Origin of the sequence: Pseudoalteromonas thalassia (genome assembly GCF_049257215.1) — a bacterium.
GTDB lineage: Bacteria > Pseudomonadota > Gammaproteobacteria > Enterobacterales > Alteromonadaceae > Pseudoalteromonas > Pseudoalteromonas lipolytica_C.
This window is the reverse complement of the sequence record NZ_JBMMUE010000005.1, coordinates 1-115,343: the sequence shown is the minus strand read 5'-3', so window position 1 is coordinate 115,343 and position 115,343 is coordinate 1. Positions and strand designations below refer to the sequence as shown.

General features: G+C 40.5%; 89 protein-coding genes and 28 tRNA genes (1 of these 117 running past the window's edge). 66 read left to right on the top strand and 51 right to left on the bottom strand.

Features of this window, described 5'->3' with window-relative positions; all coding sequences use genetic code 11:
- The 4 genes from zwf to AAEU31_RS08275 form a co-directional block, all read left to right on the top strand.
- A protein-coding gene (gene zwf / locus AAEU31_RS08290; protein ID WP_421966958.1) for a glucose-6-phosphate dehydrogenase crosses the window boundary here: on the top strand, positions 1-1,296 show its 3' portion. The gene continues 177 nt to the left of window position 1, outside the view; only the last 1,296 of its 1,473 coding nucleotides appear in the window; its start codon lies off the left edge, out of view; the stop codon is at positions 1,294-1,296.
- A gap of 5 nt (positions 1,297-1,301) precedes the next feature.
- The gene (gene pgl / locus AAEU31_RS08285; RefSeq protein ID WP_135925482.1) at positions 1,302-2,012 is read left to right on the top strand and encodes a 6-phosphogluconolactonase; all 711 of its coding nucleotides are present in this window, start codon (positions 1,302-1,304) and stop codon (positions 2,010-2,012) included.
- 708 nt (positions 2,013-2,720) lie between these two features.
- A complete protein-coding gene (locus AAEU31_RS08280) occupies positions 2,721-5,261 on the top strand; it encodes a TonB-dependent receptor (protein WP_206769186.1) in 2,541 nt (846 codons plus the stop codon).
- A gap of 239 nt (positions 5,262-5,500) precedes the next feature.
- A complete protein-coding gene (locus AAEU31_RS08275; RefSeq protein ID WP_421966957.1) occupies positions 5,501-7,012 on the top strand; it encodes a tryptophan halogenase family protein in 1,512 nt (503 codons plus the stop codon).
- Positions 7,013-7,050: 38 nt separating this feature from the next.
- Here AAEU31_RS08275 and AAEU31_RS08270 read toward each other — a convergent pair whose 3' ends face one another.
- Positions 7,051-7,761 carry a DUF6445 family protein gene (locus AAEU31_RS08270; protein ID WP_295512472.1) on the bottom strand — a complete coding sequence of 237 codons (711 nt, stop codon included), beginning with the start codon at positions 7,759-7,761 and terminating at the stop codon, positions 7,051-7,053.
- Between the two features lie 243 nt (positions 7,762-8,004).
- Between AAEU31_RS08270 and AAEU31_RS08265 the strand changes: the two genes are divergently transcribed.
- The gene (locus AAEU31_RS08265; protein WP_135925472.1) at positions 8,005-8,709 is read left to right on the top strand and encodes a SapC family protein; all 705 of its coding nucleotides are present in this window, start codon (positions 8,005-8,007) and stop codon (positions 8,707-8,709) included.
- A gap of 125 nt (positions 8,710-8,834) precedes the next feature.
- Positions 8,835-9,869 carry an isoaspartyl peptidase/L-asparaginase family protein gene (locus tag AAEU31_RS08260; RefSeq protein WP_421966956.1) on the top strand — a complete coding sequence of 345 codons (1,035 nt, stop codon included), beginning with the start codon at positions 8,835-8,837 and terminating at the stop codon, positions 9,867-9,869.
- A 56-nt stretch (positions 9,870-9,925) separates the two neighbouring features.
- On the opposite strand, the gene queF is transcribed toward AAEU31_RS08260, so the two are convergent.
- A complete protein-coding gene (gene queF / locus AAEU31_RS08255) occupies positions 9,926-10,771 on the bottom strand; it encodes an NADPH-dependent 7-cyano-7-deazaguanine reductase QueF (protein WP_138556854.1) in 846 nt (281 codons plus the stop codon).
- A 59-nt stretch (positions 10,772-10,830) separates the two neighbouring features.
- On the opposite strand from queF, the gene syd reads away from it, so the two are divergent.
- Positions 10,831-11,370 (top strand): SecY-interacting protein, encoded by a 540-nt coding sequence (syd, locus tag AAEU31_RS08250; RefSeq protein WP_421966955.1) that lies wholly within the window; start codon positions 10,831-10,833, stop codon positions 11,368-11,370.
- Positions 11,371-11,431: 61 nt separating this feature from the next.
- Here syd and AAEU31_RS08245 read toward each other — a convergent pair whose 3' ends face one another.
- From AAEU31_RS08245 to AAEU31_RS08235, 3 genes are all read right to left on the bottom strand, one after another.
- On the bottom strand, positions 11,432-12,205 hold the full coding sequence (locus AAEU31_RS08245; protein ID WP_135925464.1) for a Zn-ribbon-containing protein: 774 nt from the start codon (positions 12,203-12,205) through the stop codon (positions 11,432-11,434).
- Positions 12,205-12,471, bottom strand: a complete 267-nt coding sequence (locus AAEU31_RS08240; RefSeq protein ID WP_054553723.1) for a hypothetical protein — start codon at positions 12,469-12,471, stop codon at positions 12,205-12,207. The genes AAEU31_RS08245 and AAEU31_RS08240 overlap by 1 nt, the downstream gene beginning before the upstream one ends.
- A gap of 201 nt (positions 12,472-12,672) precedes the next feature.
- The gene (locus AAEU31_RS08235) at positions 12,673-12,903 is read right to left on the bottom strand and encodes a DUF2789 domain-containing protein (RefSeq protein ID WP_135925461.1); all 231 of its coding nucleotides are present in this window, start codon (positions 12,901-12,903) and stop codon (positions 12,673-12,675) included.
- A gap of 147 nt (positions 12,904-13,050) precedes the next feature.
- On the opposite strand from AAEU31_RS08235, the gene AAEU31_RS08230 reads away from it, so the two are divergent.
- Complete coding sequence (locus tag AAEU31_RS08230) at positions 13,051-13,698, top strand: GNAT family N-acetyltransferase (protein ID WP_421966954.1); 648 nt, start codon at positions 13,051-13,053, stop codon at positions 13,696-13,698.
- A gap of 681 nt (positions 13,699-14,379) precedes the next feature.
- On the opposite strand, the gene AAEU31_RS08225 is transcribed toward AAEU31_RS08230, so the two are convergent.
- Together AAEU31_RS08225 and AAEU31_RS08220 are read right to left on the bottom strand one after the other, a co-directional pair.
- Positions 14,380-14,679 carry a DUF3301 domain-containing protein gene (locus AAEU31_RS08225; RefSeq protein WP_063706982.1) on the bottom strand — a complete coding sequence of 100 codons (300 nt, stop codon included), beginning with the start codon at positions 14,677-14,679 and terminating at the stop codon, positions 14,380-14,382.
- Positions 14,680-15,708, bottom strand: coding sequence for a DUF3549 family protein (locus AAEU31_RS08220; RefSeq protein ID WP_421966953.1), 1,029 nt, complete (start codon positions 15,706-15,708; stop codon positions 14,680-14,682).
- Positions 15,709-15,834: 126 nt separating this feature from the next.
- On the opposite strand from AAEU31_RS08220, the gene AAEU31_RS08215 reads away from it, so the two are divergent.
- From AAEU31_RS08215 to msrB, 11 genes are all read left to right on the top strand, one after another.
- Positions 15,835-16,149 carry a YqcC family protein gene (locus AAEU31_RS08215; protein WP_421966952.1) on the top strand — a complete coding sequence of 105 codons (315 nt, stop codon included), beginning with the start codon at positions 15,835-15,837 and terminating at the stop codon, positions 16,147-16,149.
- Position 16,150: 1 nt separating this feature from the next.
- Positions 16,151-16,924, top strand: a complete 774-nt coding sequence (gene truC / locus AAEU31_RS08210) for a tRNA pseudouridine(65) synthase TruC (RefSeq protein ID WP_421966951.1) — start codon at positions 16,151-16,153, stop codon at positions 16,922-16,924.
- On the top strand, positions 16,911-17,357 hold the full coding sequence (locus AAEU31_RS08205) for a flavodoxin (RefSeq protein ID WP_130051870.1): 447 nt from the start codon (positions 16,911-16,913) through the stop codon (positions 17,355-17,357). The genes truC and AAEU31_RS08205 overlap by 14 nt, the downstream gene beginning before the upstream one ends.
- A gap of 117 nt (positions 17,358-17,474) precedes the next feature.
- A complete protein-coding gene (locus tag AAEU31_RS08200) occupies positions 17,475-18,206 on the top strand; it encodes an RNA methyltransferase (protein ID WP_194442717.1) in 732 nt (243 codons plus the stop codon).
- Positions 18,207-18,266: 60 nt separating this feature from the next.
- A complete protein-coding gene (locus tag AAEU31_RS08195) occupies positions 18,267-21,665 on the top strand; it encodes a chromosome segregation SMC family protein (RefSeq protein WP_421966950.1) in 3,399 nt (1,132 codons plus the stop codon).
- Between the two features lie 36 nt (positions 21,666-21,701).
- Positions 21,702-22,427 carry a cell division protein ZipA gene (gene zipA / locus AAEU31_RS08190; RefSeq protein WP_135925435.1) on the top strand — a complete coding sequence of 242 codons (726 nt, stop codon included), beginning with the start codon at positions 21,702-21,704 and terminating at the stop codon, positions 22,425-22,427.
- An 82-nt stretch (positions 22,428-22,509) separates the two neighbouring features.
- On the top strand, positions 22,510-24,531 hold the full coding sequence (gene ligA / locus AAEU31_RS08185; protein ID WP_421966949.1) for an NAD-dependent DNA ligase LigA: 2,022 nt from the start codon (positions 22,510-22,512) through the stop codon (positions 24,529-24,531).
- The gene (locus AAEU31_RS08180; RefSeq protein ID WP_138557824.1) at positions 24,524-24,868 is read left to right on the top strand and encodes a DUF3392 family protein; all 345 of its coding nucleotides are present in this window, start codon (positions 24,524-24,526) and stop codon (positions 24,866-24,868) included. The genes ligA and AAEU31_RS08180 overlap by 8 nt, the downstream gene beginning before the upstream one ends.
- Positions 24,865-25,353, top strand: coding sequence for a DUF2919 domain-containing protein (locus AAEU31_RS08175; protein ID WP_421966948.1), 489 nt, complete (start codon positions 24,865-24,867; stop codon positions 25,351-25,353). The genes AAEU31_RS08180 and AAEU31_RS08175 overlap by 4 nt, the downstream gene beginning before the upstream one ends.
- A gap of 9 nt (positions 25,354-25,362) precedes the next feature.
- On the top strand, positions 25,363-25,815 hold the full coding sequence (locus tag AAEU31_RS08170) for a hypothetical protein (protein ID WP_421966947.1): 453 nt from the start codon (positions 25,363-25,365) through the stop codon (positions 25,813-25,815).
- 68 nt (positions 25,816-25,883) lie between these two features.
- Positions 25,884-26,327 (top strand): peptide-methionine (R)-S-oxide reductase MsrB, encoded by a 444-nt coding sequence (msrB, locus tag AAEU31_RS08165; protein ID WP_138557822.1) that lies wholly within the window; start codon positions 25,884-25,886, stop codon positions 26,325-26,327.
- Here the strand turns inward: msrB and AAEU31_RS08160 are convergent.
- The 11 genes from AAEU31_RS08160 to AAEU31_RS08110 all read right to left on the bottom strand — a co-directional run bounded on the left by AAEU31_RS08160 (position 26,324) and on the right by AAEU31_RS08110 (position 32,816).
- Positions 26,324-28,273: an ATP-binding protein gene (locus AAEU31_RS08160; protein ID WP_135925422.1), complete on the bottom strand. Its 1,950-nt coding sequence runs from the start codon at positions 28,271-28,273 to the stop codon at positions 26,324-26,326. The genes msrB and AAEU31_RS08160 overlap by 4 nt on opposite strands.
- A 2-nt stretch (positions 28,274-28,275) precedes the next feature.
- Positions 28,276-29,646: an extracellular solute-binding protein gene (locus AAEU31_RS08155; RefSeq protein WP_135925420.1), complete on the bottom strand. Its 1,371-nt coding sequence runs from the start codon at positions 29,644-29,646 to the stop codon at positions 28,276-28,278.
- Between the two features lie 7 nt (positions 29,647-29,653).
- Entirely contained in the window at positions 29,654-31,288 is a 1,635-nt protein-coding gene (locus AAEU31_RS08150) for a response regulator (RefSeq protein ID WP_421966946.1), read from the bottom strand.
- 442 nt (positions 31,289-31,730) lie between these two features.
- A tRNA-Val gene (locus AAEU31_RS08145) sits at positions 31,731-31,806 on the bottom strand.
- 222 nt (positions 31,807-32,028) lie between these two features.
- Positions 32,029-32,104 (bottom strand) — tRNA-Val (locus tag AAEU31_RS08140).
- Between the two features lie 23 nt (positions 32,105-32,127).
- Positions 32,128-32,203: transfer RNA gene (locus tag AAEU31_RS08135), tRNA-Val, on the bottom strand.
- Positions 32,204-32,253: 50 nt separating this feature from the next.
- Positions 32,254-32,329, bottom strand: a tRNA-Val gene (locus AAEU31_RS08130).
- Positions 32,330-32,372: 43 nt separating this feature from the next.
- Positions 32,373-32,448: transfer RNA gene (locus AAEU31_RS08125), tRNA-Val, on the bottom strand.
- A 36-nt stretch (positions 32,449-32,484) separates the two neighbouring features.
- Positions 32,485-32,560 (bottom strand) — tRNA-Val (locus tag AAEU31_RS08120).
- A 67-nt stretch (positions 32,561-32,627) separates the two neighbouring features.
- A tRNA-Val gene (locus tag AAEU31_RS08115) sits at positions 32,628-32,703 on the bottom strand.
- 37 nt (positions 32,704-32,740) lie between these two features.
- Positions 32,741-32,816 (bottom strand) — tRNA-Val (locus AAEU31_RS08110).
- 655 nt (positions 32,817-33,471) lie between these two features.
- On the opposite strand from AAEU31_RS08110, the gene AAEU31_RS08105 reads away from it, so the two are divergent.
- The 10 genes from AAEU31_RS08105 (at position 33,472) to AAEU31_RS08060 (ending at position 38,250) form a co-directional block, all read left to right on the top strand.
- Positions 33,472-33,547 (top strand) — tRNA-Ala (locus tag AAEU31_RS08105).
- Positions 33,548-33,586: 39 nt separating this feature from the next.
- Positions 33,587-33,662, top strand: a tRNA-Glu gene (locus tag AAEU31_RS08100).
- A gap of 127 nt (positions 33,663-33,789) precedes the next feature.
- Positions 33,790-33,865: transfer RNA gene (locus AAEU31_RS08095), tRNA-Glu, on the top strand.
- A 78-nt stretch (positions 33,866-33,943) separates the two neighbouring features.
- A tRNA-Glu gene (locus AAEU31_RS08090) sits at positions 33,944-34,019 on the top strand.
- 78 nt (positions 34,020-34,097) lie between these two features.
- Positions 34,098-34,173: transfer RNA gene (locus AAEU31_RS08085), tRNA-Glu, on the top strand.
- 258 nt (positions 34,174-34,431) lie between these two features.
- A tRNA-Glu gene (locus AAEU31_RS08080) sits at positions 34,432-34,507 on the top strand.
- A gap of 311 nt (positions 34,508-34,818) precedes the next feature.
- The gene (locus AAEU31_RS08075; RefSeq protein WP_421966945.1) at positions 34,819-35,766 is read left to right on the top strand and encodes an HlyD family secretion protein; all 948 of its coding nucleotides are present in this window, start codon (positions 34,819-34,821) and stop codon (positions 35,764-35,766) included.
- Positions 35,763-36,689, top strand: a complete 927-nt coding sequence (locus AAEU31_RS08070) for an ABC transporter ATP-binding protein (protein ID WP_135925412.1) — start codon at positions 35,763-35,765, stop codon at positions 36,687-36,689. The genes AAEU31_RS08075 and AAEU31_RS08070 overlap by 4 nt, the downstream gene beginning before the upstream one ends.
- 2 nt (positions 36,690-36,691) lie before the next feature.
- The gene (locus tag AAEU31_RS08065) at positions 36,692-37,840 is read left to right on the top strand and encodes an ABC transporter permease (RefSeq protein WP_421967028.1); all 1,149 of its coding nucleotides are present in this window, start codon (positions 36,692-36,694) and stop codon (positions 37,838-37,840) included.
- Between the two features lie 221 nt (positions 37,841-38,061).
- Positions 38,062-38,250 carry a response regulator gene (locus AAEU31_RS08060; protein ID WP_421966944.1) on the top strand — a complete coding sequence of 63 codons (189 nt, stop codon included), beginning with the start codon at positions 38,062-38,064 and terminating at the stop codon, positions 38,248-38,250.
- Positions 38,251-38,264: 14 nt separating this feature from the next.
- Here the strand turns inward: AAEU31_RS08060 and gloA are convergent, their stop codons facing one another.
- Both gloA and AAEU31_RS08050 read right to left on the bottom strand, forming a co-directional pair.
- Positions 38,265-38,663 carry a lactoylglutathione lyase gene (gene gloA / locus AAEU31_RS08055; protein ID WP_054553771.1) on the bottom strand — a complete coding sequence of 133 codons (399 nt, stop codon included), beginning with the start codon at positions 38,661-38,663 and terminating at the stop codon, positions 38,265-38,267.
- 226 nt (positions 38,664-38,889) lie between these two features.
- Complete coding sequence (locus AAEU31_RS08050; protein ID WP_421966943.1) at positions 38,890-40,797, bottom strand: aminotransferase class V-fold PLP-dependent enzyme; 1,908 nt, start codon at positions 40,795-40,797, stop codon at positions 38,890-38,892.
- A gap of 248 nt (positions 40,798-41,045) precedes the next feature.
- Here AAEU31_RS08050 and AAEU31_RS08045 point away from each other — a divergent pair, with 248 nt between their 5' ends.
- A complete protein-coding gene (locus tag AAEU31_RS08045; protein ID WP_421966942.1) occupies positions 41,046-42,584 on the top strand; it encodes a S10 family peptidase in 1,539 nt (512 codons plus the stop codon).
- Positions 42,585-42,704: 120 nt separating this feature from the next.
- Here the strand turns inward: AAEU31_RS08045 and nth are convergent, their stop codons facing one another.
- The 12 genes from nth to AAEU31_RS07985 form a co-directional block, all read right to left on the bottom strand.
- A complete protein-coding gene (gene nth, locus AAEU31_RS08040; RefSeq protein WP_054553695.1) occupies positions 42,705-43,337 on the bottom strand; it encodes an endonuclease III in 633 nt (210 codons plus the stop codon).
- Positions 43,338-43,375: 38 nt separating this feature from the next.
- Positions 43,376-44,074 carry an electron transport complex subunit E gene (locus AAEU31_RS08035; protein ID WP_105175132.1) on the bottom strand — a complete coding sequence of 233 codons (699 nt, stop codon included), beginning with the start codon at positions 44,072-44,074 and terminating at the stop codon, positions 43,376-43,378.
- Positions 44,074-44,709, bottom strand: coding sequence for an electron transport complex subunit RsxG (gene rsxG, locus AAEU31_RS08030; RefSeq protein ID WP_421966941.1), 636 nt, complete (start codon positions 44,707-44,709; stop codon positions 44,074-44,076). Before rsxG ends, AAEU31_RS08035 begins: the two co-directional genes overlap by 1 nt.
- Complete coding sequence (gene rsxD / locus AAEU31_RS08025) at positions 44,709-45,764, bottom strand: electron transport complex subunit RsxD (protein WP_421966940.1); 1,056 nt, start codon at positions 45,762-45,764, stop codon at positions 44,709-44,711. The genes rsxG and rsxD overlap by 1 nt, the downstream gene beginning before the upstream one ends.
- On the bottom strand, positions 45,761-48,181 hold the full coding sequence (rsxC, locus tag AAEU31_RS08020; RefSeq protein ID WP_421966939.1) for an electron transport complex subunit RsxC: 2,421 nt from the start codon (positions 48,179-48,181) through the stop codon (positions 45,761-45,763). Before rsxC ends, rsxD begins: the two co-directional genes overlap by 4 nt.
- 8 nt (positions 48,182-48,189) lie before the next feature.
- Positions 48,190-48,744 carry an electron transport complex subunit RsxB gene (gene rsxB / locus AAEU31_RS08015; RefSeq protein WP_054563643.1) on the bottom strand — a complete coding sequence of 185 codons (555 nt, stop codon included), beginning with the start codon at positions 48,742-48,744 and terminating at the stop codon, positions 48,190-48,192.
- Position 48,745: 1 nt separating this feature from the next.
- The gene (gene rsxA / locus AAEU31_RS08010; protein ID WP_135925394.1) at positions 48,746-49,327 is read right to left on the bottom strand and encodes an electron transport complex subunit RsxA; all 582 of its coding nucleotides are present in this window, start codon (positions 49,325-49,327) and stop codon (positions 48,746-48,748) included.
- A gap of 177 nt (positions 49,328-49,504) precedes the next feature.
- Positions 49,505-51,448 carry an EAL domain-containing protein gene (locus AAEU31_RS08005; protein WP_421966938.1) on the bottom strand — a complete coding sequence of 648 codons (1,944 nt, stop codon included), beginning with the start codon at positions 51,446-51,448 and terminating at the stop codon, positions 49,505-49,507.
- Positions 51,449-51,631: 183 nt separating this feature from the next.
- Positions 51,632-51,708, bottom strand: a tRNA-Asn gene (locus tag AAEU31_RS08000).
- 29 nt (positions 51,709-51,737) lie between these two features.
- Positions 51,738-51,814, bottom strand: a tRNA-Asn gene (locus AAEU31_RS07995).
- 19 nt (positions 51,815-51,833) lie between these two features.
- Positions 51,834-51,910: transfer RNA gene (locus AAEU31_RS07990), tRNA-Asn, on the bottom strand.
- 21 nt (positions 51,911-51,931) lie between these two features.
- Positions 51,932-52,008: transfer RNA gene (locus tag AAEU31_RS07985), tRNA-Asn, on the bottom strand.
- 1,066 nt (positions 52,009-53,074) lie between these two features.
- Here AAEU31_RS07985 and AAEU31_RS07980 point away from each other — a divergent pair.
- The 4 genes from AAEU31_RS07980 to AAEU31_RS07965 are packed head-to-tail and all read left to right on the top strand — an operon-like array spanning position 53,075 to position 58,036.
- Positions 53,075-54,454 (top strand): MATE family efflux transporter, encoded by a 1,380-nt coding sequence (locus AAEU31_RS07980; protein WP_138558020.1) that lies wholly within the window; start codon positions 53,075-53,077, stop codon positions 54,452-54,454.
- Entirely contained in the window at positions 54,451-56,445 is a 1,995-nt protein-coding gene (gene uvrB, locus AAEU31_RS07975; protein WP_421966937.1) for an excinuclease ABC subunit UvrB, read from the top strand. The genes AAEU31_RS07980 and uvrB overlap by 4 nt, the downstream gene beginning before the upstream one ends.
- Before the next feature lie 5 nt (positions 56,446-56,450).
- On the top strand, positions 56,451-57,380 hold the full coding sequence (locus AAEU31_RS07970) for a class I SAM-dependent methyltransferase (RefSeq protein WP_421967027.1): 930 nt from the start codon (positions 56,451-56,453) through the stop codon (positions 57,378-57,380).
- Positions 57,380-58,036 carry a tRNA (adenine(22)-N(1))-methyltransferase gene (locus AAEU31_RS07965; protein WP_421966936.1) on the top strand — a complete coding sequence of 219 codons (657 nt, stop codon included), beginning with the start codon at positions 57,380-57,382 and terminating at the stop codon, positions 58,034-58,036. Before AAEU31_RS07970 ends, AAEU31_RS07965 begins: the two co-directional genes overlap by 1 nt.
- 15 nt (positions 58,037-58,051) lie before the next feature.
- On the opposite strand, the gene AAEU31_RS07960 is transcribed toward AAEU31_RS07965, so the two are convergent.
- The 8 genes from AAEU31_RS07960 to dinG all read right to left on the bottom strand — a co-directional run bounded on the left by AAEU31_RS07960 (position 58,052) and on the right by dinG (position 64,148).
- Positions 58,052-58,294, bottom strand: coding sequence for a hypothetical protein (locus tag AAEU31_RS07960; protein WP_054563649.1), 243 nt, complete (start codon positions 58,292-58,294; stop codon positions 58,052-58,054).
- A gap of 69 nt (positions 58,295-58,363) precedes the next feature.
- Positions 58,364-59,251, bottom strand: a complete 888-nt coding sequence (locus AAEU31_RS07955; RefSeq protein ID WP_062567016.1) for a DMT family transporter — start codon at positions 59,249-59,251, stop codon at positions 58,364-58,366.
- A 72-nt stretch (positions 59,252-59,323) separates the two neighbouring features.
- Entirely contained in the window at positions 59,324-59,482 is a 159-nt protein-coding gene (locus tag AAEU31_RS07950) for a DUF2496 domain-containing protein (protein ID WP_135925381.1), read from the bottom strand.
- A complete protein-coding gene (locus tag AAEU31_RS07945) occupies positions 59,472-59,750 on the bottom strand; it encodes a late competence development ComFB family protein (RefSeq protein ID WP_135925378.1) in 279 nt (92 codons plus the stop codon). The genes AAEU31_RS07950 and AAEU31_RS07945 overlap by 11 nt, the downstream gene beginning before the upstream one ends.
- A gap of 47 nt (positions 59,751-59,797) precedes the next feature.
- Entirely contained in the window at positions 59,798-60,691 is an 894-nt protein-coding gene (locus AAEU31_RS07940; protein ID WP_421967026.1) for a histone deacetylase family protein, read from the bottom strand.
- Positions 60,688-61,296, bottom strand: a complete 609-nt coding sequence (locus AAEU31_RS07935; RefSeq protein WP_135925374.1) for a primosomal replication protein — start codon at positions 61,294-61,296, stop codon at positions 60,688-60,690. Before AAEU31_RS07935 ends, AAEU31_RS07940 begins: the two co-directional genes overlap by 4 nt.
- Positions 61,297-62,073 carry a TSUP family transporter gene (locus AAEU31_RS07930; protein WP_135925372.1) on the bottom strand — a complete coding sequence of 259 codons (777 nt, stop codon included), beginning with the start codon at positions 62,071-62,073 and terminating at the stop codon, positions 61,297-61,299.
- On the bottom strand, positions 62,073-64,148 hold the full coding sequence (dinG, locus tag AAEU31_RS07925) for an ATP-dependent DNA helicase DinG (RefSeq protein WP_421966935.1): 2,076 nt from the start codon (positions 64,146-64,148) through the stop codon (positions 62,073-62,075). The genes AAEU31_RS07930 and dinG overlap by 1 nt, the downstream gene beginning before the upstream one ends.
- 150 nt (positions 64,149-64,298) lie before the next feature.
- On the opposite strand from dinG, the gene AAEU31_RS07920 reads away from it, so the two are divergent.
- The 7 genes from AAEU31_RS07920 (at position 64,299) to radD (ending at position 80,354) form a co-directional block, all read left to right on the top strand.
- Positions 64,299-66,647, top strand: coding sequence for a DNA polymerase II (locus tag AAEU31_RS07920; protein WP_421966934.1), 2,349 nt, complete (start codon positions 64,299-64,301; stop codon positions 66,645-66,647).
- 245 nt (positions 66,648-66,892) lie between these two features.
- A complete protein-coding gene (locus tag AAEU31_RS07915; protein WP_421966933.1) occupies positions 66,893-69,514 on the top strand; it encodes a TonB-dependent receptor domain-containing protein in 2,622 nt (873 codons plus the stop codon).
- Positions 69,515-69,572: 58 nt separating this feature from the next.
- Complete coding sequence (locus tag AAEU31_RS07910; protein ID WP_421966932.1) at positions 69,573-70,454, top strand: class I SAM-dependent methyltransferase; 882 nt, start codon at positions 69,573-69,575, stop codon at positions 70,452-70,454.
- 400 nt (positions 70,455-70,854) lie between these two features.
- Positions 70,855-73,497, top strand: coding sequence for a TonB-dependent receptor domain-containing protein (locus tag AAEU31_RS07905; protein WP_421966931.1), 2,643 nt, complete (start codon positions 70,855-70,857; stop codon positions 73,495-73,497).
- Positions 73,498-73,925: 428 nt separating this feature from the next.
- Positions 73,926-78,122: an ATP-binding protein gene (locus AAEU31_RS07900; RefSeq protein WP_421966930.1), complete on the top strand. Its 4,197-nt coding sequence runs from the start codon at positions 73,926-73,928 to the stop codon at positions 78,120-78,122.
- Positions 78,123-78,235: 113 nt separating this feature from the next.
- Positions 78,236-78,541 carry an H-NS histone family protein gene (locus tag AAEU31_RS07895; protein ID WP_135925343.1) on the top strand — a complete coding sequence of 102 codons (306 nt, stop codon included), beginning with the start codon at positions 78,236-78,238 and terminating at the stop codon, positions 78,539-78,541.
- A gap of 67 nt (positions 78,542-78,608) precedes the next feature.
- Positions 78,609-80,354: a DNA repair helicase RadD gene (gene radD, locus AAEU31_RS07890; RefSeq protein ID WP_421966929.1), complete on the top strand. Its 1,746-nt coding sequence runs from the start codon at positions 78,609-78,611 to the stop codon at positions 80,352-80,354.
- 26 nt (positions 80,355-80,380) lie between these two features.
- On the opposite strand, the gene AAEU31_RS07885 is transcribed toward radD, so the two are convergent.
- Complete coding sequence (locus AAEU31_RS07885) at positions 80,381-80,713, bottom strand: ribonuclease E inhibitor RraB (protein ID WP_135925338.1); 333 nt, start codon at positions 80,711-80,713, stop codon at positions 80,381-80,383.
- Positions 80,714-80,884: 171 nt separating this feature from the next.
- Between AAEU31_RS07885 and AAEU31_RS07880 the strand changes: the two genes are divergently transcribed.
- The 6 genes from AAEU31_RS07880 to AAEU31_RS07855 all read left to right on the top strand — a co-directional run bounded on the left by AAEU31_RS07880 (position 80,885) and on the right by AAEU31_RS07855 (position 92,228).
- Entirely contained in the window at positions 80,885-82,612 is a 1,728-nt protein-coding gene (locus tag AAEU31_RS07880; protein WP_421966928.1) for an autotransporter assembly complex protein TamA, read from the top strand.
- Entirely contained in the window at positions 82,612-86,298 is a 3,687-nt protein-coding gene (tamB, locus tag AAEU31_RS07875) for an autotransporter assembly complex protein TamB (protein WP_421966927.1), read from the top strand. The genes AAEU31_RS07880 and tamB overlap by 1 nt, the downstream gene beginning before the upstream one ends.
- A 92-nt stretch (positions 86,299-86,390) precedes the next feature.
- On the top strand, positions 86,391-87,281 hold the full coding sequence (locus tag AAEU31_RS07870) for a peptidylprolyl isomerase (RefSeq protein ID WP_421966926.1): 891 nt from the start codon (positions 86,391-86,393) through the stop codon (positions 87,279-87,281).
- A gap of 261 nt (positions 87,282-87,542) precedes the next feature.
- Positions 87,543-91,433: an ATP-dependent RNA helicase HrpA gene (hrpA, locus tag AAEU31_RS07865; RefSeq protein WP_421966925.1), complete on the top strand. Its 3,891-nt coding sequence runs from the start codon at positions 87,543-87,545 to the stop codon at positions 91,431-91,433.
- Between the two features lie 121 nt (positions 91,434-91,554).
- Positions 91,555-91,923, top strand: coding sequence for a response regulator (locus AAEU31_RS07860; RefSeq protein ID WP_421967025.1), 369 nt, complete (start codon positions 91,555-91,557; stop codon positions 91,921-91,923).
- 8 nt (positions 91,924-91,931) lie between these two features.
- Positions 91,932-92,228: a PilZ domain-containing protein gene (locus AAEU31_RS07855; RefSeq protein ID WP_421966924.1), complete on the top strand. Its 297-nt coding sequence runs from the start codon at positions 91,932-91,934 to the stop codon at positions 92,226-92,228.
- Here AAEU31_RS07855 and AAEU31_RS07850 read toward each other — a convergent pair.
- The gene (locus AAEU31_RS07850) at positions 92,225-93,415 is read right to left on the bottom strand and encodes a class I SAM-dependent methyltransferase (protein ID WP_421966923.1); all 1,191 of its coding nucleotides are present in this window, start codon (positions 93,413-93,415) and stop codon (positions 92,225-92,227) included. The two genes, AAEU31_RS07855 and AAEU31_RS07850, sit on opposite strands and share 4 nt — an antisense overlap.
- Before the next feature lie 135 nt (positions 93,416-93,550).
- Between AAEU31_RS07850 and AAEU31_RS07845 the strand changes: the two genes are divergently transcribed.
- Both AAEU31_RS07845 and AAEU31_RS07840 read left to right on the top strand, forming a co-directional pair.
- Positions 93,551-94,198, top strand: a complete 648-nt coding sequence (locus tag AAEU31_RS07845; RefSeq protein ID WP_421966922.1) for an HD domain-containing protein — start codon at positions 93,551-93,553, stop codon at positions 94,196-94,198.
- Between the two features lies 1 nt (position 94,199).
- Complete coding sequence (locus AAEU31_RS07840) at positions 94,200-94,592, top strand: VOC family protein (RefSeq protein ID WP_421966921.1); 393 nt, start codon at positions 94,200-94,202, stop codon at positions 94,590-94,592.
- 16 nt (positions 94,593-94,608) lie between these two features.
- Here the strand turns inward: AAEU31_RS07840 and AAEU31_RS07835 are convergent, their stop codons facing one another.
- Together AAEU31_RS07835 and AAEU31_RS07830 are read right to left on the bottom strand one after the other, a co-directional pair.
- Positions 94,609-95,598: a response regulator gene (locus tag AAEU31_RS07835; RefSeq protein WP_135925320.1), complete on the bottom strand. Its 990-nt coding sequence runs from the start codon at positions 95,596-95,598 to the stop codon at positions 94,609-94,611.
- Positions 95,595-98,924, bottom strand: coding sequence for a PAS domain S-box protein (locus AAEU31_RS07830; RefSeq protein ID WP_421967024.1), 3,330 nt, complete (start codon positions 98,922-98,924; stop codon positions 95,595-95,597). Before AAEU31_RS07830 ends, AAEU31_RS07835 begins: the two co-directional genes overlap by 4 nt.
- Positions 98,925-99,060: 136 nt before the next feature.
- Between AAEU31_RS07830 and AAEU31_RS07825 the strand changes: the two genes are divergently transcribed.
- Positions 99,061-100,131 (top strand): GGDEF domain-containing protein, encoded by a 1,071-nt coding sequence (locus tag AAEU31_RS07825; protein ID WP_199527406.1) that lies wholly within the window; start codon positions 99,061-99,063, stop codon positions 100,129-100,131.
- Here the strand turns inward: AAEU31_RS07825 and AAEU31_RS07820 are convergent.
- Positions 100,128-101,108, bottom strand: a complete 981-nt coding sequence (locus tag AAEU31_RS07820) for an ion channel (RefSeq protein WP_421966920.1) — start codon at positions 101,106-101,108, stop codon at positions 100,128-100,130. The genes AAEU31_RS07825 and AAEU31_RS07820 overlap by 4 nt on opposite strands.
- Positions 101,109-101,209: 101 nt before the next feature.
- Here AAEU31_RS07820 and AAEU31_RS07815 point away from each other — a divergent pair, with 101 nt between their 5' ends.
- Positions 101,210-101,890, top strand: a complete 681-nt coding sequence (locus AAEU31_RS07815) for a M48 family metallopeptidase (RefSeq protein ID WP_135925312.1) — start codon at positions 101,210-101,212, stop codon at positions 101,888-101,890.
- 39 nt (positions 101,891-101,929) lie between these two features.
- Here the strand turns inward: AAEU31_RS07815 and AAEU31_RS07810 are convergent.
- Together AAEU31_RS07810 and AAEU31_RS07805 are read right to left on the bottom strand one after the other, a co-directional pair.
- Positions 101,930-102,014 (bottom strand) — tRNA-Tyr (locus tag AAEU31_RS07810).
- 44 nt (positions 102,015-102,058) lie between these two features.
- Positions 102,059-102,143 (bottom strand) — tRNA-Tyr (locus AAEU31_RS07805).
- A 112-nt stretch (positions 102,144-102,255) separates the two neighbouring features.
- Here AAEU31_RS07805 and AAEU31_RS07800 point away from each other — a divergent pair.
- Positions 102,256-102,771: a VC2046/SO_2500 family protein gene (locus tag AAEU31_RS07800; protein WP_421966919.1), complete on the top strand. Its 516-nt coding sequence runs from the start codon at positions 102,256-102,258 to the stop codon at positions 102,769-102,771.
- 157 nt (positions 102,772-102,928) lie between these two features.
- On the top strand, positions 102,929-103,228 hold the full coding sequence (locus tag AAEU31_RS07795; protein ID WP_135925308.1) for a DUF6172 family protein: 300 nt from the start codon (positions 102,929-102,931) through the stop codon (positions 103,226-103,228).
- 60 nt (positions 103,229-103,288) lie between these two features.
- Here AAEU31_RS07795 and AAEU31_RS07790 read toward each other — a convergent pair whose 3' ends face one another.
- From AAEU31_RS07790 to AAEU31_RS07780, 3 genes are all read right to left on the bottom strand, one after another.
- Positions 103,289-103,684: a hypothetical protein gene (locus AAEU31_RS07790; RefSeq protein WP_235383619.1), complete on the bottom strand. Its 396-nt coding sequence runs from the start codon at positions 103,682-103,684 to the stop codon at positions 103,289-103,291.
- Positions 103,685-103,876: 192 nt separating this feature from the next.
- A complete protein-coding gene (gene cysK / locus AAEU31_RS07785; protein ID WP_135925303.1) occupies positions 103,877-104,845 on the bottom strand; it encodes a cysteine synthase A in 969 nt (322 codons plus the stop codon).
- A gap of 194 nt (positions 104,846-105,039) precedes the next feature.
- Complete coding sequence (locus AAEU31_RS07780) at positions 105,040-107,373, bottom strand: carbohydrate binding family 9 domain-containing protein (protein WP_421966918.1); 2,334 nt, start codon at positions 107,371-107,373, stop codon at positions 105,040-105,042.
- A 215-nt stretch (positions 107,374-107,588) separates the two neighbouring features.
- On the opposite strand from AAEU31_RS07780, the gene AAEU31_RS07775 reads away from it, so the two are divergent.
- The 13 genes from AAEU31_RS07775 to AAEU31_RS07715 all read left to right on the top strand — a co-directional run bounded on the left by AAEU31_RS07775 (position 107,589) and on the right by AAEU31_RS07715 (position 113,640).
- The gene (locus AAEU31_RS07775) at positions 107,589-108,740 is read left to right on the top strand and encodes a dicarboxylate/amino acid:cation symporter (protein ID WP_135925298.1); all 1,152 of its coding nucleotides are present in this window, start codon (positions 107,589-107,591) and stop codon (positions 108,738-108,740) included.
- 106 nt (positions 108,741-108,846) lie between these two features.
- Positions 108,847-109,497 carry a UvrY/SirA/GacA family response regulator transcription factor gene (uvrY, locus tag AAEU31_RS07770; protein WP_054553647.1) on the top strand — a complete coding sequence of 217 codons (651 nt, stop codon included), beginning with the start codon at positions 108,847-108,849 and terminating at the stop codon, positions 109,495-109,497.
- Between the two features lie 8 nt (positions 109,498-109,505).
- Positions 109,506-111,329 (top strand): excinuclease ABC subunit UvrC, encoded by a 1,824-nt coding sequence (gene uvrC / locus AAEU31_RS07765; RefSeq protein WP_421966917.1) that lies wholly within the window; start codon positions 109,506-109,508, stop codon positions 111,327-111,329.
- 42 nt (positions 111,330-111,371) lie between these two features.
- Positions 111,372-111,917, top strand: coding sequence for a CDP-diacylglycerol--glycerol-3-phosphate 3-phosphatidyltransferase (gene pgsA, locus AAEU31_RS07760; protein ID WP_062566986.1), 546 nt, complete (start codon positions 111,372-111,374; stop codon positions 111,915-111,917).
- Between the two features lie 139 nt (positions 111,918-112,056).
- Positions 112,057-112,132 (top strand) — tRNA-Gly (locus AAEU31_RS07755).
- Between the two features lie 12 nt (positions 112,133-112,144).
- A tRNA-Cys gene (locus AAEU31_RS07750) sits at positions 112,145-112,218 on the top strand.
- Positions 112,219-112,252: 34 nt separating this feature from the next.
- Positions 112,253-112,339, top strand: a tRNA-Leu gene (locus AAEU31_RS07745).
- A gap of 67 nt (positions 112,340-112,406) precedes the next feature.
- Positions 112,407-112,482, top strand: a tRNA-Gly gene (locus AAEU31_RS07740).
- Positions 112,483-112,521: 39 nt separating this feature from the next.
- Positions 112,522-112,608, top strand: a tRNA-Leu gene (locus tag AAEU31_RS07735).
- A gap of 124 nt (positions 112,609-112,732) precedes the next feature.
- Positions 112,733-112,808 (top strand) — tRNA-Gly (locus tag AAEU31_RS07730).
- Positions 112,809-112,826: 18 nt separating this feature from the next.
- Positions 112,827-112,900 (top strand) — tRNA-Cys (locus AAEU31_RS07725).
- A gap of 35 nt (positions 112,901-112,935) precedes the next feature.
- Positions 112,936-113,022, top strand: a tRNA-Leu gene (locus tag AAEU31_RS07720).
- A 171-nt stretch (positions 113,023-113,193) separates the two neighbouring features.
- On the top strand, positions 113,194-113,640 hold the full coding sequence (locus tag AAEU31_RS07715; RefSeq protein ID WP_138558982.1) for a hypothetical protein: 447 nt from the start codon (positions 113,194-113,196) through the stop codon (positions 113,638-113,640).
- A 17-nt stretch (positions 113,641-113,657) separates the two neighbouring features.
- On the opposite strand, the gene AAEU31_RS07710 is transcribed toward AAEU31_RS07715, so the two are convergent.
- A complete protein-coding gene (locus AAEU31_RS07710; RefSeq protein WP_138558983.1) occupies positions 113,658-115,076 on the bottom strand; it encodes an alanine/glycine:cation symporter family protein in 1,419 nt (472 codons plus the stop codon).
- Positions 115,077-115,343 lie beyond the last annotated feature (267 nt).

Below are 115,343 nucleotides of genomic sequence, written 5' to 3'. Positions count from 1 at the left end.
GCTTTGCAAGAATTTTTAGGTAAAGGTGAATACAACGCAAAAGATTGGAAAGCGTTTGCATCTTACTTAGTTCCTGTTGTTTCAAACGTTACTGAAGCCGATGATGACTGGGATAAGCTAAGAGATATTTTAAATGAACACGATGCTGATAAGTCTCGTGTTTTTTACCTTTCATTACCACCTGCAGTATACGGTAGCTGCTGTGAAATTTTATCTTCAAAAGGGTTAATCACAGAAACATCACGTGTAGTGGTTGAAAAGCCAATTGGTTACTGTGGTGAGTCAGCAGAAACAATCAATGCGAAAATTGCTGAATACTTTAATGAAGAACAGATTTTCCGTATTGACCACTACTTAGGTAAAGAAACCGTACAAAACTTAATGGCACTGCGTTTTTCTAACTCTTTGTTTGAAAATTTGTGGGATGCTAAATCAATCGATAATATCCAAATCAGCTTGTCAGAAACGGTTGGTTTAGAAAGCCGTGCTGGTTTCTACGACAAAGCCGGTGCATTACGTGATATGGTGCAAAACCACTTGCTGCAGTTACTTTGCTTAGTAGCAATGGAATCACCAAATAAATTAAACGCCAATAGCATCCGCACTGAAAAGTTAAAAGTACTTGAGTCGTTACGTCCGTTAGTGGCTGAAGATGTTGATGCGAACATCGTACGTGGTCAGTACGTGCCAGGTAACTTAGACGGTAAAATCGTCCCTGGTTACTTAGAAGAATTAAACGAAGGTGCTAGTAAAACTGAAACATTCGTTGCTATTCGTGCGCATATTGATAATTGGCGTTGGGCTGGTGTGCCTTTCTATCTTCGTACTGGTAAGCGTATGAAAAAGCGTTGTGCTGAAATCGTTGTTGAATACAAAAAGGTTTCACACAATGTTTATACAGACAACGTAGGCAATATTGAGCCAAACCGTCTCGTTATTCGTCTGCAACCTGAAGAAACAATTCAATTAACATTGATGTCTAAGCGTCTTGATAACCTTGAGATGCAGTTAGAGCCAGTAACAATGAACATTGAGTTATCTCAGGCTTATAGTAATGGTTTCCATTCAGATGCTTATAAGCGCTTAATGTTAGATGCTGCGGCAAATAATCCATCACTGTTTATTCACCGTGATGAAGTGCGCCAAGCTTGGAAATGGATTGATCCAATTATTGAGCGCTGGCAAGAAAAAGGCGCCCCTTCGTTATACCGAGCAGGTACTTGGGGACCGGACGATGCTGATGAATTGTTAGAAGAAAACAATCATGTATGGTTTAACACAGGCGATAAGGCGTAATTAAGATGGCAACAATTGTTGAAAAATTCTTTGCAAACAAAGACGAATTAACAGCTGAGCTTTCTTCAAGCCTTGAACAAAGCCTTGTTGCTGGTATTAAAGAAGATGGTCGCGCGGTACTGATGGTATCGGGTGGCTCATCGCCGGCACCTGCTTATAAGCATTTATCAAACCTTGAACTTGACTGGGCAAACATTGATGTAGCTATGGTTGATGAGCGTTGGGTTGATGCTGATCATGAAAAAAGTAATGAAGCATTTATCAAAAGCACGCTGTTACAAAACCATGGCGCTGCAGCTAATTTCGTAACGATGAAAAATGACGCATTAACGGCTCAAAATGGTGTAGCTGATTGTGAAGCTGCCTATAAAGCATTAAAGCGTCCTTTTGACGTGACTATTTTAGGTATGGGTCCTGATGGTCACACAGCATCACTTTTCCCACACGCCGAAGGCCTTGAACATGGCTTAGCCACAGATGATTTAGTGTGTGCAATTAACGCCATTGAAAGTGATGTAACTGGCAAGATCACTGAGCGTATGACGCTAACGTTATCTGCAATCGCAGATTCTAAAGTTGTTAAGCTATTAATTAGCGGTGAAGAAAAACTTGCAGTATATAAACAGGCTAAAGAGGGCGGTGCAGTTGCTGACATGCCTTTGCGTGCAGTATTAAATCACCCACACATCAATATTGAAGTTTATTGGGCACCTTAATCGCCTAATCAAACCAACTTATCTAAAGCGAGCTTAGGCTCGCTTTTTTGTTGTTAAATATTCACTTTAAACAAACCATTTCGTATCAACGCACTTTCTTAAAATAGCGCCACAAAGTGTTAGACAAGTACAAAATGGCCCTATATAATTAAAAATGACAACGCTGTCATTGTTATTGATTGTTATTCTCAAACCCCTTTAGCTTACTCTGCCCAGAAAAAGTTAAAAATAAATTGTACATGACAGAGTGCTTTTAGAAACAAGCTAGTTTCTTAAGCTAATCAACTGTTAGATAACAGTTTTTATATAACTTTTAGTTATGGTTAATAGTTGCACAGTGGCAACTTAAGCTTACAAAAATGCACGTTATTTTTAGCTGTTTTCAAAAACTCATCCTTTTGGTCTTTTCATCTGTAATATCACTCATGCTATATTTGCGCCGTTTATTTGTAACAATTCTTAAAAACTCAATATTAAATATTAGTTATATCAATTACTTGATTATTTCGTTGTAAATTTTTTGCACAAATTAACCAAAAAGATGTAGCACAAATGTAATTTAGAGTGTATGGTTTGTTACTAGATGACAGCGTTGTCATCATCACTGGGCAGAAGTGATATAAAAAACCAACAAAATGATTCAAGGGGAATCCTGTGTTAGCTAAAAATTTTAAGAAAAGCTTATTAGCAGTTAATATCGGCCTCGTAATGAGTGCTGGGTTCACTGGCGCTGCATACGCAGCAGAAGAAACTAAAGTTCAAGAAGATGTTGAAGTAATTGAAGTTCGCGGTATTCGCCGTTCACTTGAAGCTTCAATGAATACTAAGCGCTTTGCTGACAGCGTTGTCGACGCTGTTTCTGCAGAAGACATTGGTAAATTTCCTGATGGCGATGTAGGTGAAGCACTTGGTCGTATTTCAGGTGTTGCAGTTAACCGTCAATTCGGTCAAGGTCAGCAAGTGTCTATTCGTGGTGCTTCAAGCCAATTAACACGCACACTTTTAAACGGTCAAACTGTTGCATCAACAGGTTGGTATGACCAACAATCAATCGATCGTAGTTTCAACTACACACTTTTACCACCTGAATTAGTTGGTGAAATCCAAGTTTATAAATCTTCTCAAGCAGACGTTGTAGAAGGTGGTGTAGGTGGTACTGTTATTGTTAACACTCGTAAGCCTCTTGATCTTGACGCTGGTACGACTTTCTTAAGTGTAAAAGGCGATTACGGCACAATCTCTGAAGAAACTGACCCTCAAGTTTCTGGCTTATTTAGCTGGAAAAATGACGAGGAAACATTCGGTGTTTTAGGTTCGGTATCTTGGGCTGAAACAAACTACCAACGTAACGGTATCGAATCACTGATTGGTTGGGGTGATATTGTTCCTACTACGTTCCAACAGGAGCGTGAGCGAACAGCATTAAATGCAACTTTCCAGTATCGTCCTACAGAAAACCTAGAGCTAGGTTTAAACATCATGAGCCTTGAGTTAGATGCAAACAATGCAAATACCTCAAACTTTGTAATGTTCCCTGACGACAAAGAAGCAGCTTGTGAGCAAACAAATGCATCAGGTACATGTACTTTCTACCGTCGTACGGGCGAAGGCGCAAACCCTGGTTGGGTTCAAACTTGGGCTCGTATTGCAAGCATGACATCTGATACAGCTGATTTTAGCCTTAAATACGAAGGTGAAAACTTCACTCTAAAAGGTCGTTTTGGTACAACTGAATCAGAAGGTGGTACAGACCTAACTGCAAACTACGGTAACTTCATCGGTGTTCCATCTGATTACGCAGGTACTTATGATGCAACGGGCGATGTGATCAAAATTGATATCAATAACAAATACTTTGAAGCATCAGACTTTGCAGGTCCATTATCTCCAGCTGGTTGGGCACTTAAAAAGCAACCTAATACAGATGAAGAAACTTACGCACAGTTAGACCTTTCTTTCCCTGTAGATTTTGGTGCTATCACAGCAATCAAAACAGGTTTCCGTTGGGCTGACCATGAAGTAAAACAAGAGACTTACTCAACTACTTTAGTTGATACATTACCAAGTGGTGATGGTGAGACTTATTACTCAGGTACTATGTCATCAGGTGCTGGTTTTACTTTACCTGAGCCAGACTTTGACAAGATGGTAACTGATGCACGTGCTGCAATTGCAAGCTTCGATAACGATTCAGCTGTATACCGTTCAGGTTACGGTACAATCGAAGAAGAAAACTTCGCAGTTTACGCAATGGCTGAGTTCTCTGCAGAATCTATCCGCGGTAACTTCGGTTTACGTTATATCTCTACAGATGCAGAATCAGATTACTACGGTTTTGCAAATGGTGAGTACGAAAGCTCACTAAGCACAGATAAAGCTAGCTACAACGACGTATTACCTAGCATCAATATCGCTTTTGATTTAGCTGAAGATGTAATTTTACGTACCTCTGCAGCGCAAGTTATTGCACGTCCTAACTACACAGATATGTTCTCTGCATCATCTTTTGCAGGTTACGCTGATGGTACAGCAAATAACGAAGTACTAACTAAAGGGAACGTAGGCCTTAACCCATTCAAAGCAACTCAAGCTGATTTAGGTATCGAGTGGTACTTTGATGGTGACGGTATGGTAAGTGCAACTTACTTCTTCAAAGACATCACATCATTTGTTACTTCAAGCCAAATCTTGAATCAACAAATCGGTGTTGTAGACCCAGATACTCAAGGTGATAACTGGACGTTATCTACTAAGCTTAATGCAAGTGGTGGCCAAATCGAAGGTATCGAGCTACAAATTCAAGATGGCTTTGATAGTGGCTTTGGTTACTCAGCAAACTACACATTCGTAGATGCACCATCAGAAGCTGAAAACTATCCAGATATGATCCCATTATTCTCAGATTCGTCTAAGCATACTGTGAACTTAGTGGGTTACTATGAAACAGATACTTACTCAGCACGTTTAGCTTATAACTGGCGTTCAGAGTACATGATCCGTGAGCTACCTGGTTTCTACGGTAACCGTGAGCACCAATCATACGGTACACTTGATTTCAGTGCTAACTACAGCGTAACTGATAACATTGACGTAACGTTTGAAGCTGTTAACTTAACTGAAGAAGATAGCGTACAAATCGGTGTTGCACCTGCTGATGCAGAAGTAGTTCCAGAGCTTCGTAACGGCTATCCAGCATGGAGCTTTGAAGGTGAAGCACGCTACAAGCTAGGTGTATCACTACGTTTCTAAGTTGATTTAGATAACGAAATTAAGAAAGCCCAGCTTGTACTGGGCTTTTTTGTGAGTGATACCAATCCGCAATAATACTTAGTCATTTTGAGGGATTAAACCTGTCGCTACCTGCGTTAAAAATTTCTGATTTAGAACAACTAAATAACGAAATTTTTGCCTTGTTATCAACGAGGTTTTATTGCCTCAAAATAGACCATTTAATTAAGCGAATTGGTATAAAAAGTGGGCGAGTAAAAATGATAAAAAAAATCGCAATTGTTGGTGGCGGAACAGCAGGTTGGTTAGCTGCTAACCATTTGGGGCATGCGCTTTTACATAGTGGCATTGAGATCACGTTAATCGAGTCACCAAATATTGCCAGCATAGGTGTCGGTGAAGGAACTGTTCCTTCGATGCGCAACTCATTGCAAAAGTTTGGTATCAGTGAAAGTGACTTTATCAATGAATGTGATGTTACTTTTAAGCAGTCAATCAAGTTTGTAAATTGGCTAGATAAACACAAACATGGTGCTAACTTTTACCATCATTTATTTGATCATCCACATATTTTTGGTGAGCAATTAACGCAGCAGTGGCTTGCTGACGGTAACGGCAATGACTACGCTGAATTTGTTTCTAAGCAGCATGTGTGCTGTGAAAATAATCTAGCGCCAAAAACAATCGCAACACCGCAATATGCCGGTATCAACGGTTATGCTTATCATTTTGACGCTAAAAAGTTTGCTTCATTCTTAGGAAGCCATGCCACGCAACATTTTTCCGTAAAACACCTTTTTGCTGAAATTAAAGATATAACCTGTGATCAGCAAGGCTTTATTACACATCTAATTGACTCAGAAGGTAACGCCTTAGAGTTTGACTTTATTATTGATTGTTCTGGTTTTTCGGCTGCCTTTATCGGGCAAAAACTAGGGGTCGGTTTTGTCGATAAATCAGATAGCTTATTAACCGACACCGCAATCACCTTGCAAGTGCCTACACAAAGTGATGATGAAATACCGCCTTATACTATCGCCACAGCACACCAAGCTGGCTGGATCTGGGATATTGCGCTTACAGAGCGAAGAGGAGTGGGTTTTGTTTATTCATCTAAGTATATGAGCGATGAGCAAGCTCACGAAAAATTACATCGTTACTTAGGTAATAAATTTGAGCATTTAACGCCAAGAAAAATCCCGATGAAAGTAGGGCACAGAGAAAAAATGTGGCACAAAAACTGTGTCGCTATAGGGTTATCGCAAGGCTTTGTTGAGCCACTCGAAGCCACAGCTATTTTAATTGCGGACTTTTCTGCAGGGTTATTAGCTAAACGTTTTCCGCGCAGCCGCGATGACATTAAATTAGTTGCTGATGATTACAATCAGCACGTGAATTATGTATGGCAGCAAACCTTTGATTTTATAAAGATGCATTACTGTATTTCGGATAGAACCGATTCGGCCTTTTGGCGTGATAACAAGAAAACCGACCAGCTATCAGAAAAACTAAAAAATAACCTAGCACGTTGGCAGCGCTTTACACCGGTACGAGAAGACTTTGCCAGTAAGTTCGATTTATTCGACTTAGAAAACTACTTATACGTACTGTTTGGTATGCATTATGTACCAGTCAAGCAGCAATCTAAGCAGAACGACAATCAACACGTTGCTGAATTTAAGCAGCAACGCGTAAAGCAGTTATTAAATGAGCTACCTAAGCACAGAGAGCTGCTAGATAAAATAAAGAAATTTGGCTTACAGAAAAACTAGTTTTCATTAACTGAGCTGGCTAAAAAGCATTAGCCAGTTCAGTTAATTCTAAAAAACGAAGAGATAGATAAACGGCTGTTGTTAATATCATTGTTGTACTTTTTGTTATTAAAAAGAGCTGCGCTATGCAGTAGGTTGCTCTTATAAATTACTAACCTATTAACCTTTGCTTCAATATTCACCACTTTTTCAAAAAGCTCTGTGGTTTCATTTAAATAGCCCTGATGAGTTGCGCTGTGCTTTTCAGTATCAGCAATCATTTTATGTACGCTATTTTGATTATCAGCTGTCACTTTAATGATGTTATCAGGGCGGTATTTGTAAATGCCCGTACCACCCCATTCTTTAGCAGATAAATAATGCACTGCAGCAAATGTTTTATCGTCCGTCGAGTCAATATGTGGCATACGCTGTAAGGTATTTAGTTCGTCCGCATTTTGTGTAACTAATGAAAGCTTGCAGCGGTGAAGATATAAATTATTTTCACCGCTTGTAATTATCCCTTGCTCTAAAAGCTCATTAATTAACTGCTCAAAAGCACGATAGTAAGGCGCTGGCATTTCATCACGCTTGCCGGGGTAGAGCGTTCCATCACTACCGAAAGGCTGGAAATAAGCTGTTTCTGTAGCAAATTGATAAATAGGCTCAAGGCTGTGTAAAAAGTCATCAATAATAATGACAGTCTCATTAATTTCAGCAATGAAAACGCTGCTTATTTTATAGTCTTTATTTAAATGATAGCCTTCCATTGTTTGCCTCATTATTTCCATAATTGTTGAATATACTAACAAAAATAGTGGCTTATGCGTGATAATATTTACTTGTTTATAGTTTGTTTTTTCATCATTTGGGATTGATTGGTAAGGTGGGTAATTTTGTTAATCTATAATGTACAAACTGCCACAAAATTTTCACTTCCTTTTTGTTGCCAAAACCTATAGGCTTTGGGCACTAACAGCAAAAACATATTATAAAATTAATGGAGCAGTATCATGGCGGAGCAACAAGTACAGCCTTTACATAACGAAAAACATGCCAACACTAAAATCCAAAATGGCATCAATATCGAGTTTATGAAAACTCAGCACTTAGTACCTGTGGTTGCACACGAATTTGCACGCATCGCAAATGAATTCCCAATGGCATTTGTTAAAAACAACGAATCAGGTCAATTCCAAGCAGTTGCGTTATTTGGTCTAGAGCCAGGCGAAAACCTTTTCATCCAAGATGGTAAATGGACTGCGGCATTTGCTCCAATGGCAATGACTCGTTATCCACTTGGTCTTGTTAAGCACCCAGAAGCTGACCAATTTGGTATCGTAATTGACGAAGCAAGCCCATTAGTAAGTGAAGAAGCGGGTAACGCACTTTTCGAAAACGGTGAAGAGACCGATTATCTTAAACGTCGTAAAGAAGCACTTGTTTCTTACATTGAGTTTTCGCAAGTAACAGAAGCATTTACTAAATTCTTAGCAGACAAAGAATTATTAGTAGCGCAAACGCTAACAGTAGAAATTAAAGGTGAGAAAAAAGACATCAACGGTATCTACCTTGTTGATGAGAAAAAACTTAACTCACTAAGCGATGAAGAGTTCTTAGAACTTCGCAAACGTGGCTACCTAGCACCTATCTACTCTTTCTTAACGTCTACTCACCAAGTAGCTCGTTTAGCACGTTTAAAAGCAGCGCAAGCTTAATTTTAAACTGCTGAAAAAAAGCGCCATTAGGCGCTTTTTTTGTTTCTTTCATCGGTTAAAGCTTGAAATACAGCGCTGAATTATTCACATTGGGCTTACAAACTAAAATAAATATAAGTGCCCTTATGCTAAAAACATTACTTACCTCAGCCATTGCGCTTAGCGCATTATCATTTAGTACCCTAAGCTACAGTAGTGATCAACCTTTTGCTATCGCTATTCATGGTGGTGCAGGAACCATAGAGAAGAGTCGCTTCACACCAGAACAAGAAAAAGCCTATCGTGAAAAACTAAAAGAAGCAGTTGAAACCGGCTATGCGGTACTCGAAAAGGGCGGCGAGAGCTTAGATGCCATCACTGCGGCAATTAATGTGCTTGAGAACTCACCGTATTTCAACGCAGGTCGCGGTGCTGTGTATACTTATGATGGTGCTCATGAGCTTGACGCATCAATTATGGATGGCCGTACACGCCAAGCAGGTGCTGTTGCAGGGGTTAAACATATTGAAAACCCTATTAATCTGGCACGCCTAGTGATGGAAAAATCAGTGCATGTCATGCTCAGCGGTCAAGGTGCCGAAGAGTTTGCAAAAACCCAAGGTATGCCGCTGGTTGAAAACAATCTATTCGATACAGATCATCGCTACAAGGCATTATTAAAAGCCAAAGAAAAACTCGATAAACAAAAAGTAACTAGCAAAGACTACCAAGCAGCACATAAAGCCCTGCCTGTTAATTACAAAATGGGCACCGTTGGTGCAGTTGCACTTGATAAAAACGGCAATATTGCTGCAGGTACTTCAACAGGTGGTATGACTGCAAAACGCTTCGGCCGTGTGGGCGATTCACCCGTGATTGGTGCAGGTACGTTTGCTGAAAATGAATCATGTGCAGTATCTGCGACAGGGCATGGTGAGTATTTTATTCGCTACAATGTGGCAGCTGATATTTGTGCTCGCGTAAAATACCAAGGTAAAACCATTGTTGAAGCGGGTAACGAAGTGATCCACGATGTATTAATGCCTATAGGTGGCACAGGCGGTGTGATCATCATTGATGCTAAAGGGAACATCAGCTTGCCGTTTAACACCGCTGGTATGTATCGTGCGAGTAAATCAAATACATCACCAACGTATGTGGGGATTTTTAAAGACGAGTAATGAATCTTCAGACAATAAAAAACCGAGTTGAACTCGGTTTTTTATTGTCACCAACGTTATTGGCGATTAATTTTCACCTTGAAGGGAGTTTCATCTTGATTAGTTGAGCGATAAGGGTTGATATCTAAACCGCCACGGCGTGTATAACGCGCATACACTTCTAACTCTTCGAGGTTTAACTGCTGCATTAAATCGCAGTAGATACGCTCTACACATTGCTCATGAAACTCGTTATGAGTACGAAACGAAATTAAGTATTTTAATAAGGCTTCATGGCAAATTGCTTGGCCTTTATAACGAATAATCACACTCGCCCAATCTGGCTGCGAGGTGATCAAACAGTTCGATTTTAGTAAATGGCTGTGAAGGGTTTCTGAGACAACCTCATCACCATTATGACGAAGTGAGCTTGCATCAATATCATAGCTGGTGATTTCGATATCGAGATCATCAATACACTCACCCGGTAACGCTGTAAAAGGTAAACAGTTGAAATCGTCTGCTTGGTATAAGGTAACTAACACCTGTGCATTTACCGCATCTGATAAGTCTTTGCTAAGCGCTTGATGTACGTCTTCTAGCGTCTCAAAGCGTGTCTGATTAAAGCTATTCAGATACAACTTGAATGACTTAGACTCAATGATGTGACTGCTTTGGCAAGGAAATACAAAAGTAGCCACAGCGACCATTGGCTTACCCTTGCTATTTAGCCACGATAATTCATAGCCAGTCCAAATATCTTGGCCTTTAAACGGTAAGTTATCTTCGCTAACACCTAAAGCATCACGGTTTAGTTTGCGGGCAATAGGAAACAACAAACTTGGCGTATAGGTATCAACATATTCTGTGCTTTTACCAAGAACACTGTCTTTTAGTTCGGGTGAGTTGCTGTAATCTGTCATCTTTACACTTTTGTAGTTACAATGTTGGCATTATACCTAAAGCCAATGAGTTTCGCAGTATGTCTGTTTCTATAAAACTAGATAAGTTACATCAAGCATTTAGTGAAAAATGCCTAGAACGCACAGGAAAACTTCCTGTTATTGAACATGATACAGCATGGCCAAGTCCATGTGAGCAGGGCGAAGTTGATGAGCAGGGGCTTATTCAGTGGTGTGCAGTCCCACAACAACCTGCCGGCAGTTTAGATGACCTAGCCATGGCGCTCGAGTTATCTTTTCCTGAAGACTTAAACCCCTTATTTGGTCATCTTTATGCGGGTAACTTGTTATTGAATGTTGATGATCATCACATTGAATTGCTACAAGCATGGAATGAAGATGATTTTAGCCGCTTACAGCAAAATATTACGGGTCACGTACTGATGAAACGTAAGCTAAAGCAGCCAGAAACCGTGTTTATAGGCCTAACAGAGCAAGATGATCTGCTTATTACTGTATTAGTCGAAAGCGGTGAGGTTTGCTTAGAGTACGTGGGTAAAAAACCGTATCATGTATTAGCAAATAGTATCAGTGAGTTTTTAGACAAAGTAACGGTATAAACTTAATAAGTAAAAAGGGGCGATTGCCCCTTTCGTGTATCTGGTTATTGCCTATATTTGGTTATTGAAAGTCCCACGAGATATTCGAAACAATCCCACAAGGCTCACAACGAAAATCAAATAAGCCAAACCATGGTTCAGGTAATTTCCACTCGCCATCGCAACTTGGGCAGCGACGTTTAAGCTCTGACTCTTTATCAACGCCACCAACACGGTATAAATAGTAATAAACCGGCTTCTTGGTTAGAAAACTAATACGCTTAGTGATATCGCGACCACGGCGATATAAGTCACTATTGATGCTAGTTAGCTCTTCAAGCGCAGGAAATTCACAACGGGTTGCACCATTGATCTGAATTTGATCGCACGCTTGCCAGTCTTCTTGCCATTTTATTAGTGTTTTATAATCGCCATTGGCAATGGCCGGAATGCGAAATAACGGCACAGGTAAAAAGTCATCACCACAATAGAGCGGGCTACAGGTATGCACATACGTAGTGTATAGAATATAGCACGACGGATCATGACACATGTCAGCGCCATTTGAGTGAATATCTTGGCCGACCACTTTAACTTTTGGTGCAAGTAAGCCCGCGGTGTGTAATTGCTCAATACTGTGCTTTACAAACGGACTATGATTTAGCGGATGCATCGCATCTTCGGTCGGGCACATCACACGGGTAATGAAAAATCCATCTTTTAAAACCGTTGGAAATTCATCACCAATGATTTGGCCGTTAAAACGAAGTGCATTAACTAGGCGGTTTATTGCCTGCTCAGCAAGCTCTAGGGTAGTATCTTGGTAGCAATCAAAAGTCAGATCGACAACAAACATTATTTTTTCTCAAGCAGTGCTAATAACCTGTCTAATTTAGCTTCAATACGGTCCAATTGACTTTCTTTTGGTGTACTCAGTTGTTCATTTGACGGGTTATTGATGAAGTTATTAATTGAATCCGGATTGTTTTTATATTGGCTAACCGCGGCGATGATCACAGGCATCGGCATAGGTTGTGTTAGCTTACTTTTGGTTAAGGCAACTGTTGGGGTTTTACCTTCGTCAAGAAGGGTTTTAATTGCATCAAATACAACGGCATTCATTTTTGTATAAACTCTTTAATAAAGACTAATACCAACTCGTAAAATTACATAATGAAATAAACGAGCAAGCATAAAAAACATCACAGTGTATGGCTGCGATGCGCGCGTATGGTAGCAATAATAGAGGTGTTGTGAAATTACTTTCCTTATTTGTGGCCGAAAAGCAGATGCAATTTAGGCCACAAATAAGCATTCATGTTTTTATTGACGCAGTCGCGCGTCTAATTCATCAATCACCTCACTCCAAGCCCCATCTTCAGCTAGCGATTCAGCTAAAAAATGCTGCTGAGATTCATCCCAGAATGGAGCATCCTGTAAGAGGGTGGTATCTGACAGTTGATGCGATGCTATGAAAGCATCTATTTCACTTTCTTTGCTTGGTAAACCAAGTTGTGCAAATAAGGTCGAAATGTCATGTTTTGTCGTATCCATAGTTCTGCTCCTTGTGTATGGCGATATTTATTACTGCTTGAACTTAATGATGATGAACCGCAGTTTAACTTACGCTGAATTTGTCTTTAATCGCTGTTAGGTATATACCTCATAGTCTAGTACGAAAATAATAAAACAAATAAAAGGATGAGTATTTTGACAGTTGCTGAACCCGAAACCTTAAGTGTGCAATACCTTAGTGCTGAAGACATCAGCACTGCCGCAAGCCTTATTTATCAAGCCTATCATGACGACCCTGTTCTTCAGAATGTACTAGGGTTTCAACAAGATAACCCAAGTAAATATGAAACTAAATTACGTGCTTTGGTACGTGAAGAGCTAGCAAGTTTCTGGCAAGAAAAACAGCCATTAATAGGCCTTTACTCGCAAAGTAGATTAAAAGCGATTGCCTGTGTATTTGATTCTGCAAGTGAACTACAAGCTGAACGATATTGGCATTGGCGCTTAAAATTAATGCTCAGTGCGGGTTATTTGCAGACTAATCAGCTTATAGAAAAAGAGCGAACTATCCGTGAAGCGCTTTCGAGCAAGGGCCATTATATGTTTTTAGCCTTCATTGCCGTTGATCCACATTTTCAGGGGCAAGGTTTCGGCAGATATCTGCTACGAGGTCTTGATAATTTAGTTGAGTCAAGCAGTCAAACAAGTGGTTTAGCAGTATTTGTTACTCGCCCTGAGCAGCGCGAATTCTTTAGTTCTGAAGGGTTTGAGGTATTCAAAGCCCTAAGCTTTAACCAAGTCGAAGGAGACTTAATGTTTAAAGCAGTAAATTGACGAAAGGACGTTTTGGAAATAGCAATGTGAGATAAGTCTCACATTGCTGTGCGCTTTGTCAGTTTAATGCCTTTAAATCTGTACCCAAAAAAGCTTATTCTAATGATTTTAAACGATTTATTATTTTTTGCATTTTTGTGACTAAGAAAAAATTCATTTTTATGCCTATCAAGATTTCCTCTTTTCTCTAAACTTAATCATGTCAAGAAGACACGGGTTCAATGATTGAACTGATGCCAAGGATTAGGATTATGGCAACAAAGCAAGGTGCTTAGCAGGAAGCAAAGGGACAAGTGCTAGGGAAGCAAGGAAGAACGAGGACACTGCCAGGATGCAGTACGATCGCGGAGCGATTGAAAAGGACTGACCAAAGGATGATTTAGCAGGAAGCTAAAGGAGCGTTTGGAAAACGAAGTGGATAGCCATTGATGGCAAGAGGACGGCACTAGGATGTGTTAAATGTTACAAGATGTAGCATGGTGGGTGTATCGGATGTATACCCGTTCAGGGGATAGATAAAAAGGCAGCTTCGGCATAAGTACGGATACTTAATCATGGAAGTAGCAAGATTGGGGCGTGGCTAATAGCTACGCCTTAGTTCTTTCTGGGGGGTGTACTTCTCGCACCAACAATTACTTTGTAAAACTCGCAACTCGCAACTCGCAACTCGCAACTCGCAACTTAAATTTTGTGCGGCGGTATTACTACGCTTTTAAGTAATTCATTTTCCATGATCAAAACGCCTTGATACACGCTTTGCCCATCACTTGAGAACTCAAAAATAAACTCGCTTTTAATACCAGGTTTACCGCTTTTTAAAATGCCCACTCTGCGTTTATTGCAAGCAACACTCATCAATTGCACATTCAATTGCTCAATTTGTCTTTGTGCATGAAGGTTAGCTGCTTCGGCTACTTTTCTGTTTAACCAAAAAAAGTAGATGATGCTGCCAATGATGATGAGTGTCCACAAGCCTGCCATTTACGAGAATAACCTTCCAATTGCGCGAGCGAGTGTTTCGCTACGATTTTCTTTTCTTAATAAACCTAGTAGGTGAGGGCGAATACTAGGAATTGCAACTAAATCGGTGAAAATACTCACAAACAGTTGTTCAATCTCAGTATGGTGCGCACAGCAATCCATAAACACATGTAAGCGTTCAGGGTCTTCAAGGGTGCTAAAACAACGCCCTGCAATCGTTAATAGTACATCTGACTGGGTGTTCATATCAGAGCGCAATACAGCATCAACCAGTTGCGCGGTTAAACCTTGCGCTGGTGTTTTTGATAAACTTCTGAGGGCTGCAACAAGGGCGATGTCATCTTTTTGCTCTATCGCTTTTAAACCATAGGCTAACAATTGCTCTGCAAACACGGGTTCGATTGCCACATGTTCAAGCATTGCACTCAGCGGCTGTAATACTTCGACTGGTAATTGCCCCCAGGCGGCTTGTAGATTTGCTAAATTGGTGTCGTTATCTAAACGCATCGCAAAGTCAGCAATACCTTGTACTGCAACACTTTGCCAATTATCAAAACCCAGTTTGCCTGAAAAATACAGCTGAGCATATTCGTAATACTGTGAAGCACTTTGCTTAAGTAAACATTTAACCTGCGCATTAAATGCTGCTAGCTTGTTAGCGTTTGGCGTAAATACATAGGGGTTGTTATCAAGTTTGCCCTCGGCATTTTCACCGGTAATTTCTGTACCAAGTGCTTCAATTACCATATTTGCAAAGTGATCGCGGCTTGCGCTTACTAGGCGGCTTTGCTCATCTAATGGAAATTTTAAAAACCATACATAAGGTTCTTTAGATGCTTTTACATCCCAAAATTGAATAGCAAGCCAAGCATGACCAGCAAGCGGGTATGGGTAAGGGATTTTTGTTTCTTCAATGGCAAGAAATTGTTTTTTGTCTAATTTCGTGATGTGTCTGCCAATATCGAAGGCACGCCAAGTGGTACCTGCTGCATCCAGAAGTTGCCCTAGTGTGGCGATCTGCTCAGTCATAAAATCTCAATTACCGTTATTAATCTATATCAGCCGCGAATTATACGCCATACCATGGCGCCTTGGAACAGGGTATACTAGGGTCTGTTTACCTTCCCTAAGTAAAAAGGTATTAAGAGTTTTACAATGCATCAACAGACTTTGGCGCTGCTGCGCGAATTAGAATCCATATTACAACGCCATTCACTATGGCAAACAACACCGATTGACCCAAGTGCACTCAATTCTAGTGCGCCGTTTTGTCATGACACCATGGCATTTGAGCAATGGCTGCAATTTGTTTTTCTTGAAAAAATGCATACCCTCATTGCACATGCCCAGCCTTTACCCCGTAATTTTGCAATTGCGCCTATGGCTGAAATGATGCTGGCACAACACAGTGGCGGAAATGATGTGATTACCGTTTTACAAAAACTCGATCAACTTTTAAGTGATAACTAACATGCAAGAGAGTGTTAAGCCACAATTTGACGAGTTAACGATTCTGTACCGCGATGAAAATTACATCGCGATTGATAAACCGTCAGGTTTATTGGTTCACCGTTCGTTCTTAGATAAACACGAAACCCAATTTGCAATGCAAATGCTGCGTGACCAAATTGGTCAACACGTGTTTCCTGTACATCGTTTAGATAGACCAACCTCAGGCGTATTACTGTTTGCGTTAAGTTCAGAAGCAGCCCGTGACATGAACCAGTTATTTATTGATGGGCAAATTGAAAAACGTTACTTAGCTTTAGTAAGAGGCTTTTTAAACGAATCAATCTTCTTAGATAAACCTTTAAAAGAAGAGCTTGATAAAATTGCCGATAAGTTTGCTGATCAAGATAAAGCACCGCAAGAAGCACAAACGCAATTTCATTGCCTGCACCAAGCAAGCCTACCTATTCCAATTGGTAAATACCCAACAGTTCGTTACTCGCTGGTGGAGTGTTTTCCAAAAACTGGTCGCAAACATCAAATTCGTCGTCATTTAAAACATTTATCATTGCCTATTATTGGTGATGTAAATCATGGTGATAATCAGCATAATCAATTTTTTAGAGAGCATTTTCAGCTTCGTCGTTTAATGTTATTTGCCTCTGAATTAAAGTTTGTGCACCCTTATAGCAAGCAACCAATAACAATTAGAGCGCCATTAGGCGATGCAATGTTAACGATTTGCCAGCAACTTGGCTGGCCAACAGAAGAAAAGGATTATTATGGCAACCATTAGTATTTTTGTCGGCAGTGTCTACGGCGGTGCTGAGCGTTTAAGCGAGCAAGTTATTGAAGTTATTGAAAAGTCAGAGCATCAAGCGCAATTAGTTGAAAATGGCACGGTCGATGACATGCTGGCTGCATCACATATTTTGGTGATCACATCAACGACGGGTCAGGGTGATATTCCTGATAACTTAGTCGCTTTATATAGCCAATTAAACGATCAATTTCCTATGTTAACAGGCAAGCAATACGGCATTATTGCTATGGGCGACCGCAGCTATGGCGATACGTTTTGTGGTGCAGGCCGCAGCTTTGATGAGCTATTTCGCGATTTACAGGCAAAACCTGTCGGTCATCGTTTAGAAATTGATGCCTGCGAAGATTTTGAGCCTTGGCCTGTTACTGAGCCATGGTTAAATGAATGGCTGACGAAAATTAGTTAATAACTCTTATTAGCTAGTGTCTCTTAAAAGTGCTGATTGAATAAGCAATTGGCACTTTCCCCTTGGTTTTTCGAGTACAGAATCTGATATACTAAACCATCATTTTATGAGGCTGTTATGATTTCAAAAAACCAACTGAAACTAATTCGTGCATTAGGTCAAAAAAAGTACCGAAAGCAATATAACCAGTACCTTGTTCAAGGCGAAAAAAATGTACTTGAATTACTAAACAGTGGTTTAAGTATTGCTCATATTTTTGCGACTCCTGCATTTATTTCTGCGCATCAAACAGCGCTTGCAGCCCATCAAGTCATTGAAGCAGATGAAGACAGCCTAACTAAAGCCAGCACGCTGGTGAGTAACAACGCCGCCATTGCTGTTGTTGATATGCCAAGTCAGCAAGCATTACCAACATCAGGACTTATTTTAGCCCTTGATGGTGTGTCGGATCCGGGGAATTTAGGTACCATTATTCGTGTTGCTGATTGGTATGGTATTAAGCATATTGTTACCAGCACAGACAGTGCGGATGCTTATAACCCGAAAACCATCAGCGCAACCATGGGCTCATTTGCTCGCGTGTGTGTCTCACAAACCGACTTAACCAGTTACTTACCTAGCTTAAATCTTCCTGTGTATGGTGCATTTTTAGAAGGTGAGAACATTCACAAAACTGCTCTTAAGCAAGATGCCGTATTACTTATGGGCAGTGAATCTCATGGTATACGTGCTGATTGCGAAAGCTTAGTTACTGATAAAATAACCATTCCGGCTTATGGCCAAGCAGAATCGCTTAATGTAGCCATGGCAACGGGTATTATTTTAGATAATTTTAAGCGCCACGCTTAACCTTTTACCCTAAAATGGGTTAAATTGAAGAATAACAATAAAAATCGGTAAAACAATTAGATGCGCTTAAGCACCATAAAATTAGCGGGTTTCAAATCGTTTGTTGAACCCACTAAGATCCCATTTCCTGATCAGATGACATGTGTTGTCGGCCCGAACGGCTGTGGCAAATCAAATGTCATCGATGCAGTGCGTTGGGTGCTAGGTGAAAGCTCAGCTAAAAACTTACGTGGCGATGCCATGACCGATGTTATTTTTAACGGCTCAACTAATCGAAAACCTATTTCACAAGCCTCTGTTGAGTTGGTGTTTGATAACACCAGTGGCCATTTACCGAATACCTTTGCTGATCGAAACCAAGTGGCGATTAAGCGCTTAGTGACCCGAGATGGTCAGTCAATTTATTTTCTAAATGGTAGTAAATGCCGTAAGCGTGATATTACCGATATCTTCTTAGGAACAGGTCTTGGCCCGCGCAGCTATGCGATTATAGAGCAGGGCATGATCTCGCGTTTAATTGAGAGCAAACCGGCTGATTTACGTGTTTTTTTAGAAGAAGCAGCTGGCGTTTCAAAATACAAAGAGCGTCGTCGTGAAACGCAAACCCGCATTAAAAGCACCCGCGAAAACCTTGAACGTTTGCTCGATGTAAGGCAAGAGTTACAAACACAGCTCGATAAGCTTGCAGTGCAATCAGTCGATGCAAAAAAGTATCGAGAGTTAAAAGCCACTGAGCGCACCTTAAAAGGACAAATTGCGGTCTTAAAGTGGCAGAAGCTACACCAACAACAAATCGATAAAGCCGAGCAAATCAATAAACTTAAAGAGCAAATCCAGTTCTTTAAAGAAGCGCATTCCGGCCATGATGATGTGTTAGCAAGTCTTGAAAATCAGGTGCAACTAGAGCAGCAAAAATTGCAAGATGCCCAGCAGACTCAACATCAAACACACACTGAGTTAACGCGTAAAGAGCAGCAACAGATCAGTTTAAAGCAGCAACAACAAACACTTAGCCAAAACCTTATCAAACAGCAACAACTGCAGTTACAAAACAAAGAGCTGCAAGAAGAGCAACATGCATCGGCTGTAATGTTACAAGAGCTGCTACAAGAAGCGATTGAGCAAAGTTTACTGTGCGCTGAGCAAGTTGCAGAGGTAGAGCAACAAGTTGCTGAACAACATCAGTATAAACAAAGTGCTGATGAGCAATACCAAAGCACCTTACAAAAGAATCAAACTCATGCTAGTGATATTACTGTTGCAAAGAGTCAACAGGCTCACTTTACCCAGACTCTTGCGCAACTTGAATCTCAGCAGGCACAACTTGCCGCTGAAATTAGTGAGCTTGAAGCAACTCCTGTTGCAGCGCAAATTGCTGAGCAACAACAGCATATTCAAACACTGACTAAAGAGCTTGCTCAGCAGCAAAGTGCGCTTAATAAGCTCACTCAGAATCTAGAACAAGCTGATAAAGAGCAACAGCATTTAGAGCAAGATTTTAGAAGGGTTCAACAGCATAGTAATGAAAACAAAGCCAGTATTGCAGCGCTTAATTCCTTGTTATCAGAGCAAACCGACAGCGAAAGTGTCTCTTTATTAGCGCAGCTAAAAGTGACACCAGGCTTTGAGCCGTTAGTTGAACAAGCCCTACTTGGCCTTGAGCATCTAAAGGTCAGTCAACATAAAGAGGCTAACAGTGTTTGGCCTGCATCTGATGATGAGTTACCAAAAGAGTCATTAGCTAATTATATCGAATCGGGTGCTTACCCTGATTTATTAGCACGGTTTGCATTTCAACCTTGTTTTGATGACGCTATTTTGGCGGATCCATATTGGCTTGCGGTGATTGATGAAGAAGGCTGTATTCATGGTCGTAACTTTCACACCGATGCCAATAAAGACGCCGACAATTCTTTGCTTTTAAAGCATGCTCAGCTTAGCGATGCACAGCAGTTAGATGAAGAGCTCAACGAGCAATTAGAAACCAAGCAGCAATTGCTAAACGAGCATCTGGCATATAAGAAAACGCTCATCGTTGACAAAGAGCAACACAGAGAGCGAATTCACCAAGCGGCTCAGCAGATTGCATCGGCTAGCACTCGACGCGATATGTTGCTTGAGCAGCAAACGCAGTGGCAAAACCAGCTTGTTAAGTTACAACAGCGTGAAACCTTACTGGCTGAGCAAAAGCAAAATGCCGATGAGCAGCAACAAGCCCAGCAGAGTTTACTTGAGCAATTGCTAGAGCAGCAATTAACGCTGGAAACAGAACTAGAGCAGGCTAAACAACGACAAACTGAGGCAAATAACAACTATCGCCAAGTTGCGTCTCAGCTTGAGCAATATAAAACGCAGGCTCACCAAGCAAATTTGGCTGAGCAAAAAGCTCGCAGTGAGTGTCAACTTAGCGAAACCAAATTGCAACACGCCAATGCCGCCCAAAGTGCTGCAAGTGAGGCTGTGTTAGAGCTTAATGAGCAACTAGAAGAGTTAGTGATCCCGCTTGAAGAGGTGGCAGAGCAAATCATGCTATTGCTTGAAAAGCATCAACAAAGTGACGTTGAGCTGAAAAACTTGCAAGCGGCCTTGAGTCAAGCTAAAAAGGAGCTTGCTGATAAGCAAACAGCGCTGAAATCGTCGCAATCAGAGTTGGTTACGTTACAAGAGCAGTTGCAAGCATTGGCACTGGATGAGCAAAGTTTAATCGTTAAAGCACAAGCCGCTTTAGAGCCACTTGAAGAACTGGAACAAAATTTAAAAACAGTACTTGAAGAACTGCCTGACAATGCCAATTTAAATAGTATGCAAGCTATGTTGACTAAAACCACCCAAGCTTTAAATGAGCTTGGCGCAGTAAACTTAGCAGCAATTGATGAATTTGAGCAGGCCAAGCAGCGTAGTGATTATTTAAATCAGCAGCTTGATGATTTAACACAAGCGTTAAATACCCTTGAAGGGGCGATTCAAAAAATTGACCGAGAAACAAAAAATCGTTTTAAGGCCACGTTTGAACAAGTAAATACAGACTTTGGGGAATTATTCCCGAAAGTGTTTGGCGGTGGTAGTGCCTACCTTGAATTGACCAGTGATGATCTACTCGAAAGTGGGGTAAGCATCATGGCAAGGCCACCAGGCAAGAAAAATTCGACAATTCACCTGCTTAGTGGTGGAGAAAAAGCGCTGACCGCATTATCATTAGTGTTTTCAATATTCAGGCTCAATCCAGCTCCATTCTGTATGCTAGATGAAGTGGATGCGCCATTGGATGATGCAAACGTGGGTCGTTTTTGCCGTTTGGTAGAAGAGATGTCACAATCAGTACAATTTATTTATATCAGTCATAACAAGATTGCCATGGAAATGGCAGGCAGATTGACCGGTGTAACTATGGCTGAACCGGGTGTTTCACGAATGGTTGCTGTAGATATAGAACAAGCTGTGCAAATGGCACATGCATAAATTTAGTTAGGCATATCAAATAATAAAGGTGAGGGGATGGCCGAAGAATTAAGATGGGCTTTAATCGTAATCAGTGTATTTGTCATTGGTGGTTTATTAATTCACGGCTTATGGTCGGTGCGTAAAAAGGACAGTCCAGATGCGCCAGCGCAAGAACGGGTCGAACCGAATGAAACAACTTCTGAGATATCAGAGCCTGCTCCAGTTCAGTCGCAAGAACGTGACGAGCCTGAGTTTGGAGATTTAAGCTTTTCCGCGCAACATAATGATGAACCCGTTGTTTCAGATGAGATTTCAGAATCACCTGAAGCAGAGCAGACTGAAACTGACGAAGAGCAAGAAGCACAAGCTCCAACTGACTTCATTATTGTGCATTTGCAGATGCCTGAAGATGCAGTTATGAATGGCAGCCAGCTATTGCCAGCCGTTAATATGTTAGGCTTTAAGTATTCTGAAGAGGGCTTTTTTAACCGCCATTTAGACCCTGCTGGTACAGGTCCGGTGTTATTTCGTCTAGTGAATATGTATAACCCAGGTACGTTTGATATCGATAACATGGAGCAGTTTAGTACAGCGGGTATCAGTTTATTTATGACCTTACCATGTGATGGCGACGGTTTAAGTGCATTTAATATGTTGCACAGTGCAGCTAAAAAACTAGCTGATGAATTTGGTGCGACTATTTTAGATAGCAACCGTGAAGAGATGACGGTTGAAAGCGTACGTGAATATGTTGAGAAAGTTCGCAGCTTCTCAGCTTAATCGCACGCACAGATAATAAGTTTTAGGCCACTTGGCGTTAAGTCGTCTAAGTGGCTTTTTTATGTAGATTTTTGAGGTTTTCATGTCCAGCCCTATCTTTGAGCAAATTAGCCAACTTCGAGCCCAGTTAGAAGAGCATAACCATAATTATTATGTGCTGGATGCACCAAGCATTCCTGATGCTGAATATGACCGTTTAATGCGTGAATTAAGCGCTCTTGAGCAAGCTAATCCAGAATTTCAAAGCCCTGACTCGCCATCACAAAAAGTTGGTGGTGCTGCACTTGATAAGTTTGAGCAAGTCACTCACCAAGTACCTATGCTGTCACTTGATAATGCGTTTTCTGAAGAGGAGTTTGCTGCCTTTAATCGCCGTATTAAAGAACGTTTAATGAACAGCAGTGAGTTAACTTTTTGTTGTGAGCCAAAGCTTGATGGCCTTGCGGTATCGATTATTTACCGTGACGGTGTGTTAGTGCAAGCAGCTACCCGTGGTGATGGCATGGTGGGTGAAAACATCACCCAAAACGTGAAAACAATACGTAATGTGCCGCTTAAGTTACGCGGCGATGACTTCCCGGCAGAGCTTGAAGTGCGCGGTGAAGTATTTATGGATAGTGCCGGGTTTGCCAAGCTTAACAGTGAAGCCGAAAAACGTGGCGAGAAAGTATTTGTAAACCCGCGCAATGCTGCTGCAGGTAGCTTACGCCAGCTTGATTCTAAAGTAACAGCAAAACGCCCGCTGATGTTTTACGCATACAGTACAGGGCTTGTTGCGGATGGTCAGTTACCAGAAGATCATTACCAACAGCTTGCTAAACTGACAGATTGGGGTTTACCACTTTGCCCAGAAACTAAACTGGTTGAAGGACAGCAAGCTGCACTTGATTATTACCAAGACATTTTAGCACGTCGTAGTGAGCTGGCTTACGAAATTGACGGTGTGGTAATTAAAGTAAACGACAAAAAGCTGCAAGAGCGTTTAGGCTTTGTGGCACGTGCGCCGCGCTGGGCTATTGCCTTTAAATTTCCTGCACAAGAAGAAATCACACAATTACTTGATGTTGAGTTTCAGGTAGGTCGTACTGGCGCAATTACGCCTGTTGCACGTTTAGAGCCGGTATTTGTGGGAGGCGTGACCGTGTCTAACGCAACGCTTCATAACGGCGATGAAATTGCCCGTTTAGGCGTTAAAATTGGCGATACAGTAATTATTCGCCGAGCAGGTGATGTTATCCCGCAAATTACACAAGTTGTGCTTGAGCGCCGTCCTGAAGACGCCAAAGATATTGTTTTCCCTGCTACTTGCCCAATTTGTGAGTCACATGTGGAACGCATTGAGGGTGAAGCGGTTGCCCGTTGTACAGGTGGCTTAGTTTGCCAAGCGCAGCGTAAGCAAGCCATTAAGCACTTTGCGTCACGTAAAGCGCTTGATATTGATGGGCTAGGCGACAAGATTGTTGATCAGCTTGTTGACCGTGAGCTTATCAAAACACCTGCTGATTTATTTACCCTTAAACAAGGTCATTTTGAATCACTTGAGCGAATGGGCCCTAAGTCTGCTAAGAACTTAGTTAACGCGCTGCAAGAAGCTAAGCAAACAACATTAGCTAAATTCTTATATTCGTTAGGTATTCGCGAGGTTGGTGAAGCAACAGCGCAAAACCTAGCAAACCATTTTTTAACCCTAGAAAAAATCACCCAAGCAAGTGTTGATGCGTTAACTGAAGTAAGCGACGTAGGTGAAATTGTTGCCAAGCACGTTCGTGGCTTTTTTACTGAAGAGCATAATATGGACGTGGTTAATGCGCTAATTGAGCAAGGTATTAACTGGCCCGCGCTAACAGCCCCAAGTGCCGATGCACAGCCATTATCGGGTTTAACCTACGTACTAACCGGCACATTGAGCGAGCTTAACCGTAATGATGCAAAAGCGCGTTTACAAGCGTTAGGTGCGAAAGTGTCGGGCAGTGTTTCGGCGAAAACAGATGCACTGATCGCGGGCGAAAAAGCGGGCTCAAAATTAACCAAAGCACAAGATTTAGGCATTGATGTATTAACAGAGGCAGACCTCATTGCGCTTTTAAGTGAGCACAATGGATAGTTTATTGCAGGCATTGTCGTCAGTTGCTTTAACAATCGGCAGTTGGCTACAACCACACCTTTACAATATTTCATTATTGCTGGTGGTGTGTTTTATATCCTTGTATGCAAACGATATTATTAAAGTGACCAAGCGCTTTGTGGCGCGTCGTCACTTTATTATTCGTGTGCTTTGCTTTGTGCTGGTCACAGGGTTTGGTATGGGCTTACTTGTGGTGTTTGTGACGCCTTTTTTAAGTAAATTGCTAATGCTACTCGGTGTTAAATGGCTGGCGCTTACACTTACAGCAGCCTTTTTGGTACTTGGCATCATTGCTGATAAGAAGAACCAAATATGAATCGCTACGGCCCAGAATACTGGGATAAACACGGCACTTACCGGACGCCTGTGGCGTTCCACTTAACCTTACTTGTGCTTTTGCGTAGTTATTTTATTTGGCTGATGGCGGCGCTGAGTCGTCGCCCTGATTTAGATATCATGTCGTTGTTCTTTAAATCTAAAGCTGATTTTTTTATCGCTATTGCCATTGCAGCGATTGCTTTATTACCTGCGGTGATCTTTTGCTTGCGCCGGCCACAAGAAAACGCAGATAGTGCAAAACGTTTTGCGTCGATTTGGCGTTATATGCGCTGGCCATTAATTCTATGTGCAATCACAGATTTAAGTTGGTTAACCTATCAGGCTGCACACAGCCACTATCAGTTTTCGTTGTTCTTAGCTTGCCAAATGGTACTGGTGTTATGGGTACTGTTATATTTATTAAAAAGCAGATACTTGTCTGTCTTTTTCAATGATTGGCCAGATCCAATAACAAAAAAATAGGGCAGCAATATGTTGGCAATTAATAAGCTTTTAGCAAAAATCTCATTTACTATCGCATTCGTATTAATCGCTATATGGGTATTTACGCCACTTTGGCACAGTGCTGCATTTTCACTGTTTGTGATGTTATGGGGCTTTATAACACTATCAAGCATTTATCGAGTGACGCCGCTATTTGTAGCGCGTAACCCCATTACTGACTTGTTAAAACGCGATGTTAATCAGCTAGCACTCATTAGCCTTTCTGGGCTGTTTGATTTTAAACGCAAGGCTGAGTTTGTGTTAATTGGTCAAATTAAGCAGATTGAAGTGGGTGAAGGTATTATCCATATTACTGACGTCAACGGACAAAAAAGCACAGCAGTATTGAGTGTTAATAGTGACAAAATTAATAGCCATTTATCGCAACTGCTTTCTGAGCGCGAACGTGCGCAAATAGATATCCGTTTACAAGCGAATTAATGCCACTTGCTCTTGGCTGTGCTTGTGATGTACTGTGCAATAGTTGTATTCAACCATGAGGGAGCACTATGTTAACTTGGCAAGATATTTTAGAGTTTGCCCATAACGGTAACCCAACACCTCCACGTCGAGTCGAAAAGTCACCATCTGAGTGGCAAGCTGAGCTCGAACAAGATGCATTCTATGTTACTCGCTTAAAAGGGACTGAGCGTCCGCATAGCTCTGATTCATGTACGATATTTGAACCTGGTCAATATGCCTGCGTCTGTTGCGACAATTTATTATTTGATGGTGATGAAAAGTTCGACAGTGGCACTGGTTGGCCGTCATTTACTCAGCCTAGCAGTGTTGAAAGCATTGCTTATGTAGCTGACTCTAGCCATGGTATGCAGCGTATTGAAGCGATTTGCAATGTCTGTGACGCGCATTTGGGCCATGTATTTCCTGATGGCCCAGCGCCTAGTGGTCTGCGCTATTGCATGAATGCCATAGCGATGAAAAAACGTGATTAATCTAAATACTGTGCGATGATAAAAATAAGGTGCTCACGGTAAATTGGCTTGCTAATAATGTAGTCAGTCAAAATACTTGATTGCACCTTATCATCCCTTATCGCTGAAGCCGTTACCGCGATTATTGGAATATGTTTAAAACGATCATCACTGCGAATTAACTGGCTTGCCTCTAATCCACCCATTACCGGCATTTTTAAATCCATTATGATAAGGTCAGGTTGGTTTTGCTCAATTTTCATTAGAGCATCTTCACCATTAATAGCTGTATCTATCGTAAAGCTCCAGCGTGATAAGAAGGATTCTAAATATTCCCGGTTGTAAGGAATATCATCAACAATCAAAATGCGCGCTGGATTAAAATGATAGCTTGATATAGCAGGGTAATTACGATGTTCAACTTCGTTTTTAGATTCGGCTAATTCAACATTCGGTATCGACACAATAAATTCACTGCCTCGATCTTTTTCGCTGATCACCGATAACTCTCCACCCATTAACTTGATAAAGCGCAATGAAATAGCTAAGCCAAGTCCTGTGCCACCAAACTCAGAGCTACGTTGCCCTTGTACTTGCTCAAAATCATTAAAAATGAGCTCTTGTTGATCACTAGGAATGCCTTTACCTGTGTCTTTAACATGTACTTTAATATCAATATGGCTATTGTCATTATGCGCTTTAAAATCAAAAAACACTTTTACACTACCTTGCGAGGTGAATTTAATAGCATTACCGATTAAGTTTGTTAGTACTTGACGAAGTTTATTACTGTCTAGCAGCACAGGTGTTGTTAGATCAGGATGAGCAGTAACTTGTAACTCAAGATCTTTCTGAGCGCTTAATTGTAAGAACATCATGTTGAGTTCGTGACACATGGTAGGGATCTCAACTCGATCAATATCAAGTTGCATTTTACCGGCATCCACTTTTGATAAATCAAGAATATCGTTCAATACGTTAAGTAATGAGTTACCCGATATTGAAATAGCTTCTAGATAACGACGCTTATTTTTATCAGTTTCACTGTCTTGTAATAATTGGCTAAAGCCCAATACGGCATTAAGTGGTGTTCTTAATTCATGTGACATATTAGCTAAAAAGCGGCTCTTAGCTTGATTCGATTGCTCAGCTTGCTCTTTAGCATCAAGATACTCTTGGGTGCGTTTAGCAACGGTTTCTTCAAGTAAGCTATGTTGCTCATGCATACTATTGATTTGTTGCCTAACTGCAGCACGCATCATTTTAAAACCACTTGCAAGAGTACCAATTTCGTCTTGGCTTTTAATATTTATAGGGCAATTTAAATCACCTGTGGTCACTGCATGCGAAAACTCGACTAGCTGCTCAATGGGCTGCAAAATGATTCTTCGAATAATGATGTAAGCAATGATGAGCGCTGTGAGTAAGTATATCGCAAATAATGAAACAGCATTGCTGATGATAGCTTTTGTCTTTGCAGCTAAGTCAGTATCTGAAAAACTAACAATCACGTAGCCAATATTTTCGTTTTGGTAACTATTAATGGGGACCGAAACTACATACTGTTCATCCAATGGAATGATTGTGTTTAGTGCAGGGTTCAATTGCTTCAGGATTTGCTGGTTAGTTTCTAAAGTATCAACCTTACTGTTATCAGGGTGTGCAGCAATAAAGTTATTTTGATCGATAAAGTAAATAGTTTTGAGATCATCAAATGTATTATTCTTTAGAATATTTTTTAAGGAGATACCTTGAACTTTCATCACCCAACTACCGACACTATTATCTTTCGTTAGCTTTTTTATCTCTGACAGCATAGGGGACACAATAGCATCTGCTTTTTCACTCATGTTTAGAAGTGTTTGTTCTTTTAACTCCATCACATGCAATGAGGTACTCGCCCCTAAAATGAGGGTAATGGTGAATCCGATTATCATCAGAATTTTGTGGGCAATGCTTATCCTCATTGCTAGTTTTCACTCCTTGACTTGAATGTGTGCATTGTTTCATTAATTTTTTTATCAGTTGTTTTAATTGTCTGGTTTATATCTGCACCATAGAATATTTGGCTAAATGCTTGCGAGATAATTTCACCAATGACAGGGAACTCTACCATTCCAGCTTGTAGGCGATCAGCTGTGGCATGATCAAATACCCACAACATCGTAGTATTAAACCCGGGTTTATTTACCAAGGTAAACAACTTTTCGTGCCACACTTTTTTTCTGGGAGGGGAGCCGCCAGTACTAAGTAGCGATGACGTTTGCTCGCTTGTAGCCCATTGAATAAAAAGCCAAGCCGCAGTTTTTTTGTTGGACTTGCTATTTATAGCAAACGCCCATGCCCAAGGGGAGGTTTCTCTTGCTATGGGACCTTTGGGCAAAGGGGCTGCTTCCCATTTATTCCAAATATTAGACTCTTCAGCTGTGTCTATTTCATTGTAAAAATGGGAAGCTAAAAATGCGGATGCCAGCTTACCTTGTTTAAATAAGCGCCGGATTTCATAAAAGTGCAGCAAGCGGCTATTATCAGGATTTCCATACCCTGTCGCTAAATCTCGGTACACTCTTAGACTCTGCGCTGTTTCAGTGCTATTAAACACAGACATATTTTGCTCATCGATAACTTGTGCCCCGTATGCACGCATTACTGGCAAAACTGTCCAGGTGTTTAGCCCCGCACCTGGCAATGTGCGCGCCGCAAATGCATGCATTCCAATAAGATCTGGTGTTGCATCAATAGCGCGTTGTAACTTTATCTTTGTAGCGTAGAGCTCTTCATAAGTATCAGGTACTTTAAGGTTAAACCGCTCGAATAGATCTTTTCTGTAAAAATAGATTGGCGCCGAAAAATCAAAGGGCAATGAATACAAAATATCATTGATCTTACATAGTGCTAAGCTTCGATCACTTATGTCGTCTAGCTGATACCATGTTTTATCAGTTATCTTGGGATTATCTAAATAGGGCTGAAGAGGCTCTATCCAACCTTGGCTTTGCGCTTCTCCTAAAAAAGTAATTCCCATAGGCAATACATCGTACAAGCCTAAGCCTTCGCTCAAATCTTGATGGCGGCGCGCTCGCATTTGTGATTGTTCTAAGGCATGAAAGCCAACCGAGATCCCCGTTAGTTGTTCAAATAATGGAATATAAGGCTTTAACGCTGTGAATGCTGGTTGTTCGTCTGCAAGAATATTTATATGACTTCCGGCTTCACTGCGCCAATCTATGTTTGCTTGTTGCCAGTAATGCAGTGTAGAGGAAGCAAAACTGTTGGCACTGTAAAAAAAAATCGCTGCTGTAATAAAAGGCTTGATAAGTTTTGACAAACGCGGTGCCATCTTTCGGTTACTCCGTTAACTTAATATTTAACTTATCAGCTTGTGCTTTAATTTTTTCAAATCGTATTGCTTGCTCATATTCGAGCTCTTGGCTAGCAAGTAAAGTAAAGCATTTTCTAGCAAGTGATAAATTAAAAGACTGGCCTTGATTATTAGTATCGAACAAACATTGTAATAAATTAAGTGCGATGCTGGCATTTTTGGGCATAACCCTAAATGCTTGCGTAAAGGCTTCAAGAGCTGTATTGAGTTGTCCTTTATTAAACTGGGTTACTGCATGGTTGTTAAGCTCTTTAGGGCCTAACTTGATATCTCGACGTTCTGTTTGTTGCTGTTGAATATATCTTAAATAAACAGGATCACTGACAGATGGGTGACGTTCGCAATGGTCAATAATTTGGTTAAACAGCCTTTGCGCTTTTTGATGAAAGCCTAATTCATGGAATGCTTTGGCTTTGTCGAGGGCACCATCAACAGAACGAATTTGTGTATCACTCTCATCAAGTTGATTGATAAGCGCTTTTGCTTTTTGGTGTTCATCTTTTAAGTAATGTAATCGAGCATTTAGTACATCAATTTGAGTTTGATTATTACTATTGGGAAATTGCTTTTTTAAATCATTTAAATATTGATTAGTCTGCCTAGATATACGGTTTATCTGATCGCTTTGATCAGTCGTTAGCGCAAAATCGATACCTGCGCGCGCCGCATTAAGGTAAATATCAGGATGATCATGAATAGAGAATTTTGCGTAAGTCGCAATATCTTTTTGTGTTAAATAGTTCTTTTCATAATCATGATTAAGTAAGGATACATGGCTCAAAGCTTTTTGACGGTTAATGTTACGTGGTGCAATATCAACAGCTTGGCTAATTAGTTTTTGAGCTTCATCATACTTATTAAGTTTAATTTCTAGTCGGCTTAGCAGGTCCAGAGCAACTAAACGAGTTTCACTGCGTTGTAACATCGTTTTCAACATTCGCTGTGCAAGTGAATGCTCATTACATGCAATCAAAGCTTCAACTAAGCCTACCTTTGCCCAAGTGAACTTTTGAATATCAAGAACAGATTTAAAAAAGGTTTTAGCTTCATCATTACGTTTTAGTCGAAGTAGGGCATCGCCTTTAAGTCTAAGTAAAATAGCACTAAAACTGTGGCTTTTGTTTTGTAATAATTCGTCGATCTTTTTTATTGCTTTTGAATCGTTCTCGTCATCAATAAGTTGATATACCTGATGTAAATTATTTTTTCGCATCAGTACTTTTTCGATACGATTTTTTAATTCATTGATAGTGAAAGGTTTAACAAGGAAATCATCAGGTTGCAGCTCTAAGACACTGTGTACAAGAGAGCCACTTGTTTCAGCAGAAATAAAAATAAAGCCAGTGGAGTTTTTAATCAGGCGCTTCATTTTCAGCTCTTCATATAGCTGATAGCCATCTTGTTGCTTACTCAGATTAAAAGAGCAAACAATTAGATCAAACTGCTCTATTTGGCACTGCTCTTTTGCTGAGTTGGCATGCTCTGCAAAACGTAACTGACGAAACCCCAACCCCTCTAATGATTGTTTCATATAGCTTTGAGCAAGTGGTTGCTCTTCGACTATTAAAATTTTGGCTTTCGAAAAAATCTTTGCAGGCATTAGACTTGCGACCGAGTGACATTAACAGTGACTATAATAAACAGTCTAGCTGCTGACAAGGCAAATTACAGCTTTTGCTGCTATTAAAAGTTTGGCTAAGGTCTTTGTCGAAAATGCGAGAAGTATGAAAGATCAGCTTTTAGGTATTTAGGCTTGTTGAACAGTGGGGGAAATTAAACCATTTACCTGTGTTTTATAGAAAGTGGCGATGCTTTTGAAAACTAGAGATAAAATAAAGAGGTTTTATATGTGGTGGGTCGTACTGGACTTGAATCATCGAGCCTGTGTTTTGTAAAGAGTGGCGATGCTTTTGAAAACTAGAGATAAAATAAAGAGGTTTTATATGTGGTGGGTCGTACTGGACTTGAACCATCGAGCCTGTGTTTTGTAAAGAGTGGCGATGCTTTTGAAAACTAGAGATAAAATAAAGAGGTTTTATATGTGGTGGGTCGTACTGGACTTGAACCAGTGACCCTCGCCTTGTAAGGGCGATGCTCTCCCAACTGAGCTAACGACCCACATATAAATTTTTTTCAGATTAAATGGTTGGTTTTACTGAACTTAACCACCGAGCCTTTTCGTTGTAAAGAGTTGCGATGCTCTTTGCTTCAAAAAGTAAATGGTGGGTCGTACTGGACTTGAACCATCGAGCCTGTGTTTTGTAAATAGTGGCGATGCTTTTGAAAATTAGAAATAAAATAAAGAAGATTTAAAGAAAGTATTTATGAAGTGTTTATATGTGGTGGGTCGTACTGGACTTGAACCAGTGACCCTCGCCTTGTAAGGGCGATGCTCTCCCAACTGAGCTAACGACCCACATATAAATTTTTCAGATTAAATGGTGGGTCGTACTGGACTTGAACCAGTGACCCTCGCCTTGTAAGGGCGATGCTCTCCCAACTGAGCTAACGACCCATATAATCTTTTTCTTCGCTACCATTTTTAGCTTTTGCTTTAAAAGTAAATGGTGGGTCGTACTGGACTTGAACCAGTGACCCTCGCCTTGTAAGGGCGATGCTCTCCCAACTGAGCTAACGACCCGCGAAGAATAATCTAAATGAAAACACCATCAAAGTTTGTTTAATGGTGGGTCGTACTGGACTTGAACCAGTGACCCTCGCCTTGTAAGGGCGATGCTCTCCCAACTGAGCTAACGACCCATTTAGATTTTTGTAATATGAAACACCATTTTAAAATGGTGGGTCGTACTGGACTTGAACCAGTGACCCTCGCCTTGTAAGGGCGATGCTCTCCCAACTGAGCTAACGACCCATATTACATACAGCATATTTTCTTAATGGAAGGACCACCGAAACTTTCTTTATAAAGAGAAAGTAAATGGTGGGTCGTACTGGACTTGAACCAGTGACCCTCGCCTTGTAAGGGCGATGCTCTCCCAACTGAGCTAACGACCCATTAAGAAATTAGATATGAAAACCATTATTTAAATAATGGTGGGTCGTACTGGACTTGAACCAGTGACCCTCGCCTTGTAAGGGCGATGCTCTCCCAACTGAGCTAACGACCCATATCTAAAAACAACGTATTGCTGCGTTGTTGTGGGGCGCTATTATAGATAGAGTTGTAAATGTGTCAACACTTGAATGAGTAAAAATGTGTTAGATGCAGCTTTTATAAACAATGACATGGCTTTTAAGCATTTTTTGGCGAACAAATATGCAATTTATATTCATGAGCTTATCTGTGGCGTTGTCATCGTTAATCTTTTTCCTCTAATTTAACTGAACTCGATGTTGTTTTAACGATGCTTGTCATTTTTTAAAACACAACTTATGTTGAATATTAAAACTGAATAACTAAATAGCTGCAATTTTGCTGTGTTTAAAACCAAAGAGGGCGGGGGGCTCTCCGTTGGGATTTAACCGATAGTTTAGCTAACTTAAATTTGCATATAAATGTATACCTTTTGTAATGTTTAATATCACGTAATGTATACTTAAATCTCGGTATCAGTATTGATAATTGTAAAATTTAGTCAATTCCTTATTATACTGTTCGAAATGTCTGCGTAACGGATTGATATTTAGTCAGCTTGTTGAAATTTAAATCATTTAAATAAAGTTAGATAAAAAACTGTTGACTTTATTTAGGGGGCTGCATAGAATGCGCCCCGCACTCAGCGATACACAGCCAATATTAATTGGTAGTGTGTATGCAAAGTCGGGGCTATAGCTCAGCTGGGAGAGCGCTTCGCTGGCAGCGAAGAGGTCTGCGGTTCGATCCCGCATAGCTCCACCAAATTTGCATAGTGTTTGTCCTAGGGTTGCAGTTTTCTGCGTCCCCATCGTCTAGAGGCCTAGGACACCGCCCTTTCACGGCGGTAACAGGGGTTCGAATCCCCTTGGGGACGCCACTTACTTTTGTAAGTGAGCAATTGCCAAGAAGTTATATATGCTAGTCTCGAGTACTTGCATGTTGATTAAGTAACCTTAGCTCCGATATGAGTAAAACTATCACTTTGTCCTAGTGACACATTTTGTGTCCCCATCGTCTAGAGGCCTAGGACACCGCCCTTTCACGGCGGTAACAGGGGTTCGAATCCCCTTGGGGACGCCACTTATTAAAAGTGTTGTGTTATTAAAAGCTCGTCTGAATCGAGTTTAACTATTCAGTTGTCCTAGTGACACATTTTGTGTCCCCATCGTCTAGAGGCCTAGGACACCGCCCTTTCACGGCGGTAACAGGGGTTCGAATCCCCTTGGGGACGCCACTTATTAAAAGTGTTGTGTTATTAAAAGCTCGTCTGAATCGAGTTTAACTATTCAGTTGTCCTAGTGACACATTTTGTGTCCCCATCGTCTAGAGGCCTAGGACACCGCCCTTTCACGGCGGTAACAGGGGTTCGAATCCCCTTGGGGACGCCACTTATTCAAGTAGGTTATGTGTAGTGGGGCGGTGAACACCGCGCAATCTATGCACGACGTTATCAAGAGTACGAATCTCTTGGGGACGCCACTTACTATAAGTGTTGTGTTATTAAAAGCTCGTCTGAATCGAGTCAAACTATTCAGTTGTCCTAGTGACACAGAAACTTTCTGTTTAAGCTAAGGCCATTCGCCTCGCAGGCTCGGTCTCATCTTACGCAGAAATAGCAAATCAATGATTTGCAAACCAATTTCTGCGTCCCCATCGTCTAGAGGCCTAGGACACCGCCCTTTCACGGCGGTAACAGGGGTTCGAATCCCCTTGGGGACGCCACTTATTCAAGTAGGTTATGTATAGTGGGACGGTGAACACCGCGCAATCTATTCACGACGTTATCAAGAGTACGAATCTCTTGGGGGCGCCACTTACGTTAAGTAAGTTAACGAGTTATCAAGATTATATTTTGTAATCTCATTTCAAGTAGAAAAAATCCTTTTCAAATAAATACTCCTTATTCTCCATATATCTTTACGATATCGACTACATATATTTCTAAAACTTTAATTCCTATTGATCACTTTTACTGATCATTTTAATACTTTATAGTATTTAGCAACTTATCAGCTAACCATAAGGAAATTAAAATGTTAGCTAAACGTGTTGTACTCATAATAATTTCTTTAGTCATTGCAGCTTGCTCTGGCTCAAATGAGGGAGTGGCGCTGGGTACGCTTGAACGTGAGCGTGTGATACATCCTGCAACGACTAACGAAATTCTGATAGAACTACCCGTTTCAGCAGGCCAGTTGGTCGAAAAAGGGCAGGTGATTGCAAAGTTCGATGCCGAACTTCAGCAAGCGATTGTCGGCAAAGCACAAGCACAACTAGCTCAAGCCACTGCATTTCTTGAAAAAACTTTGAATGGTGCTCGTCCCGAAGAAGTTGCTGCCGCATCAGCCAAAGTAGCAGCAGCCAATGCTGCATATACACAAAGCGAAGCTAATTTTCGCCGTGCAAAAACCTTAGTTAAAGATAAACTTGCAAGCCAAGAAACCTTAGACAGTGCTACCGCTGCACGAGATGAGACTTTTGCTAATTTAGAATCAGCAAAGCAGCACTTAAATGAGTTAACAAATGGTTCTCGCGTTGAAGATATTAATAGTGCGAAAGCGCAAGTTCAGGCGGCAGAAGCAGAACTAAAAGTACAGCAAAAATACCTCTCAGATCTGACAATTAAAGCCATGCGTGCTGGCAGGGTCGATAATTTACCTTGGCACGTAGGTGAGCGAGTTACTAAAGGCAGCCCTGTCGTTATTATTCAAGCAGACAGCGCACCTTACGCACGCGTTTATATCCCTGAACCATATCGTGCCAAGCTCAATCAGGGCATGACACTTACGGTTCGCGTCGATGGCATAGATAAAGATATTCAGGGTGAACTGACCTGGATTGCCACAGAGCCTGCGTTCACGCCTTTTTATGCCCTTAATCAGGAAGAACGTGCGCGATTAATGTATCTTGCTGAGGTAACACTACCCGCAAGTGAAAATAACTTACCGACAGGCGTACCTGCTCAAGTGGTTATGCCATGACTGAGTCGGTGATCCAGGCCAAAGGTTTGATAAAACAATTTGGCGATTTAAAAGCGATTGATAACCTTGATCTAGACATTGAACAAGGGCAAATTTATGGCTTTTTAGGCCCAAATGGCTGTGGTAAAACGACTGCAATCCGTATGCTTACCGGGTTATTGAAGCCAACTTCTGGTGATATCAATGTGCTTGGCTTGAGTCTGCCAAAAGATGCTGAAAAGCTCAGAACACAACTTGGTTATATGACGCAAAAGTTTTCACTTTATAGCGACTTGACCGTGCTTGAAAACCTCAAATTCATGGCTGCGCTTTACCCTTTAAAAAAACAGCAAAAACAACAAAGAATAGACGAACTACTTCACACCTACGGCCTTGATCAAAGAGCAAGTCAAATGGCCGGAAGTATGAGTGGGGGACAACGACAGCGCTTAGCATTGGCTGCTGCAGTGATTAATAAACCAAAAATTTTATTTCTTGATGAGCCAACATCGGCAGTCGATCCACAAAATCGCCGTGACTTTTGGGAAACACTGTTTGATTTAAGTAATGCTGGTACCACCATATTAGTTACCACTCACTACATGGATGAAGCTGAGCGTTGCCATCGTTTAGCCATTTTAGAATCAGGTATTAAGCGCGCGGATGGCTCACCAAAGCAATTAATGACAGACATGCATGCTCATGTAGTAGAAATCGCAGGGGCGCAAACCAGAGAATTAAAAAAACAACTCGCAACAATCGACCATGTTATCTCGGCAACTCAGTTAGGTGCACAGCTGCGAGTATTAGTAAAAAAAGATGTTCAAGACCCCGTTGAGTTCATAAAACAGCAATCATTTTGTCAGGATACATGGCAAGTAAATAGTGTGCGTCCAAGTCTAGAAGACGTGTTTGTAACCTGTACAGGGCAGGGTAGACAATGAGCATTGTTACTTCATTAAGCCGGATAAAAGCAATTGTAAGCAAAGAATTATTACAATTACGCCGCGATAGAATGACATTTGCGATGGTGGTGATGATCCCCCTTATCCAACTGATTCTATTTGGTTACGCTATTAACACCAACGTTAAAGATATCCCTGTTGCCGTGGTCGATCATAGTCAAACTGCGCTCAGTCGCATTTTAGTACAAACAGTATCAGCCACAAATGTGGTTAAGGTGACAGATTATTACGACAGTATAGAGCAAGCACAAACAGCAATCGCCAGTGCTAAAGTGCGTGCAGTGCTGTTTATACCTCATGATGTGGCAAACCGACTTGCTCAGCACCCAACCGTTGGTTTTGGTTTACCTGATGGTAGTAATGAGTCGTTAGTCAGGCCAATTGCGCATTGGTTAGTTGATGGCTCAGACACAATGGTAGCGTCGAGCATAAAATCGCTACGAAATATGCCCCTTGCAGAGCTTCTTGATAAGCCTGCGAATAGAACTTACCCAACCTTTGAGACAACCTTATTTTATAACCCAGAGCAGCGCTCAGCGGTTAATATTGTGCCAGGTTTAGCTGCTGTTATTTTAACCATGACGATGATTATGTTTACCTCTGCTGCCATAGTTAAAGAGCAAGAGCGAGGTAATATGGAGCTTTTAATCACCTTACCTTTAAGCTCACTTGAATTGATGATTGGTAAAGTAGTGCCTTATATCTTTATTGGTTTTATTCAGTTATTTATTATTTTAGGCATGGGCAAGGTCTTGTTTCATATTCCTTTTGGTGGTGGATTAGTTGCATTGGTTGTCGCAACCTTTGCTTTTATATGCGCCAGTCTAGTGCTTGGCTTAGTGCTTTCGACCATCGCTAAAAACCAGCTTCAAGCAATGCAAATGACAATTTTCATTCTTTTGCCCTCGATTTTATTATCAGGTTTTGTATTTCCCTATGAAGGCATGCCAAAGGTTGCGCAGTGGCTTGCAGAATGCTTACCTGCAACGCACTATTTAAGGCTAATAAGAGGGATAGTGCTAAAAGAGGTTAACCTAATAAGCATGAGTAATGACTTAATTTGGCTTTCAGTCTTTACTATTTTGGGCTTAGCTGTGGCTGCATTTAGGTTTAAGAAAACCCTTGATTAAGCTAGGCAACTTACGGCATATGTGCTTAACTAAATGGTAATTTCACTCTTTTTAAGTAGATGTTAGCGTGTGGCGAGTATTTTGGATGGCGATGCTAATAGTGACGTTTGATAGCTATTCAGCAACGATAAACCTAGCCCATACCATGAAACATGAACACTTTAACCAATTGCTTAGTGAGTTCGCAGAGCAAAGTGGTTTAACAGTTAATTCCGTCTTGGTTGACCAAAAATTTACTTGCAAGGGCAGATTTTAATACGCCGATTATTGCCATCAGTGCTAATGCAATGAAAGACGACATCGAAACAAGCGCAAAAGTTGGTATTAGCGATCATATCGCAAAGCCAATTAATTTTGCTGAACTAGAAAAAGTACTCGCAAAGTGGCTATCTCAGCAATCGCTGAAATAGCCAGTATTTATATATCAAAAAGTGTTGTTATCTTTTTTCTGAATTAACTCAATCGCATAACCATCAGGGTCTTTAACAAATGCGATTTCAGTTGTGCCGCCTTTTACTGGACCCGGCTCTCGGCTCACATTACCGCCAGCAGCTTTAATGTCTTCGCAAGCTTTATAAATATCATCAAATTCGATAGCAATATGACCGTATGCATTACCCAAATCATAGCTGTCTGTATCCCAGTTATAAGTAAGCTCAAGCACAGTCGAATCTTTTTCGTCACCATAACCGACAAAAGCAAGGGTGTAGCGGTACTCTTCGTTGTCTGCACGGCGCAGCTCTTTCATACCTAATACCTGCGTATAAAATTCAATTGATTTATCTAAATCAGCAACGCGAAGCATTGTGTGTAATAAGCGCATTTTAAGCATCCTCTTTCTTGTCTTTAAATTCGCACAATTTCAATAACGCAGCATGGTACAACGCTGCACATCAAAATTATTAAAAATGGATTATAAATTATTTCGATTGCATGCACAGTAGCATTGAGACAAAGCGTAAAGTGTTTGCTATGAAAAGGGTGATGTTATGCCGCAATGAATAGGGATTGCTGCATAACAATGAGGTATTTCAGGTTTAAACGTACGTTTAGCTTTTCACTTTACCTTTTAGTACATAAATTTCGCCATCAAAGCTCCCTTGAATTGTCAAACCTTGTCCCGCCAACTCTTTAAGGTATTCGATATGCTCATTAGTGATATGTTGCCCCGGCACTAACAGTGGGATACCAGGAGGATAAGGCGTGACTAATCCGGCACAAATTCGGTTGTTACTTTTACTGATTGGCACAGACTCACGTTCGCCATAAAACGCATCACTAGGAATACAGGCTAAGTCTATAGCGGGTAGATTCTCTGGTAGGCGTGTGCGTCTCATTGAAGTGGCGAGTTTTACTTTACCGCTATCGAGTTTCTTCAGCGCATTGTAAAGGCGAATGATCTTCGAGCGCGTGCCGCCAAGAGTCAGTAAAACTAAAATGGTGCTGTGCGTATACTTTTCGATTTCAAGACCAATTTCATCTAATAGGAATTTATGAATATCCTTTAATGAATAAGGTAACTCACTTATATCGATAAGGATCTTCAGTGGGTCGTGACCCATGTTATCGCCACTAAAGTGAGGGAATATATCCATGAAATCTTGCTTATCGAGCACTTTTATATGTTTCAGTGAAGCCATTTGCTGCTTAAACTCTGCAACGTGATTCAGCAGGGCATTCAGTAATTTATAACCTTCCATTTCTAATTGCTTTTGGCATACATCCAGCGAAGCAATGAGTTGATATTTTGGAGAAGTACTTGCGTAAATACTGTAGATCTCACGGAAGAAATCGGCATCGAAATCAGGGTCGTTAACATGAATATAAGACGCCTGAGAGAACGCTGAAACCACTTTATGTGCCGAATGGGTAACATAATCTGCGCCAGCATTAATAGCCGAATAGTGTCGTAAGCTCGGGTGGAAAAGCGAGTAAGCAAACCACGCTTCGTCGATAAACACTTTAATACCGTGCCGATGTGCAAATTCCACTACTTGTTTTAAATCGCTAAGCAGACCATCGTAGGTACAGCCAGTTAAAACCAGTAATTTAGCATCGCTATTTTGTTCAATCGCCTGCTTGATGTCAGCCAGTGAAGGGGGCGCGAAGATACCATATTTAGGGTTTAAAATACTCGATAAGTAAATAGGTAAACTAGCCGATTGCAAAATGCCATAATGTACTGATTTATGGCAGTTTCGATCGATGATCACCTTATCGCCTTTACGCAGTAAAGTTTGCAAAATAATCTTATTTGAAGTCGATGAACCATTGGTAACAAAGTAGGTATGTTTTACTTCAAATGTCGCCGCAGCTGATTCTTGAGAGCGGCCTATGGTGTTGGTGCTGTCAGACAGTGAGCCAAGCGAGTCGACAGAAACCGATAGGTCGCCAACAAATACGTTCCGGCCATAAAACTGATAAAAGTCTTTAATATACGGAGAATTTCTAAAGCTAGCACCGCCACTGTGGCCAGGCGTGTGCCATGAATCGTTTGATTCACCGACATAACGACGATAGGCGGTCCAAAATGGAGTTTCTGAACGGTCATCAAAGTCATTGATCATATAGCCCAAAATAGCTTCAGGGTCTGAGATGACTTCGTCTTTAAAAAAGAAAGACTCAATTTCTTCTGACTCGTTGACTATCTCCAAGCCTTTCGTATCGTCACCAATAACATAGACAGGCAGTTCTAGGCGTATGCCTTTTAATTGCTCGATAAAACGGCTATAGGTGCGCTCGCCATTATTCAATACATCCCAGCTAAGTACCACAGCTTGAATATCGCCATCTTCCTCTACACATTTCAACGCTTGCTTAAGCTCAATGCACTCAATAATGTCGATATCAACATCACTGCGCTCAAAATTAGGGATTGTTTTTGCTAGGTTCGTTGAAAGCTCTTGCAAAGTGGCTGGATCTTGCTCAATTAACAAGATACGAAGTAAAGGTAACATAGCAACTCTCATAAAAAATTTCACATTACTCAACAGCATAACGAAAGGATGGGAGCTTGTGAAATTAATACTTTGATATTTTTGTTCCGATACAGATTATGCTTTTTTGCGTGTTAAACGCAGATAGTTGAAATTACATGTGCTTGCTGTAAAAGTAATCGCTCAAGTAAAAGGTTAATTGAGCACTCAGCGATAAAACCACTCAAGCCAGATACAGATAAAAATAAGCCTGCTAGGGAGAATAAAACATGGCGTATGTTGCCAATTTCAAAGCTGTAGTCATCTCTACATTGTTTGTGTTTTGTACGAACGCAGTTAATGCAGATGAAGTCTCAGAATCAAACAACAGTAAAAAGTCGATACCTGAAGCCACTAAATTTGTGACCCAGCATAAAGGCACTTTCAATGGCAAAAAGCTAAAATACAAAGCTGTAGCCGGTGAAACTTATTTATTAAACAAAAACGAAGAGCCAACTGCTGCTATCTTTTCGTTTGATTACCTAGCTGCAGACGACAACAAAAATAGACCTGTTACATTTATCTGGAACGGTGGTCCGGGCTCATCGTCTAACTGGTTACATATGGGTGCTTATGGCCCGAAACGAGTTGTTGTACCAAGTGATGCAACGGCCCCTGGATTGGCTCCTTACGAATTAAAAGATGCGCCTGAGACGATTCTTGATGTGACTGATATGGTGTTTGTTGACCCTGTTGGCACAGGTTACTCGCGTGCATTAGGTGAAACTGAAAGCAAGGCGTTTTGGGGCTTGAATCAAGATGCAGCCTCTATTGCTGATTTTATTGCCCAGTGGCTAACAAAAGAAAATCGCTGGAATGCACCAATATTTTTATTGGGAGAGAGCTACGGGACAACTCGAGCGGCAGCGGTTTCTAAAGTACTTATGGATAAATACCTGATTAATGTAAATGGCATTATTTTTGTGTCGCAAGCTTTAGACTATCAAGGTTCAAGCCCTTATGTTGACGATAACATCATATCTTATATCACATACATACCCACACTCGCTGCAACTGCTTGGTACCACAAAAAAGTAGACACATCAGGAGATTTTGCAGCATTTATTGATGCGAGCCGACAATTTGCCGTTGATGAATTACTACCAGCATTATTTAAGGGTAATGCGCTTAGCAAAGCTGACAGAACGCAAATTGTTGACGGCCTTCACCGTTATACAGGGCTAAGTAAACAATATATTGAGCAGGTTGATTTACGTATTAACGCGTTCAGATTCGCTAAAGAGTTATTGCGTGATGAGGGCGTCGCAGTAGGCTTGCTTGATGGACGTTATAAGCTTGATGAACGAGACGATTTAACAGCGGCTCCTAAGCAAGATGCGTCAAAAGTTATTGGGCCTGCATATAAAGCGGCACTGATGAAATACATGCGTACAGATTTAAATGTACAGTGGAAAAGAAAATACTTAAACCCTGGCGATCCTGAGTTATCAGATAACTGGCGCTGGCGTACTGCTCCTGATGGACAAGGCTGGGAGCCAAGATACGTCAATACCGCGCCAGATTTATCTTATGTGCTTCGCAGTAACCCGCAAATGAAAGTGATGGTTGCCTCAGGGTATTACGATATTGTCACGCCATTTTTTGATGCAGAATACACCTTAAACAGACACGGTATATACGCTGATAAAATTGACTATCACTATTATCACGGTGGTCACATGATGTATGTTCACGAACCAGCAAGAGTATCGTTGTTAAATGATACGCGAGAGTTTATTAAAAAGCAGGTGAGCCAAAACCAGCGATAATGGCTAGGCTTATTGTGCCAAACCTTGTGTTTGGCACAATCTGCAAAATGAACTTACTGAGGTGATAGAAAAAGGTGAGCAACTTCACCTTAAAATTGTTAGCTTTAAAGTAGACTTTAACTACTCAGTCTTTTCTTTAAACTCACACAAGTCTTCGATAATACAGCTGCCGCATTTAGGTTTACGAGCCGTGCACACATAGCGGCCATGCAGGATTAACCAGTGGTGTACATCGACCTTAAATTCTTTAGGTACCACTTTTTCTAGTTTTTGTTCTACAGCAACTACATCTTTACCCATGGCAAACTTAGTGCGGTTAGAAACGCGGAAAATATGCGTATCAACAGCAATGGTCGGCCAGCCAAAGGCACAGTTTAAAACAACATTCGCGGTCTTTCTGCCAACACCGGGTAATGCTTCGAGTGCTTCACGATTCTCGGGTACTTCTGAGTTATGTTTATTGACCAGAATTTCACACATTTTATAGACATTATTGGCTTTAGAATTAAACAAGCCAATGGTCTTGATGTAATCACGAAGGCCTTCAAGGCCTAAATCAAGAATCGCTTGAGGCGTGTTAGCAACAGGGAATAACTTACGGGTTGCTTTATTAACACCCACATCTGTTGCTTGTGCTGATAAGGTAACCGCAACTAACAACTCAAACGGGCTTGAATATTCAAGCTCTGTTTCTGGGTGCGGATTTTGCTCACGTAGACGAGATAAAATCTCATAGCGTTTTTCTTTATTCATGGTGGCGTAAAGCACGCAGTGACGGTGCGTGCTCTCCTTTAAGTTAAACTTGTTACTCGGGCTCTTGGGCCTTTTTCTACTTCTGGAGTAACAACTTGCTTAGATTTTATTTGTGTATCAATGACATTTTTTGCAGCAATCAGTAAACCAAGTCCTAAAAAGGCACCCGGTGGTAAGATTGCTAATAAAAATTGGTTATCAAAACTGAATACTTCAATTCGAAGTGCTGCGGCCCATGGTCCTAATAATAAATCGGCACCATCAAACAGTGTACCTTGACCAATAAGCTCACGCATTGCCCCAAGCACCACTAAAACTAGCATAAAGCCAAGTCCCATCATCAGGCCATCAAAGGCTGAAAGTGGCACTGTATTTTTAGAGGCGAATGCTTCTGCGCGACCGATAATGGCACAGTTGGTAACAATAAGTGGAATAAAAATCCCCAATGATTGATAAAGCCCAAATGTATAGGCATTCATCATTAGCTGAACTATCGTTACAAAGCCTGCGATGATCATCACAAAAACAGGAATACGAATATCTTTAGGCACCCAGTTACGCACAATAGATACGGTGACGTTAGAACCAACCAGTACTAATAACGTCGCTAAACCTAGGCCTAATGCATTGGTAATCGTAGAAGTAACGGCAAGTAGCGGGCATAAGCCTAATAACTGCACAAGGGCAGGGTTATTGGCCCACATGCCATCTTTAAATAAGGTTTTAACTTGGCTCATTACTTGGCTCCTTGACAGATGTTTGGCGCAGCAAACAAGTTATCAAATTCAGCTTGTGCAAATAGTACAGCTTGTTTAACCGAGCCGACAACAGCACGCGGTGTGATGGTTGCACCAGTAAATTGATCAAATTGGCCACCATCTTTTTTAACTGCCCAGCGGCTGTCATCTTCAGAAAGTACATTTTGCCCTTTGAAAAGGGTGATCCAGTCTGATTTTTTGACCTCAACTTTATCGCCAAGGCCCGGCGTTTCTTCGTGTTTAGTGACACGAACACCCGCTATTTCACCATTAGCAAAAACCGCTGTTAATAAGTTGATGTCGCCACTATAACCACTTGGGGTAACATGGCGCATCACTAAAGCATACGGTTTATTGTCTTTGTAGGCGCGGTAAATAACTTGATCTGGACGTGGCCCAAGGCGCTCATCGGTGATCACAACACAATCTTTGTAAAGTTGATTGTTGTAATGATTGGCATCAAGTACTTGTTGCAGCTGCTCTGCAAGTTGTTGCTTTTCTTGCTCTTCAATACGCTCAGCAGTCAGGCTATGAGTCAGGGCTACAGTGCCTGTGGTAATGAGCGCAAATGCAGTAAGAATAGCGCCATTTTTAGTCATTGAGGAAAGGATCATTATTTCACTCCATGGCCGTAAGTACGTGGTTGCGTATAGTAATCAATCAGAGGCACTGCCATATTTAATAGCAATACACTAAATGCCACTGCATCAGGGTAACCACCAAAAGTACGAATTAAGTAAACAAGCAGACCAATTAACGCGCCGTAAATCAAACGGCCTCTATTTGTTGTTGATGCAGAAACCGGATCGGTAGCAATAAAAAATGCACCTAACATGGTCGCACCACTGAATAAGTGAAATACCACGCCTGGCTCTGTGCCAGGGGCTGCGATATAACCAATACCACTGCACACCGCTAATGAGGCTAAAAAGCTCACTGGGATATGCCAATTAATGATTTTAGCTTTTAATAAATAAAGACCACCGACTAAAAAGCCGAGGTTAACCCAGCCCCAACCAAGGCCAAACCAGTCATTAAAAAGAGGCTTACTCATGCTCTCAGCCACCGTTAGGTGATGGGCGACATCTGTTTTAACGGTATCAAGCGGCGTTGCCATGGTTGTGCCATCAATCGCTACACGTAATTGATCAACACTAAATCCAGCGCTGGTAAAGCCATTGAAAATAACAGACAGCTGTTGTGAAAAGCTAATCGGAGATGCAAGTAAATCACTAACAGGTAACCAACTGGTCATTTGCACCGGAAACGATACAAGTAGTAATACATAAGCTGCCATCGCAGGATTAAATAAATTAAAGCCAAGGCCGCCATAAAGTTGTTTTACAATAACAATTGCAAACATACAGCCAATTACGATAATCCACCAAGGCGCTAAAGGCGGAATACTCAACGCCAGTAATACGCCTGTTAACCACGCACTGCCATCGCTGAGTGTTGGCCAAACTTTGCGTTTACGAAGTAGTAAAACAGCGGCTTCACAGGCGCTAACAGTAATTAGCGCGAGAACAAGCTGAATTAACACAGCGCTACCAAAGAAGAAAACTTGCGCGATTAAACCTGGAATACACGCAGCAATCACTGACATCATCAATCGGCTTAATGATTTATGGCTATGATTATGCGGCGAACTCGCCATGGTTAGTTTCATGACTTATCGTTTCCTTCTTGTTGTAACTTTTTCGCTTTAGCTCTTGCAATGGCACGAGCGACCGCTGCTTTTTTCTTATCTTCGCTAGACTCAGGTACATCAGATTGCGGCTTTGAATTAGCCTCATCGCTTGAATAATCAAGTTGCTGTGATGAATCGTCACTCTGTGCTTGCTCTTTAGCGGCTTTTTTCGCTTTAGCACGGGCAATAGCAGCGGCAACAGCAGCCTTTTTCTTATCTTCGCTAGACTCAGGTACATCAGATTGCGGCTTTGAATTAGCCTCATCGCTTGAATCATCAAGTTGCTGTGATGAATCGTCACTCTGTGCTTGCTCTTTAGCGGCTTTTTTCGCTTTAGCGCGGGCAATGGCAGCGGCAACTGCAGCTTTCTTATCATCTACTGGTGCGCTATCTTTTTCAGCTTCAGTTTGATTTTCAGCAGCTTGCGCCGCTTTTTTCGCTTTGGCACGGGCGATAGCAGCTGCAACAGCGGCTTTTTTGTCATCGACAGGTGTTGCTTCTTCTTCAGCTTCAGTTTGATTTTCAGCAGCTTGTGAGGCTTTTTTCGCTTTGGCTCGAGCGATTGCAGCTGCAACAGCAGCTTTTTTGTCATCTTTTGGCGCAGCGTCAGTTTCAGCAGAAGCGTTTTCTTCTGTAGCTTGCGCGGCTTTTTTTGCTTTAGCACGGGCAATGGCGGCAGCGACAGCTGATTTTTTATCATCTTTATCGACGCTTTCTTCACCTTGCTCTTGTGCTTTTTGCTCTTTGTATTTACGTGCTTGTTCTTTACGTGCTGCACGCTCTTTAGCTACTTCAGAGTTATCAGGCTCAAGCTCTGCACCTTGCTTTTTCGCTTTCGCACGGGCAATAGCAGCAGCGACAGCTGATTTACTGTCTTTATCATCAGATTTAGCTTTAACTCGGGCGAGTGCATCTGCCACTTTTTGTTTTTCGCCATCTGACTTAGCAGCAGGTTTACGTTTGTGGCGGTTTTGGCGCTCTTCTTGTTCGCGCTCTAAACGTTCTTTACGCGCTTCAAAACGTTCTTTTGCTCGCTCTGCTTTAATTTGCTCTGCTTGCTGCTCTTTTATTTCAGCTTTAGCAACGCGATAGTACTGCACCAAGGGGATTTCGCTTGGGCAAACATAAGCGCAGGCACCGCATTCAATACAATCGAATAAATTGTGCTCGTTGAGTTTGTCGTATTCTTTAGACTTAGCAAACCATTGTAATTGCTGAGGTAATAATGAAGCAGGGCAGGCGTCAGCACAGGCACTACAACGAATACAGGCTTTTTCATCACCCGGCTCAGCAAGCTCTTGGTGATCTGGTGCTAAAATACAGTTTGTCGTTTTAACGACACCAATACGCACGGTTGGTAAGGTAAAGCCCATCATTGGACCGCCCATAACCACACGTTGCTGTGGAACCGGAGAAAAGCCTTGGCAGTCTAATAAATGTTTTATTTCGGTGCCTAGTAAAGCCCACACATTACCTTGTTTATGAATGGTGTTACCCGTTACTGTCACCACGCGTTCAATCAGAGGTTTACCTTCATTTACGGCTTGATTTACCGCAAACAAGGTACCGACATTTTGCACCAGCATACCAATATCGGCAGGAATACTGCCACTCGGGACTTCTTTGCCAGTAAGTAATTTAATTAGCTGTTTTTCACCGCCAGAAGGGTAAACCGTTGGCACTGTTTGCACTATGATGCTGTCGTTATGTTGTGCTGCTTGTTTCATGGCAGCAATAGCATCGGGCTTATTGTCTTCGATGCCAATAATCGTTAACTGTGGATTTAACAGCTGCTGCATTAATTCAATGCCAGCGATTATGCCATCGGCATGCTCGCGCATTAGCATATCATCAGCGGTGATATAAGGTTCACACTCAACGGCATTAACAATTAAAAACTCAATGGCTTTTCGGGTATCGGCTTTTACATAAGTTGGGAAACCAGCGCCGCCCATACCTGCAATACCGCTTTGGTGAATAATATCAACAAGCTCATCATGGGAAAGTGTTTTTGCATCAGACACAGGGTGAAGCTCACACCATTTATCTTCACCATCAGGTTCAATAATCACGCTAAGCTCAGGCAATGCTGATGGATGAGCAGATGGCATTGGGCAAATATCGTTGATAAGTCCAGATGTTGGCGCGTGCACAGGCACAGACCAATTACCGCTCGGTTTAGTTAATGCTTGGCCTTTAAGTACCTGCTGGCCTTTTTCAACAATTAGTTTGCCGTTAGCACCAATGTGTTGTTTTAAAGATACAACAAGCTTATCTGGTAGTGGCAGTCTTGCAATTGCGTGTGTTGTTGATTGCAGCTTTTGACCCGGTGGGTGAATGCCCCCAGGTATAGACCACACTTTGCCTTGTTTAATTTGATCTATTAACTTTTCCATCTGTGCTCCTAATCTACCTGAGTCACAGGGATTGCGTTTAATTGCCATTTCCAAGTTTGTTTGGTTTCTTTTACAGGCAGCATATCAATACAGTCTACAGGGCACGGTTCAACACATAAGTCACAACCAGTACATTCATCGATTAATACAGTGTGCATTTGACGGGTTGCGCCGACAATCGCATCAACAGGGCAGGCTTGAATACATTTGGTACAACCAATACATTCATCTTCACGAATATAGGCAACGGTTTTAACAGGATCTGCTTGCTCACCGCCAGCCAGCGGTTTTGCTTCAACACCCATTAAATCAGCGAGTTTTTTTACCGTGGCTTCGCCGCCTGGTGGGCATTTATTGATTTCGTCACCATTGGCGATAGCTTCAGCATATGGACGACAGCCAGGGTAGCCGCATTGGCCACATTGTGTTTGCGGTAAAATGGTATCAATTTGGTCAACAATAGGGTTGCTCTCAACGCGAAAACGCACGGCGGCAAAACCTAAAATTAAACCAAATATTAGCGCTAATGAACCTAACGCTATCAAAGCATAAAACAAGGTCATATTAAAACTTCACTAATCCTGTAAAACCCATAAAGGCCATCGACATCAGGCCTGCGGTGATCATAGCAATTGACGCACCTTTAAATGGTGCAGGGACGTCTGCAGCTGCCAAGCGTTCACGTAAAGCTGCAAATAAAACCAGTACAAGAGAAAAACCAACAGCTGCACCAAAACCATACACAGCAGATTGCAAGAACGAATGATCTTCTTTGATATTTAGTAGAGCAACACCTAACACGGCACAGTTGGTGGTAATAAGCGGTAAGAAAATCCCTAATAAGCGATAAAGTGTCGGGCTGGTTTTTCTTACCACCATTTCAGTAAATTGCACGACTACCGCTATCACTAGAATAAAGCTCATAGTGCGTAAAAAGGCGATATCAAGTGGAATCAAAATATAATGATTCACTAGGTAACTCGTTACAGAAGCTAGTGTAAGCACAAAGGTTGTGGCTAAAGACATACCGATCGCGGTATCTAACTTACCTGATACACCCATAAAAGGGCATAAACCTAAGAACTGTACTAAAACAAAGTTGTTGACTAGCACGGTGCCAATCAATAACAAGACATATTCTGTCATGCGTGCCTCACGAGTTTAAAATCGGCACTATTATCCTTTTTTCTGGGGGCTGACACAACACATCAGGGACGAATAGCTAAAATTAACAAAGCTGTTTATGATTAAACTGTTAAAGCAAGGTTAATGAATAGAATAGGCCCAAAAAACGTGTGGTTTTTTGGGCCATGAGTAGGGGGCTTAAATGTCTTTTGGCTTTTCGATGTAATAGCCTTGTACGCCATCTAAACATAAAGTTTCAATGATATGTTTCTCTTCTTGGCTCTCAACACCTTCTGCAAAAACACTCACGCCAATACGGTGAGCAAGATCAACCATTAAGCGCATAAAATATTGATTATTTTTATCTTCTTCAAGGCCGCGGGTATAACTTGCATCCATTTTGATGAAATCAGGTTTTAAGTCTCTAAAGAATTTAAATGACGTTAAACCAACACCAAAACGCTCTACAGTGATACGCGCACCTACACGATGCACCATATCGATAAAGCGTTTACTTGCTTTAATATTTTGTTGTAAGCCAAACTCGCTCACTTCAAATATAAGCTTAGAGGCGATATTACTGTCTTTTAATAGGCGGCGCTCAAGCCAGATCACAAATTGATCATTATGGGCACTTGATGCGGTTACATTAATGCCAAAGAATTTCTCAGAAAAATTACGAGTCTTAATTTTGTCCAGAGTAGTATCGATAATCAATCGATCAATTTCCATTGCCATTTCTAGCTTTTCAGCCATAGCTAAAAATGAAGCCGTTGGTAATGTTTGGTTCTCAGCAGTTTTAAACCTTACTTGAATCTCAGCATAAGCTTTAACGCTCTTACCAACCGGCATAATATTCTGCATTACTAAATGTACACGTTTAGATTCAATAACTTCGTTAATCACTTTACGCCAGTTCTGGTTACCAAAACCTGCGCTAGCATTATTTACTAAGTCAGTTTCTCGTTGTACATGCCAAGCATTTGCTTGTTTTGACTGCGCCATACTCATTGCATTATCAACAACTGAAAGCAGCTCACCTAAAGGCTTACCTTTTTCATAACCAACTATACCTGTATTTGCTACAGAGCTTAATTCTTGGTTTTGTTGATATTGAGTGAAACGAGATTGTAGATTATCACCAAAGCGTTCAGCTTCTTTTAGTGGTGTGTTCGGTAATACCACAGCAAAATCTGAGCTATTTAAACGAAAAACTTGGCTATTGGTGTACGTGCCACTGATATGTTTGATGATATCAGCAACACCTTTAACGTACTCGTCACCTTTCTGGTAACCACGGGTTTGGTTTATTGCTTGTAACTCACTGCAACGCACCATGGCAAGCGAGCCAAAGGTGCTTTTATCTGAGTTTTCAATATTTTTCTCGTAATACTCAACAAACATGTTGCGGTTACCTAAGTTGGTTACAATATCTTTGTACGCTTCTTTTTTAATATTTAACGCGTTATTTTGAATATCATCATGTTTTGTCTGTAAAAAGTGAGACAAACGATTAAACGAAGGGATTAAATCTTTACTTAGCTTTTTAATTCGCGACGTGTCTATCGCTTGTTCAAGGTCCCCACCTACCTGATTCTGGTTAATATATATATCGACAATATCAGCAATTGTGGTGCTGATTTTACGATTAAGTCGTTTAAACATGCTCTTCATAAAGAAAATAGGGAGAAGGGCAATAAGACCAGAAACTAAGATAACAACGAACATCGCCTGCTGCATTAAATTGGCTAGGCTTTGCGCATTAATAGTAAATTCAACTTTTATATCAGAAGCGTTGTTTACAGCAAATTGCGGACGGATAGAATTAAATGAACTGTTAACCATCTGTGCTAGAAGCGGAAGCGACTCTGATGACTGAACTGCTACAAGGGTTTTACCAGCGTGGTCACGAAGAGTAAAGCTTGAAAAGATACTCGCATCAGCAAATGTACGTTGGATTTTCTCTGCAGATAAGTCATCCATTGTTAAGTCGCTAATGTATGAATTAACGGTTAGTTGTGCTTTTTTTTGCGTATCACTCACTGAGCTATCAAAACTAAGAGCAACTAGATAACCACCTAAAACGGTAAACAGTAACCAAGATATAAGTTGTATAAATATTAGTTTTTTAAAACCAGCCATTTTTCTTATCTTTTAAAAGCGAAAAGGAAGGAATCAATTTCTTGATTCATTGCTGTAATAATTTTGCATCATATTCTACAGCAAAGTATAGAAATTACTTAAAGTAGGGTAGATTATATGCGCTTTAAAGTCTAATACAATCGGAGAATAGTTGTAGATGAAAGTTTAATAGATTCTTGGAGTTGGCTCCCCCTCCCCGACTCGAACGGGGGACCTGCGGATTAACAGTCCGTCGCTCTAACCAACTGAGCTAAGGGGGAACTAAATAGAGTAGTGTGGTGCTATGATTTGGCTCCCCCTCCCCGACTCGAACGGGGGACCTGCGGATTAACAGTCCGTCGCTCTAACCAACTGAGCTAAGGGGGAACAATCATATTCATAAACTTGGCTCCCCCTCCCCGACTCGAACGGGGGACCTGCGGATTAACAGTCCGTCGCTCTAACCAACTGAGCTAAGGGGGAATCGTTTATGGCTGAAAAACTTGGCTCCCCCTCCCCGACTCGAACGGGGGACCTGCGGATTAACAGTCCGTCGCTCTAACCAACTGAGCTAAGGGGGAAGCGTCATGCCTTTCAACGGGGCGAAATATTAATGACAGCATTGCAAAGTGTCAACATAAAAACTTCATAAATTCAAAAAAGAAGCTTATTCGATGTTTTTATGTTCGATCTGAGCAAAATATGGCTTGAAATCATGTTGGATAGCGCCATTCAGTTAAAGTTTTATGTCGCTAAAACGCTATCATTGCATTTTTTTTGAGCTGGCTTGTGGTTTTAAACGTCAAAAAAGTATTAGTTAAGATGTTTTTTACAATTTAACGGAGAAAATAATTACTTATCTAGTATTTGTATTTTTCACAAAACGACAGTACTGAATTTTTAAACATCGGTATGTTTGTAACTGTATCGAGTCGTATTTTTTAGCTGTATTTATCTCACAGAAACGATAGGTTTTTTTGTCAATAAATAAATATGGCAGTTTAACAAAGCTTGGTTGATGATTTTTTAATCATTTAAATCAGTTGTTTAGTTTGAAAAAAAGCTACTGCATCCTTGTTTGTTGTTTTCATTTTTGGTTCAGGCTGTAGAAATTTTTGCTGATTTCTATTGCGGAACAATTAAAAGGCTTAAAATAATACACTTCAGTCTTTAAGCTTAACTCAAAGATCGATAGCTGTTAAAAGCCTTTATATTTGCGGCTTACAGAGAGTTATCCACGATTTCTGTGGATAACTCTGTTCATGAAACTTTAAGAACAGCGTTGATGCCAGAAATATAGGGCGCTCTAGCAATTTCAAGTATTTAATTCAGTTTTTTTAAATCTAATTAAATCAGTGGGTTAATATTTTTACCTGAAGCCATGCTGAATTGATTAGTAAAATTATTTGTGACGATGAAACAACAGTATTTAGTGTGTAAAAAAACAGCGATATCTGCCTTTTAATTGTAATAAAGATATTAATGATGTTTGTATTTTGTTTTTTATAGGGGTTAGTCACTATTTATCAATGAAAGCATCAAAATAAGGAGTTTTATCTATCTCGTTTGTTTCTTTTAATAAAGCATAGCTTGCAAGCCGAGGATGCTTTAAACTTACAAGCTAAGATAAAGAGGCAAAATATTCTTATGAGCGTGACACCGCAGAGCAAATCTAAACCTGATCTTTTAAACTCTCCCATTCTGCCGACCTTAAAGAAAATGACCATTCCGATGATTTTTGGAATGATTACACTAATGATGTTTAATTTGGTAGATACCTTTTTCATCAGTTTACTTGGAACTGAACCTCTCGCTGCGGTGAGTTTTACGTTTCCCGTGACGTTTACCGTTATCAGCCTTGCTATCGGTTTAGGAATAGGCACTTCAGCAGTTATTGCAAAAGCACTTGGCAGCGACAAGCTAGACGAGGCGCGCTTTGATGCAAGTATGTCATTACTTGTCGCTGTTGTTATGGTGTTTTCTTTATCGGTTGTCGGTTATGTATTTATCGAACCTATTTTTAAATTACTTGGGGCTGGGGAGTTAGTACTGCCTTTGATCCATGATTACATGAGTGTGTGGTTTTTAGGCAGTGTTTTTTTAATTACCCCAATGGTCGGAAACTCTGTGCTACGTGCCAGTGGCGATACTAAAACACCGAGCATAGTAATGGGTGGGGCGGGGCTCATTAATGCCATTTTAGACCCTATGCTTATTTTTGGCTTTGGGCCTATCCCCGCTTTAGGAATTCAAGGTGCAGCCATCGCAAGTGTCATAGCTTGGGCTGTGGCAGTAATTATCATCCTTTATATTCTTGCTGTTAAGAATGGGTTGTTAAGTTTGCATGCTGGTTCGCAAACGCCATTGAGCTCAATTCGAAAAGTCCTAAAAATTGGTTTACCTGCGGCTGGCGCAAATATGTTAACGCCAATTGCAATGGCTGTCATGACAGCATTAGTGGCTAAACATGGTCCTGAAGCCGTCGCGGCGTTTGGTGTAGGAAGCCGAATTGAATCTATTGCAAGCCTTGTAGTACTTGCTTTGTCGATGACCTTGCCGCCATTTGTTAGTCAAAACTTTGGGGCAGGTAAGTTTGAACGTGTCAAAGAAGCCTACACAAAAACTTTAAAGTTTGTGATGATTTGGCAGTTCGCTATTTATATTTTACTGCTGTTAACCTCTGGTTTTATCGCTGATGTATTTGGTAAAGAGCAAGCAGTAATGGATGTGATTAAGCTATTCATTTATATTTTGCCGCTAAGTTATGGTCTGCAAGGAATAATTATCTTATCTAACTCTTCATTTAATGCCCTGCATAAGCCAATGAATGCACTGATTTTAAGTGTGGTTCGTCTGTTTGTTTTTTATGTACCTTTTGCTTATGTTGGCAGTGAAATTGCCGGTTTAAAAGGACTCTTTATTGGTGCAGCCATCGGTAATTTATTTACGGCAGTGGTAGCCTATAAATGGTTCATCAAAGAAGTTGATGGGTTAAGTGAGTCATATATGAAGGAGTGTCATTCATGAGCGACCATTTCCAACTAGTTTCTAAATTTAAGCCAAGTGGTGACCAACCAACGGCGATAGCACAGTTAAAAGATGGCCTTGAGGCTGGGCTTGCTCATCAAACATTATTAGGGGCTACAGGGACGGGTAAAACCTTCACCATGGCCAATATTATTAATGATTTGAATCGCCCAACCATTATCATGGCACACAATAAAACACTCGCTGCACAGCTTTATGGCGAAATGAAAGAGTTTTTCCCGCATAACGCGGTTGAGTATTTTGTATCTTATTACGACTATTACCAGCCAGAAGCTTATGTTGTTGCCAGTGATACTTTTATAGAAAAAGATGCGTCTATCAATGAGCACATTGAGCAGATGCGCTTAAGTGCTACCAAAGCGCTTTTAGAAAGACGCGATACAATAATTGTGGCCTCGGTATCTGCTATTTATGGTTTGGGCGACCCTGACTCATATATGAAGATGATGCTATTGCTGAAAGTGGGTGAAACCGTTGATCAGCGCGATATGCTGCGTCGTCTTGCTGAGCTGCAATATACACGAAACGATATTGAATTTAGCCGTGGTACGTACCGTGTACGTGGTGAAGTAGTTGATATATTTCCGGCTGAATCGGATACTTATGCCGTTCGTGTGGAAATGTTTGACGATGAAATTGAGCGATTAAGTATTTTTGATCCGCTTACGGGGGCTGTTGAAAAGCACATTGTGCGCGCAACTATTTACCCGAAAACTCACTATGTAACTCCCCGTGAAAAAATTCTTGATGCCATTGATAAAATTAAAGATGAGTTGAAAGACCGCCGAGCTCAGCTACTTAGTGCCAACAAACTTGTCGAAGAGCAACGTATTGCTCAGCGCACCCAGTACGATATTGAAATGATGACCGAGCTTGGTTATTGCTCAGGCATTGAAAATTACTCGCGTTACTTATCAGGTAGAACACCAGGCGATCCACCTCCGACATTATTAGATTACTTACCTGATGATGCATTGATGATTATTGATGAATCACACGTTACTGTATCGCAAATTGGCGCTATGTACAAAGGTGACAGAAGCCGTAAAGAAAATCTTGTTGAGTATGGCTTTCGCTTGCCATCAGCATTAGATAACCGGCCATTACGTTTTGAAGAATTTGAAGCCATTGCGCCGCAAACTATTTATGTGTCGGCAACACCTGGTGACTTTGAGCTTGAGCGCTCATCAGGGGAGGTTGCCGAGCAGGTTATTCGTCCAACCGGGCTTATTGACCCAGAAATTGAAGTTCGCCCTGTGGGCACCCAGGTTGATGACTTACTTTCTGAGATCTATAAACGGGTTGAAGTGAACGAGCGGGTACTTGTAACCACTTTAACTAAGCGTATGGCAGAAGATCTAACCGATTATCTCAACGACCATGATGTAAAAGTGCGTTACTTGCACTCAGATATCGACACCGTTGAACGGGTCGAAATTATCCGCGATTTGCGTGCTGGTGTATTTGATGTGTTAGTGGGCATTAACTTATTACGAGAAGGGCTCGACATGCCAGAGGTTTCACTGGTTGCGATACTTGATGCCGATAAAGAAGGCTTCTTACGTTCGACTCGTTCGCTTATTCAAACCATAGGTCGTGCTGCTCGTCACTTAAATGGTAAAGCGATTTTGTATGGCGACCGCATAACTAACTCGATGCGACAAGCCATTGACGAAACAGATCGCCGCCGCGAAAAGCAACAAGCTTATAACCTTGAGCACGGTATTGAGCCGCAAGCACTGGTGAAAAGTATCACCGATATTATGGATGTGGGTGAAGATGCAAGTCCTAAAGATAATCTTAAATTGGTGCGTAAAGAGTCTAAGAAAGTGCTCAGTGCAAAAGATATTGCCAGCCAAATCAAAGCCCTTGAAGCGAAAATGCATGCCTATGCCAGCGACCTTGAATTTGAAAAAGCGGCTTCTGTGCGAGATGAGATTCACGAATTACAACAACAGTTAATTAACTAAAGATGATGACAAACAATTTTTCTGCCATTTTAAATGCATTAGCAGAGGCGCCACTTGCCGCTAATGAATTATGCCGTGTATTTCATGGCCGTGGCCACTCAGTGGCTGAGCTGAGCCACATTAATTTGGATTTTTATCCGCCCGCACTCTTTTTAGTTTCATATGAAGAAATAGATGAGCAGGTACTTGCGCAATTAACAGATACCCTATGGCAATGGGCGCAAGAGAACTCGCCTGAGCTTGTTACTGCATTGGTATACCAGCAACGTAGCGGGATTAATACCCGTAATGCGCTAATGTTTGGCGAATTACCACAAGAGCACCATGTCAGTGAAAATGGTATTAAGTTTAAAGTCGATTTATTGAGTCGCCAAAATACTGGGATTTTCCCTGATATGCGCCGTGGCCGAGAGTTTGTTCAAGCCAATAGTAAAAATGCAAAAGTGCTCAACCTATTTTCATACACGTGTGGCTTCTCTGTTGCAGCAATGCAAGGCGGTGCTGACCAAGTTATTAATATGGATATGAATAAAGGTGTGCTGCGAACTGGTAAACAAAACCATCAGTTAAATGGTTTTGCTCAAGGGGTTAGTTATTTTCCGCACGATATTTTAAAGTCATTCGGTAAGCTAAAGAAATCTGCGCCCTATGAATTGATCATCGTTGATCCACCTAGCTTTCAAAAAGGCAGCTTTATATTGACCAAGGATTATCAAAAAATCTTGCGTCGTTTACCTGAGCTACTAAATGAACACACTCAATTACTACTGTGTGCGAATAGTCCTGAGCTTTCAGAGCAGGCGTTTAAAGATCTAATTAGCGATCATACGCAAGGGGCAATTAGCTTTGTTGAGCGACTCGCAGCTACCGATGGCTTTGTTGAAGTAGACAGTGATCGTAGTCTAAAAGCTTTAGTTTATAAAACAGCAAACTAATGGCACTGAGTAAACGACTATCAGCCATCGTTGATGTGGTAGATTCAAGTTATGACGAAATCTGGGACTGCTGCTGCGATCACGGTTTGTTAGGCATTGAGCTGCTACAGCAAGATAAAGCACCGCTTATACATTTTGTTGATATTGTGCCTGAGTTAATGCAGGCACTAAGTGATAAACTCGAACGTTTTACTACAAGAAAGCAACGCGGCCGTTGGCAGGTACATTGCCAAGATGTAGCAATGATTTCACCAGATCCTAAAAAACGCCATCTTGTTATTATTGCTGGAGTGGGTGGTGAGTTGTTAGTGCAGTTCTTAGCGAAGATTGTAAGCCAACAGCCAGATACGCACATCGACTTTATTGTTTGCCCTGTACATCACAGTTATCAAGTTCGTAGCTATTTACAAACACTGCCATTGGGGCTCGTCTCTGAGCAGTTAGTGTGTGAAAACAAACGATTTTATGAAGTTATTGCCATGAGTGCGTCATCCTCGCAACAGATCACTCGAGTAGGGCACTCAATGTGGCAGCTAACAAGTAAAGAGCACCAAACGTATTTAAAGCAGTTATGTGCTCATTACCAACGTATGTTAAATCAAGACGCCGATTATTATCAGCCAGTGCTTGAACAGTACAGGGCATTATTGTCTTAATTAGAGTTAACTTAATTAAAGTTTATTAATCTCTTGTTTTACGCTGTAGCTAGAGTCAGTAACAATGGCTTCGAGAGTTTGTACTCGCTCTCTTAGCTCTTGCAGCTCTTTTGTTACTTCGGCTACATGTTCGTTGGCTTCTTTTGAATTTTTTAAAGTTCGTGATTTAAACTCAAGGTGTTTTTTATACATATCATAAATTACCCCAGAGCCAACTGATATCAGCACGATTAACACCACCATGGTAGTACCTGACATACACTTCTCCTTCCTTTTTTGGTACCTAATAGAGTATAGATTGTATTTAAAAATGCAATTTGCATTCTGTTACAAGGTGTTTCGTTTTAGAAACGGCTTGATGCGAATAAAGCCTGTAACGAGCATGGTACCTGCGATAACACAGAGTGCGCCAACCAAGGTATTGGGACCAATTTGCTCATCTAAAATTAAATTTCCCCACACTATGCCAAAAAGTGGAATCAAAAATGTAACAGTCAACGCAGAGGTTGGGCCAATGTCATCAATCAAGCGAAAGAACAAGATATATGCCACTGCAGTACACAGCACTCCGAGTGCCACCACACCAAGCATAACCTCGTTACTTGGCATTTCTCTGGCAGGAATAACAAAAATAAGCGGCAGCACCATGATACTCGCCGCCCACATACTGCCATGGGCATTATCAAAAGCAGATAACTTAGGTGCATGTTTAGTGTAATGGGATGCGATGGCGTAGCTGAGTGAAGCACACAATGCTGCAACAATTGCTGTGATGGCTTGGCTGTCGATAGTGAGACTATTTTGCCCCACTAAAATGGCCACGCCCGTTAAACCTAACAGCAAGCCAAGCAGCATACTTTTAGTGGGTTTAGTTTTGCTCCAAATAATACCGACGATGGCACCCCAAATTGGAGTTGTTGAGTTTAATATTGATAAGGTTGAAGCGTTAATTGTTTGTGCTGCATAAGCAAACAATAAAAAGGGAATGGCGGAATTAAGCGCACCAATAATGAAAAAATGCTTTTTGTGAGTCGCGAAAGCCAGTTTCTTGCGTAAGTACAGCGCAAAAATAAACAGTGTTATTGCTGCAAAGCCGACTCTTAGCTCAATTAATACAGCAGGGCCTAAGCTATTAGCTGCCATGCGCATAAATAAGAAGGAAGCGCCCCAAATAGCAGCAAGGATGAATAGGCGTAATAAACTTGGCAATGACATGGTTTTACATTCTTAATTTTTAAAACCTGAGCATAACAAATTTATGCCCCAATACTCGCCATTTTCGGACTATTAATCAGTTGATTGTGGAAGTTTTTTTTCGAAGTCAGATTTAACGATTTCTAATGCTGCTAAAACGTCTTCGGCAGGCACATCGTTTTGCTCTAAGAGCATAATGAGATCAACAGCGATTTTTATGTAGTCAGGAGCATTTTCTAAGTCACTGCTCATTTTGTAATTCCTTTTTTTTCGCAACTTGGCTGATGGCTACATCGATAGCCGTTTGTACGCGTTGCTCCATTTTTATTCGCTCTGTTTGTGGTAAATAAAATTCCATATCAACGTCATAGCGAATATAGCGAGCAGGTAATTGATTAAGTACGGTACAGCATAAATCCGCCATAATATCATCATTATACAACGAATCTAACTTGCGCTTAGCGATATCTTCAATAACAAGTTTTTCATAGTAATTGTGGATGTCATCATGCAATTTCATATACCAACAACCTAGTAGAAAAGTCATATTTAAGTGTATACCAAGCCTTAGAATAAATCGACAGCGGCTCTAAAAAGCTGACCATGAACATCAACCAAACGGCTTACATTTCGTTGATAGCCACCGCCCATAGCTGCAAAGAGTGGGATTTTTGCTTCCTTTGCTTGGCTTAATACTAAATGGTCACGTTGATACACGCCCTCTAAACTGACTTGAAAGTGTCCTAACTCATCATCCGTTGCGATATCTGCGCCGGCGTTGTACAAAATGATATCAGGCTGGTGGAGTCTAATTGTTAAGGCTAATGCTTGATTTACTGTCTCAAGGTATTCAGCATCTGAGGTGCCATGCTCCAAAGCAAAGTCGTAATTTGATTGCTGCTTGATACGCGGAAAGTTTTGCTGGCAATGAATAGAGCAGCTAATTATTTGAGGGTGTGCTTGTGTTACTTCGGCTGTGCCATCACCTTGGTGAACGTCACAGTCAAAGATTAATACGGTATCGGCTTGTTCGCTCTCAATTAAATGTGCTGCGGCTATTGCTAAGTCATTAAAAATACAAAAACCACTACCATAGCTCGTAAAAGCATGGTGATAACCGCCACTTAAGTTAAATGCAGCACCTTGTTGTAGTGCAAATTCAGCACCTTGAATACTTGCACCGACAGAATAGAGTGTTCGTTCGACTAAGGCTTCAGACCAAGGAAAGCCCATTTTTTTTATCGCTTTGCTGTCAAGGCTACCTGTTAAAAAAGCGTCGACATAGTCGGGGTTATGGCATAGAGCAAGCTGCGCGCGAGTGGCTTTTTGTGGGGTAATGAAGTGCTGTTCATCAATAAAGTCGCTAACAAGCTGCCTTAACATGCGATATTTTTCAATCGGAAAGCGGTGACGCTCGGGTAAAGCTAACGCTGAATAACTTGGGTGGTAGTAAAACATTATCTCAGCTGCTGTTTTTCTACTTGTTGAATTTTATCTTCAGTGGCTGAAATTGCTTTTCGACAGCGACCCAAACGAGCGTGTAAAGCTAAGATCTCTTTATTTATTTCAGTGGCCTTTGCTGGGCTAGCTGCATCAAGTTTAAGCTTTCTTTCTTCAATCATTAAAACTAAGCGGCGCTCAAACTCATGGTTTTGCTTGAGCTCATCGTAAAGTTCATGTGAAGACTGCATGATCTTTTTAACTGCTTGTTTATATATTTGTGGCTTGCTCTTGGGTTTAAAACTGTATTTGTTCTCTTTTGCCCACACAGGTGTTGATTTAATAACATTAAAAACAGCCTGAACTTGCTGTGCAATTCGCTCTAAAGCATATTGGTAAGCATGGCGATGTTCTGCTGGGGGCAGGTTAGCTAACTCTTCTTCTATTTCAGCTACATAATCTGCAAGCTTCATACTTTTAGTCGCAAATACCGCCTTATCAAATAAACTTGGTTGTGCCTGCATGTAGCGATTTTTAGCAAATAGGTTGCCGTTATCAAATTGGCTTGCTTGATGTTTAAGCCTAGATATTTGCTCGCATAGTTTGTCAAAAGCAGGAGAATGCATTTACAAATAAGCCTCATAGATTAACTTTAATGCTAACACTATAACCACAGTATTAAATACTGGGCGGATCATTTTACTACCAAATTTAATTGCTGAATGCGCACCTAACCAGGCACCTAACATCAAGAAAAAGCCCATTGTTATACCAAGCAAAAAGTTCACATGGCCCAGCGCAACAAAGGTGATCAATGAAATAAAGTTCGAAACAAAGTTCATTGAGCGAGCAAGCCCACAATTTAGCAATAAGCTCATCTTATATAACAGGCTATTTGAGGCAGTCCAAAAGGTGCCAGTACCAGGGCCTGCTAAACCATCAAAAAAACCAAGGCCAAGCCCTTGTAGCCATTGTTTAATTTTGGTTTTGCCATCAAGCTCAGGCAATTCGTTATGCTCAGTCGTACTTAAACTGCCAAAGAGACTGTAACAAGCCACTAAAATAATCACCACCGGTAGTAATTTATTTAAAAACTCAATACTCAAGTAATCTACAACTAATGTACCTACAAGTGCCCCTATGGCAGTTGCTAAAATAGACGCAGCCCAAAACCGGGGGTTAAATAACTTTTTTCGAAAATATGTCACACTCGCAGTTAATGAGCCAAAACTGGCTGCAAGTTTATTGGTCCCTAGAGTGAGATGCGGAGGTAAACCGGCTGTCAATAAGGCTGGTACAGTTAGCATGCCGCCACCGCCAGCAATGGCATCAATAAAGCCTGCAGCCAGCGCTACTGCGCAAAGGAGTGCCCATGTTGTTGGATCTAAAGCTAATTCAAACATTAATAATCAATTTGTCTTTTAAAGGGTGGCAAGGTATCGAGCATGGCTTTGCCATATCGTTTGGTCACTAAACGGCGATCAAGAATAATAATTCGTCCTTGATCATTCTCTTTTCGAAGTAGTCTACCACAGCTCTGTACTAATTTCTTTGCTGCATCAGGTACAGTAATAGACAAAAATGGATTCCCCCCCTTACTTTGCACAAATTCAGCCTGCGCTTCTTCTATTGGTGAGGTAGGCACCGCGAACGGAATCTTTGTAATGACGAGGTTTTCTAAGTATTTGCCCGGTAAATCTAGACCTTCTGATAGGCTTTGTGTGCCAAATAAGTAGCTTGCGCGACCTAAGTCAACATTCGCTTTATGCTTTTTCAATAATGCTTCTCGAGACATTTCACCCTGAACTAATACGTCAATTCCTTTGCTGCGCAGTGTTTTTACTACGTGATCCATCTGCCAATAAGAAGCAAACAACACTAAATTAGCTTTTTTATCATCAAGAAACTTAGGTAATTGTTCAGCCAAGTGATCACTAAAGGCTTTATCTGTTGGCTCGATGTGGCTTGCAGGAATATGCAGTGTTGCTTGTTTAGGATAATCAAACGGCGAGGGAACTTTGATGTATTTGACGCCTTCTTCTTTGGCTAGGCCGCATTCATAAGCAAAATGATCAAATGAGCCAAGTGCAGTTAAAGTAGCTGAACAAAGCACAGCACCAGCACATTGATTCCATAATTTATCTTTTAAGTAATAGCCAACTTCAATAGGGCAATCACTGAGTAAGTGGTCGTGATGGTTCTTATACTCTAGGCGTTTGATCCATCGAGCATGGGGAATACCTTCGCCTTTTGTTGCATAACTAAACCACAGCTTGTTTAATAACTCTAGACGGTTAATGTAATGACCACTTTCAGCCAAGATAGGATCAGCTACATAAGGTTTTATATCGCCATCGCTTACGTCTTGTACCAAGGTATCGTGCATTTTGTTTAGTGCTCTTAGAGCATCAAGAGTGGCATCGCTGATATCTTTTGCTTTAGCATGTAAAGATGCAGGGATCTCACCGTGCTCAAAACGATAGGTATCATCACTGTTGTAGTTAAAATCCGCATTATCAAGAATATCACGTACGACTTTTAAGTTTTTTGCAGCATCATTGATACTGTCACTCAGCTTAAAATTTTGCCCAATTGCTTTTTGTCCTACTAATACATTTGCCATTTTGCCAGCAAATTTAACAAGCTTGTCGAGCCAATCTATGGTGCCTTTGATTGTTGCAGCTGCAGATGAGAAGTCTCGGGTGATGTGAGCTAAATGGTGCGCTTCGTCAATTACGTAAATGGTATCGTCAGGCTCGGGAAGAATCTTACCACCACCGAGGTCTAGATCAGCCAGCAGTAAAGAATGGTTGATCACCAACACATCCATTTGCATAAGACGCTGACGCGCCATATGAAAAGGGCACAGCTGATGAGCACGCATTTGTCGTTGGCATGAATGCTTATCGCAGGCTATTAAATTCCAAACTTTATCGGGGATAGTATCAGCCCAACTATCGCGATCACCTTGCCATTGCTTTTTTGAGTAAGCATCATAAAGTTGCTTTAAGCATTTGGTTTCCATATCTGAGAGCGGCGATGATAGGGTCGGCATAAACTCCATTTGCGTTTGGCTGTCGCCATTTACTGCCGCACTGAGTTTTTGCGCACATATATAGCGCTGTCGGCCTTTCACTAAATCAAACTTAATATCAAGGCCAGAGTGTTTTTTAAAAAAAGGCAGTTCTTTATTGATTAACTGCTCTTGAAGGGCAACGGTGGCCGTCGAAATCACTAATTTCTTTTTTTTGGCCATCGCCAAAGGCAATGCACCTAAACAATAAGCCAGCGACTTGCCAGTTCCTGTACCAGCTTCAATAACACAGATGCGTTGGCTTTTATGGTACTCGCCAGCCAGCGTTTTTGCTATTTCGGCAACTAAATAGTTTTGACTACTTCTAGGGCGGTAATCGGTGAGGTTATCAGCAACATGCTTATGAATTTGCCGAATTGTTTTTTTTAAAGAGTCAGAAAGCATGCCCAGATAACCTAAAGTATGTATATAATTACAGTAATGAATTTTAGAGATTTAACTGGGCAACTACAAGCGACTTGTTACTTTAATTAGCTAATCCACTTAGCTTTGTTTAACTAAAATGCCTAAATTTCCGAAAAAAGGTCTAATAACATGCAGTTAGTTTCTGGCTTTATTCTTTCCACCCAATGCTATGATAGCGCTAAAGGCATTTCTATTGTGGTGTGGATATTATCTCAGCAGGGGCCTGTAAAGCTAATTAGCTCTTTACAACACGCAGTGTTTTTTATTAATAAATCACAATTAGACGCTGCAACAAGCGTGTTCAACGAGTATGGGATCATCTGCGAAATTAAGCATGTGAAGCTTAAAAGCTTCATGCAGCAACAAGTGGTTTCTTGTTATTTCTCTTCATTGAAACATTATTACAACGCAGCTAAACGACTCAAAGCACAGCATATAAAAGTCTATGAAGATGATATCCGCCCAGTCGATAGGTTTTTAATGGAGCGCTTTATCAGAGGATCTGTTTGGGCCAAAGGTCGTTTAATTAAAAGCCACCCATATCCAGTATTAACTGATGCTAAATTCAAAAAAAATAGCGAATTTACGCCTCGATTCTCAAGCTTGTCACTCGATATTGAATGTAATGGTGAGGGAGTACTATTTTCAGTTGGCTTAGTGGGCGAAAACATCGATATGGTGTTAATGATAGGACAGCCACAAGATACCAGTGAACTGCCATTTAGCATTCAATGGTGTGTTGATGAAATTGATTTACTAGACCACCTTTGTACGCTTATTCAAACTATAGATCCTGATGTGATTATAGGTTGGAATGTCATTGAGTTTGATTTTACTGTATTGCATGCACGTGCTGAAGCGCTTGGGGTTGAATTACCTTTAGGGCGCAATAAAGAAAAAATGCAGTTGAGAGTTGGTAGCTTTACTCGCTTAACTATACCTGGTCGGGTTGTGATTGATGGTATCGATACCTTAAAAAATGCAACCTATCATTACGATAACTTCAGTCTTGCCAATGTAGCAAGCATTGAGCTTGGCGAAGATAAACTGATTAGCACCGACGACCGTCTTGCTGAGATCATTCGTCAGTTTAATGAAGATAAACTTTCACTTGCGAGTTACAACAGACAAGATTGCATTTTAGTCTTGCGTATTTTTGAAAAGCTTAGGTTACTCGATTTTGCAGTTGTACGAAGTCAGTTAACAGGTTTAGAGCTTGAAAGAATGGGGGGATCTGTTGCCGCTTTCACTAACCTCTACCTACCTTTATTACATAGAAGTGGCTATGTAGCTCCCAATTTGGGGGATCATGGCCTAACATTCGACAGCCCCGGTGGCTATGTTATGTCATCACAACCAGGGCTTTATAGAAATATACTCGTGCTCGATTACAAAAGCCTGTATCCATCGATAATGAGAACATTTTGTATAGATCCACTTGGCTTGATTGAGGGTTTAAAAAGCCCAGAAAATGCAATAGAGGGTTTTAATCAAGCGCTATTTTCACGAACCGAACATCACTTACCTGAACTGATTCGAGAGCTCGCTGCTAAAAGACAGGTCGCCAAAGATAATGACCAACCTATGCTCTCGCAGGCGATTAAGATAATTATGAATAGTTTATATGGAGTGTTAGGTTCAAAAGGGTGCCGCTTTTATGATCCACGCTTGTCTAGTTCAATCACTCTGCGTGGTCATGAAATAATGCAAACTACCAAGCAGTGGATTGAAGAATGGGGCTATGAAGTAATTTATGGCGATACTGACTCGACATTTGTGAAATTAGTTGATGAGCTGAATCCTCAAGACTGTAATGAAATCGGTACGGAACTGGCAAGAAAAATAAACATACGTTGGCAGCACGAGTTACAACAACATTATAAAATAGACAGTTTTTTAGAAATTGAGTTCGAAATCCACTATAGCCCTTTTTTTATGCCCACGATTAGAGGAAAAACAACGGGTTCTAAAAAGCGATATGTCGGAAATGTGGTCAAAGATGGAATTAGCGAACTTGTTTTTAAAGGAATGGAAACAGTCAGAAGTGATTGGACTGAATTGGCTCATCAATTTCAAAGAGAGCTTTTCAATATTTTATTTAGTGAACAGAATAGTCAGGATTTAATAATCCAAGTATTTGATAATTATGTAAAAAAGCTTTATGCAGGTGAATTTGACTCAATGCTAGTCTACCGTAAACGATTAGGGCAGCATTTGACAGACTATCAAAAAAATATCCCTCCTCATGTTAAAGCAGCTAAGCAATATATAGTTAAAAATCCTACTGTTAGCTTCAAGCGTGGGCAAATAATTGAATATGTGTACACCGATTGTGGCGCTGAGTACTACACAGGTAAACATCATTACGATTATGGCGTTTATGTTAATAAGCAATTGTTGCCAATAGCTGAAATGATAGTTGCAGATTTAGGTACTATTGTTTCATTTGGAAATAATAAGCAAATTCGAATGTTTTAAGGTCTGAATATTGCTTTTTGTCCCTATTTCTAGGGGTTTTATCTAGAAATGTCTTTGTACGAATTTTGCGCGATAGATTAAAGTTTGGTTTCATTTGTGGTTTTTTATTAGTTTTTTATAAACAAATGTCTGGATATTTTGTTTAATTTGTTTATTATTTGTTGGTCGCAGTCCTGATGTGATAACAAATAATAAACAAGCTTATGCTAAATATAGCCACAATATAGTGGTCCAGGGAGAATCAAATGTTAAATAAAAAAGTTTCTAAAGCAGTTCGCTTAGCGATTGCTTTTGGTGCTGCATCAACAGCTGCATTTTCTGCATCGACTGTTGCAGCTGAAGACGACAGTGCAGAGAAAGTTGAACGCATTCAAGTAACAGGTTCACGCATCAAGCGTACTGACCTTGAAGGTGCATCACCTGTAATCAGCATTACATCTGCTGATATCAAAATGGAAGGTGATTTCACTGTAGCTGACGCTCTTCGTTCAAGTTCATTGAACTCATTCGGCTCATTCTCAGAGCGTTCAGGTAGCTCTGCTCAGTCTCAAGCAACTATTAACTTACGTGGTGCGGGTTCACGCCGTACACTTGTGCTATTAAACGGTCGTCGTTTCCCAGGCTCACCAACATTAGGTGGTGCGTCAGCTAACTTAAATGCTATTCCTATGGCGGCAGTTGAGCGTATCGATATCATGACTGAAGGTGCATCATCTATTTATGGTTCTGATGCAATGGCTGGTGTTGTTAACGTTATCCTAAAAGACAACTATGAAGGCTTAAGCTTCAACGTTGGTGCTGGTCATCGTGATCAAGACGAAGGAACAACGTCTTCAGAGTTCTCAGTAGTAGGTGGTATCTCAAACGATAAAGGTAACATCACGTTTGCATACGATTACCAAAAACGTGAAGGTATCAGTGATGGTGCACGTGATTACACTAAAGCTAAAATCGGTGATTTAGATGGCGATGGTGATATCGAAGCGTACACTGCAGATACTGTTGGTTGGTCTTATTACGGTGCAACAGTTCTTTCTCCTGACTTCTCACAAGCAAAAGCATCACTATTATGTGATGACTTAATTGCAGAATACGGTGAAAATACGTTCCGTCGTGTAGATGCAAATGAAGACTGGGGTCCAGGCTCTGAGTATTGTATGTATGCGTTTGCAAACGTATCTTACAACACAGCATCAATCGACCGTAACACATTATACATCAGCTCTAACTATGAAATCGCTGAAAATGTAGAGTGGTTTGGTCAAACAATGTTTGTTCAAAACTCATCATTTGGTCGTTATGCTCCTCCAGCTGCTCCTTGGACTGGTATGTCTGCAGACAATGAGCACAACCCATACGGTGAAGATGGTGCATACGGTTTATTCCGTTGGGTTGGTATCGGTACTCGTGACGGTAACGTAGACGACTACAACATCGATTTAACAACTGGTTTACGTGGTTTCCTTGATTGGAACAACGCTTCATGGGAAGTTTACTACCACCGTAACAAAGCAGATAACAAATCTGTTGGTCAATACTACCTTTCTTATTCTGGTTTAGCTTATAACCAAGCTAATGATATTGATTTAGGTTCAGATGAAGGTGTTGCAAACATGAAAGCAACAACACTTCAAGAATCTTCATCGACTTTTGACCAATACTTTGCTGGTATTGGCTTCGATTTATTCGAATTACCTGGTGGTCAAGTATCACACTACGTAGGTATGGAATACTTTGAGCAAACTTATGCAGATATCTACGATGGTCAATCAGCTGCTGGTTTAATCGGTGGTTCAGCAGGTAACTCATCACAGGGTAAACGTGATGTAACAGCATTCTTCTTCGAGTCAGTTCTTCCAATTACTGAAACTGTAGAAGTTAACTTAAAAGCTCGTTACGATGACTACTCTGACTTCGGTGACAATATTGCTCCTGCGGTATCTGCTCGTTGGCAAGTAGCTGATAACATCGTTATCCGTGGTTCATATTCTGAGTCTTTCCGTGCACCAGGTCTTGACCTTCTAAATGCTGCACGTACATTCTCTGCTGAATCAGCTATCGACTATGCAAATGGTTCAACTACATCGCGTCAATATGACACTTATTACACGCAAAACTCAGAGTTAGATGCTGAAACTTCAGATTACACTAACCTTGGTATCGCGTGGGATGTAAACGACAACCTTACTTTCAAAGTTGATTACTTCCAGTTAGCGATTGATAATGTAATTCAATCTAAGTCTCTTCAGTCTTTACTATCTGACGAAGCTGCAGGCCTAATCTCTGCTGTATCAGTAGACACAGATACTTCAAATGAGACTTTCTATCTGAAGCGTGCTGCATCAGGTACTCTAGTTGAAGCAGGTACATCTTACTTCAATGGTGCTGGTTTCGAAATTGAAGGTATCGACTTTACAATTGCTGCAAACCTTGAAACTGGTTTTGGTGACTTCCGTTTCCAAAACGTGAATAGCTTTGTGCTTTCGTATGACCAAGAAGTAGGTGGTGTTGTACAAGATACATCTGGCTGGTCAGGTCAACCTGAGCTTAAGTCTGTTGCAACGGTTGCATGGTCTTATGAAGATCACTCACTAGCGTGGAATGCAACATACACAGACAGCACTACTGAAACTGAAAAAGATGAAGATGGTGATGGCTACTATGAGCAAACAGGTAAGCTTGATAGCTGGTTAATTCACAACTTAACTTACACTTATAATGCAGGTGCATACGGTGCACTTACTTTCACTGTTAATAACTTAACAGATGAAGATCCAGTGTTATCATCAAACGGTACTTGGGATAACCAAGACCTTTATAATAACTTTGGTCGTGATTATCGTGTAAGCTACTCAATCAGCTTCTAATAAAGTTTTTTGAAAGTAAAAAGGCTGAATTTATTCAGCCTTTTTTTATGGAGTATACATGAGCGACCATTGGACAAATTATTGGCAACAAGGACACCTAACCTCATTTGGAAACGGGTTTAAAAAAAATTACCAAGGAGCATTACAAGAGTTCTGGTGTAGTTTCGCGACTAAGTTAGATCCAGACTCATTGGTTCTGGATGTTGGCACGGGCAATGGTGCCTTAATTCAGCTGATACAAAGAGACAAAAAGTTAAATTGTGTTGGAATCGATCAGGCAAAAATTCATCCCGAGGTTTCAAAGAGTGTAGGCGGAACCTTTCTGTCAAATACAGCCGTTGAGAATTTACCATTTAAAGATGATGAGTTTTCGTCTGTTATTGCACAGTTTTCTCTAGAGTACAGTCAACTTGATAAAAGTATCTCTGAGGTTTTTCGTGTATTAAGTGCTAAGGGAGTATTTGCATTTGTCTGTCATCACCCTGAATCAATAATTGTAAAGCCAAATGCAAAGATTTTAGCGGCAGCAAACTTTGTTAGACAAGAGTTAACATCATCTCTAATGGCTTTGATTAACGATCTTGATAGAAAGCAGCTGGAAAGTGCAAAGCATTATTTCAATGAAATTGAAATAAAAATGAAACGTGAATTTATAAATAATTTTGATGCTTTAGTGGGGACTAATTTACCTGCGTTCATAAACTTCTTGCGTCAAAATCAGAATAATAAAATAGACTTCAAAAAAGCGTTGTCTCTTTTTATGAATGAATTAGAGCTTCTAATTCTTAGGTTAACTGAGTTAGTAAATGCTGCTAACCAGTCAGCACTTTTGATCGAACAAGTAGAATCAATGAAAGTCAATTGTGAAGTTGGGAAAATCTTTGATAACAATCAAGATGAATTACTAGCAATTTACATTATGGGTGAATCGATTCTTTAAAACCCTCATTTAGATTTAGAAAAAGAAGTAGCATTTAATAAATAGATGTTACTTTTTTGAAATCCTCCTCCTTTTTTGCCTGTCATAGATAATTTATTTTATTTCAATTGTTAATTTTGATTGTTGCATTTATTGGTTATCAAAAAGCTGTTTATGTAGGTTTTTCACGATTTTTCTGTACCTTTAAGCAATTATCTTGTACCTAATATTAACTTGCTTGGTTTATTGTTGATTATTTGTTTATTGTTTAAATTCCCTTATAAAACAAAGGTTAAAAAAAAGTTGACCAAAAGTTGTACCTGATATTAGTATTTGATTGCTCTAAGGGGGGCTTTGACCCTTTAGTGTTAAATAAATAAATTAATAAAGTCATAACATGGATATGACCAGGGAGAATCAAATGTTAAATAATCAAGTTTCAAAAGCAGTTCGCTTAGCGATTGCTTTTGGTGCAGTGTCAACTGCTGCATTTTCTGCATCGACTGTTGCAGCTGAAGACAACAGTGTAGAAAAAGTTGAACGCATTCAAGTAACAGGTTCACGCATCAAGCGTACTGACCTTGAAGGTGCATCACCTGTAATCAGCATTACATCTGCTGATATCAAAATGGAAGGTGATTTCACTGTAGCTGACGCTCTTCGTTCAAGTTCATTGAACTCATTCGGCTCATTCTCAGAGCGTTCAGGTAGCTCTGCTCAGTCTCAAGCAACTATTAACTTACGTGGTGCAGGTTCACGCCGTACACTTGTGCTATTAAACGGTCGTCGTTTCCCAGGCTCACCAACATTAGGTGGTGCGTCAGCTAACTTAAATGCTATTCCTATGGCGGCAGTTGAGCGTATCGATATCATGACTGAAGGTGCATCATCTATTTATGGTTCTGATGCAATGGCTGGTGTTGTTAACGTTGTATTAAAAGACAATTATGAAGGCCTAAGCTTTAACGTTGGTGCTGGTCATCGTGATCAGGACGAAGGGACAACATCTTCAGAGTTTTCTGTAGTCGGTGGTATCTCAAACGATAAAGGTAACATCACGTTTGCATACGATTACCAAAAACGTGAAGGTATCAGTGATGGTGCACGTGATTACACTAAAGCTAAAATCGGTGATTTAGATGGTGATGGTGATATCGAAGCATACACTGCAGATACTGTTGGTTGGTCGTACTTCGGTGCAACAGTTCTTTCTCCTGACTTCTCACAAGCAAAAGCATCACTTTTATGTGATGACTTAATTGCAGAGTACGGTGAAAATACGTTCCGTCGTGTAGATGCAAATGAAGATTGGGGCCCAGGCTCTGAGTATTGTATGTATGCGTTTGGTAACGTATCTTACAACACAGCATCAATCGACCGTAACACATTATACATCAGCTCTAACTATGAAATTTCCGATAACGTAGAGTGGTTTGGTCAAACAATGTTTGTTCAAAACTCATCATTTGGTCGTTATGCTCCTCCTGCTGCAGAGTGGGAAAATATGTCTGCTGATAACCCACACAACCCTTATGGTGTAGACGGTGCGTATGGTTTATTCCGTTGGGTTGGTATCGGTACTCGTGACGGTAACGTAGACGACTACAATATCGACTTAACTACTGGTCTTCGCGGTGACTTCGACTGGAACAATGCTTCATGGGAAGTTTACTACCACCGTAACAAAGCAGATAACAAATCTGTTGGTCAATACTACCTTTCTTATTCTGGTTTAGCTTACAACCAAGCTAATGATATTGATTTAGGTTCAGATGAAGGTGTTGCAAACATGAAAGCAACAACACTTCAAGAATCTTCATCGACTTTTGACCAATACTTTGCTGGTATTGGCTTCGATTTATTCGAATTACCTGGTGGTCAAGTATCACACTACGTAGGTATGGAATACTTTGAGCAAACTTATGCAGATATCTACGATGGTCAATCAGCTGCTGGTTTAATCGGTGGTTCAGCAGGTAACTCATCACAGGGTAAACGTGATGTAACAGCATTCTTCTTCGAGTCAGTTCTTCCAATTACTGAAACTGTAGAAGTTAACTTAAAAGCTCGTTACGATGACTACTCTGACTTCGGTGACAATATTGCTCCTGCGGTATCTGCTCGTTGGCAAGTAGCTGATAACATCGTTATCCGTGGTTCATATTCTGAGTCTTTCCGTGCACCTGGTCTTGACCGTCTTAATGCTGCGCGTTCATTTTCAGCAGAAGACGCTATTGACTATAGAAATGGCTCTACAACAGAGCGTCAGTACAATACATACTATACACAAAACTCAGAATTAGATGCTGAAGAATCAGATTACACTAACCTTGGTATCGCGTGGGATGTAAACGACAACCTTACTTTTAAACTTGATTACTTCCAGTTACAAATCGATAATGTAATCCAACAAAAGACATTACAAGCTCTTTTATCTGACGAAGCTGCAGGCCTAATCTCTGCTGTATCAGTAGATACAGATACTTCGAATGAGACTTTCTATCTGAAGCGTGCTGCATCTGGAACGCTTATTGAAGCAGGTACATCTTACTTTAATGGTGCTGGTTTCGAAATTGAAGGTATCGACTTTACAATTGCTGCAAATCTTGAAACTGGTTTTGGTGATTTCCGTTTCCAAAACGTGAATAGCTTTGTACTTTCATATGAAGAAGAAGTAGGTGGTCGAGTTCAAGATACATCTGGTTGGTCAGGTCAACCTGAGCTTAAGTCTGTTGCAACGGTTGCATGGTCTTATGAAGATCACTCTTTAGCATGGAATGCAACATTTACTGATAGCACAAGTGAGTTTGAAAAAGCTCCTTTAGATGCTGATGGTAATCCAATTGCTGGTGCTAAATATGATGTGTCTGGTCGACTTGATAGCTGGTTAGTACATAACTTAACTTATACTTATAATGCTGGTGCATATGGTGCTGTTACTTTCACTGTTAATAACTTAACAGATGAAGATCCAGTGCTATCATCAAATGGCACATGGGATGATCAAGACTTATATAACAACTTTGGTCGCGATTATCGTGTAAGCTACTCAATCAGCTTCTAATAAAGTTTTTTGAACGTAAAAAGGCTGAATTTTTTCAGCCTTTTTTTATGGAATATACATGGCGATCATTGGACAAAATATTGATACAAGGCTATCTGATGTCTTTAGCAATTATTTTAATAGTTTATTAAGAAAGAGAGTTAAACGTTTCGTCAAAACCATGATAATGAGCATAAAGTTCTTAACCTTAATCAAAGGTTTGTTTGTCATCACTCTGAATCAATTATTATTATTCCGAACGAGAAAACTCTCAGTATTGTTAGTGAAGTAAAATCAAAGAGTGGTTGATACTGAAATGGGTTTTATAAAATAAGAAAGCACAGATATTAATGAGTGCTAATTGTATTGAAACAAGTTAGTTATTTGTACCATTTGAAATAATCTCTTATACTGGAATTTCCTGATTAACAATTAGTTAAGGCTTTTGTTTGTGTAAGATAACTGTCTTTATCTATATATTACTTTCATTACTTGTATCATTTAGTGCGAATTCTGAACAGACTGGTGCAACCTTAAAAGCTGGTATCGTTAGCTATAACTTTTTCCCGTATCATACGCGTGATGCTGATGGTCAGTTTTCAGGCGTGATTGTTGGCTACAGTAATGAAATTGCCAGCTTGCTTGGGGCTGAATTAGATTATGAAGTATATGCAAGTTTAAATGAGCTTTTAGATGCTTTGGAGGCAGGAAAAGTCGACTTTGCTGTTGGCTTAAATGAGACAAAACAACGTAAGAAGCATTTCTTATTTTCTACTCCGTTTATGGAATCGCCGCGCGGAATAGTGACAAAGCAAAAGATAGCCAACGATGCTTTAAAAAATTTGGCTAGCCTGCGCTGGGTTTGTATAACTGGCAGCTCACATTGTGAATATTTAGCCGAAAATGGCGCTCTGTTTATTAATCGCTTTATTCAACCGGAAGATGCATATAAGAAAATTGCTGATGGCACATTTGATGCGTTTTTGGGAGATTATTCTGCTTTATCTCATCAATTTAAAAATCGTACTCATGATAACTTAAAAGTAGTTAGTCCTATTTGGTTATCAAGTGAAACTCTGCATGTAATGTTCAATAAAAACAATACATTGCTACGTAACCAAGTGAATTCTGTTTTGACCTCAATATCTCCAACTACTAAACAGTTGTGGGAAAGTGCTGCGAGCGAAGAGTACTTAGCTGCAAAGGCATATGGGCAGTTTAAGCGCGATTTTAACCGTATTAATGCCGAAGATATTAATAATTATTTACTGACATTTTCATTTATTGATGGCATTTATCCACTAAATTCAACAAACAAGAATGGTGAGGCCAGAGGGTATTTAAACGATACACTGCAACTTCTTTCACAGCGAAGTGACTTTCAATTTAAGTACATACCAGCCGCTAACTCTAGCGAGTTAGAAAAATTATTTTTAGCTAATAAAGTTGATATTATTCCTACACTTACACCATCTAAAATAGATGAAGGTGTACTAATTGCTTTACCTGCTCACTATAGTTTAGAAATGGTGTTAATTTCTAAGCGTTCAAGAGTAATTAAACGGATAGGGTATTTTGAAACGTTTGCAAATCCATTAGAGAGGCTTGTGGTTAGTGAACAGCTTGATACCGTTTCATTCGATTCAATTCAAACTCTTTTTTATGCGTTAAGAAATGATAACATCGACGGCGTAATCTTGCCTCAAAGCATTGCCGCTTATCAATTAAATCAGTTTTATATTGGTGAATTTTACATCAATCCAAAATATCGTTATTCGCAGCCTATTTACTTTTTAGTAAATAAACACTTTTCTGAATTTGCCACTTTACTCGATAGTTTATTTAAAACATTAACCAGTAATGATTTTACTCATGTAGTCAATCGCCATGGTATTTTTAATATTGAGCAAGGCTATGATAAAAAAACGGTAAACACGACAGCAATTCTTGTTTTAATCCTGTTGGCAGTATCTGTTATTTACTTTATTAGCTGGCGAATAACAATTAATAGAGAAATAGCAAAACGCAAACACGCTGAACAGGTTGCACTTAGTAAACTTAACTTCACTCAAAAGCTGATAGATGACCTTCCTACTATGGTGGTGATACAGGATAAAGATCAACGTCGCATAATGTGGAATAAGGCTTATAAAGATAATTTTGCTCATTTATGGGATAAAGATAATCAATACCTACGTACTGATCTTGATGTGGTTAAGAAACTGCTTTCGCAAAACAGACAAAGTTTAAAGTCAGGAAAAGTGATAAATCAGCAAATAAACTACACCAATAATGAAGGACAAAACCTTGAACTTCTTTATACAAAAAAACCTTATTATGGTGTTGATGGTTTACTTGCAGGCATTATGACAGTAATTACCGATGTTACCGAGCATCACCAATTACAGCGTGAGAATAAATCAGTACAAAAACTACTACAAACAATTACCGATACTATCCCAGGCGGCGTTTTTCAGTACGAGTATTATGATAATGGTGAGGGTAGCTACACTTATATTAGCCGAGGCGCACAAGAGTTATTAGGTATTTCAAATACAACCGTTAATCGCCGAGGCATGACAGGTTGCATTTCGCCTCATATTGTTGATGAAGACAGAGTTAAAATTGCTAAAAGTTTTAAGCTTGCTAACAAACTTAATAGCATGATCGATATTGAGTTTAGAGTGAACCATTTAGGTCAGCAGATTTGGTGTCGATATATAGCAAATGCTGAGCCCAAAAAGCAGTCTTCGCAAGAGGGAGTTCGTTGGAATGGCATTCTATTTGACATTAATTTGCTAAAACGCCAGCAAGCAGACCTTACAAAGGCAAATCAATTAGCACAGCAAGCTGATTTAGCGAAAAGTCGTTTTATTGCAACCATGAGTCATGAACTGCGAACGCCTATTTCAGGCGTTAGTGGCTTTATTGAATTACTAAAAGCTTCAACGATGACTGATGAGCAATACCAATTAGTAGAGCACATTGATGGCTCTTTATTAAAATTACGCACTTTAGTTGATGATATTCTTTATTTTGCAAATACTAATGCGGGTAATATCGATGTTGAAATACGAAATGTAGATTTAGAGTCGCATTTATGCCGAGTTATACGCGCTCATGAATATCTTGCTAAGCAAAAAGGCATAGAATTCATTTTATCGTGGCGTACAGCGGCCTATAATTTAGCCTCTGTCGATATAAACCACGTGATGCAAGTTGTTTCTAACGTGCTAAATAATGCAGTTAAGTTTACCGAGCAAGGCACGATTAGTTGTGATGTTTTGTTTGAAAAGAATACCCTTAAACTTGAAGTATCAGATACCGGCAAAGGTATGACTGCTCAGCAACTAAAGCAAACATTTACCCCTTTTGAGCAAGCAGATAATTCTATTCAACGTCGCTTTGGTGGTGCTGGTCTGGGTTTAAGTCTTGCCAAGCAATTACTAGATGTAATGGAAGGTGAGATTAATATTTCTAGTACTTATGGGAAAGGCACCAATGTTTATATCACTGTGCCATTAACCCAAGTTAGCAAATCTAAGCTAAGTCTATCTTCTGTTACTTGGTATGTCTGTAGTCAAAATCAGCCTCTGCTAAATTGTTTAGACAGCATTGGTGTTCAATATAAGCAGCTAGATTGGCCATTAGATAAACATGCTTTTGAGCAAGCAAAAAGTATATTTATTGATGAGTGCTATATGGTGGAACTTTGGGGTAACGACTGGCGAACAGAGATAAACCAAGCAAGCAATAAATACATTATTGTGTTAAGTCCGAATGGCACTCAAGCTCCTGCAAAATGTAGCTGTCACGTATTAGCTGTAGACCCACTGTATCCAGATATACTAAGAGAGTTAATTGATAATATTCACACTAAAAGTAGTGAACCAATCCGACTAGAAAATACTCCTGTTTATGGGCAAATACTGATAGCTGAGGATAATAAAACCAATCAACTATTACTTGAAAAGCAATGTCAAAAGCTTGGTATTAAGGCTGTAATAGTCGAGGATGGTTTCGCTGGGTTAAAAGCGCTTGAGAATAATCATTTTGACTTATTATTAACAGACTGCCACATGCCGGATTTAGATGGTTTTGGCTTAGCGAAAAGTATACGAGAAAAAGAGCAATTTAAGCATTTACCTATTATCGGTTTTACAGCTGACTCATCGAAAGAATGTCTAAAAAAAGCTTTAGATTCAGGTATGAATAGCGTTCTTTTTAAGCCGTATAAACTAAATGAATTATATAATAGATTGGCTGAGTTTATTGACCTCAACACGAGTGATGTTGAAACCATTGATAATACATTTATAAATATACAAGGTGTTAAAGATAAGCAGCATTGGTTAACTGTTTTTGGAAATGAAAATGATGCAAAAATGTTAGCTGAGGTGTTTATAAACAGCTTACAAGAGGATGTGGATAATTTATCTACGCACTTAAAAAATCATGATATTGAAAAGATTTCTCGTTCAATCCATAAGCTTAAAGGTGGAATTGTTATGCTTCAATACCCACCGTTGTCAGAACTTATCGTGCAGACAGAAAATAGATTTAATCAACAACATGACACTTTGGTTGTCGAAGGGTTGATTTCAGAGCTACTTGACGTAATAGATAAAGTTAAGTTATGGCTTTAATATAATGAAAAGTGCTATAAAAAATAAGCATGTCATAGATTAATTTATGATTTAATTATATACTCATGAACGTTTAACATCTAACTTAAATTTTATATCCAAGAGAGCTCTAAATGAAAGAAATCCGATCTTTTGTTAAATCTGCGTCGTTAACTGAGCTTGAAAAAGCCAAGCAGCTAATTGACACAGCAATCGAGAAATATACTCAACAGCAAGAAGCTAAAAAAGAAGTACTCGATTTGTTAAAAGAAAAAGGACTTACATTAGAAGATTTACAAGATGTAGCAAGTACAGATAAGCGTACTAAAGTTAAACCAAAATATCGCATCGAGTATAATGGTGAAATCGTTGAATGGACGGGTCGTGGTAAACGTCCTAAAGCGTTCCAAGGTGTCGATCTAACTAAGCACTTGGCTTAATTTTTTGCTTTAAAGAATATGAAGGGAAGCGTATGCTTCCCTTTTTTATGTCGAATATTCCGATAAAATGAAGTACGTACTCAGACCCTACCAAAAAGAGGCCGTAGAACGCACGGTTGCTCACTTTCGACAAACAGATGATGCTGCACTGATCGTATTACCAACAGGGGCAGGGAAAAGCCTTGTTATTGCAGAGCTTGCGCGTATTGCCAAACAAAAAATTATGGTGCTTGCACATGTCAAAGAATTGGTGGAGCAAAACGCAGAGAAATATATGAGCTTTGGCTTTAAGGCGAGTATTTTTTCAGCAGGTTTAAAGCAAAAGTCTTTAACAGAGCAAGTCACCTTTGCAAGTGTGCAGTCCCTGGCGCGCAATACCGATAAGCTGAGTGATGCCTACTCTTTGTTGATCATTGATGAGTGTCACCGTGTCAGCGGTGATGAACAAAGCCAATACGGGCAGGTGATAGCGAGTCTAAAAAAACAAAACCCCAACCTTAAAGTGCTTGGCTTAACTGCGACACCTTTTCGTATGGGGATGGGCTGGGTTTATCATCATCATTATCACGGTTTTGTTAGAGGTGATAAAGATGCGCCATTTAAAAAGTGTATTTTTGAGTTACCACTGCGCTATATGATTAAGAACGGCTATTTAACGCCGCCGCATGAAGTCGATGCTGCTATTAGTCATTATGACTTTTCATCACTACCGAGTGATTCATTCGGTCGATACAATATCGAAAATATGAATGCATTATTGAAAGATAACACACGGGCAACAAAAGCTATTATCAAGCAAGTTATAGAATACAGTGAACAGCGTCATGGCGTGATGATCTTTGCCGCAACCGTGATGCATGCCAAAGAAATTACCGGTTACTTACCAGAGCAAAATACTGCACTTATAACCGGCGATACCGATAATAACGAACGTGACCGAATTATTAATCAATTTAAAGCAAAACAAATAAAATATTTGGTTAATGTATCTGTGCTCACGACAGGCTTTGATGCTCCTCATGTTGATTTCATCGCGATTTTACGGCCAACCGAATCGGTCAGTTTATACCAGCAGATTGTAGGTCGGGGCCTGCGCTTAAGTGAAGGAAAAAAAGACTGCTTAGTGATTGACTATGCAGGTAATGGTTTTGATTTGTTTTATCCTGAAGTGGGCAGTAAAAAAGCGCAAAGTGATAATGAGCCTGTTCAAGTACTGTGTCCGGGTTGTGGATTTGCGAATATTTTTTGGGGTAAAACAGACAGCGAGGGCAAAGTGATTGAGCATTTTGGCAGACGTTGCCAAGGCTTGCTAGACGATGGTGAAGAACAAGTTCAGTGCGATTATCGCTTTCGGTTTAAAGAATGTGAGCAGTGTGGTGAACAAAATGACATTGCTGCAAGGCAGTGCCATTCTTGTGGTGCCATGATGGCAGACCCTGATGATAAACTACGAGAAGCACTAAATTTAAAAGATGCCTTGGTATTAAGGTGTAGTGGTTTGTCAGCTCAGGTGCTCGCAAAAGGTTTACTTAAAATTAGTTATTATGATGAGGACGGTGCAAGTTGTGATGAGGTATTTAACTTAGCAAATGACACCGGACGATTTATTTTTAATAAGCAGTTTGGTAAGAGAGCAGCACCAGGTTTTACACCAATTGAATGGCAAAGCGCTGAGCAGGTTGTAAATTTACAGCAGCAACTACTGGCCCCCGATTTTGTGATTGCGCGTAAAAATAAAAAATATGGTTGGAAAGTGGCAGAAAAGCTATTTGATTATCAGGGGAGTTTTCGTAAAGCGAATCAACTAAATTGATTCGCTTACAAAATTGGCTGGCAGGCTTATTGTTCTTCAGCCATTAAACCCCAGCCATCACCATAACCATTATGGCCATTAGCGATGCTTTCTAAGTATTGCTCAGTTTGGCTAAGTAAAGTGTGATCTGGCACCATCTTCACGCGGGTAATTACTTCCCACACCCCTGTATCTGGGCATTTGGTTAACTCTGTTGAAGGAGCAAGCTCATCACTTGTAATCGCTTCAGCAAATTTTTCTGCTTCAGGTTTTTGTTCAAAAAGAATATAGAAATCGATGGTTTGCATACTGGTTAAATCGACACCAGCTTCAGCTATTTCAGCTAATAATTGACCGTTTTCGTCATCAGGGAAGTGCATTTAGTCGCTCATTCATTATAAATCTAGGTATTATCCGCTATTGTAGCGAAAATAATTGTTTAACGCTTACTAATTTTAGCATTTCAATTATGTCGGTGACTATTGCACTGTGCTAGTATCTTTTTGTACTCATTTTAGATTATGACTCCTCCAAAAAAGTAAGGATATTTTTTGTATACTCGGCATTTCTTTTTTGTCTTTTTGTTTATCTGCTTTTCATACAGCCAGCATGCATCGAGTGCAGCTACGGTTATTAAAGATTATAAAATTCAGGGGATCAGTGATGAGCTCGAAAAGAACGTTGAGCTTTACATAAAACAACTTATCGATGAAAAAACTTCCAAGGCATTAAAGCGTCATGCTAAAAGCCAAGTAGAAATGAGTTTAAAAGCCCTTGGCTATTACAAACCGACCATCAAAATTAGTTTCGATAACGCGCAGCAGCTATTAATTGTAGATGTTGAACGAGGCCCTGTTACCCGAATTGCAGATATCAACGTAACTATCACTGGTGCCGGGAAAGATGACGCTGAATTTATGTCTGCTGTCAATAGTATCAAAATCAAGCAGGGTGACTTTTTAAATCACGGTAAATATGAGGCTGCTAGAAAAGGTATTGAAAGCCAGCTATTAGAGTTAGGCTATTTTGATGCGCAGTGGCACGAGCATAAATTGGCCGTATCGCTAAAAAATAATAGCGCAAAAGTCATTTTTAATGTCGATACCGGTCCTCGCTATCAGTTTGGTGATATCACCATTGGTAGTGAGACTCCCGCTGAAAAATACATTCGTTCGCTGGCGGAGTTTAAACAAGGTCAGCCATATAAAGCGACTGAGGTTTCTGATTACAACTTAGCGCTATCGAGTACCCCTTATTTTACCAGCGTGCGTGTGTATGCAGACATTGCAAAACGTAAAGATAATCAAGTGCCTGTTAATGTTGATGTACTACATAAGCCAGCCAATAGCTATGAAATCGGCGGTGGTTTCAATACTGACTTTGGCCCAAAAGTTCGTTTTAAATGGACCAAACCTTGGATCACCGAAGATGGCCACTACTTAGAAAGCAATTTAAACGTCTCTGAAAAGCAACAAGACATATCATTGGGCTACACGGTACCGGTCGATGATCCTAATGATGACCTTTGGCGTTTTTCTCTGGGTTACAAGCTCGAAGATGGAGTAACCAATGATCTGTATAGCAAAATATTAACCGGACAATTGCAAAGGCAGTGGCTAACCGAAGACGATTGGGTGCGCACGGCCTTTTTAAGACGTGATTATGAAACCTATCGTATTGGTGATGAGGAGCAAAGTGCAAAAATGCTGATGCCCGGCATCAGTTATGCGAAAAAAGATACTGAAGGGGGGACAACACCTTATGAAGGTTACCAATGGATGGTTTCGGCCGAATTTGGTTTAAAAGATATGATGTCTTCAACCAACATTTTGCGCTTACAACTGCAAAATGCCTGGCTAACTACTTTTGCAGATCGCCATATGTTGTTTTTAAGAGCCAACCTAGGTGCCATGCTGGTCGATAATATAAATGATGTGCCGTTATCACTGCGTTTCTATGCCGGTGGTGATCAGAGTGTACGTGGTTTTGCCTATGAATCTATTTCCCCAGAAGATAAGGAAGGTCGGTTGATCGGTGGTAAATATTTGATGAGTGGCACTGTTGAATATAACTATCAATTTGCTGAGCATTGGCGCGCAGCCTTATTTGTCGATAGTGGTACTGCGACTAATGATTTTAGTGACCGCGTCGAAGTCGGTGCCGGTTTTGGTTTTCGGTATTTAACACCTGTTGGCCCGGTGCGTATCGACCATGCTTGGGGTCTGACAAAAGAAAGCAAAAGTACCCGATTAAGTATTACCATAGGGCCTGAAATCTAATGAAGATGTTAAAAAAGATAACCAAGGTTCTATCAATCACGATGGCAAGTTTGCTAGTCATTGTGTTTTGTTTGTTATTCACCGCACCCGGTAATCACTTTATTGCATACACAGCTAATAAGTTAATTGATGGCTTAACAATAAAGCTGCCATCTGGGCGTTTTTTATATAACGATGCGTTTGATGTTCATTTTGAAAATCAAGGCATCAAGCTTGATGCAAAGCAGCTAAAAATTGATTTGTTCTGGTGGCGTTGTGATGGCATTTGTCTTGATAATTTAAGCGCACAGTCGATAGATTTAAATATTAAAAGCCAAGCTGCATCAACTGAGCAGAGCTCTGAAACAGAGCTTGAAGTTGCACAAGCCGCACAAATTAGCTTACCAATGAAAGTAGCTGTTAAGCGAGTTGCAATTAATCGCTTTAATCTCGCGCACCCGAGCGCCGATGTAACAGTCAATAAATTGAACTTAAGTGGTCGTGGCGAAGCATCAGATCTTACAGTGGATTCACTGACCATTGCTGATGTTGCTGTAATGCTGCACGAAGCAAAAGAGCAGCCTAAATCAACGCCATTAACAGAGCTTCCAGCATTACCAGCACTTGATATTACGCTACCGATTAATGTTGAGTTAAAGCAACTTCAAATCAGTAAAGTTGCTGTTACTCCTTATGGCGCAGAAGAGGCTCAGCTTGTCGAAAATATTGAATTGGTAGCTTCAGCCAAGGGAAGCGATATTAATCTTGAAAAGCTTGCTGCAAGTTATCAGCAATGGCAATTGAACACCAATTTAACGGCAGCGCTTGCGGGTAAAAATACAGTTGAGGGGGCTGTGTCTCTAAATAGCAATGAGCATCAAGCTAAGTTATTAGTTTCAGGGCCGCTTGAGGATTTAAAGTTAGACCTAGTTACACAGGGAGCATACCCAGCAGAGTTAAAAGGGGCTGTGAACCTAAAACAAACAAATTACCCATTTGATTTAACTGGTCAAATAGCAAAGTGGCAAATAGCAATAGATACACAACAGCTGCAATTATCGGACTTTGATTTAAAAGCGAAAGGCCATGCCGATGCTTATGCTGTTGATTTGAGCCTAGTAACGCAGTTAGATGCATTACCGGCAATGACTGTGAAATCGCAATTACAAGGTAGTTTAACAAACGCAAAACTTGAGCAGTTAAGCCTTAATACTAACGACAGTAAAGCAGAAATTACCGCATCAGTTGATTGGTCAAATGGCATAAAAAGTCAATTTAAAGGGGTTTTAAGCCACTTAAAAGCCCAATATTTAACGGATGCACTAACCAGTGATTTATCTGGTGAATTTAATGGTTCATTTAACTTACAAGCAAGTGAGTGGCAGCTTGCCTTAGATAATACGCAATTAAATGGCTCTGTGAATGAAGTACCTGTGACCTTGCTGTCGGACTTTGAACTTGATAGCAGCTTGCATGCGAGTTTCAATAAACTAGAAGTGAAAAGCGGTAAAAATGAAATTGCTTTATCGGGTCAGGTAGATGATGTATGGCAAGTTGACGGCAAATTGCGTTTAGATGCAAGTGGTCAGGATATCTTGCCTATGCAAGGCAAGGGCTTTGCTGATTTGAGTTTGCGTGGTGAGCGTCTTGCGCCAACGGTTGATTTAAATTTAGTTCTTAATACATTGAGCTATCAAGATATTCAGGTTGATGGTTTAACATTAAAAGGGCAATTTGATTACGCTGCAGACTGGCAAACGGATGTGTCATTGGTGCTTGATTCTGCATCGATTAGCGAACACAAAATTAATCAAATTGAGTTAGACGCCAGCGGCGATAAAACAGATCACCATTTAACTTTTTTACTCGATGCAGACCAAGGCAAGGCGTCATTTGATATTGACGGTAAATTTAATAAAGAAACCTGGCAAGGTGCGCTGAGCCAAATTCTTGTTACCGATAATCAGGTGCGCTTTGGCACTAATAAACCAGTTAATATTCAAGTTAATACCAAGACATTTGACTTTAATGTCACTGCGCATTGCTGGCAAAGTGATAACTCAAAACTTTGCTTTGAGACTTTGCAGCAAACTAAGCAGTTAGGCCAGTTAAATGCACAGCTTGCAGCGTTATCGATTGCTGAATTTAAACACTTCTTACCAGATAACTTGAAAGTAACAGGGGATGCAAGCGGGGAGTTTGTTGCCAACTGGAATAATGGCGCACTAAAAACCATTCGTGCCAATATCAAAACTCAGCAGCTTGAAGCATCCTTAATCGATGGTGCAAGTGTCTACAAGTTACCGGTTGAGGTTTTAGATATATCGGCAATGAGCGATGCACAAGTTGGTAAACTTAATGCCACTATTGATTCATCAGTGTTAGGTAAAGTAACGTCAGAGCTCAACATTGATGATATTCAAAATCAACAGACCTTAGCGGGCGACTTGGTTATTGAGAAAATTGAGTTAACAAACTTACGACCTTTTATTGCTTCACTTGAGCAATTAACAGGCGACATTAAAGGTCGATTAGCAATCGCAGGTACTTTAAAAGAACCATTACTCAATGGTGATTTTGATGTCGAAAAAATCAACCTTGAAGGGGCAAACCTGCCTGTATCGCTGCAAAACTCTTATGTGAACATTGCCTTTAATAACCAAAGTGCGAAGCTGACAGGTGAGCTTAAAGATACCGAAGGGGGCGCGCTTAATTTATCTGGTGGTGTTGATTGGCAGCAAGATTTACCTGACGTTGACGTGAAATTAAACGGTAAGGAGTTTTTTGTGCGTGCCCAGCAAGATGTCACCTTTAAAGTATCGCCAGATTTAACTATGTCGTTGAAGAATAATGCGTTTAATCTTGATGGCCAAGTTGTAGTGCCATGGGGTCGTATTGCCATTGAAGAGCTGCCAGAAGGCGCTGTACAAGTCAGCGATGATGAAGTCATTGTTGATATTGAGCAGCAACAATCAGAAAAAGTCCCCTTTGACTATGCCATAAACCTAAAGGTGTTGGTTGAGAATGATGTGCGCATTGATTCGTTTGGCTTACAGTCTAAAGTTGAAGGTGACATTAACATCAGCATGGACCAAGTTACACCGATGATAGCAACGGGTGAATTGAACCTTGTTCAAGGTACCTATCGTGCCTTTGGGCAAGACTTGCAAATTCGCACCGGTCAGGTGGGCTTTAGCGGCTCTATTGATAAACCGTACCTAAACATTAAGGCAATTCGTAATCCGGATAACACATCTAATGGCGTGATTGCAGGTATTACGTTAACTGGTAATGTCGAACAACCTTCATTAAAAGTGTTCTCAGAGCCTGCGATGGACCAAGCCCAAGCATTGGCTTATTTATTAAACGGGCAACCTCTTGATGAAGGAGATAGCTCAACCGATGCGATGCTCACCCAATTACTGCTTGCCCAAGGTGTAAATCGCAGTGAAGGTGTGGTATCCAAAATCGGTGAAAGCTTTGGTTTGTCTGATGTAAGCTTAAGCTCCAGCGGCAGCGGGGACGACACCAAAGTTGAAATATCTGGTTACGTCACACCGGGTATTCAAGTGAAATACAGTGTCGGCATTTTTGATTCATTAAGTGAAGTGGCGGTACGCTATCAATTGCTGTCGCAATTGTATATCGAGGTCACCAGTGGCTTGAATCGAAATGTTGATATTCTTTATAAATTTGATTGGGACTAATACATCTACTTGGCACCATAAATCGCTTTTACTTGCTTATTAAGGCATAAGTTAATAGGCTGAATTGTCAATTACTTAAAAAGATAATAACAATGAAATTAAGTCTATTAACTCTGTGCCTTGGCGTAGTATTAGCTGCACCAATTGCTGCAAAAGAAAAAAGCCAAAAACGTTCTGCTAGCGAAATCATTAAAACCGCAAGTAGCAGTGAGTGGCGAAAAGTCAGTGCCGAAAACGTTATTAAATTAACCTTACCTACAGGCGCTGCTTATATCGAATTAAACGATAAACTAGCGCCCATTCACGCAAATAACATGCGACAGCTTGCCAAAGAAGGGTTTTATCAAGGCCTGAGTATGTATCGCTTTGTTGAAGGATTTGTTGCGCAGGGCGGGGATGCCAGCGAAAGTAAACCTGTTAAAAATGCCAAAAAAGGGTTACCCGCTGAGTTTTATCTACGCACCAAGACTCCTTTAGCGATTACAGAGCTTAAAGGGCCTGATGGCTATGCTGCTAAAACGGGCTTTTTAAATGGCTTTGCTGTGGCACAAAACCAAAGCCAAACCGAAACATGGCAAGTACATTGCCCAGGAATTTTTGCCATGGCCCGCGGTAATGATATCAATTCCGGTGGTACCGAATTTTATATAACCATCGGCAATAGCCAACGCTATTTAGACCGTAATATCACTGTGTTTGGTCGTGTTTTAGAAGGCATGGAACACTTTAATCTCTTGCAGCGTAAAGCCACTGATGGTCAGACATTTAACCCCATCACAGATATGCAAGTATTAGCAGATATCAAAGACACAGATAACAGTGAATTTCGGGTGATGAAAACAGACTCAAATGCGTTTAAAGCCCTTATTGAAGCGCGTAAAAATCGCGTAGAAGCATGGTTTGTTGAAAGCCCTGATTACATCGACGTTTGTGCCATGCCAATTCCAACCGAGAGGATTATGCCAACTCGCAATAATACTTAATCATTTTTTAGGGATTAAATCTGTCGCTAACTGCGTTAAAAATCTCTCATTTACGACTGCATGGATGCAGGAGGTAGAGCAATGCAGGAGCAATTGCCGAGAACAACTAAATAACGTAATTTTTGCCTTGTTATCAACGAGATTTTATTGCCTCAAAACTGTTCACTTAATTAAGCGAATTGGCATAAATAAAGCCATGACCACCTGATAGATTATTTGATACAATATCAGTCTATTGGTTAAGAAATATAAGGGTATCGGGTGGTTAACCTAGGTCCGCTGTTCGGCGAATTAAAAACGTGTTTACGCAAAGATCAATTCATCTTCAAAAAACGCCTACATGGCATAAAAAAAATCAACGATGAAACTAAGCAAGCGAGCATAGCGCAAAAAATAGCTGAAGATATTAGCCGTTCTCAGCAATTGCGCGAGCAACGTTTGGCTGCCTTGCCTAAAGTGACCTACCCAGAGCAACTTCCTGTTAGTCAAAAGAAAGATGACATTAAACAGGCGATCGCCAATAACCAAGTGGTGATCATCGCCGGTGAAACAGGCTCAGGTAAAACGACGCAGATCCCAAAAATGTGTTTAGAGCTTGGCCGAGGTGTTGACGGATACATTGGTCATACTCAACCTCGTCGACTCGCGGCTCGAAGTGTCGCGAATCGTATTGCAGAAGAAATGCAATGCGAGCTAGGCCAACAAGTGGGCTTTAAAATTCGCTTTAGCGACCAAGTTTCTGACAATAGTTACATTAAATTGATGACAGACGGTATTCTGCTGGCTGAAATTCAACAAGATAGGTACCTAAATCAATACGATACCATCATCATCGATGAGGCCCACGAACGCAGCCTAAATATCGATTTCATCTTAGGCTATTTAAAAAATTTACTGCCAAAACGCCCTGACTTAAAAGTTATTATCACCTCAGCAACAATTGACCCTGAGCGTTTTTCTAAACATTTTGATAATGCGCCAATCATTGAAGTATCTGGTCGTACATTCCCCGTAGAGGTTCGTTACAGACCAACCACTGAAATCAATAAAGACGACATGGAAGCAGATGGTGACCAACTACAGGGAATTTTTGATGCAGTCGATGAGCTTTGCGATGAAGGCCCCGGCGATATTCTGATTTTCATGAATGGTGAACGAGAAATTCGCGATACCGCCGATGCGTTATCGAAGCGAAACCTCAAAGGCACGGATGTTTTACCGCTATATTCGCGTTTATCAAACGCTGAACAAAACCGAATTTTTGCGCCGCACAGTCGCCGTCATATTATTTTAGCCACCAACGTTGCTGAAACGTCATTAACGGTGCCGGGTATTCGCTATGTTATCGACCCAGGTACCGCGCGTATTAGCCGCTACAGCTATCGAACAAAGGTTCAACGATTACCGATTGAGCCAATTTCACAAGCCAGTGCCAATCAGCGTAAAGGTCGCTGTGGTCGTATTGAAGCGGGTATCTGTATTCGTTTATACAGTGAAGAAGACTTTAATTCGCGACCAGAGTTTACCGATCCTGAAATTTTACGCACCAACTTAGCTTCTGTTATTTTGCAAATGCTCGGCTTGGGACTTGGCGATATGCAGCAGTTCCCGTTTGTGCAAGCGCCAGATAGTCGCAATATCAACGATGGTTTAACGCTACTTGAAGAACTCGAAGCAATTAAGCCTGCTAAACGTCATAAAAAGACGGAACTCACTAAATCAGGCAGAAGTTTAAGTCGCTTACCTGTTGACCCGCGCCTAGCAAAAATGGTGCTCACGGCTGATGGCTTAGGCGCACTGCGTGAAGTGATTATTATTGTTGCAGCATTGTCGATTCAAGATCCAAGAGAGCGACCACAAGAAAAACGCGGCGCAGCGGATGAAAAGCATGGCCGCTTTGACGACCCAGATTCAGATTTTATCGCCTTTTTAAATCTCTGGAATTACCTTGAAGAGCAGCAATCTGAATTGAGCAATAGCCAGTTTAGAAAGTTATGCCAAAAGGACTTTTTAGCCTATATGCGTATCCGTGAATGGCAAGATATTGTTTATCAGCTATCAACGGTGTGCAATGAAATGGGCATGAAGGCCACCACTAATGTTGCTGATAGTGACCGAATCCATCAATCTTTATTGAGCGGTATGTTAAGTCATATTGGTTTTAAAGATGAAAAACAAATCTATAAAGGCGCCCGTAATAGCCAGTTTCATATTTTCCCAGGTTCTGGATTATTTAAAAAGAGCCCAAAATGGATTATGGCGGCGGAGCTTGTCGAAACCAGTAAGCTTTATGCTCGCATCAACGCGCGTATAGACTTGAAATGGGTGGAAGGCTTTGCACAGCATTTAGTGAAACGCAGCTACAGTGAACCGCACTGGGAGAAAAAGCCGGGTGCAGTTATCGCGTTTGAACAGCAAACCTTGTATGGCCTATTAATCGTTAATAAGCGCCGTTGTGTGTATAGCAATATTGATCCGAAAGTAAGTCGCGAGTTATTTATTCGCACCGCCTTGGTAGAGCAAGAACTGGGTCAAAATGAAGGTTTCTTACAATATAACCAAGAATTAATTGAAGATATTCAAGTTCTTGAAAATAAATCACGTCGCCGTGATATCTTGGTTGATGAACAAACCTTATTTGAATTTTACGACAAGAAAATTCCGCAAGATGTAAATAATCGTGCCGCGTTTAATAAGTGGTGGAAAGGGCAAAAGCAAAAAGATAAGCGCTTTTTGCATATGTCTCGAGAAGAGTTAATGCAGCATGGTGCCGATCATGTCACCGAGTTTGATTACCCTGATACTTGGCAGCAAGAAAACTTATTATTACCACTGGCTTATCATTTTGATCCGGGGCAAGCCGTTGATGGTGTGGCGGTACAAATTCCGGTGGCACTGTTAAACCAAGTACAAGAAACTGGCTTTGATTGGCATATTCCAGCATTTCGACATGAGTTAATTTGTGCGCTGATCAAATCACTACCAAAAACAATTCGTCGTAATTTCGTGCCTGCACCAAACTATGCCGATGCGGTACTCGCTGCAATCGAGCCAATGCAAGGTAACTTAATTGATGCAATTAGCACGCGTTTATTGCGTATGACTGGGGTGCGTGTTGAGCCTGATGCATGGGATTTATCAACCCTTGCTCCGCATTTACGCTTACAGTTTGAAGTACGTGATGAAAACGATAAGTTACTTGCTCGCGGTTTAAATCTGACTAAGCTTAAAGCTCAGTTGCAAGGTAAAGTGACGGATACTTTATCTAAAGTAGCTGACAAGGGTATAGAGAAAGCTGATTTGACCGAGTGGAGTTTTGGTGAGTTACCAAGCTCTTACGTGAAAAAGCAAGGTCAATACGAAATTAAAGCATTTCCGGCGCTGGTGGATAAAAAAGATTCAGCAGCAGTTGAGCTATTTGATAATGAACACAAAGCACAGCAGGCGCACCAACAAGGTTTACGCCGCTTGGTATTATTAAACGTGCCATCACCGATTAAATATTTACAGCAAAACTTACCGAACAAATCTAAATTAGGTTTGTACTTTAATCCGTTTGGTAAGGTGAATGACTTAATTGATGACTGTATCGCAGCAGCCGTCGATAGCCTATTAACTAAATATGGCAACATCCGCACTGCAGAGGCATTTGAAAAGGCCAAAGAGCAAATTCGCGGCGAGCTTGGTGACACAGTTGTTGAGATTGCCACCCAAGTAGAACAAGTGCTGAGTATAGCTCATGGCTTAAATAAACGTATGAAAGGACGCGTTGATTTAACCATGATTACGGCGCACGGTGATATTAAATCACAGTTACAAAGCTTAGTTTTCAAAGGCTTTGTAAGCCAGCATGGCGCAGCAAAAATGACGGATTTAATTCGTTACTTAAAAGCTATTGAACGCCGCTTAGAAAAGTTACCGGTTGATCCTAATCGCGATCGTTTATGTGTATTAGAGCTTGAAAAAGTGGCCGAGCAATATCAAAAACTTACTAACAAAATTCCAAAGGGGATGCCTGTACCAGAAGAGATTTCAAATATCTTTTGGATGCAACAGGAGTTGCGCGTTTCTTTATTTGCACAAACACTGGGGACACCCTATCCTGTATCTGCAAAGCGTGTACTAAACGCAATTAAAGAAAGTGAGTTATAATTAATGTAAAGGTATTATGGTGAGGGTGAATCCTCATCAAATTGAGTCAAATACATGACTACTAAAAGGAGAGAGTGTGGGTATTGAAAAGGAAAGACCGATTTCTATTCCTGAGCGCAGCATAAATCGGCCTCAACAAACTATCTTAATTGTTGATGATGAGTATTTTAATTATGAGATGCTCAAAGCAAGTTTAGGAAATGAGTTTTCGCTAAGTTACGCGAATTCAGGGGCCTCTTGCTTAACATCGGCTATTGCTGAGCCCCCTGACGCAATCCTTTTGGATGTATGTATGCCTGGCCTTGATGGTTATGACACGTGTCGATTATTAAAAAATACACCTGAAACAGCAAAAATTCCTGTGGTTATGGTGTCTGGACTTGAGACAGAGCTTGAGAAAAAAGCGGGTTTTGATGCCGGATGTGACGCCTATGTAGTGAAGCCATTTTCTGTTAAAACACTTATTGAGAAAATAAAAACACTGGTATAGGAGGCCATATGTTTCATGAGGAGAAACGTGACTTTCGCCGTATGCAAATTCACACCCCTGCAAAGTTAATTCCGCTAGAAGGTGGAGAGGGCAAAGAAGTTGCTGCAATTTGTACAGATTTAAGTGCCACAGGGTTAGCTGTGCAGCTTGATGATGTATTAGAAATAGGTGGTTTGTATCGAGTGTTAATTGCTTCTACAAGTACAGCAATTACTTCGTTTGATGCCACAGCCAAAGTTGTGCGAGCAACCAAGGAGCAAGATGGCTCCTTGAGTGCCGGCTTAGAAATTGTAAGTTTTAACTAGTAAACTTTACAGATCAGGCCTTTAAGATAAAAGCCTTCTGGGTAGCTGCTAGCAATTGGGTGGTCGGCAGCTTGGTTTAGTCGCTCCATGATCAATAAGTCTTTACCTGCATCAAGGGCAGCATCCGCAACCACTTTTTGAAATAAATTTTGTTCCATTAATCCAGAACACGAGAAGGTGAGTAAGGTTCCACCTGGTTTTAAGATTTGCATCGCAATCATATTGATATCTTTATAACCACGACACGCACCCGTTAATTGCGCTTTGTTGTCAGCAAATTTTGGTGGATCCATAACGATAGTATCAAATTGCACACCTTCATCACGGTATTGGCGTAATAACTTAAAGACATCTTGCTTCACAAAATCAACTTTAGATAAATCGAGGTTGTTGTGCTCAACGTTACGCTTAGCAGTATCAAGCGCTGGCTGTGACACATCTACGTTAGTAACGTGCTTACAGCCACCACGTAACGCATAAAGCGAGAAAGTACCTGTGTAGCTAAAGCAGTTTAATACTGTTTTGTCTTTAACAAAGCGCTCAAGAGCAGCACGACTATCACGTTGGTCTAAATAAAAGCCTGTTTTGTGGCCTTCAATAATGTCTACTTCGAGTTTAAGGCCATTTTCTTCGATGATGACAGGTTCTGTTGGTTCCTTACCCCAAAGTAGGCCCTTGATTGGCTCAAGGCCTTCTTTAGTGCGAACATCAACATCTGATCGTTCATAAATATCGCAACCTGGGAAAATAGCCATCAGTGCAGCAACAATTTCACCTTTATGGCGTTCTGCACCGGCACTTAGTAGTTGACAAACAAGTACATTATCAAATTTATCGATAGTAATACCAGGAAGGTAATCAGACTCAGCAGCACTTAAACGAAAACCGGTTAAACCGCCTTCGCTGATCACCTGCTCGCGGGCAGCATAGGCACGGCGCAAACGTTTTTCAAAGAATGCTTGGTCAATGATTTCGTTTTGATCAAAACTCCATACACGAGCGTGAATTTGCGATTGCGGACTGTAAGCAGCAATGGCTAAAAACTTACCGTCATTGTCATAGATAGTGACAGTATCCCCTAGTCCTGGCTTACCTTTTACTTTCTTAATGGCTTTTGAGAACACCCATGGGTGTTTTCTTTTTAATGATTTTTCACGTCCAGCTTGCAGGTAAATAGCAGATGACATAGGGATTCTCGCGTCAAACAAAAGGGGGCATAGTTTAATGAAGCACTGGCAAACATACAATGAATGTTTTGAACAAATCCAGCAAGCACGCTAAAGTAAGCATAATTTCAATTAGTTAATGGTAATAGCCTGTATATGCAGCCAGAAATAGACTTTGCAGCTTTAGAAAATCAGTGTCGAGATTTTATTATGTCTTTACTCCATGCCGATGTCGCACACGATATAAGTCATATTGAGCGTGTTGTGAGGGTTGCAAAACAGTTATGTATTGCCGAGCAGGCAGAAATGGCAGTGGTGTTACCAGCTGCTTGGTTACATGATTGTGTTGCGGTTGCAAAAAATCACCCTGACCGTGCAAAAGCATCGACTATGGCCGCAGACAAAGCGTTGAGTTTTTTAGCCTCAATTCATTATCCTGAGCAGTATTTTAGCGCAATTCATCATGCTATTGCGGCACATAGTTTTAGTGCCAATATCAAAGTACAAAGCGTCGAAGCGCAAATAGTGCAAGATGCTGATCGAATGGATGCATTAGGCGCAATTGGGGTAAGCCGCTGCATGAAAGTAGGGGGCTCAATTGGTCGCTACCTGTATCATAAAGACGATCCATTTTGTTTAAATCGCGAACCAGACGATACAAAATATACCCTCGATCATTTTTTCATTAAGTTGTTACACATCAGCGAGAGTATGAACACGCCATCAGCAAAGGATGAGGCTAAACGACGTACAGAATACATGCTCGCATTTTTAGAACAGTTGAAAACTGAGATAGGGGAGTAACATGGCTATTCCGTCACTATCTGGAGTTGATCACTGCCACTTAAATGTTGATGATTTAGCGGCTGTAGTAAAGTGGTATCAACAAGTACTTGGTTTTAGTGTGGTACCTGAACTCGCTTTTTGGGATGAAGGAAAAGGCCCTTTAACTTTAGAAGATCAAGCAAAGACGATTCGTTTGGCGCTATTTGAAGCAGAAGGCACAAGTAAAGGAATTGCCTTTGGCGCAGATGCAGCACAGTTTTTAGCGTGGCTTGAGCATCTAGCTCAATTTGATATTAAAACCGTTGTTGCAGATCATGGTGTTACTTACTCAATGTATTTTAAAGACTGTGCCGGTAACAGCCATGAAATTACTTCTCACGATTATGAAGCAATTAAAAAAGGCCTCAAATGAGGCCTTAAATACACTATTAGTTGCTATAAGTGTTTTTGATTTCTATGATGCTGTCTATTTGACCGATAAATAAATCGATAAGTTGTGGGTCAAAGTGCTTACCGGCTTCGTCTTTCAATAAGTCGATGGCTTCTTCAACTGACCAGGCTTTTTTGTAAGGGCGCTTCGACGTCAATGCATCAAATACATCTGCAATTGTGACAATACGTCCTTCAATACTGATCTCTTCGCCTTTAAGACCATACGGATAACCCGTACCATCCCATTTTTCATGGTGTTCAAGCGCAAGCTTATGAGCAAGCTGTAATAATGGCGAACTTGAGTTTTCTAGAATCTTAGCGCCAATGAGAGCATGTTGTTTCATATGCTCATACTCTTGCTCATTTAAACGTCCTGGTTTTAATAGAACAGCATCAGGAATTCCTATCTTGCCGATATCATGCATAGGCGCTGCTTGCCTAAGCTGCTCTGCTTCATGCTCACTCATACCATAGGCAAGTGCTAATATTTTACTGTAACGGCTCATACGAGAAATGTGCTCGCCAGTGTCGGTGTCTTTGTATTCTGCGGCGCGGCCTAAGCGTTGGATCAAATCAATATGCGCCAGTTGTAACTGTTCAGCATGAACTAACGATAGATGGTTTTTTACACGAGCCTTTACGATCGCAGGGCTAATTGGTTTGGTAATATAATCGACTGCACCAAGGGCAAAGCCTTCAGATTCATCTTGCTCATGAGAGAGCGCGGTGACAAAAATGACTGGAATATGCGCTGTTTTGGGGTTTGCTTTTAATACTTTACAGACTTCAAAACCAGTCATATCTGGCATCATGATATCCAGTAAAATTAGCTTTGGTGGTTCATTTTCAACAAGCTGCAATGCAAGCTCTCCAGACTTAGCAAATGATAGCCGGTAATCTTTAGCGAGCACTTCTCTGAGCACTTTGAGGTTTGCAGGTTCGTCGTCGACTACAAGAATTCTTTCACGTTCTGAAACGGGAGTCATTTGTGTTCCTTAGCAGCTAATAGGCATTGCTTTAACTCAGTTAAAGCCTGCATCGCTGCATCAAAATCAAAATTATCAAAATGCGCACAAATTTCAACAACCCTGTCTTTATACTCCGCTGGGGCCTCTGTTTGAACAAGGTTTAATAGTTCATCGTCTATTTCTGCGTGTTCAGCTTGCGTGAGCAGTTTATTAACTTTAGCTATTAATGCGCCTATGGGAATAGCGTGCTCCAGCGGTTGATCAACTTTTGACTGGTTAAGGTCCCCAAGCTGAGAGTAAAGAATACGCCATTCTTGTTCACACTCGTCAATCAGTGCAGCAAAGCTATCCTTTTCACGCTCTTTTTCAGCTAAAGTCAGTAGGTCTAATAATTTTGCAAGTGCTAAATTCCCTGCAACACCTTTTAAGGTATGTAAAATTGATTTTTGCTCTGCTTCGCTGAGTGTGGATCCCTTAAGTCGTAGAATACTATGTTGGTGGTTAGCTAGGAATAAGCCAATTTCAGTATTTAGCTTTTCTTTCGAACCCCACATTAACACTCCTTTATCGTAGTTTATGTGTTTTTTATCATTACTTTCGTAGTAATTATGGGTAGTACTAATGTCTAAACCAAGTACTTTGGCTATTTCATGATTTAGTTGACTAATGTCCACAGGTTTATTCGCAAAGCCATTCATGCCAGCTTCTTTAGTGGTCAACTTATCTTGTTGAAGAACGCTTGCGGTGAGGGCGATAATTGGCGTAACCTTTAGTTGTTGTATTTGCTCTAATTCCCGTATCTTCTTACACGCGGTTAAACCATCACACTCAGGCATATGAATATCCATTAAAATGACATCGAAAGTTTGCTTTTCGAACGCTGCAATAGCCTCAAAACCATTGCTTGCGGTTGTGATAGTATGACCTGCCTGCGATAACAAGATTTTAAGTAGCTCGATATTTTGCTCAATATCGTCAACAACTAAAATTCGCAAAGGTGGTAAGGTGAGCTTACTGTGATTAAGAATATCAACTTGTTTTGCATCTCCCTCTTGTAAGGGGAGCGTGAAATAAAAACAACTACCTTGTCCTTCATCGCTAATTACATTGATAGTCCCACCCATTAATTCAACTAATTGCTTGCTGATAGTCGTACCAAGACCTGTGCCTCCAAAACGTCGAGTCATTGTGCCATCAGCTTGCTCAAATGGTTGAAAAATAGCATTTAAACGGTGTTTAGCAATACCAATACCTGTGTCTTTAATTTCAAAGAAGAGTTGATTATTTTGCGTTTTACTGACGCTGACCGTCACAGAGCCTTGCTCTGTAAACTTGATAGCATTGCCTAGCAAGTTATTCATAACTTGGCGAATACGAACTTCATCACCGATATAAACAGGTGCAACATCGTCGTTGATCCTCAGATCAAGCAGTAAATTTTTTCGCTTTGCTTCAAGCCAAAAAGTAGAAACGATGTTATCGAGCAGTGTCTGTAAATTAAAATGCTCAAGTTGTATGTCGAGTTTGCCCTTTTCTAACTTAGCAGAATCTAATACTTCATTAAGCAAGTGCAGTAATGAGCGTGCTGACTTATTAACGGTAATAATATGCTTTTGCTGTTCTTTACTTAATGGGCTATCCATTAAAATATCACTAAAGCCAATAATAGCATTCATAGGTGTGCGAATTTCATGACTCATATTTGCCATAAATGATTGCTTCGCATGAGCCGCAGCCTCAGCTTCTTGTTTTGCTTGCTTTAGTGATTCTTCATATTCATGACGAGCCGTGATATCGATTAACACACCATCAATGCACTTTTTATCAGTATCGACAGTTTCGTTTACTAATCCTTGCTCTAGTAGCCAGATAATCTTACCGTTGCGATGGCGAATGCGATATTCAACGGCGTATTGAGTGTTGTTTACTGCAGCATTTGAGATAATTTCATTAATAGATTGTTTATCATCGCCATGAATGATTTGCTCAAAATTAATTCGACCTGAAATAAACTCATCAGGGCTGTATCCCGTTAAATCTAAAACGCTGGGGCTAATAAACAGCATGCTCCAGTTTTCGTCTAATAGGCACCGAAATACAGCACCCGGCATATTATCCATCAAGGTGCGGTATTGTTTCTCTTTTTCTTCAAGACTTTGCTGCAAAGCACGCTGTTCTGTTAGATCAGTAATAAAACCGACAAATAGTGGCTCTTTGTCTGGTTGTTTTACTTCGCCAAGCCCTAACCGGATAGGAAATAAGTGTCCATGCTTGTGTTTAGCATAAACATTTCGGTTTACCCCGATGATTTTTTTAACTTCATGATTACTGCTATTTGATAAGTAGTCATCATGTTGAGCTGCAATATCATCATTCATTAGTATTTTTACATTTTTGCCTAACACTTCGTGTTGCTGCCAGCCAAAAATGTTCTCTGCTGCTTTATTAAAGCTCAATATCACTCCTTTGATGTTGATAGTCACAATACCATCAACAGCAGTGCTTAAAATGGCTTCTAGACGAGATTCTTCTGCAGACTTTTCAGCGAGTAGCAAGCGAAAACGCACTATACCGTTAAATATTCCGACTAGAGTGGTAAGTAATACGGTGGCGAATGAGACGCTAATTGCAATAAAAACCAGCTGCGATGTTTGGACATTTTCAGATAGCAGAGGGGATGTGGCTACAAACCGAGTTGCAGCCATACCCATGTAATGCATTCCTGATACTGCAAAACCAAATATAATGGCGCAAATAAGGCGATTTTGGAGCGCTGATAGTGCCTTGAAGTGATCACTCAAATGAAAACGTGAATACAACCCGATAAAAGATAAAAGGACAGCAACAATTATGGAGGCTGAAAACCAGCTAGGGTCATAGCGAAGCAGAGGGCTCATCTCCATCGCAGCCATGCCTGTATAGTGCATTGTGCCAATACCTGCTCCAAGTAAAACTGATCCCAAGGCCAATTTAATTGCACGCGGAATACCCGACATATAATGGCGCCTGAAGATTGAAAAGCATATGTAACAAGCTAAAAATGCCGGTAGGAAGGATAAAAACGTGAGTGTGGGGTCGTAATTAACTGTCGTACACAGAGAAAAAGCGAGCATACCGATAAAATGCATACTCCATATCCCACCAGACATTACTAATGCGCCCGTTGCACTGCCTAACCTTTGGTAAGAGATAAACTCAGTCTTGTTTGCTAAATCTATAATATAAAGTGAAAAATAGGCAGCAAAAATAGCTGTTGCGATTGAAAGCGTCACTAATGTGGGGTCGTAGATCCCATTAACAATTAAGCTTGGATTTTGATCGGTTATAAAAAACGTATTTATCATCATATTTATTCGTCACTGCCTTTATAACTAGTCTAATATAAATTGTTAGTTATTTTGAGAAAATACTCTAACTAAACTTCGTAGGTTTTAATTCCTTGGCTATATTTAGTTAAAAAGGAGTATTTTGAGGTGGTAAATGCGTAGAACTGAACAGACTTTAGTAGACCAAATGAAAATTAACGACGTTGAAATTCAGCACAGAATGAGTTTACTGGGGCTCACTTCGAAAAGTTTATCATCACTAATTAATTACAAACCAATTATTGAATCAGCGATTGAAGATGTGGTGAGTGATTTTTATAAAAAGCAAACAGAAGTCGATGAAATATCATTGTTAATTGGTGATGCCGATACATTAACCCGATTAAGAGATGCGCAGCGTCAATATATTATTGATTTATTTTGTGGTCGCTATGAGCATGAATATGTCAACAATAGACTAAGAATAGGTATGGTTCACAAACGTATTGGGGTAGAACCTAAACTCTATTTGTCGGCAGTTTGTACGCTTAAAGAACTGATCTTTGATGTGCTTAGAGAAAAGATTAGTGACCACGCTGAATTACAACAAACTCTAACGGTTATTGATAGATTAATTTATTTTGATACTACCTTAGTGTTTGATACTTACATAGATAGCTTAGTTGGAGAGATTGAGAACGCAAAACGTCGAACAGAAGTCTACGCAAAAGGACTTGAAGAAAAGGTCGCACAACGAACTCAAGAGCTTGAAAAGCTGGCTAAACTAGACCCTCTCACGAACCTTTATAATCGACGCGTAATGCAAGAGCTTTTACAGCGTGACTTAGCAAGAGCTCGGCGCCATAAATCACCGCTTACAATTGTCTATTTTGACTTAGATGACTTTAAATCAATCAACGATACGCAAGGCCATCAAAAAGGTGATGAAGTTCTTAAGTACATAGGCCAATATTTGTTGGAAAATATTCGTGAAATAGACGTTCCATGTCGTTACGGCGGTGATGAATTTTGCATCATTTTGCCAGATTGTGAAGTTGCTAGTGCAACCCATATCTGTGAAAAGCTAATAGGTATTTTTGAGGAGCAGTATCCAGAATTACATTTAAGTGTTGGCATAATCGCAGCCCCACTTGATAGCACTGTTGATGCAGAAGAACTAATTAACCGAGCAGATAAAAAAATGTATCAAGCAAAAAAGCACGTTGGTTCATACATTATGCTTTAGCGAGTCATACGTTTAACGAATACAACCACAAACAAAGCGAGAGAAAAACTACCACAAAACGCTTCTAATGCAGCAATAAATCGTGAAAAACCTATGGGAGTTATGTCTCCGTATCCAAGCGTTGTGAATGTTACTACACTAAAGTAAAAACTATTCAATAAGGCAGATAAGTTGTCTTGCCAAGTGTTATCAAGGCTAAGTTGCAAAATTGTATCGCTATAGCTGACACCGAATAGAAAGTAACAAATTGCGCAGCAGATTATCAGCGAAAGGCTAAAGCGAATAACGTTTTCAGGCTTTTCACCATACCCACAAAGCATATCAATAAAACTCGACGTAATTTGTTTTGTTGATCCTTTTGGATATTGGGCATGGCGCATTCTAAGCTCTTTATAAGTAAAGTTGCCAGCCAGTTCAAAAAGTCCTTGGTTTTCAGATGCCTTCCTTAAGTTTCGATATATCTCTTCGGATTGTTCGAATAAGTCACGAGCTTCATCATAATGTCTATTTTTGCGAGCTTTAATGGCCTGTGCTTCTTGCAGTAAATGCTCGCCTAAATCGATATTGTCAATACGACTATCATTAAACTTAACCCCTAATAAGTTTGTATTCTTTAAATCGCAATAATGTAAGCTGGCATCGTGAAGATTTGCTTTCATTAATGATGCGTTAGCGATTTTGTTATTAAAAAGGTGTGCGCCTGATAGGTTTGCTCGATAAAAGTTACAATAGGATAGGTCATATCCCTCCTCATCATCCTGCTTAATAAGATTAAGACCACTGAGGTTAGCGCGCTTTAGCTGTAACCCATGCAGTAAACCGCCTTTTTTCGCATAACGCTCTAATTTCTGGGTTAGATCTAGTCCTGACTTATCAAACTTACTATCGTGCCAAAAACAGAATCCAGACCCCATATCGGTTTCCAAGCATTTCTTTCCTGAAGGCGAGGTATAACTACAACAAGGTTTATCAGACATAAACATGAAAATTATTTGTTGGTCATCCTTATAGATTAGCAGTTATTTTACAGGGTAAAATGGAATCCATACTTTTTATTAATTGAATTGGCTTATATTTGTTGAACTACACCCTAAAGCGCAGTAAACGCAGAACCACAGTGGCAATTAAAGTTGCTGAACAGAAACTCACTGTTTATGCGCCTTTTTATGTTCCACAAACTGAGATTGATGCCTGGTTAAAGACCAAGCAAGATTGGGTCGATGAACAAATTGCCAAACAATCCATTCATGCTGAACGCCGCCAACTTCCTCTTGTAAACGCGGCGATTAAGTTATTTGGACAAAATGTGCCGATAGTATTTGCTAAAGGCACTAAAAGCACTTGGCAACAAGATGCACAGTGTCGGCTTATTTTATCTATTTCATCACGGGTCAAACATCAAGAAGCAAACTATTTAGCACTGCTCGAGCAGTTTTTACACGAAAAGCTAGAGAGTTATATCGAAATGCGTGTTCATGATTATTGTTTGCAGATGTCTGAAGCTCTACCCACAAAGCTTAAAATTCAACATTATAAACGTCGTTGGGGAAGTTGTAATAAGCGTCGAGAGCTGACCTTTAATTTACATTTAGCGAGTGCACCGACATGGGTGATTGATTATGTGGTTGTACACGAACTTGCTCATCTTAAACATATGAATCACAGTGCTAAGTTTTGGCAACGTGTTAGACAGTTTTATCCAGACTATAAAAACGCTGAGCAATGGTTGAAACAAAATGGCAGTAGTTTGAGTTGGTAGCGATAAGCTAGAAAGAGTAAAGCTAGAAAGAGTAAAGAGTGGTGGAGGGAGCTGGATTCGAACCAGCGAAGGCTGAGCCGTCAGATTTACAGTCTGATCCCTTTGGCCGCTCGGGAACCCCTCCACACAGATTTTACTATTGCATTTGGCCCCACTACCAGAAGGAAGTGGTGGAGGGAGCTGGATTCGAACCAGCGAAGGCTGAGCCGTCAGATTTACAGTCTGATCCCTTTGGCCGCTCGGGAACCCCTCCAATGCAACGGCGCTGATAATAGCAAACTGGTTATTTAAGTAAAGAAAAAAACTAAAGAAAATTGGATTAATGCCGATAACTGATTAATCTGGAATCTATTTGGCTAAAGTCTATGCAAGTTGATGGTTTGTTGCTCAATGAGAGTCACCTCGATAATCGTCTTAATAAAAGTGTTCATGAACATCGCTCTGGTGAGTTTGCATTATTATTAGCAATGCTCTCACATGACGCACTTGATTTTAGTCAATTTCATCTACCTAAAACAGAAATAAGTAATCCTCACGTTTCAGAAGAGGTGCTTAGAGCCCAGTTAGGGGCAGGTCCTAAGCAATCATTAGCTCCAGAGCAATTTGATATGTTGATTGGTCAAGATAATGCTCTTCGATTACTTCAAGGTGGTCTTTCAGACATTCGCTTACGTCATTGTTTAGCACCTGAGCCATTGCATGTTCGAGATGATAAAAATCACATTCCACTAGAAGTGATAGACAATTGTGAGCCCGCAGTAAGAAAACGCTACCTTGATAAAAATCAATCAACTGAGCGTGCCCAAATTGACGCTGCAGCTTTTTACGATAGTTTAACAGAAGATGCTATTCATCAATCTTTGCATTTAATTTCAGCCTAATTGATTAACTACATTGTCACATAAATAAATTAATCTACACTTTAATAAGTAAATTCAAGCAACATTAGAAAAAATACAGCTAATTTTTTATGGCCTTGTTATACTGTGTGCCTATGGCTTAGCGCCATTGTCATTGAACCAAGCTATTAGGACTATAATGAAGAAGACATTCACGCTTAACCACGAGAAGATTAAGTACCCTCGCATGGTTGATGCAGCCAAACACGAAGTAAAAAAATATTTGAAACGTGAGCGTAATAAAACACTCCCAGCTGGTGCTGATTATTGGGCATTTGACTGTAAGTTTGGTGAATCAGCGGATGAAGCCGAAGTTGTTCACGTAGCAGAGATTAATAAATGTATTAGTGATATTGAAGCCAAAGGCTTAACATCGTTTTATGTTGAGATCTTAGCGCGTCCTGCACAGCGTCAACACCAAGAATTTGATGAAGAGTAATTTATACACGGAATCAAAAAATGGGCCTTTTTAGGCCCATTTTTACTTTAAGATAACCATCTATCGAGCAAAAGGATCGGCGTTAATCTTTTCTATATACCAATTACCTTTTTTGCGTATCATTTTTACACTGCGCATATCATCCACTTTTTTACCGTTGAAGTAACCCGTAAAGATTAAATTAATATTAGCCTTATCACCGTACTGTTCACGTAAACTCATATTGGTCATATCAACTTCAATTACAACTTCGTCGTATTGCATGTTAATTAGGTTACGAGCGAATTGGTTTGCGGTGCCATAAGATTTCATAATGCGAGCCATTTTTGGAGTTGCGTATTCCATGGCTTGATTTAAATCGTTTTGGTTATACAGTGCATCAAAATAAAGCGTGGCTGTGTTGCCTGGGGTATTTTTTTCGCCCTGAGGTGACTCTTCAGAGCCACAACCCAACATTAAGCAACTACTCAATAGAGCAAAAATTAGGAGTACGTTTTTCATTATGCTTTGATTTGCTAGATTAAATAATTTTAAGTGTGTGACTAAATGACTGAGATGTAAAGTTAACTTAGTAAAAATGTGGGATTTATTTTTGCTTGGCAATAAAAAAGGATGCCTTGGCATCCTTTCTTAAATTAACTGCACTTGTTATTGAACTAACTCTTTTTCACTGAATTCTTCAGCAAATAATGGGCTAGATAAGTAACGCTCAGTAGCACTTGGTAAAATAACAACGATGTTTTTACCCGCATTTTCAGGTTTTTCAGCAAGGCGTTTTGCAGCAACCACTGCAGCACCAGACGAAATACCTACTAAAATACCTTCGTTTTTCATAAGCTCGTGAGCCATTGCAATTGCATCTTCATTTGATACTTGCTCAGCGGCATCAACAACTTCTAAATCAAGGTTGCCTGGGATGAAGCCAGCACCGATACCTTGGATTTTATGAGGACCCGGTTTAATTTCTTCACCAGCTAAGGTTTGGCTAATAACTGGAGAATTAGTTGGCTCAACAGCAACAGATTGCACGTTTAGGCCTTTCTCGAGTTTCAAATAACGGCTAACACCGGTAATAGTACCACCCGTACCAACACCTGCTACGAAGATGTCGATTTTACCGTCCATTGCTTCATAGATTTCAGGACCCGTTGTTTCAAAGTGAATTTTTGGGTTAGCTGGGTTTTCGAATTGTTGTAAAAGAATGTATTTTCCAGGCTCGCTTGCTTGAATTTCTTTTGCTTTTTCAATCGCGCCATTCATACCTTTAGCGCCATCAGTTAAAACTAGGTTAGCACCTAACGCTTTTAATAGTTTACGACGCTCTAGGCTCATCGTATTAGGCATAGTCAGGGTTAATTTATAGCCACGAGAAGCTGCTACAAACGCAAGTGCAATACCTGTGTTGCCAGAAGTCGGCTCGATTAACTCTTTGTCTTTGGTTAATACGCCTGACTTTTCTGCTTCCCAGATCATTGAAGCGCCAATACGGCATTTAACACTAAAGCTTGGGTTACGTGATTCTACTTTAGCAAAAACATTACCTGAGGTTACGCGGTTAAGCTTTACAATCGGTGTATTACCAATTGTTAATGAATTATCTTCAAAAATGTTAGACATAGTGTTCCCTTGGAAGCAATTTATTCAATCGTGATCAACTAGCTTAGGCTATTGATCTGTAATAGTCACACTTTACTGTGACTATTAAAAAACGAAAGTAAAGTTTGGCTATAACATATAGCGAATAGGCTTATAGCATTTAGTAATAAGGTGAGAAAAGAAGGGCGCGCACCGAAAGGTGCGCTCATGGAGTCTTAAAGTAACCAAGCGTAGCTAAATTTAGCAAATAGGGTACGCTGCTCTTTAGTTATCGATGAAAGTTCATCATCTTGATAGCCATTATCAGAGTAACCTGCAAAGAATACTGTTTGCGGGTTCAGTTTGTAAGAATACAATAACTGGGTGGCTAACTTTTTATATTGGCTATCTACATCATCAATGTAATTAGCTTGATTACGTTCTAAATCGGTATAAATGACTGCAAGGCGTAAAAAGCTATTCACGTTAAACTGATAAGTTAACCGCACATCACTTAAATTTGCGGTAAATACTTCGCTACCATCAGCTTCAAGTTGCTCATAAGTATGACGTAAACGTACTTCAAAATGTTTACCAAGGTTCATATTCAGTACCGGGCGTATATGAAACTTATCACCAGTGCGGTTATTGGCTAAGTCAACGGCATTACCTGTATACATATATAAAGAAGCAAAGACCCCAGCGGTTGGTTTAAAATCACTGTAAAAGCCAACGCCATTTTCGCTAAATAAATCTGTGTTGCCGTCTATATCTAAACGTGATTTATCGTGGCGAAGACCTGTACGGTTTCGGTGTTCAACAGAGACTTCAAAAAAGCTTTGTAATGGGCCGCTGACAGAAAAGCTGGTTTGTGCTTCTTTTTCAAGAAGTTCATTATTTTCGTTGTGGGTAATATCCCAATCGGCATACAGGTTAGCGCGGTTCCACCAATTACCTTTATCACCATACCAGCGGTATTCGCCACCTGTAGTAAACTTTTTAAAATCAACTTGCGAGATAAAACCTAAGTCAGCTCTTAAATCAGCATCGCGATAATTATAGTCAGCAAATGCACGCCAGTACTTCTCATCATGTTGATACTTAACATAGTAGCCAGTACCCGATTGTTGTTCTTTACTTAAAACACGAAGTACACTTTCGTTATAGTCGCAATCACTATTTAATTCGCAAATTACTTGCTCAGGTTGTAAACAGTTATCACCATCACATAACTCGTCAATAAAGTCCTGACTGTATTGCGTTTGTGACTTTAATACTTGTACTAGGAAAACATCGTTCACTGTTGGTTTGTATTTACTATCAATACTATAAACCGTGTTTCTATAATCATCACTTTGTCTGTGAGTTGCTGTTGAACCAAGTGATAACCCTGATTTAAAGTCGTATCGGTATCGCAGAGCACCGTTTTCACTTTTCTCGTCAAGGGCGACAAGAGATGAACCTAAATTGCCCGGGATCAACACATTGGTTTGCGTATCATTGGCAATAAAACCGGCAAATGTATGGCCATTTTTGCTACCTGTGATCTTGGTTCCATAATCTGGTTGGGCAATATTACGGGTATGAATAAGGTTAAGTGTTGATGCAAAGTAGTCAGCGTTATCTAAAAAGAAGGCACGCTTTTCTGGGAAGAACAAGCTGAAATTATTATTCACACTCAATTGAGCAACATCCGCTTCAACCTGTGAAAAGTCAGGGTTAATCGTCGCATTTAAGGTAATATCTGGGGTGATCCCCCATTTAACATCCAGGCTGGCTTCAGTATTGTTCTCTGACTCCCAATCAGCCACTTGTGCGCCATCGATATCACGAGTCTCATTTTTGCCAAGCACAACAGATGGAATAATCGCCACGTTATTGCCTTGCTTTGCTTGTTCAAAACCTTGATAACTTGGCATTTGGCAAATCCAACAATTGTTACCATGGTCAATTTGCATATTTGAGATACGCAAACGCTCACTACGCGGTAAAAATCGTAAAAACTCCATCGCCATCGTTTTGGTTGCTACGCTGTCGTCAAAATTCAATACGCGTAAGGGAATAGCCACTTCTACTGTGTAGCCTTTATCATGAATAACACCAACACTATCCCAAATACCGTCCCATGATGAGCTTTCATGTTTAGTCAGTTCGTTTTCTATCGAGTCTTGTTGTACGCCAAGTGGGTTAATGAAAAACTGATAAGCTAATTGAGCATTATTGTATGAATCAATTTTCAGCCCCACTAAGTCATCATCCCATGCTGCATCACGATCACGATAGAAAGCGCGTATTAGTTCTGGATTTGGGTCGTTTGCTTCAAAGCCAATAAATAACGTCTCGCCATCTTCATAGACATAGGCGTGTGTGGTCACTGGGCTTTTGCTGTTTTCATAAGGCCATGTGACATTATCAATCGTGATTTTTTTTGCGCGTTGCCAACTTGGTTCATTTAGCTTTCCGTCAATTGTTGCTTGTTCTGCAACAAAAGGGAGGGTGATGGGTTGGCTGGTGGCCAAGGAAGTAAAAGGTGTGCTCAGTAGAGCGGCACTTAATATAGATTTATACATAAGAACTACACGGGTATTCAAAATTGCGAGCATGTTATTAACTTGCAACTTTGTTAACAAATGCAACGCGATAGGACGCATATATTTACGTTCAAATTAGATTCTGCGAAGCTGTGGTGGTAATTTGCGCAGTTAAACGTTAATTTGGCTGTTTTATAACAAAAGTAAACTAAAACGTGGTAAAAGGTTACCACCTAAAAATTGAAGTGATCGTTATGAATTTAATTCTAAAATTAATTGCTGGTATTGTTGCCGGTATTTTAGTGGGCTTGTATGTGCCGCTAACAGGTGTTGAACTCCTCTATACAGTAAAAGAAATAATAGGTCAGTTGATCACCTTTACCATTCCACTGATTATTTTATTTTTTATCGCATCTGGTATTGCTGGCTTACCAAAAGGTTCTGGCCACTTACTTGGCAAAACTGTCGGTTTTGCTTATGGGTCAACGATTATTGCTGGCACCTTAGCGTTTTTATTAGTCAGCGCCATGATACCATTGTTTGATGGGGGCTTAACGTTTGAAGCTGAAGTAGCTACAGAAGTGGGCAGCTTTATTGATTTAGAAATTCCACCACTTATGAGCGTAATGACGGCGTTAGCTGCGGCTTTCATTTTTGGTATTGGTATGAGCCAAATGCAACTTGATATGTTGAAGAAAGTTTCTGATCAGGGTCGTGATGTAATTGATGGCTTATTAGCAAAGGTTATTATTCCAGCATTACCGTTTTATATTGCTGGTGTATTTGCAGAGATGACAGTCGCTGGCACTGTGGTAGATACGCTGCAAACATTTGGTATTGTATTACTTGCAGCATTGATCATGCATTGGTTATGGCTAACCGTTTTATATGTCTCAACGGGACTTTTATTAAAAAGAAACCCATTAGAGCTTGTAAAAAATATGCTACCCGCTTACTTTACTGCTTTAGGTACAATGTCGAGTGCAGCAACAATTCCTGTATCGCTGCGCTCAAGTAAAGCTAATAATGTAAAAGAAGATGTTGCAAACTTTACAGTGCCGTTATGTGCAACCATCCATTTATCGGGTTCAACAATTACCATTGTGACATGTGCAATGGCAGTGATGTTCTTATCACCGAATATGGATGTACCATCACTATTTGGTATGTTGCCATTTATTATGATGTTAGGTGTTGTCATGATTGCAGCTCCTGGAGCGCCGGGTGGTGCGGTTATGTCGGCACTAGGACTATTAACAAGTATGCTTGGCTTCAATGAAGGCGCAGTGGCATTAATGATTGCACTTTATTTAGCACAGGATAGTTTTGGTACAGCTTGTAATGTTACAGGTGATGGTATTATTGCGCTGTGGGTTGATCGTTTTAGCGAGAAAAACGCCGCATAAAATGATGAGTGAAACAATAATTTGATTTATTGTTTCACTCATTCTGTGCTAATGTGGCACATTAAATTTACACAAGCATGTATTTGGGTTATTTGAGGGTGTTCCATTGATTAATGTACTTTTAGTTGATGACCATGAGCTTGTACGGACAGGTATCAGACGTATACTTGATGATGTTCGTGGTTTTAAAGTGGTTGGTGAAGCTAAAACCGGTGAAGAAGCGGTGCAATTTTGCCGTCAACATTCGCCTGATATCGTGTTGATGGACATGAACATGCCAGGTATCGGTGGTTTAGAGGCAACTAAGAAAATCTGTCGTTATTGCCCTGATGTAAAAATTATCGTGCTGACGGTGCATTGTGAAGATCCATTCCCAAGCAAAGTGATGCAAATCGGAGCTCATGGTTATCTAACTAAAGGTGCCGGCTCTGATGAAATGGTTAACGCTATTCGTGCTGTAAATGCCGGCCAACGTTATATCGCGCCTGAAATTGCTCAGCAAATTGCCCTTGCACAGGTAAGCGGACGCACAGACGAAAATCCGTTTCAGAGTCTTTCTGAGCGTGAACTGCAAATTATGCTGATGATCACCAAAGGTGAAAAGGCACAAGACATAGCAGAGCGTTTGAACCTAAGTTCTAAAACAGTGAATAGCTATCGCTATCGCATGTTTGAAAAGCTAAATGTGGGTGGTGATGTTGAACTTACGCATTTAGCAATTCGTCACAAAATGATCGACATTGATAGTTCGCATTAATTTGCTCAATGTCTGATTTCGAACCAGCCCGTTTTCTTAAAACACTATCAAGTGAGCCCGGTGTCTACCGAATGCTTGATAGTGAAGGGCAAGTTATTTATGTCGGTAAGGCTAAAAATCTAAAAAAGCGCGTAACTAGTTACTTTCGCAGTAATGTAACTGATAGTAAAACACGTGTCTTAGTAAGCAATATTTGCGGTATCGAAGTCACCCTGACTAACACAGAGACCGAAGCCTTATTACTTGAAAACAACTTAATAAAAAAATATCAGCCTCGCTACAACATTTTACTGCGCGATGATAAATCATACCCTTATATTCTTTTAACTGATCACAAACACCCGCGACTCGCTTTTCATCGTGGTAGTCGTAAAATCAAAGGCGAGTATTTTGGTCCATTCCCAAGTGCAGGGGCGGTATCTGAAAGCCTGCGTTTAATGCAAAAAATCTTTCCGGTTCGCCAATGTGAAGATGCCTATTACCGAGCTCGAAGTCGTCCATGTTTACAATATCAGTTAAAACGTTGCTCTGCGCCGTGTGTTAATAAAATTACCGATGAAGAATATCAACAAGAAGTCGATTTTGTACGTAAGTTTTTACTAGGCAAATCTCATGAAGTTATTGCTGATTTAATTGCTAAAATGGAGCAAGCAAGCCAAGAGCTTAAATTTGAACTCGCTGCAAAAGTACGCGACCAAATTATGTTACTTCGGAAAATGCAGGAACAGCAATCGATTTCCGGTAACCATGCCGAAATGGATGTGGTTGGCTTTGCGCATTTAAATGGTTTAAATGCGGTTCACTTATTAATGATCCGCGATCATAAGGTACTTGGTAGCAAAACCTATTTCCCTAAAGTGCCCAAAGACTCTGGGCAAGAAGAGATTTTAACTTCCTTTTTAGGCCAGTATTACTTAGCACCTGGTGCAACAGGGCGCATTGCCAAAGAAATAATCTTACCGTTTACAATCGAAGAGAGTGAGCCTCTAAGCGATGCACTTACGGCAATTTCTGAGCGTAAAGTGAGTTTAAAAGTCGCTAATCGCGGTGAGCGAGCTCAGTATCTTAAGCTTGCTAATAAAAATGCCCTTAACAGCATTAGTGTTAAGCAAAGCACGCAGGACTCAATTAATAAACGCTATGCACAATTAAAAGAAACATTACGTCTTGATGATATAAATCGTATGGAATGTTTTGATATCAGCCATACAATGGGTGAAAACACGGTTGCAAGTTGTGTGGTGTTTGATTCGCAAGGTCCAAATAATAAAGAGTATCGCCGTTTTAATGTTACCGGCATCACTGGCGGTGATGATTATGCTGCAATGGAATTTGCACTTAATAAACGCTACAACAAAGTAGTCGATGAAGAAAAAATTCCAGATGTCATCTTTATCGATGGGGGTAAAGGGCAATTATCTCGTGCTGAACAATATTTTGAAAACTGGCCACATAATAAAATGCCATTGCTGGTGGGTGTTGCAAAAGGCACAAGCCGAAAACCAGGTTTAGAAACGCTATTAATTGATGGTGGACGAAAAACAATACCACTTGATTCAGACGCGCCGGCACTGCATTTAATCCAACATATACGTGATGAGTCGCACCGTTTTGCTATTGCTGGGCATCGTAATAAACGTCAAAAACAACGCACGCAATCATTATTAGAAGAAATTACCGGTGTTGGACAAAAGCGCCGACAGGCATTATTAAAATATTTAGGGGGCATGCAAGGGGTAAAAGCTGCTAATATAGACCAATTAAAACAAGTTCCTGGGATCAGCCCTGAAATGGCTGAAAAGATATTTAATCATTTGCATGACAAGGCGTAGCCTTCGTGCGAATATAGTAAAAAAAGACATCTCCAAGTAGTTATGTGGAATATTCCAAACACACTCACAACCTTTAGACTTTTTCTTATCCCCATTTTTTTGGTGATATTTTATTTGCCTTTCTCATGGGCGTTTTTCGCAGCTGCGTTTGTTTTCTGGCTTGCGTCAATCACAGATATCCTTGATGGCTATCTTGCGCGTCGTTTAAATCAGTCAACGCCATTTGGTGCGTTTTTAGATCCTGTTGCTGACAAAGTAATGGTCTGTGCGGCACTTGTTGCTTTATCAAGCCATTATCAAAGTTTGTATATGACTATACCTGCATTAGTTATTATTAGCCGCGAAATCGTTATTTCTGCATTACGTGAATGGATGGCAGAGCAGGGTAAGCGTGACAATGTGGCTGTATCTAACATGGGTAAGTTTAAAACTGCGGCACAAATGCTAGCCATTATTGGTTTGATTTGGCAATTTGATACATGGATGATCTACTTAAGTTATGGTCTTTTATACGTTGCAACATTCTTAACGCTTAGTTCTATGCTGCAGTATTTAATGGCAGCATGGTCAGAATTGACCAAAAATTGATCCTAAGCGTATAATTACACACCGTTTTAGATAAAAAATAAGCAAACAGTTCAAAACTAGCATTTTTTATATTGACGCGTTTAATAATCTCTGTAGAATGCGTCCGTGTTGAGAGGGCATAGCCCCCAAGATAAAGAAAGCGGCACTAGCTCAGTTGGTAGAGCGCAACCTTGCCAAGGTTGAGGTCACGAGTTCGAGCCTCGTGTGCCGCTCCAATTATCTAATTTGGCGGAATGGCAGAGTGGCCATGCAGCGGATTGCAAATCCGTCTACCTCGGTTCGACTCCGGGTTCCGCCTCCATTCAACACTCCACGCGCTCTATGAGCAACCCGATGCCCGGGTGGTGGAATTGGTAGACACAAGGGATTTAAAATCCCTCGCTGGTAACAGCGTGCCGGTTCAAGTCCGGCCCCGGGCACCATTTTGTGGTTAACTACAATACCAAATGTAGTTTTAAAATTACGATTTAACTCTAGAGTTAATATGATGCGGCACTAGCTCAGTTGGTAGAGCGCAACCTTGCCAAGGTTGAGGTCACGAGTTCGAGCCTCGTGTGCCGCTCCATATTAGCTTTATCCACTTGCTTTAAATAGCAAACCCGATGCCCGGGTGGTGGAATTGGTAGACACAAGGGATTTAAAATCCCTCGCTGGTAACAGCGTGCCGGTTCAAGTCCGGCCCCGGGCACCATTTAAACTTAAATAGTTTATTGGATAAACAAACAAATTTGCGGCACTAGCTCAGTTGCCAGAACGTTATCATCGCAACCTAAAGGTTGTGCACCAACGGACAAAACACTGACAGAAACAAATTTGCGGCACTAGCTCAGTTGGTAGAGCGCAACCTTGCCAAGGTTGAGGTCACGAGTTCGAGCCTCGTGTGCCGCTCCAATTATTTGGAAGCGATAAGGCGGAATGGCAGAGTGGCCATGCAGCGGATTGCAAATCCGTCTACCTCGGTTCGACTCCGGGTTCCGCCTCCATATAATACTCCACATGCTCTTACGAGCGACCCGATGCCCGGGTGGTGGAATTGGTAGACACAAGGGATTTAAAATCCCTCGCTGGTAACAGCGTGCCGGTTCAAGTCCGGCCCCGGGCACCATTTATATTTAATACCACTTCTCTATTTCATTTATATTTCTTTTTATAATCTCAGCTAAATATTTTTTTATTGCCAAAATAGCTTTATAGTTTCCTTAGTCATTTTAAATCAGCTAACGCTTTTTCAGTTTTAAGTGCTACTGAACTCAATAAATAGGATCAAGGAAAGAGAATGGAGCAATTTAAACGTGGTTTAAATCAGTTCTGGGTGGGCGCCGTATTTGGGCTTTGTTTAGCAATCTCATTAGTACTAATACCTGTTGCGATTATTATGTCGAACATTAACGACGTACTTAAAATTCATGAAGTCAGTGTGCTTGTTGATAAAGTATCGACCGCATTTGAAAAATCAGAACAAGTCATCAGTAATGCTAAAGCGGCGCTAACCGACTTTGATAATGACGTGGTGATGGCTATGCTCACCGCCGTGCAATCTTATCAGCAACAATCGCAGCCATTATTAACTGCAGAGCAAAAACAAGCATTAAAAGCGCAAATAAAAGAGCAGCTTGTTACGCAGCTTGAATCCAAACTTAACGAACAGCAAATCACATTCATATTGTCTGTTTTTGAAAAATTAGCAAATACAAAAAAGGGAGCACAATCGCTCCCCAATTAAGTAATCACTTGGCTTGATTATTTGCGCCACGCGCCTTTAGGAATAGTTTGATCGAGCTTTTTGTTTTGCGAAGGATCGAAAGTAGGTAATTTACCTGCTTTACGTTGTGAGTTGTAATCCTTCGCAAGCCAAATAACGACACCCGAAAGCATAAATAAAGCGATGACGTTAACAATTGCCATCAAGCCCATCGAAATATCGGCAAGCGTCCATACTAAAGGTAATTCGCCGAGCGCACCAAACATCACCATACCAAGTACTAATAATCGGAAGATCAACATGCCCGATGCATGGTTATGTTCTAAAAATAATAAATTGGTTTCCGCGTAAGAATAATTAGCAACAATCGAGGTAAATGCAAAAAACAAAATTGCAATCGCAACAAAGGTTGCTCCCCAGCTACCAACATGTTCTTCAAGGGCAGCTTGCGTCAATGCAATACCAGTCACACCTGAATCAGGTATAAGCTGTTGTGATAATAAAATAAGGGCTGCGGTTGCAGTACAAATAATAATTGTATCTACAAATACACCGAGCATTTGCACATAACCTTGTGAGGCTGGGTGCGGTGGGTTAGGTGTTGCCGTTGCAGCAGCATTTGCAGCGCTACCCATACCAGCTTCATTAGAGAATAAGCCACGTTTAATACCCTGGATCATCGCCTGCATAACACCATAACCAATTGCACCAGCGCCTGCTTGCTCGATACCAAAGGCACTATTAATAACATGCATGAACACATTTGGTAGTAAATCGTAGTTCATGGCACATACATAGAGTGCAACTAGCAAATAAGCCAGCGCCATAAATGGCACAACCATTTCTGCAAAACGTGAAATAGTTTTTAAGCCACCAAAAATGATAATGCCAGACCCTAATACCAAGGCGATTCCGACAACATAGTTTGGAATCCCAAACGCAACATCAAATGCAGCAGCAATAGAGTTTGATTGAACTGCATTAAATACCAAACCAAAAGCAAGAATAAGGCAAAGAGAGAAAATGACTCCCATCCAACGCTTACCTAATCCATATTCCATATAATAAGCAGGGCCACCACGAAAGTTGCCATCTTCATCGACCGTTTTATATGCTTGGGCAAGGGTACTTTCTGCAAAACTTGTCGCCATACCTATTAAAGCAATAAGCCACATCCAAAAAATTGCACCGGCACCGCCTAAATAAAGTGCAACAGCAACGCCCGCCATATTACCAGTGCCAACTCGCGCGGCTAATGAAGTACAAAATGCTTGGAATGAAGAAATGCCCTCACCAGAACCTTGGCGGCTCTGAAACATCACTTTGATCATATGTGGAAATTGAGTGAATTGGATAAAACCGAGTCGAAGAGTGAAAAATAGCCCCGCAGCTATTAAAAGGTAAACCAGAATGTGACCCCAAAGGAGACTACTTATACTATTTATAATGTCTGTCATTTTTCTTGCCTTGTGAGCGAGTGGAAAATCTGCGGCGCAAGTTACCATAACAAGCGCGGAGAGTTTAGTTATTCTGCTAAAAATCATCAGTTATCCACAGTTGTTTGTGGGTAACATGTTTGCATTTGGTGGGTATCTGATTAATTTGAAAATAATCAAAAAAACCTTCAAAAAGTGCTTGCGTTAAAAATCCATCTCCCTATAATGCGCATCCACTGACACGGCGGGCAGCAATGAAAAGCGCTGAACAAACTGACAGAGAGTTAA

What these genes read in the sequence shown, in the direction of transcription:
- pgl (WP_135925482.1), top strand. Translation starts at nt 1,302, where the DNA reads ATGGCAACAATTGTTGAAAAATTCTTTGCAAACAAAGACGAATTAACA.
- AAEU31_RS08280 (WP_206769186.1), top strand. Translation starts at nt 2,721, where the DNA reads ATGAGTGCTGGGTTCACTGGCGCTGCATACGCAGCAGAAGAAACTAAA.
- AAEU31_RS08275 (WP_421966957.1), top strand. Translation starts at nt 5,501, where the DNA reads ATGATAAAAAAAATCGCAATTGTTGGTGGCGGAACAGCAGGTTGGTTA.
- AAEU31_RS08270 (WP_295512472.1), bottom strand. Translation starts at nt 7,761, where the DNA reads ATGGAAGGCTATCATTTAAATAAAGACTATAAAATAAGCAGCGTTTTC.
- AAEU31_RS08265 (WP_135925472.1), top strand. Translation starts at nt 8,005, where the DNA reads ATGGCGGAGCAACAAGTACAGCCTTTACATAACGAAAAACATGCCAAC.
- AAEU31_RS08260 (WP_421966956.1), top strand. Translation starts at nt 8,835, where the DNA reads ATGCTAAAAACATTACTTACCTCAGCCATTGCGCTTAGCGCATTATCA.
- queF (WP_138556854.1), bottom strand. Translation starts at nt 10,771, where the DNA reads ATGACAGATTACAGCAACTCACCCGAACTAAAAGACAGTGTTCTTGGT.
- syd (WP_421966955.1), top strand. Translation starts at nt 10,831, where the DNA reads ATGTCTGTTTCTATAAAACTAGATAAGTTACATCAAGCATTTAGTGAA.
- AAEU31_RS08245 (WP_135925464.1), bottom strand. Translation starts at nt 12,205, where the DNA reads ATGTTTGTTGTCGATCTGACTTTTGATTGCTACCAAGATACTACCCTA.
- AAEU31_RS08240 (WP_054553723.1), bottom strand. Translation starts at nt 12,471, where the DNA reads ATGAATGCCGTTGTATTTGATGCAATTAAAACCCTTCTTGACGAAGGT.
- AAEU31_RS08235 (WP_135925461.1), bottom strand. Translation starts at nt 12,903, where the DNA reads ATGGATACGACAAAACATGACATTTCGACCTTATTTGCACAACTTGGT.
- AAEU31_RS08230 (WP_421966954.1), top strand. Translation starts at nt 13,051, where the DNA reads ATGAGTATTTTGACAGTTGCTGAACCCGAAACCTTAAGTGTGCAATAC.
- AAEU31_RS08225 (WP_063706982.1), bottom strand. Translation starts at nt 14,679, where the DNA reads ATGGCAGGCTTGTGGACACTCATCATCATTGGCAGCATCATCTACTTT.
- AAEU31_RS08220 (WP_421966953.1), bottom strand. Translation starts at nt 15,708, where the DNA reads ATGACTGAGCAGATCGCCACACTAGGGCAACTTCTGGATGCAGCAGGT.
- AAEU31_RS08215 (WP_421966952.1), top strand. Translation starts at nt 15,835, where the DNA reads ATGCATCAACAGACTTTGGCGCTGCTGCGCGAATTAGAATCCATATTA.
- truC (WP_421966951.1), top strand. Translation starts at nt 16,151, where the DNA reads ATGCAAGAGAGTGTTAAGCCACAATTTGACGAGTTAACGATTCTGTAC.
- AAEU31_RS08205 (WP_130051870.1), top strand. Translation starts at nt 16,911, where the DNA reads ATGGCAACCATTAGTATTTTTGTCGGCAGTGTCTACGGCGGTGCTGAG.
- AAEU31_RS08200 (WP_194442717.1), top strand. Translation starts at nt 17,475, where the DNA reads ATGATTTCAAAAAACCAACTGAAACTAATTCGTGCATTAGGTCAAAAA.
- AAEU31_RS08195 (WP_421966950.1), top strand. Translation starts at nt 18,267, where the DNA reads ATGCGCTTAAGCACCATAAAATTAGCGGGTTTCAAATCGTTTGTTGAA.
- zipA (WP_135925435.1), top strand. Translation starts at nt 21,702, where the DNA reads ATGGCCGAAGAATTAAGATGGGCTTTAATCGTAATCAGTGTATTTGTC.
- ligA (WP_421966949.1), top strand. Translation starts at nt 22,510, where the DNA reads ATGTCCAGCCCTATCTTTGAGCAAATTAGCCAACTTCGAGCCCAGTTA.
- AAEU31_RS08180 (WP_138557824.1), top strand. Translation starts at nt 24,524, where the DNA reads ATGGATAGTTTATTGCAGGCATTGTCGTCAGTTGCTTTAACAATCGGC.
- AAEU31_RS08175 (WP_421966948.1), top strand. Translation starts at nt 24,865, where the DNA reads ATGAATCGCTACGGCCCAGAATACTGGGATAAACACGGCACTTACCGG.
- AAEU31_RS08170 (WP_421966947.1), top strand. Translation starts at nt 25,363, where the DNA reads ATGTTGGCAATTAATAAGCTTTTAGCAAAAATCTCATTTACTATCGCA.
- msrB (WP_138557822.1), top strand. Translation starts at nt 25,884, where the DNA reads ATGTTAACTTGGCAAGATATTTTAGAGTTTGCCCATAACGGTAACCCA.
- AAEU31_RS08160 (WP_135925422.1), bottom strand. Translation starts at nt 28,273, where the DNA reads ATGAGGATAAGCATTGCCCACAAAATTCTGATGATAATCGGATTCACC.
- AAEU31_RS08155 (WP_135925420.1), bottom strand. Translation starts at nt 29,646, where the DNA reads ATGGCACCGCGTTTGTCAAAACTTATCAAGCCTTTTATTACAGCAGCG.
- AAEU31_RS08150 (WP_421966946.1), bottom strand. Translation starts at nt 31,288, where the DNA reads ATGCCTGCAAAGATTTTTTCGAAAGCCAAAATTTTAATAGTCGAAGAG.
- AAEU31_RS08075 (WP_421966945.1), top strand. Translation starts at nt 34,819, where the DNA reads ATGTTAGCTAAACGTGTTGTACTCATAATAATTTCTTTAGTCATTGCA.
- AAEU31_RS08070 (WP_135925412.1), top strand. Translation starts at nt 35,763, where the DNA reads ATGACTGAGTCGGTGATCCAGGCCAAAGGTTTGATAAAACAATTTGGC.
- gloA (WP_054553771.1), bottom strand. Translation starts at nt 38,663, where the DNA reads ATGCGCTTATTACACACAATGCTTCGCGTTGCTGATTTAGATAAATCA.
- AAEU31_RS08050 (WP_421966943.1), bottom strand. Translation starts at nt 40,797, where the DNA reads ATGTTACCTTTACTTCGTATCTTGTTAATTGAGCAAGATCCAGCCACT.
- AAEU31_RS08045 (WP_421966942.1), top strand. Translation starts at nt 41,046, where the DNA reads ATGGCGTATGTTGCCAATTTCAAAGCTGTAGTCATCTCTACATTGTTT.
- nth (WP_054553695.1), bottom strand. Translation starts at nt 43,337, where the DNA reads ATGAATAAAGAAAAACGCTATGAGATTTTATCTCGTCTACGTGAGCAA.
- AAEU31_RS08035 (WP_105175132.1), bottom strand. Translation starts at nt 44,074, where the DNA reads ATGAGCCAAGTTAAAACCTTATTTAAAGATGGCATGTGGGCCAATAAC.
- rsxG (WP_421966941.1), bottom strand. Translation starts at nt 44,709, where the DNA reads ATGATCCTTTCCTCAATGACTAAAAATGGCGCTATTCTTACTGCATTT.
- rsxD (WP_421966940.1), bottom strand. Translation starts at nt 45,764, where the DNA reads ATGAAACTAACCATGGCGAGTTCGCCGCATAATCATAGCCATAAATCA.
- rsxC (WP_421966939.1), bottom strand. Translation starts at nt 48,181, where the DNA reads ATGGAAAAGTTAATAGATCAAATTAAACAAGGCAAAGTGTGGTCTATA.
- rsxB (WP_054563643.1), bottom strand. Translation starts at nt 48,744, where the DNA reads ATGACCTTGTTTTATGCTTTGATAGCGTTAGGTTCATTAGCGCTAATA.
- rsxA (WP_135925394.1), bottom strand. Translation starts at nt 49,327, where the DNA reads ATGACAGAATATGTCTTGTTATTGATTGGCACCGTGCTAGTCAACAAC.
- AAEU31_RS08005 (WP_421966938.1), bottom strand. Translation starts at nt 51,448, where the DNA reads ATGGCTGGTTTTAAAAAACTAATATTTATACAACTTATATCTTGGTTA.
- AAEU31_RS07980 (WP_138558020.1), top strand. Translation starts at nt 53,075, where the DNA reads ATGAGCGTGACACCGCAGAGCAAATCTAAACCTGATCTTTTAAACTCT.
- uvrB (WP_421966937.1), top strand. Translation starts at nt 54,451, where the DNA reads ATGAGCGACCATTTCCAACTAGTTTCTAAATTTAAGCCAAGTGGTGAC.
- AAEU31_RS07970 (WP_421967027.1), top strand. Translation starts at nt 56,451, where the DNA reads ATGACAAACAATTTTTCTGCCATTTTAAATGCATTAGCAGAGGCGCCA.
- AAEU31_RS07965 (WP_421966936.1), top strand. Translation starts at nt 57,380, where the DNA reads ATGGCACTGAGTAAACGACTATCAGCCATCGTTGATGTGGTAGATTCA.
- AAEU31_RS07960 (WP_054563649.1), bottom strand. Translation starts at nt 58,294, where the DNA reads ATGTCAGGTACTACCATGGTGGTGTTAATCGTGCTGATATCAGTTGGC.
- AAEU31_RS07955 (WP_062567016.1), bottom strand. Translation starts at nt 59,251, where the DNA reads ATGTCATTGCCAAGTTTATTACGCCTATTCATCCTTGCTGCTATTTGG.
- AAEU31_RS07950 (WP_135925381.1), bottom strand. Translation starts at nt 59,482, where the DNA reads ATGAGCAGTGACTTAGAAAATGCTCCTGACTACATAAAAATCGCTGTT.
- AAEU31_RS07945 (WP_135925378.1), bottom strand. Translation starts at nt 59,750, where the DNA reads ATGAAATTGCATGATGACATCCACAATTACTATGAAAAACTTGTTATT.
- AAEU31_RS07935 (WP_135925374.1), bottom strand. Translation starts at nt 61,296, where the DNA reads ATGCATTCTCCTGCTTTTGACAAACTATGCGAGCAAATATCTAGGCTT.
- AAEU31_RS07930 (WP_135925372.1), bottom strand. Translation starts at nt 62,073, where the DNA reads ATGTTTGAATTAGCTTTAGATCCAACAACATGGGCACTCCTTTGCGCA.
- dinG (WP_421966935.1), bottom strand. Translation starts at nt 64,148, where the DNA reads ATGCTTTCTGACTCTTTAAAAAAAACAATTCGGCAAATTCATAAGCAT.
- AAEU31_RS07920 (WP_421966934.1), top strand. Translation starts at nt 64,299, where the DNA reads ATGCAGTTAGTTTCTGGCTTTATTCTTTCCACCCAATGCTATGATAGC.
- AAEU31_RS07915 (WP_421966933.1), top strand. Translation starts at nt 66,893, where the DNA reads ATGTTAAATAAAAAAGTTTCTAAAGCAGTTCGCTTAGCGATTGCTTTT.
- AAEU31_RS07910 (WP_421966932.1), top strand. Translation starts at nt 69,573, where the DNA reads ATGAGCGACCATTGGACAAATTATTGGCAACAAGGACACCTAACCTCA.
- AAEU31_RS07905 (WP_421966931.1), top strand. Translation starts at nt 70,855, where the DNA reads ATGTTAAATAATCAAGTTTCAAAAGCAGTTCGCTTAGCGATTGCTTTT.
- AAEU31_RS07895 (WP_135925343.1), top strand. Translation starts at nt 78,236, where the DNA reads ATGAAAGAAATCCGATCTTTTGTTAAATCTGCGTCGTTAACTGAGCTT.
- radD (WP_421966929.1), top strand. Translation starts at nt 78,609, where the DNA reads ATGAAGTACGTACTCAGACCCTACCAAAAAGAGGCCGTAGAACGCACG.
- AAEU31_RS07885 (WP_135925338.1), bottom strand. Translation starts at nt 80,713, where the DNA reads ATGCACTTCCCTGATGACGAAAACGGTCAATTATTAGCTGAAATAGCT.
- tamB (WP_421966927.1), top strand. Translation starts at nt 82,612, where the DNA reads ATGAAGATGTTAAAAAAGATAACCAAGGTTCTATCAATCACGATGGCA.
- AAEU31_RS07870 (WP_421966926.1), top strand. Translation starts at nt 86,391, where the DNA reads ATGAAATTAAGTCTATTAACTCTGTGCCTTGGCGTAGTATTAGCTGCA.
- AAEU31_RS07855 (WP_421966924.1), top strand. Translation starts at nt 91,932, where the DNA reads ATGTTTCATGAGGAGAAACGTGACTTTCGCCGTATGCAAATTCACACC.
- AAEU31_RS07850 (WP_421966923.1), bottom strand. Translation starts at nt 93,415, where the DNA reads ATGTCATCTGCTATTTACCTGCAAGCTGGACGTGAAAAATCATTAAAA.
- AAEU31_RS07845 (WP_421966922.1), top strand. Translation starts at nt 93,551, where the DNA reads ATGCAGCCAGAAATAGACTTTGCAGCTTTAGAAAATCAGTGTCGAGAT.
- AAEU31_RS07840 (WP_421966921.1), top strand. Translation starts at nt 94,200, where the DNA reads ATGGCTATTCCGTCACTATCTGGAGTTGATCACTGCCACTTAAATGTT.
- AAEU31_RS07835 (WP_135925320.1), bottom strand. Translation starts at nt 95,598, where the DNA reads ATGACTCCCGTTTCAGAACGTGAAAGAATTCTTGTAGTCGACGACGAA.
- AAEU31_RS07830 (WP_421967024.1), bottom strand. Translation starts at nt 98,924, where the DNA reads ATGATAAATACGTTTTTTATAACCGATCAAAATCCAAGCTTAATTGTT.
- AAEU31_RS07825 (WP_199527406.1), top strand. Translation starts at nt 99,061, where the DNA reads ATGCGTAGAACTGAACAGACTTTAGTAGACCAAATGAAAATTAACGAC.
- AAEU31_RS07820 (WP_421966920.1), bottom strand. Translation starts at nt 101,108, where the DNA reads ATGTCTGATAAACCTTGTTGTAGTTATACCTCGCCTTCAGGAAAGAAA.
- AAEU31_RS07800 (WP_421966919.1), top strand. Translation starts at nt 102,256, where the DNA reads ATGCAAGTTGATGGTTTGTTGCTCAATGAGAGTCACCTCGATAATCGT.
- AAEU31_RS07795 (WP_135925308.1), top strand. Translation starts at nt 102,929, where the DNA reads ATGAAGAAGACATTCACGCTTAACCACGAGAAGATTAAGTACCCTCGC.
- AAEU31_RS07790 (WP_235383619.1), bottom strand. Translation starts at nt 103,684, where the DNA reads ATGTTGGGTTGTGGCTCTGAAGAGTCACCTCAGGGCGAAAAAAATACC.
- cysK (WP_135925303.1), bottom strand. Translation starts at nt 104,845, where the DNA reads ATGTCTAACATTTTTGAAGATAATTCATTAACAATTGGTAATACACCG.
- AAEU31_RS07780 (WP_421966918.1), bottom strand. Translation starts at nt 107,373, where the DNA reads ATGTATAAATCTATATTAAGTGCCGCTCTACTGAGCACACCTTTTACT.
- AAEU31_RS07775 (WP_135925298.1), top strand. Translation starts at nt 107,589, where the DNA reads ATGAATTTAATTCTAAAATTAATTGCTGGTATTGTTGCCGGTATTTTA.
- uvrC (WP_421966917.1), top strand. Translation starts at nt 109,506, where the DNA reads ATGTCTGATTTCGAACCAGCCCGTTTTCTTAAAACACTATCAAGTGAG.
- pgsA (WP_062566986.1), top strand. Translation starts at nt 111,372, where the DNA reads ATGTGGAATATTCCAAACACACTCACAACCTTTAGACTTTTTCTTATC.
- AAEU31_RS07715 (WP_138558982.1), top strand. Translation starts at nt 113,194, where the DNA reads ATGGAGCAATTTAAACGTGGTTTAAATCAGTTCTGGGTGGGCGCCGTA.
- AAEU31_RS07710 (WP_138558983.1), bottom strand. Translation starts at nt 115,076, where the DNA reads ATGACAGACATTATAAATAGTATAAGTAGTCTCCTTTGGGGTCACATT.